This is a genomic window from Vibrio sp. Y42_MX_L11, from assembly GCF_024181785.1.
In the GTDB taxonomy this organism is placed as follows: Bacteria; Pseudomonadota; Gammaproteobacteria; order Enterobacterales; family Vibrionaceae; genus Vibrio; species Vibrio diabolicus.
Genome location: NZ_JAMZAP010000002.1, coordinates 173,014 through 288,356, shown reverse-complemented (window position 1 = coordinate 288,356; position 115,343 = coordinate 173,014). Strand labels below are relative to the sequence as shown.

The window sequence follows — 115,343 nt, the reverse complement described above, 5'->3', positions numbered from 1 at the left end:
GCTCAACCGGGCAACACATCGTCTTTAGCAAAAAAATCCGCTAACGACGCGCCTAAAGTTCTTTCCCCTCAGGAACAAGAAGATGTATGGCAACGTATCGCCATGCAACTTGAAATGGATATCCCAAACCATAAGAAAGTGGACTACTACCGTACGTGGTATCTAAAGCACCCGAATCACCTTTACACGGTGTCTAAGCGTGCGACTCCTTTTCTATACATGATCACAAAACGTATCGAAGAGCGTGGACTTCCAATGGAGCTTGCTTTGCTTCCGGTGGTGGAAAGCTCATTCGATGCCTTTGCATACTCACACGGTAGTGCAGCTGGATTGTGGCAATTTGTCCCTGGCACCGGAAAGATGATGGGACTAGAGCAAAACTACTGGTATGACGGTCGCCGAGATGTGGCAGCAGCAACGGATGCCGCACTGGACTACCTTGTACAACTAAACGAGCGTTTTGATGGTAGCTGGGAGCATGCAATTGCTGCTTACAACAGTGGTGGTGGCCGTGTTTCTAGCGCAATTCGTAAGAATAAAAAGCTCGGTAAACCTATCGATTTCTTCTCATTGGACTTACCAAAAGAGACCAGCAGTTACGTACCTAAGCTGCTAGCCTTGGCTGACGTCATCGCAAACCAAGACAAGTACGGGCTTAATATTCCTGCGATTCCAAACAAGCCTGTTCTAACGCTTGTCGATCCGAAAGAACAGCTTGATCTAGCCATTGCTGCAGATTATGCCGGCATTGGTGTGAAAGAGTTACAAAGTTACAACCCTGCATACAACCAATGGTCAACTGCGCCTGAAGGTCCGCACCAACTTTTGATTCCGGTAGAGAAAAAAGAGACTTTTCTCACTAAGGTGGAGAAAAACCGTGGTAAAGGGATGAAGGTCGCTCGCTACAAGGTGAAGTCTGGTGACTCTTTAAGTGTGCTAGCTAATAAATACGGCACAACCACAAAAGTGATTCGACGTGCAAACGGCCTGTCGAATAACAATATTCGTATTGGCCAATACCTACTGATTCCGACGTCAACAAAAGACGATGCGAAATACGCACTAACGGCACAAAATCGATTAAGCAAGACTCAATCACGTGCTCGTGGACAACTCAAGCTCACTCATGTCGTTCAGTCTGGAGAAAGTTTGTGGTCAATCGCACGTGAAAATAAAGTGTCGTATAAATCGTTAGCAAAATGGAATGGCATGGGCCCTAAAGATCCATTGCGCGTTGGTCAAAAGCTCGTGATTTGGAAGGACTCAGACAAAGGTGCTGTGATTCGTACCGTTTTCTACAACGTTCGCTCTGGTGACACCATTAGCGGCATTGCAAGCAAGTTCAAAGTAAAAACGAACGACATCGTGAAATGGAACTCGCTACACAAGAAAAAATACTTACAACCAGGTCAAAAACTTAAGTTGTACGTTGACGTAACGAAGGTAAGTGTATGAACCCATCAAGCAACCCACTTGTGATGCTGTTGGACATTTTTCGTTCTCCAACATCTTGCTTTCTAGCGCTTTACCAACGCGGCGGATGGGGATGGCAACCGTTCATCTTCTTGATGCTTAGTCCGTTTTTATTCTGGGGCGCTTACTTTTCGAATGTCGATTTCACGTGGCTTAGTGACCAACTAGCCGCGCAGTTTCAACAAATCGACCCAAAGCAGATTGAGCTATTAGAGCCAAACACGCTAATGGCAAGTGCGATCATCAATGATGTATTCAACCGCTTTGCCACCTTACTGTTGCTTGCGCTTTGGTTCTTTCTTGCAACGAAGGCAAGCAACAATATGGTTACTGGAAGTGGTTTGCCGCGTCGTGTGCAATCTTATTCCCAGCAGTATTGGGCGATATCGCAAGCTACGCGAGTCTGTTACTCAAGCATGGTCAGGTGATGACTTACGCAGCAGATTTAAACAGCCTCAATGGTCTATTAAAACTGCCGCTTACCAGCGAGTGGTCGCATTTTGCCAGCTCACTACCACTACTGCTGCCTTGGTATATTGTATTGGGCTACGGTGTTGTGCTTACTTGGACTGAGTTTGAACGTGGGCAAGCCTTGGTGATTGCAAGCCTGCCATGGGTATTCTTCTACGTTATTTGGGCGCTTTATATTGTAGTGACCTAAGCTAGTCATCTAACGTAAATGACAGTAACAATGGGTTATGATCGGAAGCGTCGCTCTGCGGCGCTTTCGCGTATTTGAGGGTCAGCCCTCGGTAAAATACGTGATCCAACGGTAATCCCGTTATAAATTGGACTCGATGATCAGGCGAGAACGTCACTTCTTGCAAGTCCGCGGCTTTTAAGGCCTGTCGCATCGCATTAACGCGAGATTCACTCCAACTATTGAAGTCTCCAGCGAATAGGATCGGCCCTGTATGATGCTTTAAAAGCATTTCAAGAGCCGTTAACTGAGAGACATACTCTTGCGTGCCAACCGTGAAGTTAATTGCATGTACATTCACCACAGCGAGTCTCTCGCCATTGCTTAATTGATATTGGCTGTATAGTGCAGACTTGGGTAAACGCAGCCAAGGCTCTTTAGACGTATAAGCACAGGCTTTTTCTGGTTGCCCTTGAGCGATACTAATCACACCCGCACCGCTGCCCAGCGCCTTAAAGGCACTCACTTGGTTGCTGACCCAGTTGCCATCCACCAACCATTGCTTAAAAGATGGTGTCATGCTGGCTTCTTGCAATAACAGCAGCTGCTTATCAGCAGAGAATTCATTGAGTGCGCTTTGCCAATTATTCCGGTTCTGTTTGTAGATATTCCAGACAAGTACATTGATTTCACCGCCCTGATCCAGAGCTTTTGAGCCGCTAAATTCGATACACCTAATATCCTGCGTCAGCTCTGAACCTGTTTGAGTAATGATTTGCGGCTGATCTGGTACGGTGAAAATAACCTGGAAGCCGACCAATACCGCCATAATAAGAAAAGCTAACGCCAGAAAAAAACGCTTAAACATACGACAAACCTGAATATACGCACCCTAAAACTGGAACAACCAACCTCGGGTTATTTGATTTCACTGAAAGTAAAAAACAAAAAAGGAGCCACTTGGCTCCCTTTTAGCATAATAAATACGAGACAGGTAACAAGAAACCTTAGATCGCGTCTTCGTCTTCTTCACCAGTACGGATACGAACCACACGCTCAACATCAGTAACAAAGATTTTACCATCACCAATTTTGCCGGTTTGCGCGGTTTCAATGATCGTCTCTACGCATTTATCAGCCACATCTTCCGTTACAACGATTTCGAGCTTCACTTTAGGCAGAAAGTCCACCATGTACTCTGCACCACGGTAAAGCTCGGTGTGACCTTTTTGGCGACCAAAGCCTTTCACTTCAGAGACGGTCATCCCTGTAATGCCAACTTCAGCTAGCGCTTCTCGAACATCATCCAATTTAAATGGCTTGATAATCGCTTCAATTTTTTTCATGTTCATCCCTTAAGCTTCAATCGATTGCGCTTATTATCGTTTAGCGTTTCGCAACATTCAATGTTTGTCTATGATCCACCAGAGAAAATCCAGATTGAGCAAATTAACATAGCGAATATCGTGAGTTGATAAAACCCCAGTAAGGACTGCTCAATGCCCAATCGTCCAAGCTTTTTCAGACGCCCGTTTACTTCAAACTTGCGTAGTAAGCCGCTAGATTAGCGATGTCTTCATCAGACAACAGTGAAGCTTGAGCTTGCATAACAGCAGCAAGACCACCTGTTCGCTCTTTGTTTTTATAGGCTTTAATTGAACTGATAATATATTGCTCATTTTGCCCTTTCAGGTTTGGGTAACCCGGAATGACAGCAATACCGTCGGCGCCATGACATGCTGCGCATACTCCAGCCTTTGCTTGACCTGCTGTGGCATCTCCCGCTGCTAGAGCCTGCCCACAGAACATGGTTAGCGCCACCATTGCGCCCATGATTGTTTTCTTCATTGCTTCACCTAATCAATTATTATTTAAGGATTTTTATATTTTATAATCGACATTGTGGCATGAATTTTCATTACCTGCGCCAAATAAGTTCACAATCTTGACCATTAAACGCCTGATCAACGAACAGATCTGCCACAGCAACGACTCGGTCTTGATACATCAAAATCGGAATTTGACGACGCAGCCAGCTTGGCACATTGTATTCTTGGAACAACTTCTTCAGTTTTCGACTGTGATTACGCGTGGTTGGATGCGCTGATAAGCCTTCCGGATTGAAGGTCACGCGAAGCAATTCTGGCTGACTCGGAAGCGCAATCGTTGCGTTACTAGAACTCGTCGTTAAGGTCAGTTCCCCTAGCCGCTCTGGAAGCGATAAAACGGTATCGACTTGAATCGTACTTTGCCACTCAGTGACGTCAGCGATTTCTGTTACCCAGTAGAGACGATTTCGAAAACGGCGCACTTCACCTTGTTTAAGTTGTAGTTTGGGGTTGGCATCTTGCTGAGCTAATGCGACTTCATTCCAGATAAGATTGAGTTGTACCTGAGTCGGCATACTAGTATTAAGCTTAGCCAGCCACATACGAATCAAGCGCGCACGCGCTAATCCACTGTGCTTAGCCAGTTCTTCAATACTCAAACTTAGATCCGTTTGTAAAGCGCGTTCAAACACCGCGCTCAATAGTTCATCCAATAGCGCTTCTTGTTGAGCACATAAACTTGCACTGCGCTGAACCGCTTGATGGATACTCGGCCAGCGACCAGACAATTCAGGAATAACACAATGACGAAGAAAGTTACGATCATAACGGGTATCTTGATTGCTTTCGTCTTCCACCCACTCCAAGCCTAATTTAGTAGCGGCTTCTTCGATGGTCTTCCGCTTGATAGTAAGCAATGGTCGAACTAGAGATCCGCAAGAAAACGGCATACTCTCCGCCATCGAAGATAACCCTTTAGGCCCGCTGCCGCGCTTAAGCGCAAGGAGAAAAGTCTCTATTTGATCGTCGGCATGTTGACCAGTCAACAGTATATCGCCTTCTTGAATGTACTTAGTTAAGGCTTGGTAGCGAGCTTCACGAGCAAGAAGTTCAATACTTTCACCATTGCTGATGTCTAAGCTCACTCGCTCAATCGAGCATGATATGCCCACTTGTTTTGCCCAAAGTAAGCATTTATCAGCCCAATCATCGGCATTAGAGCTTAAACCATGGTGCACATATACGGCGTGGCACTCTATCGAATGCGCTTGTTGGTAGCGACTGAGTAATTCGAGTAAAAGACGTGAATCCACTCCTCCGCTAAACGCCAAGACAACCTTAGTGCCTGATTTATAGTAGCGGCCGAGAACTTGAGCAAAATGCGGGTAAAGCGATTCCATAAGCGATCCGATAGGTACAAAAAAGGGCTGGACTCTCATCCAACCCTTTCTATTTTAACTGTTATCACTTGAGATATCAGCTAACGCTTAATAGCAATCACCGAAATTAACAGTAACCGTAGCTCATTAGGCGCTGGTAACGACGTTCACGTAGCGTCTCTTCATCCAATTGTTCTAGATCTTCTAGCTGACGAAGTAATGTCGCTTTCATATTCGCTGCCATTTGAACATGATCGCGATGAGCGCCGCCTAATGGCTCTTCGATGATTTCGTCGATCAGTTCAAGCTCTTTAAGACGCGGAGCAGTTAGGCCCATCGCTTCTGCCGCTTGTGGCGCTTTATCAGAATCACGCCATAGGATTGAAGCACAACCTTCAGGAGAGATTACTGAGTACGTAGAGTACTGAAGCATGTTCACGTAGTCGCCTACACCAATTGCTAGTGCGCCGCCTGAACCACCTTCACCAACAACGTTACAGATTACTGGCACTTTAAGACCAGACATCACTTTTAGGTTTTTCGCGATAGCTTCAGATTGACCACGCTCTTCTGCGCCCACACCTGGGTACGCGCCAGCCGTATCGATAAATGTGATGATCGGCATGTTGAAACGCTCAGCCATTTCCATCAAACGTAGCGCTTTACGGTAACCTTCTGGTTTTGGCATACCAAAGTTACGTTTCACTTTCTCTTTGGTTTCACGACCTTTTTGATGACCGATGATCATCACTGGACGGCCTTCAAGGCGAGCCATGCCACCCACAATCGCTTTGTCGTCTGCAAACGCGCGGTCACCCGCTAATTCATCAAACTCCTCAAAAGCGTGTTGGATGTAATCCAGCGTGTAAGGACGTAGTGGGTGACGAGCCAGTTGAGCTGTTTCCCATGCGCCTAGGTCGCTGAAGGTTTTTTTCTTCAGCTCTAAGCTTTTCTTCTCAAGCTGTTCGATTTCTTTATCCAGGTCAATCGCAGAATCACCACCGTGACGAGAGACATCACGTAGTGCTTCAATTTTCGCTTCTAGTTCTGCAATTGGCTTTTCAAATTCAAGAAAGTTTAGGCTCATCTATGAATCCTTGTTTACTCAGCGTCTAACATATTGCGCTGAATTTTTAGTTAAATTCGAGTTCTACCTGGCTTTTGCCAAGTAACTGTTTTAAATCGTCGAGTAATGTATCACTTGGCGTTACTCGCCACTCGGTGCCCAATGTTAACCGCGCTCTGGCGTCGGCACGCTGGTAGTATACATTGACGGGTACGGTTCCGGCTTTGTGCGGTTCTAAAATACGGCTGAACTGCTCAAAAAACTGATCGTTGATCTGAGTTGCATCTATCGATACCGACAAACCACGAGCGTATTTCTCGCGCGCACTGCCGAGATCCATAACTTCACGCGCCGACATTTTAAGGCCACCGTTGAAGTCATCAAAGCTGACCTGTCCAGAAACGACCAAAATTCTGTCTTTTTCGAGAAGTTCAGCGTATCGATCCAGTGCATCTGAGAACAACATCACTTCCATGCGACCACTTCGGTCATCCAGTGTCATAATGCCAATTCGTGTACCACGCTTAGTCGTCATTACGCGAGCGGCAATAACCAAACCAGCCACCGTGACAGATTGGTCGCGACGCGTAGGCGTTGCGTCTTTTAGTCGACAACTGGTGTATTTGTTTAGTTCCTTTACGTAGGCGTTAATTGGGTGCCCTGTCAAATATAGACCTAGGGTATCACGCTCGCCCTCTAACCACACTTTTTCTGGCCAAGGCGGAACTTGCGTATACTTGTGCTCTACTTCTTCAGGCGCATCCGTTAGTACACCAAACATATCCGTTTGACCAAACGCCTCGGCTTGGTGATGTTGACTTGCCGCTTTTACCGCATCATTGAGTGACGCCATCATCGCCGCGCGGTGTGGACCCAGTCGATCCAACGCGCCCGCGTAAATCAGCTTCTCTATCACTCGTTTATTGACGCGTTTTAGATCAACTCGAGCACAGAAATCAAATAGGTCTTTAAAGTGACCACCTTTATTTCTCGCCTCAAGAATCGCATCGATAGGGCCTTCACCTACCCCTTTTATCGCACCAATACCGTAAACAATTGCGCCATTTTCATCAACATTAAAGCGATATAGGCCAGAGTTGATGTCTGGTGGCAGCACGGTGAGCTTCATACGGAAACACTCATCGACCAAGCCAACGACTTTTTCCGTGTTATCCATATCAGCTGTCATTACCGCGGCCATAAATTCGGCAGGATAATGGGTTTTCAGCCAAAGAGTCTGATAAGAAACCAATGCATAAGCAGCAGAGTGCGATTTGTTAAAACCATAACCAGCGAACTTCTCTACCAAGTCGAAGATTTTCATCGCCAACTCGCCATCGATACCGTTCTTTATCGCACCTTCTTCAAAGATAGCACGTTGTTTTGCCATCTCTTCTGGCTTTTTCTTACCCATTGCACGACGGAGCATGTCCGCACCACCTAGCGTGTAACCCGCTAAGATCTGCGCAATCTGCATTACCTGCTCTTGGTACAGGATGATGCCGTAGGTTGGATCAAGCGTCTCTTTTAGCGACTCGTGTTGCCACTTTTCATCTGGATAAGAGATCGCCTCTCGGCCATGTTTACGGTCGATAAAGTTATCTACCATGCCCGATTGCAAAGGACCCGGACGGAAGAGTGCTACCAACGCGATAATGTCTTCGAAACAGTCTGGCTGAAGTCGTTTGATCAGCTCTTTCATGCCCCGAGATTCAAGCTGGAATACTGCTGTCGTTTCAGAGTTTTGCAACAAACGGAAAGAGGCAGGGTCTTCTAACGGTATGGATTCAATTTGAACCGGTTCTTTACCTTCTCGCTCTAGACGTGGGTTAATCAGCCCTAACGCCCAGTCAATAATGGTTAAGGTACGTAAACCCAAGAAGTCAAACTTAACTAGGCCAGCGGTCTCAACATCGTTTTTATCAAATTGAGTAACCGGAAAGTGACCTTCAGCGTCTGCATAAATTGGCGCAAAATCGGTAATTGTTGTAGGTGAAATTACAACACCACCAGCGTGTTTACCGGCGTTTCGCGTACAGCCTTCCAAAATATGACACATGTCGATGAGTTCTTTAACTTCCTCATCGGCCTCATACAATTCAGGTAGTGCAGGTTCAGCTTTAAACGCCTTATCTAGCGTCATGCCTGGATCGGGCGGGATCAGCTTTGAAATACGATCAACAAAACCAAATGGATGACCCAATACGCGGCCAACGTCACGGATTACCGCTTTTGCCGCCATGGTACCAAACGTGATGATCTGAGACACCGCGTCGCGACCGTACATTTCCGCAACGTGGTCAATAACCTGGTCACGTTTATCCATACAGAAATCGACGTCGAAATCGGGCATCGAGACACGTTCTGGGTTCAAGAAACGTTCGAACAGCAAGTCGTATTCTAATGGATCCAGGTCGGTGATTTTTAATGCGTAAGCCACCAAAGAGCCGGCACCGGAACCACGTCCAGGACCTACAGGAATTCCATTATCTTTTGACCACTGGATGAACTCCATTACGATCAAGAAGTAACCAGGGAATCCCATTTGGTTGATAACATCTAGCTCTATCTGAAGACGTTCATCATATTCAGGGCGGCGACGTTTCCTCTCTTCCTCATCTGGAAATAGGAACTCTAAACGCTCTTCCAAGCCCTCTCGGGATTTCATGACTAAGAACTCAGTCTCTTTCATCCCTTCAGTTGGGAAGGCCGGTAGGAAGTATTCCCCTAAGCGCACAGTCACGTTACAACGCTTCGCTATCTCGACACTGTTTTCTAACGCTTCAGGAATATCAGCAAACAGCTCGCACATTTCTTCTTCTGTACGAAGATATTGCTGCGGACTGTAGTTTTTTGGCCTGCGCGGATCTTCTAATGTGTAACCATCGTGAATCGCGACGCGTATTTCATGAGCATCAAATAGGTCTGGACTCAGGAATACAACTTCATTGGTCGCCACTACTGGCAAGTCTTGCTGCTCTGCCAATTCAACCGCAAAGTGAAGATAAGTTTCCTCATCTGGACGACCAGTACGAAGTAGCTCAAGATAAAAGCGATCTGGAAAATGCTGTTTATAGAAATCAACACACCCTTGCACTATTTGACGGTTGCCTTTCAAAAGGCCGCGACCAATTTCCCCGCTTTTACCGCCGGATAATACAATCAGGCCTTCAGACATTTCAGCCAACCAGGCTTTATCAATCACTGGGTGGTGTTGAACATGTCCGCGTAAGTACGCTTTTGATATCAATAACGTCAGGTTCTTATAACCCACATTATCCGCCGCAAGCAAAGTCACTTGAGTCAGCTCTTCACCAAACTCGTCCGACTGCATTTTAAAGTCAGCACCGATGATCGGCTTAACACCACTGCCATGTGCCGTACCGTAAAACTTCACCAAACCACATAGGTTGGTAAAGTCGGTCAACGCCATTGCGGGCATACCGAGCTCAGCAACTTTCTTTACGATTGGCGGAACTTTGTTGAGGCCATCCACCATCGAGAAGTCACTATGAACACGCAGGTGGATGAATTTGGGATCTGACATTAACAGGTACCGTGTAACTCTATTTTGTTGGGGATTCTAACCTAAAGAGGTTGGGTTTATAACACCAATTAGATCGTTTGATTATTCTATGCCTAAAGCTTTTTTTACTGGCTTGAAGCTCTTTCGGTGTTCACTGATCACTCCGTGTTGCTCAATCGCTTCAAAGTGCGCTTTAGTTGGATAACCTTTGTGCTTCGCGAAGCCAAATTGTGGATGAAGTTTATCCAACTCTTCCATCTCTTGGTCACGCACGACTTTGGCAATAATGGAAGCCGCACTGATTTCGGCAACGCGTAGATCGCCTTTTACTACAGCTTGAGCATCCATTGGCAGCTCCGGACAACGATTACCATCAATCAACACCAAATCAGGTTGAACCTTTAACCCCGCCACTGCACGCTGCATCGCAACCATAGTCGCCTGCAAAATATTCAATTGATCGATTTCTTCAGGAGAACAGCGCCCGACCGCCCACGCCAATGCTTTTTCTTTAATTTCAGGAAGCAGCGCCATGCGTTTCTTTTCGGTCAATTTTTTCGAATCGTTCAAACCTTCAATAGGATTGTTAGGATCAAGGATAACCGCAGCGGTGACGACGTCTCCCACCAAAGGGCCACGTCCGACCTCGTCGACTCCGGCCACAAGCTGGTAACCTTGCGGATATTCAAACGGAGGGAGTTCAACTTTGGTTTTGGTCGCTTTTGGTTTAACAGCCATGATAAATCTCTATTTTTCAATCAGTTTTAGAACCGCGTTTGCGGCTTGTTGGTCCGCATCTTTACGGATCCAATGATGCATTTCCGTAAACTTATCTAACATCGGTTTATTGTCGCTTTCCAATAAGTGAGAAACCTCAGTAAACAAATTGTCTGGTGTGCACTCATCTTGTAGATATTCTTTGACGAGCTCATCATCCGCCAAGATATTCGGCAATGACACATACTTCGTTTTCAATAGACGTTTAGCTAAGAAAGCGGTAAATGCATTCACACGATAACCCACCACCATTGGACGCTTGAGAAGCATACACTCCAACGCTACAGTACCAGAGGCCAGCATCACGGCATCGGATGCGGTGATGACGTTGCGTGCGGTGTCATCAACTAACTTGAAGTCCAACTCTGGTGCGAGCGCTTTCCAGGCTTGTTCAAACTGCTCACGGCGTTTTTGATTAACAAGTGCGACAACAAACCCCAGTTCTGGAAATTTTTTATGAAGTAACTTGCAGGTTTCAATAAATGGCTCAGAGAGCATTTTTAACTCGCTACCACGACTGCCTGGCAGGACAGCAAGCCACTTTTTATCTTGTTCTAAACCAAGCAACTCACGTGCAGGCGCTTGTTCTGATTCAAGTGGGATGGAATCAGCCAAGGTATGACCAATGAACTCGCAAGGTACATTAAATTTGTCGTAGAACGCTTTTTCAAAAGGAAGAAATGCTAACACCAAGTTCGTTGCCGCTTCTATTTTAAAGATGCGCTTCTGACGCCAAGCCCAAACAGACGGACTCACGTAATGAACGGTTTTAATGCCCGCTTGCTTGAGGTCAAGCTCCAGGCGTAAGTTGAAGTCAGGAGCATCTATCCCGATGAAAACATCAGGCGGATTCTGAGTAAAATACTGAACGAGCTCAGCTTTCACTTTAAGAAGTCTCGGTAAGCGGCCTAAAACCTCGACTAACCCCATCACCGCAAGCTCTTCCATATCAAACAGAGACTCGCAACCTTGGGCTATCATTTTCGGACCGCCAATGCCTACGAACTCTGCGTCTGGATATTGCTGCTTTACTGCTTTGATAAAGCCTTCACCTAGCGTATCGCCAGACAATTCTCCGGCAATGATGCCAATACGTAATGGTCTTTCCATATCTACTTCGCTATTTTTCCTGTGCGCTATGGATAACGGTTTGCCTTATCCATAAAACACAAAAAGATCGTAACCTCAAATTCGGTCACGATCTTTTTATTTATTGGTTCATTCGCCAATTAACGAATAATGCCACGTTCCGTCGTTTCCAGAATATCTGAGAAACGCTTCACAGCCGGCCACTCTTGAGCCATTTCTGCAAGAATCGGTTTCACTTCTTCTAGCGTTTTACCAGAGCGGTAGATTTCTTTATACGCTTTTTGCAGCGCACGAATCTCTGGTTTCTCAAAGCCGTTACGCTTCAAGCCAACAAGGTTCAAGCCGAAAGGAGTCGCGTGGTTGCCTTGCGCGAGTACGTAAGCAGGGACATCTTGCACCACTGCTGAGCAGCCGCCAATGTACGCGTAAGCGCCCACTGTACAAAACGGGTGAATCGCAGACAGTGCCATCACACCAGCATAATCATCAACAGTAACGTGACCACCAAGAATCGAGTTATTACCGATATGAGTGTGGTTACCAATAACAACATCATGCGCAACGTGTGCATTCACACACAATAAGTTATCATCACCAATGATCGTGGTTGCTTTGTCCTGCACTGTGCCGCGGTGAACTTGGACCGCTTCACGAATGACGTTACGATCACCGATAACCACAGTTGTGTCTTCACCACCGTATTTTTTGTCTTGGTTTTCTTCGCCAATGACAGCATGCGGGAAAATACGGTTATCTTTGCCAATAGTCGTGTGACCTTTGATCACAACGTGAGACATCACTTCTGTGCCTTCACCAATTTCAACCGTAGAGGTGATGTACGTAAAAGGACCTACCGTTACGTTAGCACCAATTTTGGCACCCTCTTCTACCACCGCTGCCGGGTGGATTTTAGCGGTTTCATGAATCATATTAAAACTCTCGACGAGCACACTTCAGTTCTGCAGAACATACCACTTCGCCGTCAACTTTTGCTACACCGCTAAATGCAGCAATGCCGCGACGTTCTTTCAGAAATTCTACCTCAATAACCAATTGGTCGCCCGGAACCACTGGTTTACGGAATTTCGCGCCGTCTACGCTTGCAAAGTAGTACAGTTCATTTTCTGTTGGTGCACCAAATGATTTAAATGCAAGTAAGCCTGTTGCCTGAGCCATTGCTTCTAAAATCAAAACACCTGGGAATACTGGTAGTTGAGGAAAGTGACCTGTGAACTGAGGTTCGTTAACCGACACGTTTTTAATCGCGTGAAGGTACTTCTCTTCTTGGAAGTCTATCACTCGGTCGATCAATAAGAATGGGTAGCGATGAGGTAGTAGCTCTTGAATTTCAGAGATGTTCATCGTTTTCTTTTCAGTAGTCAAAGTCGTCTTCCTATATCAATTTTTTGCCGCCAAGATGGCAAACGTGGCAACAGGTCGTAAAGCCGAATCGCTTTGCAATATACTAGCAAAATACGCACCATCTTGGAGTTAAATCTACTTAGAGCGCGTCATTATAGAAGAAAAAGACCCGCATTTCGCGAGTCTTCGTACAGAATATGGAACTAGAGCCTGTTAGCTTTCACGTTAAATACAGAGCGAAAGATAACTTGTTCTAAATTTCTTCTTTCTGTTCCAGCTGTTTTTCAACCGCTTTCAGGCGCTTATTCATCTCATCAATACGGTGAACTCGAGTTGCAGTTTTACGCCACTCTCTGTTCGTTTGTAGTGGAATACCTGATGAGTAAAGGCCTTTTTCTTCGATACTGCGCATTACCATGCCCATACCTGTAATCGCCACACCATCTGCGATAGTGATATGGCCATTCAGAACAGACGCGCCGCCAATCTGGCAGTACTTACCAATTTTTGTACTGCCCGCGACAATAGTACCACCAGGCATCACGGTACCATATCCGATCTGCACGTTGTGCGCGATTTGAAGTTGGTTATCCAGAATGACATTGTCTTCAATGATAGTATCTTCGAGTGCACCGCGGTCAATCGTAGTACAAGCACCAATCTCAACGCGGTTACCGATACGCACTGAACCAAGCTGAGGAATTTTAATCCACTCGCCTTTGTCATTCGCATAACCGAAGCCATCAGAGCCAATGACGGTGCCCGATTGAACGAGACAGTCATCACCCAATGACACTTCATGGTAGATAGTGACATTAGCCCAAAGCTTGGTGTTATTCCCTAGCTTGGCGTTCTTACCGATAAAACAACCAGCGCCAACGCTTACGTTGTCGCCGAGTTCCACGCCCGTTTCAATCACGGCATTAGCGCCGATTGTAACGTTCTCACCCATCTGAACGTCCGCGGCAATCACAGCACTTGGTGCAATATCGTCTGCCGGTTTTGGTGTCGTATCCATCGCTTGAACCACACGAGCAAATGCGACATAAGGGTCTGAAACCACTAGCGCATTTCCAACGCATTGATCTTTATGCTCAGCCTTTACCATAACAACGGTAGCTTGGCACTCAGAAAGGTGTTTTGCGTATTTTGGGTTAGACAAGAAGGTTACGTCACCTTCTTGTGCTTTATCCATTGGGGCAACACGTCTTACAACGAGAGACTCGTCACCAAACAGCTCACCCCCGGTAATTGTCGCCAATTCGGCTAATGTTAATGTCTTCATAACTTCTTATTTTAGAGCTTTAATTACGTCTTCAGAGATATTGTATTCTGGCTTGCCGTACTGCAAAGCAGAGATATCAATCACAAGATCGTAACCATTTTTGTCTGCGACTTTCTTAACTGCATCTTGAATCGTTTTGAAAAGCTTCGCTTTTTCTTCAGCTTCACGACGCGCACTTGCTTTTTCAAGTGCTTGTGCTTTCACTTTGTACTCGCTGTCTAGCTTCGCGATATCGATACGTAGCTTTTCAACTTCGTCTTGACCCAAAAGCTCGCCGTCACGTTGTAGCTTCTCAATCTTTGTTTTAGCTTGTGCTTGGATTGACTTCAGTTCATCAGCTTTGCTTTTGAAGTCTTTCTGCATTTTTTGTAGTACAACTTCACGTTGAGGAAGAGCTTGGAAAACTTGAGCTGTATTTACATAAGCAATTTTCTGTGCAGCTTCTGCCGCATTTGCAAACATTGAAGAGCTCAGTACAAGAAGGCCAATCCCAGCCGCTTTGATCATTTTATTCAAAATATTTTCCTCTTTAGAAAGTTCTACCGATAGTGAATGTGAAGAACTCTTCATCATCGCCATCAAATTTCTTAATTGGTTTCGCTAGTGAGAATACTAGTGGCCCCATTGGAGACATCCACTGCAACGCCGCACCGTAAGAAGAGCGGTAGTTGGTTGGATCTGAGTAATCGTAGTAGTAGTTAGCACCCGAAATATTGCTATTTTCTCGATAATCAAACTCGGTATCCCAAACACTTGCCATATCAAAGAAGATACTGGTACGAATTTGGTTTTGTACTTCCTCTGATGCGAACGGCGTTGGAACGATCAACTCAATACTTGCTAATGCGACTGCGTTACCACCCACTGAATCATCTGTCGCAATATCTGTACCATTGTTAGAGCCGGATGTATCGCGGTAAACCGCTTTAGGGCCAACAGAGTTTGAGCCAAAGCCACGAAGCGATGTAAAGCCACCTGCGTAGTAGTTTTCGTAGAATGGGAACAAGTTATCGTTACCATCCGTTTGACCGTAACCATTACCGTAACCCAAGCGGCCACGGAACAAGAGGGTAAACTCATGCTTTTTAGTTAATGGTACATACTGGCGAACATCGTACTGCAGTTTAAAGTATTGAACGTCAGAGCCAGGTACGGTCATTTTATAGAATGCACGTTGGTGGTTACCTGCCGTTGGGAAGTAACCACGGTTTAAGTTATTACGTGTCCAAGAGATATTGAAGTCGAAGTCGTTCGTATTCAATGCCCCACTTGAATCTATATTATCTTTTTGCGCTTCTAAGAACTGCTCTACCTGCAAGTAAGGCGATAAGTTACCGATCTTGTTGTGCGTATAACCGACACCGAATTCAAAACGGTTCAACTCATCGAATGGGAAGCCCCACGTTAAGCTCGCGCCATAGCTTTCGTTGGTATAGTCAACGATATTGGCTTCTTTAGCTTCAAATTCGTTATAGAAAACCTTGCCACCCAAGCTTACACCGTCTAAGTTCCAGTACGGGTCTCGGTAATCTAGACTGATGTTTTTCTGGTAGTCATTCATCATCGCGTTGATACCAACACGGTTACCGCTACCAATAAAGTTATCTTGTTGCAGGCCAACCTGGAAGCTCACACCCGATTCTGTACCGTAGCCAACACCGAAGTTAACGCTACCAGAGTTCGCTTCTTTGACAGAGTAAACTAGGTCAACTTGATCATCACTACCAGGAACTCGAACCGTCTGTACTTCAACATTTTCAAAGTAGCCCAAACGATTTAGACGAGTTTTACCCGTTTCAATCGATTTCGAGTTCAACCAACTGCCTTCCATCTGACGCATTTCACGACGAAGTACTTCATCTTTGGTTGAGTTATTACCCGTGAAGCGGATATCACGAACGTAAATTCGGTTACCTGGATCGACGTTAACGACCAAAGAAACTTCTTGATTCTCGTCGTCAAACTCAGGAATGGTATTCACTTGAGGATAAGCGTAGCCGGACTCACCAAGCACACGTTTAATACCCTCTTCCATTGAAGTGACCAACGAGCCGTTGTACGTCTCATTGTCTTCAAATGGTACAAGTCGTTCGAACGTCGCTTCCTCACCAATCAAATCACCACGGAACTTTACGTCCTTGACGGTATAAACCTCGCCCTCTTCTAAGCCAAGAGTAATGTATACCCCTTTCTTGTCAGGAGAGATTGCAACTTGTGTCGAATCAACGTTAAATTTTAAGTAACCGCGGTCCAGATAGAATGATTTGAGCGCTTCAATATCACCTGCAAGCACTTGTTTTTGGTACTTTTCGTCAGACAGGAAATTCCACCACGGCACATCAACATTCAAGTTAAAACGAGAAAGAAGGTCCTCATCGCTGAAAACTTCATTGCCGATAAAATTAATTTGCTGAATTTTTGCCGACACGCCTTCAGTAAAGACAAACTTTAGGTCAGAACGATTACGTGGCAGTGGAGTCACCACAGCTTTTACTGTGGCGTTGTATTTACCTACGCTGTAGTAAAAGTCTTCTAAGCCTTTTTCAATGTTGCTTAGCGTGGTGCGGTCAAGCGCTTCGCCTTCACGAACACCAGATGCGTTCAGGTTTTCTTGTAGCTGCTCGTCCTTGATTGCTTTGTTACCAGAAAATGAGATGCTGGCAATGGTAGGACGCTCTTTGACTTGAACCATAAGAACGCCGCCGTCACGTAACACTTTCACATCTTCAAAGTTACCAGATGCATACAGTGCACGGATAATCTCTGCAACATCGCCTTGGCCAATGGTATCACCGACACGTACAGGCATTTTCAACAACGCAGCACCCAGTGCTACACGCTGCAATCCATCGATTTCAATATCTTGAACTACGAAGTTCTCTGCTCCATTTGCAGATACACTGGTCGCCAGTAAACTTGCAAATAGAATTCGCTTAATCGCCATACTTGTTCTAATTATTCCTTGCTACTGCTTTTGTCTCTGAACTATCACAGACGAGTAAAATCATTAAATAGCGCTAACGCCATGAGCGAGAAGATGATCGCACCACCAATTCTAAAGCCCATTTCCTGCACTCTCTCAGGAACGGGACGTCGAATGACTGCTTCAATTGCAAAAAACAACAAATGACCGCCATCCAACATTGGTAAAGGAACGAGATTAATAATACCTAGGTTAACACTAATTAGAGCGAGAAAACCTAAAAAGTAGACCAAGCCATAATCAGCCGTCGCACCTGCGCCTTTGGCTATTGATATTGGACCACTCAGATTATTCAGACCAACGTCACCAACAATCAGTTTCTTAAGCATGCTGATTGTCAAGCCAATGACTTGGCCGGTTTTGTCTACCGCCTTACCTACTGACTCGAATACACCAAACTGAAGGTCGAAGCGATAACTTTCTGGCCATTCTGCGACTTTAGGTGCAATACCTGCAAAACCAACGACTTCTTTGTTAGCTAGCTCACGGCTACCAGGCGTCAGCGTTAATGTTTGCTCATAGCCCTGACGCAATACCGTTAATTCAATCGGTGTATCAGGATTAGAGCGAACCGCTTCAACAACCTGCTTCCACTCCGTGACGCGTTGTTCACCAATAGCGACAATCTCATCACCTGGAAGCACACCTGCTTTTTCCGCCGCTCCACCTTGCGAAACCTGTTCGATAACGCGATATACCTCCGGTGTATACGGCGCAAAACCTAACGACTGCATCGCAGACTGAGTTTCAGGGTCGAACTCCCATTCGCGCAGATCGAGAGTTTTCGTTACTTCTGAACCAACTTCATTCGCTGACGTCAGTGTTACTGTCATCAAATCATCGCCAATATGAGAAATCAATCCCATATTGACCGATTCCCAATCCGGAGTTTTGATACCAGATATCGATTTAAGTTCCATTCCTGATTCAATTCCGGCTTCTGCGACGATCGAATTGGGCGTAACTTCACCAATTACTGGCTTAACTGCTGGGATACCAATAAGAAATACGAGCCAATAGGCGAAAATTGCGAAAAGGAAATTAAAGATAGGGCCTGCCGCAACAATAGAGGTTCGCTTCCATAGCGGCTTCTTATCAAACGCTAAGTGTTTCTCATGTTCTGGCACCTCATCAACACGACTATCAACCATTTTTACATAGCCGCCGAGAGGGATCATTGAGATGCTGTACTCCGTTCCGTCTTTGCCTACCTTACTCCAGATAGACTTACCGAAACCGATTGAAAACTTTTCAACTTTCACGCCGCAACGGCGAGCAACCCAAAAGTGCCCAAACTCGTGCACAGCAACAAGAATGCCCAGTGCGACGATAAAAGAAATGAGATTCCACAATATACCTGTCATCAGTTACGCTCGCGTATGGTTTCTAGGGCAATAGTTCGTGCCATTCTATCTAGCTCTAACAAGCTTTCCAAGCTATTCGCATTCTCAGCTTTGCAGCTTGCATTGATTTTGTTCAACACAGACTCATTGATGCGAGCGATATCCGTAAAACCTAAGCTGTTATTTAAAAATGCATCAACAGCAACTTCATTCGCTGCATTCAGTGCCGTTGTTGCATGTTGACCTTCATAACAAGCGTCAATTGCTAGTTTTAAACATGGGTAACGAGCAAAATCAGGTTGCAAAAACGTCAATTCGCCAATTTGCGTGAAGTCTAGTGGCTTAACCCCAGCTTCAACCCTTGATGGGTATGACATAGTCAGTGCAATAGGAGTCGCCATATCCGGCTCACCCATTTGTGCCAAAACCGAACCATCGCGGTATTGAACCATTGAATGAATAACAGACTGCGGATGAATAATAACCTTTAGCTGCTCGCGAGCCGCATTAAACAACCATTTAGCTTCGATATACTCTAAGCCTTTGTTCATCATCGTGGCTGAGTCAACGGAAATCTTTGGTCCCATCGACCAGTTTGGATGGGCGATCGCCTGTTCAGGAGTCACCTTTTCCAGTTCTGCGATGTCAGTGTAACGGAAAGGACCACCAGAACCAGTCAGCAAAATATGAGAAATGCCATGTTCTTGTAAATTACAACGACCTAAATTGGTTTGTACTTGCTGTGGTAAGCACTGGAAAATAGCATTGTGTTCACTATCGACGGGAAGTAGCTCCGCACCAAACTCTTCTACGGCATCAATAAATAACTGGCCTGACATGACCAGTGCTTCTTTATTTGCCAACAATACTCGCTTACCAGCTTTCACAGCAGCCATGGTAGGCAGTAGACCAGCCGCTCCGACAATAGCAGCCATCACACTGTCAACTTCGTCCAATGAAGCAATATGGCATAGAGCATCCACACCACCTAATACTTCGGTGTTTGGAGAAACCAAATGTAACTCAGATTGGAGTTGAACCGCTGCGGCTTTGTCCGCCATTACCGCGTATTTAGGTTGCCACTGACGACATAGCCCGATCATCTTTTCAACGTTGGTGCTTGCCGCTAAGGCAACGACAGAAAACAGCTCTGGGTTTTGTTCGACCACTTTAAGCGTGCTTGCACCAATGGATCCAGTAGCACCAAGAATCGTTAACTTTTGCATGTTGTAAGACCGTTAGAAAGCTCAGGAGCGACAATGCCGCTCCTGATAAATTAGAATACGTAGTAAAGAAGAGCAAAAACTGGGAATGCTGCGGTTAGGCTGTCAATACGATCGAGCACACCGCCATGTCCTGGGATAATGTTGCTGCTGTCTTTAATGCCTGAGACACGCTTGAACATACTTTCCACCAGATCGCCGAGCACTGATATAACAACAGTAACCAACGTAATCAACACCATATGGACAGGACTGGAGAACTGAATATCAAACCAATCAGCAAATGCCCACGCCACGATCAATGCCGTGATAATGCCGCCAATAAGCCCTTCAATGGTTTTATTCGGACTGACATGTGGCGCCATTTTACGTTTGCCTAAGCTTTTGCCTGCAAAGTAAGCACCGCTATCTGCAGCCCATACCAAGAAACAAACGTATAACACGAGCTTTGCTCCGTGGTATGGATCTACCGTAATGTCATGAGCTCTAAGAATAACTACACTCCAAAGGAATGGAATTAATGTCAGAAAACCAAACACATGGCGTAAAACAAAATTATTTTGCCAAGATTTCGTCGTTTTGGGATAAGTAATCGCCATTAAGCTAGCAATAATCCACCAAACAAAACCAAGGCCCAGCACAACATAATGAGGCGTTGCTAAATGGTTGAGGCTATGTGCGTCAGGCGAAATATATAGAAAACTAAGTCCGGTAACAATGACTGCCGGAACGAGGGCAGCAAAGCGAGAGTTGCTTCCTGTAAATTGAGTCCACTCCCAAAAACCTAATAGGGTAATTGCAGTTAAAGCGGCAATAAAGCCCATTAGGGGTAATTTAAAAATGCCTAAAATAACCAGGGGAGCTAAAATTAGTGCTGTTATTATTCTCTGTTTCAAACTAACTAGTCCTTATTGAGCTGCCATCAATGCCTTTATTTGTTCACCTGTACAGCCAAAACGACGTTCTCGATTGATAAACCAAGTTACAGCTTCAACTAAGCTGTCTTCGTCGAATTCCGGCCAATACTCGGGTGTAAAGTACATTTCTGCATAAGCCATTTGCCACAACATAAAGTTGCTGATGCGACACTCTCCACTGGTACGAATCAAAAGATCCACTTCAGGTAAGTCTGCCATGGTCAAATGCTCAGTGATTAGCTGCTCATTGATATCCTCTACACGAATCTCACCGTTACGTGCTTTTAACGCTAACGTTTTGGCCGCTTCTGTGATGTCCCACTTACCGCCATAATTGGCTGCAATGTTGATCACCATCCCCGTGTTACCTGCCGTTAGATTTTCAGCTTCTACAATCTTCTTTTGTAGACGCTCACTAAATCGACTGGTATCACCGATCACGCGCAACCGTAAATTATTTTTGTGTAGTTTTTTTACTTCACTAGACAGGACCGTGATAAACAGTTCCATCAAAAGACCCACTTCTTCCTCCGGACGACGCCAGTTTTCACTACTAAAAGCAAATAGCGTCATGGCTTTAATGCCAAGCTTTGAAGCAGCAGCCACGGTCTTACGAACGGCATTAACGCCTTTTTTGTGACCAAATACGCGAGGTTTTCCTTTGGACTTAGCCCAACGGCCATTACCGTCCATAATGATGGCAATATGCTTAGGAAGGGAATCAGAGAAGGCTTGAGAATTTTGCATAGGGAGTTAATTGAGTTCCATCAGTTGGATAGACTAACATAAAAAAACGCTGAGCTGTGAGCACAGCGTTTTCCAACAGTGATGTGTGTGGGAGTATTAAACTTCCATCAACTCTTTTTCTTTTGCAGCAAGAACTTCATCGATCTTCTTAACTGCAACGTCAGTTAGTTTTTGAATTTCGTCTTGTGCTTTACGATCTTCATCTTCAGAGATTTCTTTATCTTTTAGAAGCGCTTTTAGATCGTTGTTTGCGTCACGACGGATGTTACGAACAGCAACACGACCACCTTCAGCTTCACCACGAACAATCTTAACTAGGTCTTTACGACGCTCTTCCGTTAGTGGTGGAAGTGGAACACGGATGATAGTACCAGCAGACATAGGATTTAGACCAAGATCAGACGTCATGATCGCTTTTTCTACTTTCGGCGTCAGCTCTTTATCGAAAACCGTGATTGCAAGTGTACGTGCATCTTCAGCAATAACGTTTGCTACTTGGTTTAGAGGTGTTGCTGCACCGTAGTATTCTACAGAAATACCAGATAGTAGGCTTGGGTGTGCACGACCTGTACGAATTTTAGAAAGGTTGTTCTTAAGCGCTTCAACGCTTTTATCCATGCGCTCTTGCGCGTCTTTTTTGATTTCGTTAATCACAGTTTCACCTTAAAAATGTCATCTTTCCTGAAGAAAGCCTAAAACGGTTGAGCAAAGCAAACGCCACCCTAACGCTTTGGGTGGCACCTTGGGACAAGCTTATTCGTTGATTAGCGTGCCTTCTGCTTCGCCCATAACCACGCGACGTAGTGCGCCTGGTTTGTTCATGTTAAATACGCGGATTGGCATTTTGTGGTCACGAGCTAGCGTAAACGCCGCCAAGTCCATCACTTTCAGCTCTTTATCCAGAACTTCTGCGTAAGATAGCTTATCATACAGCTCTGCGTCTGGGTTTGCTACAGGGTCAGCAGTAAATACACCATCAACTTTCGTCGCTTTTAGTACAACATCCGCTTCGATTTCAATACCACGTAGGCAAGCAGCAGAATCCGTTGTAAAGAACGGGTTACCCGTACCAGCAGAGAAGATGACAACACGGCCTTGGCGAAGCTCACGGATCGCATCAGCCCAATTATAGTCGTCACATACGCCTTTTAGAGGAATGGCAGACATAACGCGCGCATTCACGTATGCACGGTGAAGGGCATCGCGCATCGCTAGGCCATTCATTACTGTAGCAAGCATACCCATGTGGTCACCAACTACGCGGTTCATACCAGCTTCAGCAAGGCCTGCACCACGGAACAAGTTACCGCCACCGATAACTACACCAACCTGAACACCCAGTTCAACCAGTTCTTTAACTTCTTGTGCCATGCGATCAAGGACCGCAGGATCAATACCAAAACCGTCTTCACCTTGAAGAGCTTCACCACTCAGTTTTAATAGAATACGTTGATACGCTGGTTTAGGGTTCGTAGTCATGGAGTTTACCTTCCAAAGAGAGTTGTTGATTAACAGTCATGAATAGACACAAATTCAGTTATGGCTATTCATCACGGCTAATCGTTCACTGCTCATAAAAAGACCGCAGCCAAGGCTACGGTCTAATCTTTATACAGTCTCTAAGGATTAACCTTTTTGAGCTGCAGCAACTTCTTCAGCGAAGCTCATTTCTTCTTTCTTCTCGATACCTTCACCTACTTCTAGGCGAACGAATGTAGAAACTGAAGCGCCTTTTTCTTTCAGCATTTCACCTACAGTTTTCTTAGGTTCCATGATGAAAGCTTGACCTGTTAGAGAGATCTCGCCAGTGAATTTCTTCATGCGGCCAACAACCATCTTCTCAGCGATTTCAGCAGGCTTGCCTTCGTTCATTGCGATTTCAACTTGAACCGCTTTCTCTTTTTCTACTACGTCAGCTGGTACGTCTTCTGGGTTAACGAACTCAGGCTTAGAAGCAGCAACGTGCATTGCAACGTGCTTAAGAGTTTCTGCGTCGCCTTCACCAGCAACAACAACACCGATTTTCTCACCGTGACGGTAAGAAGCAATTGCAGTGCCTTGAACGTATTCTACGCGACGGATAGTGATGTTTTCACCGATTTTAGCTACAAGAGCTACACGTGCGTCTTCGAATTGTGCTTGTAGCTCTTCAACAGTCGCTTTTGAAGCTAGAGCTGCAGCTGCAACTTCTTCTGCGAATGCAGTGAAGTTACCGTCTTTAGCAACGAAGTCAGTTTGGCAGTTAACTTCAAGAAGAACAGCAACGCCGTTTTCTTCTTTGATGATGATTGCGCCTTCAGCTGCAACGTTACCAGCTTTCTTAGCTGCTTTCGCTGCGCCAGATTTACGCATGTTTTCAATTGCTAGTTCGATGTCAGCGTTTGCTTCTACAAGCGCTTTCTTACATTCCATCATGCCAGCGCCAGTACGCTCGCGAAGTTCTTTAACTAGAGCAGCAGTTACAGTTGCCATTCTGTATTCCTCGTTTGATTCGAAATAAGGTAAAAAACAGGGGCCTAACATTGTCGGCCCCCATTGCTAACTATAACTTAGTTTATGCTACACAAAGGTTTCACATAGACCAAGTGTGACACAGAGCCGCTATTATTCAGCTTCTACGAAACCGTCTTTTTCAGCAACTGCAGCTACGTCTTTGTTACGACCTTCAGATACTGCTGAAGCAGCAGCGTTCAGGTATAGCTGTACAGCGCGGATCGCGTCGTCGTTACCTGGGATTACGTAGTCAACGCCGTCTGGGTTAGAGTTAGTATCTACCACAGCGTATACTGGAATACCTAGGTTGTTAGCTTCTTTAATTGCAATGTGTTCGTGATCAGCGTCGATTACGAATAGAGCGTCTGGTAGGCCGCCCATGTCTTTGATACCACCAAGAGATTTCTCTAGCTTCTCCATTTCGCGAGTACGCATTAGAGCTTCTTTCTTAGTTAGTTTGTCAAAAGTACCGTCTTGAGATTGAGTCTCTAGATCTTTTAGACGCTTGATAGACTGACGAACTGTTTTGTAGTTTGTAAGCATACCGCCTAACCAGCGGTTGTTTACGTAAAACTGGTTGCTTGCGATTGCAGCTTCTTTAACAGCTTCAGATGCAGCGCGCTTAGTACCTACGAATAGAACTTTACCTTTCTTCTCGCCAACTTTAGCTAGTTCAGCTAGAGCGTCGTTGAACATTGGTACAGTTTTTTCTAGGTTGATGATATGAACTTTGTTACGAGCGCCAAAGATGAATGGCTTCATTTTTGGGTTCCAGTAACGAGTCTGGTGACCGAAGTGAACACCAGCTTTTAGCATATCGCGCATTGATACAGTTGCCATTTTAAATTCCTCTATGGGGTTAGGCCTCCACATTCCCCATAACTCCGACCAAGCTTCTGCTCAGCACCCCGGAATATGTGACGGAATGTGTGTGATTTAAAGATAAAAGGTTATTCGGATGAAGCTTGCTTCGCCGCTTAGCTTTGCTAAACGAAGAGAACAGTCCTCTATTCCGGCGCGCTTTATACCATATTTTAGCTCACTGTGGCTAGTAAAAATTATTTCTTCACCGTGCCACTTTCTCCTATTTATAAGCAAAACTTTAAACATACGATCGAATTAAGAATGATGCATATTCCTATCTAACTTGGGTTAACGCCCCGATGTCTGATAGAATGCGGCCATTCGCACGTTTACGTGCTTAGGAATAAGTAGAGAAAGCCAATGTCAATCAAGATTAAAACTGCTGAAGAAATAGAACGCATGCGCATTGCGGGCAAGCTGGCCGCAGAGATTCTAGAAATGATCGAACCACACATCAAAGTTGGTGTGACGACAGAAGAGTTGAACAAAATCTGTCATGAGTACGCTCTAGAAAAAGGCGCATACTCTGCTCCGCTTGATTACCATGGTTTCCCTAAGTCGATCTGTACTTCAATCAACCATATCGTATGCCACGGTATTCCAGCGGAAAAAGACGAAATCGGTAGCAACGGTCAAATGAAGCCGGCGGTACTAAAAGATGGCGACATCTTAAACGTTGATATTACCGTAATCGTTCCAAATGACGAAAATGCGGATCTGAGCGTGCGTCCTCAAGGTTACCATGGTGACACTTCTAAGATGTTCCTAGTCGGTGATGTTTCACCTGCAAACAAACGTCTATGCATGGTTGCTCAAGAAGCACTGTATGTTGGTATGCGTACCGTTAAGCCAGGTTCAACAGTTGGTGACATCGGTACAGCTATCGAGAAGTACATCAAAGAGAACAACAAAAACAACCCTCGCAACAAGTTTTCTATTGTGAAAGACTTCTGTGGCCACGGTATCGGCGATGAGTTCCATGAAGAACCACAAGTGGTTCATTACAAGAACAAAGACCGCCGCGTACTAAAAGAAGGCATGTGCTTTACTATTGAGCCGATGATTAACGCAGGTAAATTTGGTTGCTCTGTTGACGCTCAAGACGATTGGACCGTTTACACAGGCGACGGCAAGAACTCTGCGCAATGGGAACATACCATTGTTGTAACAAAAGAAGGTTGTGAAGTACTGACGCTTCGTAGCGACGATACGATTCCTCGCCTAATGAAAAACGCGTAAAGCTAACGACCACTCGTTGTTTACTATATCCCTGCTTCGGCGGGGATATTTTTTATCTGCCACAAATTTGTTAGATTGTAACTAGATTAGCTTGCACGGATGGCAAATATGACACTTCAGTCCCCTCTTACCTTTTCCGATGAACAAATCAATATCGGAGAACTCAAACAAGAGTTAGAGAAATTTAGCTCCGATCAAAACCAAGAGTTTCTCAATCATCATCCGGTAACAAGCTTGGTTTTAGCCAGAGCAGAATACATGGATCTGCTTCTGAATCGTTTGTGGCAACATTTTGGCTTCAAAGATATTTACAACATTTCCCTAGTTGCCGTGGGTGGCTATGGACGTGGCGAGCTGCATCCGCTCTCCGATATCGATATTTTGATTCTGTCGAACAATAAGCTGCCGACCGCGCTAGAAGCAAAAATCAGCGAATTCATTACGCTGTTGTGGGATTTAAAACTCGAGGTCGGACACGCAGTTCGCACCGTTAACGAATGTGCGGAAATTGGTAAAGCCGATCTAACGGTCGCGACAAATCTTCAAGAAGCGCGTCTGCTGTGTGGCAGCGAGGATACCTTTCAGGCACTGAAGAAAGTCGTATTGTCAGACTCCTTTTGGCCAAGTGAAACGTTTTACCGCGCGAAAATTCAAGAGCAGCGCGAACGCCATGCGCGTTACCACGATACGACCTACAACTTAGAACCAGACATTAAGTCGACCCCTGGCGGGCTGCGCGATATTCATACATTAAGCTGGGTCGCCCGGCGTCACTTTGGTGCTACGTCATTGCTGGAAATGAGCCGATACGGATTTTTAACTGACGCAGAATACCGAGAATTGGTTGAATGTCAGGACTTCCTTTGGCGAGTGCGCTTCGCTCTGCACATGGAGCTTCGCCGCTATGACAACCGCTTGACCTTTGCCCATCAAGCACAAGTTGCTGAAAATCTAGGCTACGTCGGTGAAGGCAACCGAGGCGTAGAAATGATGATGAAAGAGTTCTATCGCACACTTCGTCGTGTGGCAGAGCTCAATAAAATGCTACTCAAACTTTTTGATCAAGCGATCATTAATGGTGGTGCGACAGAAAGTGCCGAGATTCTCGATGCCGACTTCCAACGTCGTGGCTCTTTGATTGAAGCAAGGAAGCCCGCGTTGTTTCAAGCTCGCCCAGAAACCATCCTAGATATGTTCTTACATATCGCGAACGACTCAACCATTGAAGGGGTGAGTCCACCAACACTACGTCAGCTGCGCACCGCTCGCCGTCGGCTCAACAAATTTTTGCACACCATTCCTGCTGCGCGTGAAAAGTTCATGGCGTTATGTCGTCACCCTAATGCTCTGCATAAAGCATTCAGCCTGATGCACCGATTAGGGGTTATGGCGGCCTATTTACCGCAATGGAGCCAAATTGTTGGTCAAATGCAGTTTGACTTATTCCACGCCTACACGGTTGATGAGCACAGTATTCGCTTACTGAAACACATTAATACCTTTAGTGACCCAGACAATCATGCGAAGCACCCTATTTGTTGTGACGTCTACCCACGGATGCAAAAGAAAGAACTGCTGATTATTGCCGCTATTTTCCACGATATCGGTAAAGGACGTGGCGGCGATCACTCTGTTATAGGCGAAGGTGAGGCTTACGACTTCTGTATTGAGCATGGCTTATCAAAGCCCGAGGCCAAACTTGTCGCTTGGTTGGTAAGGCATCATCTATTAATGTCCGTCACCGCACAGCGCCGAGACATTTATGATCCCGATGTGATTACCGAATTTGCCAAAAAAGTCAGAGACGAAGAATCTCTCGATTATCTTGTGTGCCTGACAGTTGCAGATATTTGTGCAACCAACCCAGAACTTTGGAATGCTTGGAAACGAACCTTACTCGCAGAGCTGTATTACTCTACACAACGTGCTTTACGTAGAGGGCTAGAGAATCCTGTCGATGTGCGTGAGCGAATTCGCCACAACCAACAAATGGCCTCTGCAATGCTGCGCAAAGAGGGGTTTGCCGCGCGCGAAATTGAAGTATTGTGGCAACGCTTCAAAGCTGACTATTTCCTTCGTCATACCCATACGCAAATCGCGTGGCACTGCGAACACTTACTTCGCATGGAAGATCCAACTAAGCCTTTGGTCTTGATCAGCAAAAAAGCCACTCGCGGCGGCACTGAGGTGTTTGTATATACGAAAGACCAGCCAGCTTTATTTGCGACGGTCGTGGCGGAGTTAGATAGGCGTAATTTTAATGTACACGACGCGCAAATCATGACCAGCAAAGATGGGCACGTGATTGATACCTTTATGGTGCTCGATCAACATGGCGAAGCGATTGATGAGTCCCGTCATGCCGCGGTGATTAAGCACCTCACCCATGTACTGGAGGCGGGCCGACCAACCAAGATTAAAACGCGCCGTACTCCGAACAAACTTCAGCACTTTAATGTGAAAACCAAAGTCGACTTCTTACCAACCAAAGGTAAAAAACACACTTTAATGGAGTTTGTCGCGCTAGACACACCGGGGCTGTTGGCCAAAGTAGGCCGTACGTTTGCTGATTTAAATATCAACCTTCACGGTGCCAAAATCACCACCATTGGTGAGCGAGCAGAAGACTTGTTTATTTTAACCAGTGATGCAGGGGGAAGATTAAGTGAAGAACAGCAAGATGAGCTAAGAGAGAGATTGATCGAAAAGTTATCTGATGAGGTCGCAGCTTAGATCAAACCTGCCAATCTTTTCGGTTCAGGGCGAGAGCGATCTTGCCCACAAGTTAAGCATTTTGGCTAAATATCAGCTATCTAGCTCATACATTGGCTGCTACAGTTATATCAATATCAATTCGATGTAATAGAGGTAGCCTATGTATCCCCACCTCACTGGTTTGGGTATTCACGACCCTAAGCAGATTGAACGTTATTCCCTACGCCAAGAAGCACACAAAGACGTGCTCAAGATCTATTTCCACAAGCAAAAAGGCGAGCTGTTCGCCAAAAGCGTTAAATTCAAATACCCGCGCCAAATCAAAAATGTTCTTGTGGACAGTGGCAGTCACAAATATAAAGAAGTAACGGAAATCAACCGTAACCTCACATTGGTCATTGATGAACTGAATAAGATCACTAAGCCAACGAAACAACCTGAGGTTGATGTAAAAGAGAAAATTCTTTCAGACCTTCGTCATTTAGAAAAAGTCGTTTCGAGCAAGATCGCAGAGATCGAAGCAGATCTCGAAAAACTCAAGTAAAACGTTAAGTCTTAAATACTAAAAAAAGGGTTAGCATTGATGCTAACCCTTTTTATTTGTACCCAATCATTATCTAGATCTAACTAATCCCATTATCGGTTGATCATTGATTCATCCCACTCAAATCGAGTAAACAATTGCTGCCAAGTCTCATCAAGATTGGCCGTCATGACAATCTCTTGATCGGTAAATGGATGGACAAACCGTAACTCTGAAGCGTGCAGTAGCAAACGATGAGAATCAAACTCTGTGCGATATAGCTTGTTGTGCTTGCCATCTCCGTGCGTTGTATCACCCACGATCGGATGGCGTAGATGCGCCATATGACGACGAAGTTGGTGCTTACGCCCCGTTTTAGGTTTCATCTCAACTAAGCAATAACGCGTTGTAGGAAATTTACCCGTCGAATAGGGAACTTCCACTTTAGCCAACGGTTTATATTCCGTCACCGCTTCTTGCGCTTCTTTTTCTTGTGAAGCGAACTTATCCGCAATCTTGTCTAACTCGACTTTGAGCGCGTAATCCAAGACGCCCTCTTCCTCAATCCAACCGCGTACTATCGCGTGGTACGTCTTTTCCATTTTATGTTCAGCAAACATCGGCATGACTTGTGACGCGACTTCACTCGACAACGCAAACACGAGCACACCCGATGTTGGACGGTCCAGACGATGCAGTGGGAACACATGCTGACCAATTTGGTCGCGCAAAGTTTGCATGACAAACTGAGTTTCGTGTTTATCTAACCAACTGCGATGCACTAACATGCCTGCAGGCTTGTTGACCGCTACAAAATATTCATCCTGATAAACGATCTCCAGCTCAACTGGTTCTGAAGATCGCGCTATTTCTTGTTCTAGCATTCGTTTACTTACACAGTTCGTCAATGGTTCGGATTGTAACAAGCAGCTCTGCGAACTGCGGTTCCTGCTTCCACGCTTCTGAAAAATAGGGCTCGAGAGAAAACCCTCTTGGCAATGGTTGGTTGTTTTCCACTAGCACGTGCATTCTGTCTATAAAGATCCACTGCAACCACTCATGAGGATGCAACGTATCAATCGCAAATGGCTCCACGCTTTGTAAGGCTTGCTCTGAAGGCCTAGTGTGTTGCCACAACTTATGTTCTTTAAGCTGCGTTTCAAGTTGGTGAAGTAAGTCGACCAATTGAGTATTTGTTACCATTAATTCTATCTCGAACCTTGAATTAGCCGAGAATGATACCATTTCTTGTGAAAAGAACGTTAGGACGTCGTATTTAATGGAAAACATTCAAACCCTCACTCAACTGTTGAACAACAGCCGCTGTGATTATCAAATCTTCGATCTTGGTCGTCGTATCAAAACCATCGCTAAGAAAGAGTTTGCCGATGTAGAAAAAGGTCAAGCACCGTACCCATTCCCAATGCAGCGTAAAGCACACCTTGCCATCGCTTATTGGAATGAACAAAAGCAACCTTGGATTTGGTTTCTAAAGTTTGAATTGGACGAGCGCGGTTTGTTAAAGCAAGCGGATATCGGCAATTTCATTAAATACGTAGTGGAAGCCATGGGAACACGCCTCAATGATGATATCTCTGAAGAGCAACAGCAAAAGCTGTCTAATAACCCATATACGTTCAAACCTTCCGAAGACAAAATGGCCGTGTTTCATAGCCAGGTCCGCGCGAACCTCGATCTTCCTACCAGTCAATATTATGAGCACACTCAGCATTACTTTTCAGGTGGTTTAGGCTGGGATAATTGGCAAACCGTAGGTCTGCAAGGGATCACCGACATGGCCGCTCGTTTGGACAAAGAGCAAAACGGGGTAATGATACGCAAGGCGTTGAACTACCTACCGAATGAACCACTTTATGCTCTGTTGGGTGCGCTTGAGCATGTAGAGTTACAAGAGCGTTTAGCAGAACGTATCGCGGAAAAAGCACAACAAGAAATCGCAAGTAGCGAGCCTGATCTCTTCCTACTTTCAGCGCTTATCCGAGCTTTGGCTGGCGCACCAACAGCCATTGCCTCTCCAGTGTTAGAAGCGATATTACAAAGCTCTCGTTTAAGCCATCAGGAAGTACTGATTGGCGTGGCTGGCCGAGCTTGGCACTTACTAGCCAATGAAAAGGTAGCAGAGCAGTTTTTGCTGCGTTTAGCTCAAACCGGTAATCAAGCCCTATTTAATCAGTTATTTGCCGATTTAGTGATGCTACCAGAGTTAAGAATGGTGCTATTGCCCTTGCTACATTCAAATCCATCTGAAGAACTAGCAAACGCGCTAGTAAGCTTACAACAAGCAACAAAGGGATAATAAAGGTTCAGGGATGATTGGTGATCTTTTAGCAATTTTAGGGCTATGCTTTTTCTGTTATCTGTTTTGGCAACAACGTCGTCAAGCCGAACTCGCAAAAGTGGCAATCACGCGTAAATGTGAGCAATTGGATCTCCAATTAATCAGCATCGCCTTTGGTGCCCATAAACTAAAAACGCCAGACGGAGTCTGGCGTTGGCATACGGTGTATCAATTTGAGTTTTCATCGCTTGGTGACGATTGCTACCAAGGGGAGCTAACTATGGTCGGTTTCAGGCCGCAGAACTTTCACCTACCACCGCATCGCTTGTAAATTCCATTTCAAAGTAAGGGCCATATAGATCCTTACTTTCTTTTGTTTCAACAAATCCCAGTTTTTTCAGCACCGCCATAGAAGCTTGATGGTTGCTATTCACGTTAGCTTTAACCTTATGTAGCCCCAGCTCACGGCACGCCTTGGGGAAAAATGCTTTTAGAGCTTCTGTCGCTAACCCTTTACCCCAATAAGATTTATCAAAAATAAACCCTAACTCAGGCTCGGAATCGAGATGGGAAATGAACACGTGCCCCATATAGTCACGACTGGTGCTTTCTAGCACCGCCATACTATAAATATTTTCATCATCCAGTATTTTCTCAAACATCTGTTTGGCAGACGCGACAGTATACGGACCGTTCATTTCAGCACGGTTTTTCGCACAGCAATTCAGCATGACGAACTCTAGTTGCAACGACTCATTGTAGGGTAGAAGAAGCATTCTTCTGGTTACTATGGCCACATCTGTTCCTTGATTACAACAAACTTTATTTATCCGCAGATCGCAAACTCGATGAGCTTGAATATGCTCAATAACTGCGGGGCATAACACCTTGTAGAGAAGCCGAAAGTTAAACCAACTGATTGGAAAGGATATTGATCTGGATTGTTTTTTATTAAGTGTTATTAGGAATTTATAAATTTTGTGATATTGATATACCCAAGTCACCTCAAGGTGCTTAATTCAATGAGAACGACTAGGTATCTTTTTATATAAGAAAGACCCCGACACATAAGTATCGGGGTCATGGTCTTACTCGCAGCAGTCCGGCTACTAAAAGTGCTCCATGCATCATCCATAATAGTGGCTGATTCCGTCAGCTTATTCCTTACGTCGCCGTCCTAGCGGTGTCCTTATCATCCTGATAGCTAACATTCCCCGTTAGCACACATCACTTGTTCCTTGAGCGGTGTCCCTTGCATCTTCCTGACGCTGTCCATAACCTCTATCCTAGAGGGGTCCATTGTCTATCCTTAGTCATCAACATCCTATTGATGATAGTGTCCTTACAATGTCCTACGCTCCATGCTTGATTAATCATCCTGACCAACCAAATCGTCTTCCTGACGATAACCAAATCCTTGGTGCTTTCCTGTTCCATGTCTGCTTCCTGCTGACAACTCTCAATTTACGCCTTTCCTAAAAATTGACAATCTATACTAGATAAATATTTATACGCCACATTGGTTAAATAGTTGTTAAATCATTATTTATCAATAACTTGATGTTTGTAATTTCTATTTTTCCGCTCACGAAATCGTTTTCTCTCACAACCCATGTGAGAGATCTCTCACACCACACATTCCAAATTGCTATTCGCCAAATTAGGGGACTCAACGTATGATGATAGATATATCGTTGTTAAGGATTAAAAATGTTAACTCAAGACGTTACTAAAGAATTAGAAGCGGTAATGGAACAACTGCAACAACAAGGAAAAGAGCCAACCGTAGCGTTAGTGAAAGCACGCTTGAAAACGCCCGTCCCAATGCCTGCATTAATCACCGCAATAAAAAGTTGGAAAAGTGCTCAGCGTGTTCCCAAGGTTGAAGTCGCAGCACAAGCGCATACCGATAATGATCGTCTTGCAGCGCTAGAAAGCACGGTGAAAAAACTAGTCGCTCGCATTGAAGAGCTAGAAGCCAAGCTAAGTGAGAAGTCATCATGAAGTTATGGGTAGATGCAGACGCGTGTCCGAAAGTCATCCGCGAAACCATTGTGCGTGCCGCCGAACGCACGGGGATTGAATGTACGTTTGTCGCCAACCACGTTGTCCCGGTGCCCAAAAGAGACAACATCCACTCGCTGCAAGTTCCAGCTGGATTTGACATCGCTGACAACGAAATCGTTAAGCGTGTGGAGGCCAACGATTTGGTGATCACATCAGACATTCCGCTTGCAGATGAGGTCATCTCTAAAGGCGCTCAAGCCCTCAGTTCACGTGGCGAGCTTTATACGAAAGACACCATCAAAGCGCGTCTAAATATCCGCGACTTCATGGAAACCATGCGTTCAAGCGGAATTCAGACTGGTGGTCCCGCTGCGCTTTCCCAAACCGATCGCCGCGAATTTGCGAACCATTTAGATCGTATTTTGGCTAAATTTAGGAAGTAATCCTCACTCTATTCATATTGAGCCAGCAAAAAGCCTGGCTCATTCCTGAAAATTCATTTTCAGCATTGCACCCAAAGCGTGCTCTTACTCCCATTTGTTTTGTTCTGTTTATTTTTCATCTCGCTCGCCATAGCTTCAATATGCAACGTGGTTTATTTTGAACGACGTTTTTAATAAATGTATAGAGAATAATGGGCTTTAACATCGTTTCTAGTGGAAGCTACCTGCCAACGAATCAATGGTCAGATCGAGAGATGGATCGCTTCCTAAAATTGGCGCCAGGGACCTGCCGAAATAAATTCGACGTTGAATATCGTCATGTAGCCAATACAAAAGAGACCGCTATTTACATGGCGGTGCAGGCGATAGAGCAGTGTTTAGGAAACATATATACCTTGGGCTCCATTGATCTCCTTATCTACGCCAGCGGTACTCACCACCAGTCTCTGCCCTACGACGCTTCAGCGGTTCTCGCCGCGTTAGACGCTCCAACATGGCTAGAAAGTTTTGATTTGAACAGCACCTGTTTATCATTTCTTTCTGCGCTTGATCTTGCTCAGAGTCTATTCTTCGCAAAACGATACCGTCGGATTCTCATTGTTACCAGTGAGCTCGCCACTGGCATCACACTGAATCGAAATTTTACGCTAAAACCAGAAGTTGCAACCCTATTCGCAGACGGTGCCGCCGCATTTTTGCTCGAAGAACACAACGGTGATGGATTGCTCACCAGTCACTTTGAAACGCATCATACCGGGTATTCATTTTGTCAAATTAAGGGCGGAGGTAGTCATGTCAACCCTCATACCTCAGAGCATCAAGCCTATTTAAAAAGCTGCCAGTTTGAGATGGAGGGCAAAGCACTGTTTAAACATGTGCGTAAAACCTTACCGGCGTTTCTAAAAAAAGGCTTTGACGCCTCTCCGGTAACACTCAGCGATATTGATTATTTTCTTCCGCATCAAGCCAGTGCGCACGGATTAAAAAAACTGCCATCACTCACCGGGTTACCAACCGAGAAAACAGTTAATCACTTTTCGACTTTGGGAAACCAAGTCGCCGCCTCACTCCCGATTAACTTACACTGGCTGCGTAATCAGCCAGAAACAGCAGGAAAACATGTGTTATTAGCTGGCACCGCCGCAGGGTTGTCACTAGGGATGGGAGTGCTAAAACTATGAAGATATTAGTCACGGGTGGCAGTGGGATGCTGGGTAGCGCAATTCTAAGAATGTTTCACCAGCAACATGAACTGCATTTTACAGCGCGAAATACAGTCATCGCCAAACAACTCGCTGAGCAATTCGATGTTATCCCACATTTAGTCGATTTGAGAGACCACTCTGCTGTTCATGCGATATGCCAAGACATGGATGCAATCATCCATTGTGCCGCTCTCTCAAGCCCATGGGGCAAGTGGGAAGCGTTTTATCAAGCCAATGTAGATGCCACCAAAAACCTCGTCAATGCGGCTAATACGCATCAAATATCGCGTTTTATTCATATTTCCTCCACCAGCGTCTATTTTGACCACCAAGACCGTTGGAATATTAGAGAAACCGACGCCATTGCTTCACACTGGTGTAATGATTACGCACACACCAAATACCTATCTGAACTTGAAGCCGTAAAAGGCCAAAGCAAAGCGATCATTTTAAGACCGCGTGGCATTTTTGGCCCCAACGATCGCGCGCTCATCCCAAGAGTGCTTAAGGCGATCAAAAACAACACTCTGCTTCTGCCATCGGGTAGAAACCCAGTGGTTGATCTGACCTATGTCGACAACGTTGCCCATGCGGCGATGCTCGCTTGCACTCAGGCAGACCAACTTCAGCATGGTGATGTCTTCAATATTTCCAACAACGAACCAATGCCAATTGAGACTGTTCTACAAGCTTTATGTGTGGGGTTGAACCTAAAAGTAACGTTACAATCATTACCATACGGTGTGGTATCACCATTATTAAAGCTCAGTGAGCAAATACGAAGGCGCTTACCACATCAGCCAGAGCCAAGGCTCACTTCATACAGCGCAGGATTGTTTAACTATCATCAAACTCTGGATATCAGCAAGGCGATAAAAAACCTGAATTACCAACCGCTTTTTTCAATTCAAGAAGGAATACAGCAGTATGCAAACTGGTCTAAAAATAAAAATCTTTGAGGCTGGACACTGCGTACACCCAGGCTTTGTTGTCAAACCAGGCTCTGGTATAAAGCCTAGAGCATTTCCTGCAGCCGTTGCGTTAATTCAGCACCCGACACAAGGCAACATCCTGTTTGACACGGGATATCACGAGCATTTTTTTAGCGCTACTCGTCCCTTCCCTGAACGCTTTTATGCTTGGACAACACCTTGCCGCTATAAAAAAGAACACGGAATTGTTGCGCTGTTAGCGAAAGAAAGTCTCAAACCTCATGATATTGAACACTTAGTCCTCTCCCACTTCCATGCTGATCACATTGCTGCCGTGTCTGAGTTTTCCCACTCTCAATTACATTGCCAACAAAAAGGGGTAGATGCGATTACTAAAAGTGGTCGAATTGGAGGCGTAAGAAAAGGCTACCTAAAAGCTCTGCTCCCTCCACAACTAGAATCTAACTTCATCATTCATGGTGATTTTTCTGTGCCAATCAGCCAAATTCTTCCTCAGTGCCAAGGGGTTAACTTGCTCTGTAAAGACATGTTCGACGATGAACTTATTTATATGGTTAGCTTGCCAGGCCATGCCGCTGGTCAAGTGGGCCTATTAGTTAAAAGAGAACGAGGTTGGATGTTCTTACTCGCCGATGCATGTTGGTTAATTGAGAGCTTGAGTGAAAATATCGATCAGCATTGGCTGGCGAACATGCTTTGCGATGACACAAAGGCCTATAAAAACACCCTCTCTGAGTTGAGAAGTTGCTACCAACAAACCCGCCACGTTGTTCGCTTCGTACCTTCACATTGTCAGGAAACTATCCAACAGCTAATCAAAGAAGGATGGATGAAGTGAGAACGCTTATCTCAGAATTCTGGCGAACCCGCTACCGCCCTTTCGGCTCAAGGGAACAAGTCGAAACGTGGCAGCAACAACACTTAACGCAACACTTGGATTGGGTATGCCGTCATTCACCGTATTACCGCTCTTTTCAGGGTGCACCACTCAGTGATTTCCCTATCATGAATAAGCAAATCATGATGGAGAACCTTTCAGAGTTAAATACGAAGGGCTTAGATGCTGAACAGTTAATGCAGCAGGCACTCAAAGCAGAGCAGTCACGCAACTTTGCCGCTTCGAAAGTTGGCGATGTTACGGTTGGGCTTTCTTCGGGCACATCAGGCATGCGCGGGCTGTTTCTTGCTGACAAGCAGGAAACACAACTGTGGGCCGGCAATATATTGGCTCGCCTTTTGCCCAACCTATGGCAAAAGCACCGAATTGCACTAGCCTTGCGAGCCAACAGCCCACTGTATAAATCCGTCGCGAAAGGGCCTGTCACATTCTTTTATGCCGATTTAACCAAACCTTACCAAGAATGGATAAAAGAGTTGGATGAGTTCCAACCCACGCTTTTGGTTGGTAGTGCGCAAGCTCTTCAGCTCTGCGCCCAATTCAGCGGTCAATTTGGTCAACCCGCAATTCAACCACAACGGATCATTTCTGGGGCAGAGGTTCTAACCGAGAGTGACCGTCACTATATTTCTCAACGGTTCGACAGCGAACTCCATGAAGTCTATCAATGTACTGAAGGTTTTCTTGCATGTACTGATCAGCATGGACAAATGCGCTGGAATCAAGATGTTGTTTATATCGAAAAACACTGGCTGAATACCGAACGTACTCACTACAGCCCAATCATCACCGATTTTCGTCGTAAAACTCAGCCAATTATTCGTTATCAGCTCGACGATATTATTGAGAATAAACAGGATAATGGCGTATTTGAACCTATTGGGGCGATTGCCGGACGATGTGGTGATCGCCTCACGCTAAACGCAAACCACACCCCAGTGACGGTGTTACCAGATCTCATCTACCGCGCTATAACACTATCTGCCAAAGGTCGCGTGGATTACCGAATCACCCAAACAGGGTCACAAACCATTCAAATTGAAGCGGATGTTCACCACCATCGGGTTATACATCAAGCCTTGATAAAGTTGTTTGACCAATTACAGCTTGATCCTGTCAGATTTAGTTACCGCCCTGCGCCTATTTGGACGCCAATGAATAAACAACGACGTGTGGTGAACATATGCGGGTCTTAATCACCGGAGCCCGAGCACCAGTTGCACTAGAGTGGGCAACCATGTGTATGCATCATGGACATGAAGTAATTCTCACCGATTCGCTAAAAAAGCCTCTGGGATCATTTTTGCGGGGCATCGAGTCTTATATACCCACCGCTTCACCTCGATTTGCATTTCCCACCTACCAACAGCAGATCCTAAAAATCATTACTCAGATGCACATTGATATGGTGATACCCACTTGTGAAGAAGTGTATTACTTGGCTCATGTTGACAAACAATGCCCAGATGTGAATTTCTTTCTGCCCGATATGGCGCTGCTCAATGCCCTACACAACAAGTTGACCGTCTTTGAACAGCTTCAAGGCTTGCCAGAAATTACACTTCCAAAAACTCGTTTGGTCGCAGATAAAAGTGAGATTGAAATTAATAAGAGAACCGTTCTAAAGCCAGTTTACTCTCGGTTTGGTGGGCAAGTCATAAGAGATGTGACAACTCAGTCTATTTCTGCCGCCACGATATCACCCCTTTTCCCTTGGGTTCAGCAACAAAAAATCCATGGGACTCCGGTGTGTAACTATGCGATTTTTGAACATGGTGACCTTAAAGCACACCAAGCTTATGTGCCGAAATACTGTGTAAACGGATCGGCCGCCAGTGCTTTTCAGCCGCTCTCATGCGAACGACTAGATACATTTATCGCAGCTTTTGGTAAACGTCATACTTATCATGGGCAAGTGTCGTTTGACTTCATCCAATCACAAAATGATCTCTACGTGATTGAGTGTAACCCAAGAGCCACCAGTGGTTTGCACCTACTCTCGTCTCGATGCAATCAACTGCTTCCTAATATGGAGTTTACCAGTCCTTCCAAGCAGCGATTGCATCATTTAGGGCCAATAACACTCATTGCTGAAGGTGGATTATCCCTGTTTAAGGCTCGAACTTGGCAAGATTGGTGGTCTGGAGTGAATGTAATGCAACAGCATAACTTGCCGGTCGGGAGCCAAATCCGGAGTGTGTTTGAATTACTCCGGTTAGCTAGGCAAAACAAGGCAAAATGGAGCGCCGCTTCTACCGTTGATATTGAGTGGAATGGAGAGGCGTTGAGATCATGACGCTTTCCTCTCAAGAATGGCATCAAACCTTTATCACTCTTATGGAATCGAATCCTATTGATGAATGCACAGCAAGCTTTGGTTGCTACTATATCGATGATGTTGCCATTCCCTACTCCGTAACACCAAAAATACCAAACAACTGTTATGCCGTGTCCCCTATGACACTGCTTAGTGGCTACGCCGAAGAAGAGCTTTACAAAGTCAAAAATGTGGCTGTTCGATGGGTATGTAAGCGACTTATTAATATGACTAAACCAATCTTATCATTGGCTGGATTGGATCAAGTCCAAACGCTCAACAATCAGTGCTTGTCCACCAATATGTATAGTGAACAATGGGAATCCTTAAACCTCGATGAGCTGCGTCGCGTCGCACTCGATCAATACCCCACCTTTCCCTTGGTGCTTCGCTCCCTCAACCAACTTCAGCACTCACACTTAATTCAGCGATTAGAACAACAACAATGGCAAAGCTTAGTAACGCGACAAGTGTATTTACTTGAGGATTGGCAAGCATTCAGCTTCAACCGAGATTTAACGAAAGACTTCAAGCTGTTTAATGATAAAGATTGGCAGTTTAAGCCACTGGCTACTGATGAAGAGTTTCAGCGTGCCAAAGCGTTATATGACATGCTTTACCTTGATAAATACAGCCGGAATAACATCCAGTTTTCAATCCAATATTTAAAACAGGCTAGCCAGAATAACTTAGTGCATTTAGTGGGACTATTTTATCAAGGAGAGATACTGGCTACGTTAGGCATAGTAGAAATTGATAACGACATGACTTGCCCAATTTTTGGCTACGATACCAATAAGCCGCAGAGTTTTGCGCTGTATAGAAGAATATCTGCTTATACCATCCGCCACGCAATGATATGCCAGCGTCGCTTTAATATGAGCTCAGGGGCTCCAGCTTTTAAACGCAACCGAAAAGCCCAGCCAGAAATTGAATTTAGCTATGTTTATATTGCGCACTTACCTTGGTACAAACGCGTAATTTGGCAAAGCTTGTGCTGGCTCACTCAGCACTTTTATCGCCCTTTGTTGATGCGTTTTCAGCTATAAATCGACATCTATAATCAGGCAAGCCTGCGTGCACAGTCTCAATCGATAAAAAAGCCTGCGACGTTCGCAGGCTTTTGTAATGGAGCTGTGTGAGGTAACCGTTTTTTACGGTGTGTAGTATGTTGCTGCGCCAGGGCCTACTGGTAAACCAAATACGAATACCCATAGGTAGAACAGCACACTCCAACCTACAATGAAGCAGATTGAGTAAGGTAGCATGGTCGCGATCAGCGTACCGATACCTAAGTTCTTCATGTAACGAGTTGCTACGGCAAGAATCAAACCAAAGTAGCTCATCATTGGAGTAATAATGTTTGTCGTCGAGTCACCAATTCGGTAAGCAGCCTGAATCGTTTCCGGTGCATAACCAACAAGCATCAACATAGGAACAAAAATCGGTGCCGTCACTGCCCACTGTGCCGATGCCGAACCAATCATTAGGTTGATAAAGCCACACATGAGGATGAAGGCAAAGAACAACATTGGGCCAGTTAAGCCAATTTCTTGCAAGAAGCTAGCGCCAGCAACTGCGAATACCTGACCGAAGTTAGTCCATTTAAAGAAAGCAACGAACTGAGCAGCAAAGAAAACTAATACAATGTACATGCCCATAGAAGACATCGATTTCGCCATTGCATCAATTACATCGCGATCCGTCTTCATCGTGCCAACAACTTTACCAAACACAAAGCCTGGGATAGCAAAGAACACAAAGATGAATGCCACGATACTTTTCAGGAATGGAGAACCTGCAATTGTACCTGCATCAGAACGTAAGATGCCGTCAGCTGGAACAACCGTCCAAGCAAGCAACGCGGAAACAACCAGTACAGCAACACCTGCTAGTTTTAGACCTTTCTTCTCAATGTCTGTTAAGCCGCCCATTTTGTCGTTCGACAAATCTTCTGAGGCTTCTTCTTCACTGTATTTGCCAAGCTTTGGCTCAACAATTTTTTCAGTAACAAACGCACCAGTGATTGCAATGAAGAACGTCGAAACAAACATGAAGTACCAGTTAACTTCTGGACCAACAGTGTAAGTTGGGTCAATCATTTGCGCTGCTGTTTCAGTAATACCTGACAGTAGCGGGTCAACCGTACCGATAAGTAGGTTTGCTGAATAACCACCAGATACACCAGCGAATGCCGCAGCAAGGCCTGCAAGTGGGTGACGACCTAGAGAATGGAACAGCATTGCTGCCAGTGGAATAAGTACCACATACCCCAGCTCTGATGCCGTATTTGAAATGATACCAGCGAAAACAACAGTCACTGTTACCATGCGTTGAGATGCGCCCATGACCAAGCCACGCATAGCTGCAGATAGCAAACCAGAGTACTCAGCAATAGCAACACCCAACATCGCAACCAAAACCGTGCCTAAAGGCGCAAAGCCAACAAAGTTTTTCACTAAATTGGTAACGATAAGTTCGAGTCCATCAGCGTTAAGTAAGCTGACGACATGAATCATGCCATCTGCGGCACGACCTTTTGCGCCCTCAGGACGAGGGTCTACAACGGAAACTTCGAAGTATCCTGCAATGCCCGACATCACCAGAATGGCTAAACAGAAAATGGCAAATAGTGTGATCGGGTGAGGTAATAAGTTCCCCAAATATTCGACAGTATCCAAAAAGCGCGTAAACAGCGGCTTCTTAGGCGAGTTTTGTTTAATTGAATCAGATGAACTCATCTGTTCCCTCCTTGTTTTTATTCCTGTGCAAATGTGACAAAAATGTCAAAAAAGCGAGCGAAGGGTACTTGAGTAGAAGGTTAAAGAAAAGCCCTAAATGTTACAAACTGTGACCATTAGAGAGTTTTATAGCCAATAATGAACAAAAATGTAGATATTTCATCCATGTAAAACAGTTAAGTCAAAATTATCAATTAAACAAAACCATAAGCCAGAAATATGCAGAACGATTACTTCTGCACTGCTTTAAACCTCGGATTCGCCTTACAAATGACATATAGACGCCCTCTTCGTTTTACGATCTGGCAATCCGGATGACGACTTTTTGCACTTTTTAATGATTTGACTACCTTCATGATTTATTCCTTTTCACTCTTAAATTGACCAAAACGACGGTTGAAGTTCGCAATACGACCTTCTGTTTGAACCACTCGCTGTTTACCGGTGTAGTACGGATGGGAGGCTGACGACACATCTAACGTAAAGTAAGGGTAGGTTTTGCCATCTTTCCATTCGATGGTTCTCTCTGTTTTCAACGTAGAACCAACAACGAAGTATTCATCTACGCTGGTGTCGTGGAACACCACTGGACGATATTCAGGGTGGATTCCTAGTTTCATAATACTTTTCCTCTTAATTAAAATGTTATGTTATAACATTTTAATTAATAATCATTATCAACAAGAAAAGCAAGAGAAATTTGTGATACTTTTCATCTCAATGAATTCTTAAAGATGTCCACCATGTATTCCATTGAACCCATCGGTGTCATTGAGACACCGTACAAAGAAAAGTTTGCAGTACCGCGCCAGCCTCGCTTAGTTCCAACTGCGAAAGCACGCGTAAAACTGTTAGGTGCAGCGAATAGCCCCGAAGCAGTACGCGGGCTAGAACAGTTCTCTCACGTTTGGCTGTTATTTTTGTTTGATCAGAATTTGGGAGCAGGTTGGAAGCCAACCGTCCGTCCGCCACGACTAGGTGGCAATGAACGAATAGGTGTCTTTGCCTCACGCTCGACTTTCCGCCCAAACGGAATCGGAATGTCAGCCGTTGAAGTAAAAGGAGTCACTAAGCAAGGCGATCAAATCTATCTTGATTTAGGCAGTGTAGATCTCGTAGATGGCACACCGATTGTGGACATTAAGCCCTATATACCCTATTCAGATTCGATTCCAGAAGCACAAGGCGGATACGCAGACCAAGAACCAGAAAAGTCACAAGTCAACTTTTCTGCTCAAGCATTAGCAACGATAGAAAATCGATCCGATACTGACTATGTAAGATCAGTCATTGAACAAGTTCTGGCTCAAGATCCTCGTCCTGCATACAAGAAAAACAAGCCGGACGACAAAGAATATGCGGTAAATTTGTTCGACTTGAACGTAAAGTTCACAGCAACAAGCAACTTAATAACGGTTACCGCTATTGAAAGCTTTTGACAAACGCAATTGGCTGATATTATAGACGGCTAACAAATTTCCCTTTAGGGAACTCCCATACTCCTGCTTATTCAAGCTTGAGTATCTAACTTAAATAAACGGATAAATTTAATGCGTACCAGTAATTATCTTCTTTCTACTCTGAAGGAGACTCCAAACGACGCAGAAGTAGTGAGCCACCAGCTCATGCTACGTGCAGGTATGATCCGTAAGCTGGCTTCAGGTCTATACACCTGGCTACCTACTGGTCTACGTGTACTGCGTAAAGTCGAAAACATCGTTCGTCAAGAAATCGACAATGCAGGTGCAGTCGAAACTTTGATGCCCGTTGTTCAGCCGTTTGAACTATGGGAAGAGACAGGCCGCAGCGAAAAGATGGGTCCTGAGCTACTTCGCTTTACTGACCGTCATGTTCGTCCGTTTGTACTTAGCCCAACCGCTGAAGAAGTGATCACTAGCCTTGTTCGCAATGAAGTGAGCTCTTACAAACAGCTTCCGCTAAACCTGTACCAAATCCAAACCAAATTCCGTGACGAACGTCGTCCACGCTTCGGTGTAATGCGTTCACGTGAATTCTCAATGATGGATGCGTACAGCTTTGACATTGATAAAGACGGCCTACAAAAGTCATACGACGCAATGCACGATGCTTACTGCAAAGCATTCGATCGCATGGGCCTGGATTACCGTCCTGTACTAGCAGATAGCGGTGCTATCGGTGGTAGCGGCTCTCAAGAGTTCCACGTACTGGCTGAAAGTGGCGAAGACATCATCGCATTCTCTACCGAGTCAGATTACGCGGCAAACATCGAAAAGGCAGAAGCACTAGCTCCAGCCTCTGAAGCAGCGGCACCAACGCAAGAAATGACGTTGGTAGATACGCCAAACGCAAAAACAATCGCTGAATTGGTTGAGCAGTTCGAGCTGCCAATTGAAAAAACAGTGAAAACTTTGTTTGTGAAAGCGTCTGACGAGGTTGATGCACCAATCATCGCGCTTATCATTCGTGGCGATCATGAACTGAACGAAGTGAAAGCAGAGAACCTTCCTCAAGTTGCAGCTCCACTGGAAATGGCATCTGAAGAAGAAATTCGTGAGCTTATCGGTGCTGGTCCTGGTTCTCTAGGCCCTGTTGGCCTTAAACTGCCGTTCATCGTTGACCGCAGCGTAGCGGTAATGAGTGATTTCGGTGCGGGTGCGAACATCGATGGCAAACACTACTTCGGCATTAACTGGGGTCGTGACGCAGAGCTTGGTCAAGTTGAAGACCTACGCAACGTGGTTGAAGGCGATCCAAGCCCATGTGGTAAAGGCACTATCCAGCTTAAGCGTGGTATCGAAGTTGGCCATATCTTCCAACTTGGCAACGCTTACTCCGCAGCGATGAACTGTGGTGTACTTGGTCCTGATGGTAAGAACGTCATCCTAGAAATGGGCTGTTACGGTATCGGTATCACTCGCGTCGTAGCGGCTGCTATTGAGCAAAACCATGACAAATACGGCATCATCTGGCCAGATGCAATCGCACCATTCCAGGTTGCGATCGTTCCAATGAACATGCACAAGTCAGAAGAAGTAAAAGAAGCCGCTGAGAAGTTGTACGCTGAGCTAACGGCAATGGGCATCGAAGTCCTATTTGACGACCGTAAAGAACGCCCAGGCGTAATGTTCTCTGACATGGAGCTTATTGGTGTACCGCATACCATTATTATCGGTGACCGCTCGATGAAAGAAGGCAACTTCGAATACAAGAACCGTGCTACTGGTGAGAAAACGCCAGTCGCAATGACTGATATTATCGAGCACGTAAAAGCTCAACTAAAGTAAGCGCTCGACGAGTTCGCATTTGAAGTAATTTCAAATAATTAGAAAGGGTTGGCTTCGGTCAGCCCTTTTTTATTACTGGGCAACCTTACTACTCCCCTTTAGATCTATTCACTTTGTTAATCTTTGGTTCAGCTTCTTGCTATTAAACTGATTTCATCATCTAAAGGAGGTCAGTTATGGATTTAAAAAGTCTTCTAAACCAAGCACTCAAATCAGACTTACTCAAGCAAGGGGCTGATGCGTTAGGTAAACAAACTAACAACATCAAATCCTCATCAAACTCAAGTAGCCTGAAAACGCTAGGAGCAGGTGCCGTTGGCGGAGGCCTTATCGGTATGCTGATGGGCTCGAAGAAAAGTAAAAAAATGACCAAGAAAATAGGCTCGGGCGCATTAAAAGTCGGTGGTGCTGCTGCGCTTGGAGCATTAGCCTACAAAGTTTATAACGACTGGCAAGCCAAACAGTCCGGTCAAGGTGTTCATGAGACCTTTGACCCCGATGACAGCAAACACAGTGTACTAATTTTAAAAGCAATGATTGGAGCCGCAAAAGCCGATGGCCATGTCGATGAAGAGGAAATGGCCCGCATCGAGCAAGCCCTCGCGGATATGGGCGCAGATGAGCACGTACGTCAACTCGTTCAGCAAGAACTAAACAAACCGCTTGATCCTGCTGAAATTGCTAATCAGGCGACCTCTCCCCAACAAGCGTCAGAAATTTATCTCGCGTCTTTGATTGTTGCTGATGAGCAAAACTTCATGGAAAAAGCGTATTTGCAAGAACTGGCAAAACAACTTCAGCTTTCACCAGAAGTCACTCAGCAGTTAGAAGTACAAATGCAGTGATTAAATCTCGCTCAAGCAACTCCTCAACTTGAGCCAAAACAACTCTGCACTTTGAGTTTCAAATCTGCTGTGTGTATATTGAGATAAGTTATCATTTAGTGGAAAGAAAACATGCAAGTATACGGCTGTTGTGAACTGGTTCGTGAGCTTTATGCTCAAATTGGTAGTGGCGATCAAGCTTACATTCCTCAGGCAATTTCATGCGCTGTTAAAGCGCTGAACGATGTTGCGGCGGATGAGTCTCTGCCTAAAGAAGTGCGTGAAAAAGCGGCATTTGCTGCGGCAAACCTACTGATTTCAGATTTTGAGGATAAGTAATGAATCTAGCGAACTTTGAATCCATGGATCCTGTCATGCTCATGAGCATTGTAAATATGAAGCTACGCGACGACTTCGGTGGTGACTTAGATAAACTGGCGGCTTTCTTCGATATCGATCGCGCGGCACTAGAAGCAAAACTGGCTTCTGCTGGTTTTGACTTTCTTCCAGAAGCAGGACAATTCCGTTAACCCGCAGCAATCACCGCGGGTAACTGAAACGGGGAATAACCAACATGAAAAAGGGCTTGATGATCACTCATCAAGCCCTTCTCTTTTGTCCAATAGACCTTTCGATTAGCCGAATGAAGCCCAGATGACCGTAGCCACAAGAATTGGACATACAAACTTCACATACGCAGGCCATAACTTACCAAACCAACCTTGCGTAAACTCCGGGCAACCTTGCTCAAGCTCTTTGATTTTTGAGTTGCGATTCCATACCCAACCACCAAATAAGCAGAATAAGAGCGCAGCGGTTGGTTGTAGATACTGAGTAGCAACCGTCGCGACCATACCAAATAGAGCACCAAAGTTATAAACAATCACCACACTGAACAAGGCAATGATACCACCTAAAACCCAGCTCGTTGCGCTACGCTTGGTGTTGAAACGCTCGCTCACTAACGCCACTGGACACTCTAACATTGAAATGGAAGACGTTAGCGCCGCAATCGTCAGCAATAAAAAGAACACAATAGAGAACAATTGACCAAGCAAACCTAAGCTATCAAACATCAATGGCAATACGGTAAATACCAACGTATCAGAACTTAATAGAGAGCCATCTTCAGCATAGATTTGAACGCCTTTTTGCATCGCAACAAACATCGCTGGCATCACCACTAACCCTGCAATGAAAGCAACAGCAGTATCTACCATGGTCACGTTCATCGCCATCTTTGGTAGGTTCTCTTTCTTACTCAAGTAAGAGCCATAAATCAGCATTGAACAGCCACCGATCGTAAGCGAGAAGAATCCCTGCCCCATTGCAGCAAGAATCAACTTGCGGTCCCATACCTTTTCGAAATCCGGTACCAAGTAATGCTTTAGCCCTTCCATCGCACCGTTTTGCGTCATGATGTAAGCAAACAGTAGGGCAAACAGAACAAACAATGCTGGCATCAAGCGTGTTGACCACTTCTCAATACCTTGTTTTACGCCACCTTGTACGATAAGAATTGTTAGCACATAAAAAGTAATAGTTCCGAACAAGTTACGTTCAACGCTAAAGCCCTTTAGCCATTGAGTTGCAGCTTCTAACCCCATTAGATCTGTGATTGCACCCAGTAAAAAGCAGATCAACCAACCACCGACAATAGAGTAAAACGCTAAAACAGCGCTTGGTACGCTTAAACCAATCCAGCCCACAATACCGCCGAGCTTTTTACCTGCCGGATGATTGGTAAGCGAACGCATACTATCCACCGGGTTGGCTTGACCATGACGACCAATCGCCATTTCAACCACCAGCATAGGAAATGCGACGATAAGAATCATCACCAAATAAACCAACAGGAAAGCACCGCCGCCATTACTGGCAGCTTGGGTTGGAAAGCCCCAAATATTGCCAAGGCCAACTGCGGCACCTGCGGCTGCTAAGATGAATCCGAGACGAGAGCCAAAATGCTCACGAGGCTGAGAAGAGGTTTGCTGTGTCATACTACTCACACAAAATATCATTGAACTAGCTAACTAGTACACTATAGCAATATTCACTATTCAACAAGAGCACTCCGGTTAAATACTCGACAGTTGAAATAATTCACAGTCATTCAGCTTGTAAATTTTAACGTACATCTCACATTCATCATTCTAAGACCTGGCGACTTTTGTCTTTTCACACGCCTAGAATTTATGATTCTCCCATCGTGAAGTGAGCCGAAAAATAATGAGCTTTGGTGTAAGGAACGAATAGTTCCTCGTGATACTGTGTCGAAAAGCAGAATATTGTGCTTCGCTTTTTCCCCCTTATGTCTATTTATCAGCTAGTTATTACTCTGTTCTCATTTATATCCATGACTCAAGGAGAGGAAAATGAAGGTCACTCTACTTCACGGAGCGATGGTTGCAGCACTCAGCGTCAGCTACCAAGCTCAAGCCTATAACTGCCAAAGCTTACCCGACTGGGACAGCACTGCGACTTATACATCAGGCACTTTAGTAAAAACGCAAGGAGCCGCTTACGAGGCCGCGTATTGGACGCAAGGCAATGACCCTGTTACCAATTCAGGGGCTTGGGAGGCATGGAAAGCGTTAGGGCAATGTGATGGTGGAAGCAACAACCTAGAGCCAACAGTGTCATTCTCCTCTCCAACAAACAACGCACAAATTCCCGAAGGCAGTGCGATCACCTTGCTAGCCAACGCAGCCGACGAAGATGGCCAAATCGCACAAGTTGAGTTTGTTGCAGGCAACCAAACGGTTGCTGTGGTAACTCAAGCACCATTCGAAGCATCTTGGACCGCTATTGAAGGTGTCTCGCAATTGACCGCGATTGCGACCGATAATGAGGGAGCCGTTACCACCACGACGATTTCTATCCAAGTTCAACCACAAGTCGAGTTGCCACCACCTAGCATTTCACTGACAAGCCCATCGGGAACGGAAGCGCTTAACGTGGGTGGGAACCTCACGGTGGCCGCTCAAGCTGATGATATTGATGGTGTGGTCACACAAGTTGAGTTCTTCGTGAACAATCAATCCGTCGCGATTGATACCAGTGTACCTTACGAATATCAATGGACCGCGAGTGCTGGTACACATTCGTTTAAAGCACAAGCGACTGATGACACAAACCTCGCAACCATGAGCCAAGAAATAACGCTTGTTGTTAGTAATTCAGAAACAGGGACGGGCGGATGTGCAGATGCAGTGCCTTACGCGGCGGGAACGAGTTATCAAGTTGGCGACCTAGTTTCTCACTTCAACCAAAAATATCGTTGTGACGTTGCGGGTTGGTGTTCCTCGGATGCGACATGGGCTTACGAGCCTGGTGAAGGGCTATATTGGCAAGATGCTTGGAGTGGCCTAGGTGCTTGTTCGACGCCACCGCAAGTTGCCATTACGGCACCAACGGATGGACAAGTTGTGCTCGCTGGCAGCAATAACGAAATCACGGCTAACGCAAGCGATGCTGATGGCACAGTCACGCAAGTTGAGTTTTTTGCGAACAACACCAGCTTAGGGGTCATCACTCAAGCACCATATTCCGTTACTTGGAACGCCACACTTATTGGCGCTAACCAGCTTAAAGCCGTCGCAACCGATAATGATAACAACACGTCAGAGTCCTTGGTTGGTGTGGAAGTCAGCGATAACGATTTGGTCGTCTCACTGACTTCACCAAGTAGCGGTCAAACCGTCGGCTTAGGCAAAAACCTCGCATTAAGTGCCGATGCAACGTCTTTAACCTCAGGCATTAAACAAGTTGATTTCATGGTCAATGGTTCAGTTGTCGCCACAGATACGACTGCGCCTTATTCTGCGAACTGGACACCAGCCGCAATCGGACAGTTTACCGTAAGCGCTCAAGCCATTGATCTTGCTGGAAGCGCGGCGTTATCTGACGCGGCAGCAATAACGGTGGTTGAGCAAGCAGAGAAACGTCATAAACTCATCGGTTACTGGCACAATTTTGTAAATGGGGCTGGCTGTCCAATTCGCCTAGCGGATATGGCTGATGCGTGGGATGTGATTGATATTGCCTTTGCCGAAAATGACCGCAACAGTGATGGTACCGTGCACTTTAATCTATATTCAGGCGATATTTACAGCGATTGTCCAGCGCTCGACCCAGCACAGTTCAAACAAGACATGGCAGCGCTTCAAGCTAAAGGTAAGAAGTTTGTTCTCTCTCTTGGCGGCGCAGAAAGCACGATTACGCTGAATACCGATCAAGACGAAACCAACTTTGTCTCTAGCCTAACAGGTCTTATCGCTGAGTGGGGCTTTGATGGCCTTGATGTGGATTTAGAGAGTGGATCTAACTTGGTTCATGGCTCGCAAATTCAAGCTCGCCTTGGTCGTGCTTTGCTTCAAATAGAGCAAAATATGGGTGGCGACATGTACCTAACCATGGCACCTGAGCATCCTTATGTTCAAGGCGGCTATGTGGCTTACAGCGGTATTTGGGGAGCTTACATTCCTGTGATAAACGAGACACGCAGCACGCTCGACCTGCTTCATGTCCAGCTATATAACAACGGTGGCTTGCCAAACCCATATCTGCCAGGCAGTGCACCAGAAGGCTCTGTGGATATGATGGTAGCGCAATCTAAAATGCTTATCGAAGGCTTTGAATTGGCCGACGGCACTCAGTTTGCACCACTACGTGATGATCAAGTCGCAATCGGCTTACCTTCAGGTCCTAGCTCGGCAAATTCAGGCCAGGCTCCGACACAGAATATTATCAGCGCACTAGATTGTTTAACCAAAGGCACTTCATGCGGCACCGTTAAGCCAGCGTTCAATTACCCGAATTATGCAGGGGTAATGACGTGGTCTATCAACTGGGATCAGCATGATGGTTTTAATTTCTCAAAACCTGTCGGCGATAAGCTCACCGAGATGAACGCGCAATAAGCTATCAAAGAACAAGCGGGTAAAACGGAAATATCGTCTTGCTTTCATTAATTGTTCAAGTATGTAAAAACGAAAAGAGAGCACAATTGTGCTCTCTTTCTTTATACCATTGAGTTCTACTTTTTGAAGGGTAATTAAATCGTAAATACTCGGTAATCTTTTAGCTCAGGGATTTTCTTCAACAAATCGTCTTCTTGCCCTGCCATGTCATCCAACGAGTCGCACAAGTCTTCTGCTTGTTGCTCTACCTCTTTCGAATGCTCAGCTAAACGCTCTTCTACTTTCGCGCTGAGTTCAGCCATACTCTCCGATAATGCAGTGAGGTTTATTCCCCCCTCTTCCTTCATTTTTTTCGATAAAGCATCCAACGAACTCGCTAAAAACTCTTTATTGAAGATCTCTTGTGCTTTTGCAAAGTCTTCAGTCCACCCTTGTGTCATGGACTCAAAGCTTTCCGCTGGTAGAATGAAATCACCATCTTTGTAGTAACGTGATTCAACATCAGCGAAAAAGTCCTGTACTGCGACTTTGACGTTATCAAACGCGCCAGGTGCGTCTAGGCTTTCCGCGACATCATCGATGATGTCATTTGCAAGCGCTAAACCATCACTCGCCAACTGCTTTGCTTGTGGAATATACGCGTTCATTTTTTCGCGATAGTCTTCAATTGCCGCTTTTTGGTCGGCATTGAGTTCAATTAGCTCACCTTTGATGAATAGGTTGTTATCCTCATCCACGACAGCTTTATCACCTGTCGTTTGGCGAATTTCCAAGCTTTGCCCATCCATACGGACTTCATTATTGATGTCCACACGACACTGCGCTGCATAACCAGTAGCACTGACCATCAGCAATGAGAGTGTAAAAAGCTTTTTCATGTCATTCTCTTTTATTTAACATTACTCGTGTTAAACATAACACTGAGTGATACATGAGATGTCAGCAAACCGTCACGACTTCGTAACAAGTTGTTTTTTCTCCTATTTTCACATCAATCTCATCGCCTTCTTCTTTCCCGAACAACGCTCGACCAAGAGGAGATTTTGCTGTTAAGACAAAGACTTCCTGAGCCTGATATTTAACAGTCAGACCACCAGAACAAGGGCCTACAAAGAAGTGCTTTTCAAGCAAATTCTCATCTGCGAGAACGACGTAAGCACCTACACCAACAGGTGCGCCTTTAAAGTCGCGAGTCACTAGAGCGCGATATTGACGCAGCTCGTCTTCACTCTCTTGGATTCGCATTGCTTGTCCATGAGCAAGATACGCGGCTTCAAGTGCTAACGTATCGTACTTATGCTCGGGAACAGTTTCTTCATCTGTCGCGGCATCAATGGCTCGCAGAGCCGATGCATGGGCCACTTGAAGTTTTTCTTCCAGATGTTGGATGATAATTTGGACTAAGTCAGCTTTGTTCATACTTTTAGGACGCGCGTTTGGCACTCAGGGTGTGTTAATGTACCTAAGTTTACCATCAAAGAAAGGTTTCCCTATTATGCAAAGTGACTCGCTGCATCAAACACTTCAATCCGTATTTGGTTTTGACTCATTACGCCAAGGTCAACAACCTGTTATTGAAGCGGTTATGAATGGTTACTCTGCTGCGGCCATCTTTCCTACGGGTTCGGGTAAGTCTCTCTGTTACCAATTGCCAGCAACCGTATTGCCCAATCTTACGTTGGTGATCTCGCCGTTGTTGGCGCTAATGAAAGATCAGCTGAACTTTTTGCAAAGTAAAGGGATCCCAGCCGCTTCTATCGATAGCAGTCAAAGCAGAGAAGAGTCACAACGCGTCATGGCAGGGGTAAAAAATGGACAGATCAAAATATTGATGATTTCTGTTGAGCGCCTAAAGAACGAGCGTTTTCGTGAGTTCATTCGCCAAGTTCCGATCTCTTTGATGGTGGTTGATGAAGCGCACTGTATTTCCGAATGGGGACATAACTTCCGCCCTGATTATCTCAAGCTACCGCAATATCAACGTGAACTGAACATTCCACAATCTTTGCTTCTCACTGCAACAGCAACGCCCGCAGTTATTGAAGACATGAAACAAAAGTTCGATATTGCCAGTGAACATATTACCGTTACAGGCTTCTACCGCCCCAATCTGGATATCTCGGTGATCCCATGCGAGGAAGCAACGAAACAAGAAGTGCTAAGTGAGCTCATCGCCTCTTCTCCTAAGCTTCCGACTATCGTATACGTGACACAACAGCAGACAGCAGAGCAAGTAGCAAAATCACTAATCCATATTGGCATTAATGCTCACGCGTACCATGCAGGTATGAAAAGCGACATCCGTGAACAAATCCAACAGCAGTTTATGGATAGCCAAATTGACTGTATTGTTGCCACGATTGCATTTGGTATGGGAGTCGATAAATCTGATATCCGCCGCGTCATTCACTTCGACTTACCCAAATCGATCGAGAACTACGCACAAGAGATTGGACGTGCAGGCAGGGACGGGCAACGTTCTGAGTGCATTCTGCTGGGCAATACGTCCGGCTTAACGGTGTTGGAAAACTTTGTCTATGGTGACACACCTGAACTAACCTCGATTAACTATGTAGTCGATCAAGCGAAAGAACATGATCCACAATGGGAGGTAGTGCCACTGCGTTTATCGCGTGAAAGTAATATCCGCCAATTGCCACTCAAAACCTTGTTGGTTTATTTGGAGCTACATAAACTCATTGAGGCAAAATACAGTTACTTTGCGGAATATCGCTTTAAGTTTTTGCAAGATCAGCAATTTATTGTGAGTCAATTTCAAGGCGAGCGACGTCAATTCGTGGAGGCTATTTTCTCCTGCTCGCAAAAAGCCAAAGTGTGGTGCCAAGTTGACCTAGAAGCGTTATGGATGAACTATCAATCGGAACGCAGCCGAGTTGTCGCAGCCCTCGACTATTTTCACCAGAATGGTTGGATAGAGCTAGAGAGCAAACAACTGACCGACGTGTACTCTGTTTTGCCAACCACACAGGGTTCTGATGTTTTAATCCAACAACTGTATGAACTGTTCCAATCCAAAGAAAGCAAAGATATCGAAAGAATTCACACCATGCTGCGCTTGTTCCAGTCAGAGCACTGTTTGAGCTCACAATTGGCGAACTACTTTGCTGATCACAATGCACCAGAGCAATGTGGTCACTGCTCCGTGTGTCGTGGTCAAGTCGCTTCGTTCCCAACACCACAAAATGAGGATATTGAGCCACCTCAAGTAGCAATGTGGGTGCAGGAATTTATTCAGCTCTCCCCTTCAGCTATCAGCAATGATGCTGTCGCCCGCTTCTTGTGTGGAATTAGTACCCCTTTAATTAGCCAGCTAAAAGCTTCAAAACTGTCAGGTTATGGTGCGATGGCCAACACAAGCTTTGAGCAAGTATTAGATCAGGTAGAAGCAGTAAGAGCCTAGAAAAAGCTCAATTGACGCGCTTGGTTCTCGGGCTTGAGCATCACGTTCAAGCCTAAAAGGCGTATTTCCCGTCCGTTTTGGCGCTTAAGAATATCTCTTAGCAAGATCTTGAAGTCCTCAAGCTCTAATTGCGGATGGATATGCTCAATTGTTGTCAGTTGAAAGTCGGCAAATTTGACTTTAATACCTTGTTTAATAATCGATTTATCTGGGCTTGCACGCTCTAAGCGTTTCTCGAGTTCAGGATAAAGTTTATCCTCGATCACTTGCCAACATTCATCATAGCTCGAGATATTCTGGCTGAATGTCCGTTCCACACCGACGGATTTTCTCTCTCGCTCAACGACGACCTCTCGATTATCAATTCCATGGCTACGCTGCCACAAAGAGGCCCCCTGACGACCAAACTGTCTCAGCAATTCACGATAGTCGCTGTTTTTAATATCCTCACATCGATAAAAGCCCGCTTGATGTAGCTTCTCAAGACTCACCTTCCCAACACCAGGAATGTTTTCCAGCGGAAGTGTATCGATAACTTCCTGGACCTTATCTGGCGGGATAACAAACTGACCGTTGGGTTTATTCATATCAGAGGCGACTTTGGCAAGAAACTTAATCGGTGCAATGCCCGCCGATGCCGTCAGCCCAAGCTCATTCCAAATGTCGCGTCGAATAGACTCTGCGATCAACGTTGCGGAGCCACGGCAAGCTGTTGAATCCGTGACATCGAGGTATGCTTCATCTAATGATAGAGGTTCAATGATAGGCGTATAACGCTCGAAAATAGCACGAATCTGCTGAGAGACTTGTTTGTACACGTGCATGCGACCGGGAACGACTAGTAAATGGGGGCAGAGTTGCAATGCTCGCGCCGTTGACATTGCACTACGAACGCCATATTTGCGCGCCTCATAATTGCAGGTGCTAATCACGCCACGCTGTTTTTCATTACCGCCAACGGCGAGTGCAATGCCACGGTAGCTAGGATTATCTCTCATCTCAACGGCAGCATAAAAACAATCCATATCGACGTGAATGATTTTTCTGATTCGGTCTGACATAGCCATTAAACACTGTTCAAAAACACAGTATAAATTAAATCTGCCTTGATAGAAATGAGAGTTTGTAAACGTGCTTTAATCTCGTAACATCACATCAAGCTGATCGACCAACTCTGCCCAGTCTGCGTCTTCTTCAAAGGCTTGTTTGAGAAATGTGGCCTGCGAACTTGTCCAAAAGCTGGCTTCATGCAAAGGGGCTGAAGCTCTTTTGTGTCGATGTTCGTTAATAAAGTCCTTTATCTCTTGAGGAGAGCTGCCGAGGCCTAATTGTTGAAACAATTCAGCCATACCGTGTTGATGCATTTCCATATTTCCTCCTAATTTAACGCGCTTTAGTTTGAGTATATAACCAAATAACAGTTAAGTACGGTGATTAAAGGGAAATGACGTGGCTGTGAAGTCTGCACCGACTTAAGCCTCCGGTCATCCTAGATTAAACGTAGCAAGCAAAGTATAAACTCTCAGAGAAGTAGAGCGAGAAATATAAAAAAACCCAGCTTTAGCTGGGTTATTTTGTATTACTCTTTGGACGATCGATACTTAAGCAATTCGATCTTTTTCCCATGCAGCCAATTTCTCAGCTCGCGCCGCTTCACGTGCTTCACGTTTCTTACGCGCGTCACATGGTTCTGGACAGTTACATACCTTCTCAATACCTACTGCACCAAGACCGCCACAGCTACCCTTCACTACTTTCTTCTGGAAGATGTAGCCAACAGCCATCGCTGCGATTACCGCAACAAAAACTGCAAACGTAATTAGAAATGTACTCATAAGAACATGCTCACTTCTGTTGTTATTTCTTCATGAACGGCTTGTATGCTTCCGAAGCCAGTTCTTTAAAACCATTTTCCGTCTTCACAATCATGAAAACAGGAATATTATTTTCGTTCGCAATTGCCATGCCTTTGTCTTCACCTAGCACCATAAGACCAGTTGCAAGACCATCAGCAGTCATCGACGATTTATCTAATACCGTTACAGACACCACTTTATGATGAATAGGTTTGCCTGTTCTTGGATTAATAATATGAGAGTATCTCACACCATTACTCTCAAAGTAATTACGATAGTCACCACTTGTTGCAATTGCCATGTCCCCTGGCTCAATAATTTCTTGAATTGAGCGCTCATCAATAGTCGGCTTTTCAATCGCAATGCGCCACGGCACGCCTTCACGATTCACGCCTTTGAGACGCATTTCGCCGCCCACTTCTACCATGAAGTTATGAACCCCTTCAGATTGAAGGTAGTCAGCAACCACGTCAACCCCCCAACCTTTAGCAATAGTTGATAAATCGACATACAAGTTAGGAATATCTTTGGACAATTTATTGCCATCAACAGATAGATGATGAATGCCAGTATTGGCTTTGCGTGCCGCTAGCTCTTCATCTGTAGGAACGACATCAGGGCGAGCTTCTGGGCCAAAGCCCCAAAGGTTAACTAAAGGACCGACTGTCACATCCAATGCGCCTAAAGTAAGACCGTTGAGACGAATCGCTTCTTTGACTACGGTTGCTGTTTGTGTCGATACAGTAAATGGCTCACTCGTTTGATGCTGGTTAAAGCGACTTAATTCTGAATCATCACGGTAAGTCGACATTTGGTCATTAACCTCTTCCAGTAAGCGATCAATTTCCGTCTGCATCGCTTTTGGCGTAGGAATACCATCTTGCTCGATATATTTGATGTTATAAGAAGTCCCCATGGTAGGGCCACTTAGATGAATTTGATCTGCTGGCTGCTCACAGCCAGCCAAAATCAATAGAGAAGCGAATGCAACAAGCCACGTTTTCACTTGTTAACTCCCAATGTTGTTGAATTGATATGGGGAATGGGACCGATTACTTAAATCCAATTACCTATATCAACTGTTGAATATTATTTTTACTTCTACAAAAAATAATGGCTAGCTCTTAGAGAGCTAGCCATAGATTCAATCACTTGGAGGGATTAACCACCGAAGTCATCTAGTAGGATGTTTTCATCCTCTACACCTAGATCTTTTAGCATGCCGATAACAGCCGCATTCATCATAGGTGGACCACACATGTAGTATTCACAGTCTTCTGGCGCTTCGTGATCACGTAGGTAGTTCTCGTAAAGAACGTTGTGAATAAAGCCAGTGTAACCATCCCAGTTATCTTCTGGAAGTGGATCAGACAGTGCACAGTGCCATACGAAGTTGTCATTCTCAGCTTGTAGCATATCGAAGTCTTCTACGTAGAACATTTCACGCTTAGAACGTGCGCCGTACCAGAAAGACATCTTACGCTTAGAGTGTAGACGCTTAAGTTGGTCGAAGATGTGTGAGCGCATCGGAGCCATACCAGCACCACCACCAACGAATACCATTTCTGCATCTGTATCTTTCGCAAAGAACTCACCAAATGGACCAGAAATAGTACACTTGTCGCCTTCTTTTAGAGACCAGATGTACGAAGACATGATGCCTGGTGGTACGTCTGGGTTGTTCGGCGGCGGAGTCGCGATACGAACGTTAAGCATGATGATACCGTGCTCTTCTGGGTAGTTAGCCATTGAGTATGCACGGATTGTCTCTTCGTTAACTTTAGACTCGTAACGGAAAAGGTTGAACTTCTCCCAGTCTTCACGGTATTCCTCAGGAATATCGTAGTCTGCGTATTTCACGTGGTGAGCAGGTGCTTCAATCTGGATGTAACCACCAGCACGGAAAGGTACTGATTCGCCATCTGGAATTTGTAGCTTAAGCTCTTTGATGAATGTCGCTTTGTTATCGTTAGAGATAACGGTACATTCCCACTTCTTAACGCCGAAGATTTCTTCAGGAAGCTCGATGTTCATGTCAGTTTTCATAGCAACCTGACACGCTAGACGCTCACCTTCACGCGCTTCACCTTTAGTAATATGGTCAAGCTCGGTTGGTAGGATGTCGCCGCCACCTGATTTAACTTTTACGCGACACTGACCACATGAGCCACCGCCACCACAAGCAGAAGATACGAATACGCCAGCACCGGCTAGAGCACTCAGTAGCTTACCACCTGGTTGTGTAACGATCGCCAGAGAAGGGTCATCGTTCACAGAAATTGTAATGTCACCTGTTGGTACAAGCTTAGACTTAGCGAAAAGAATCACTAGTACTAGTGCAAGTACGATCAGAGTAAACATCACTACACCAAGAATAATGTCCATTGACTATTCCTTAATTGTTGCGGTTTACCCGACTTACAGTTGAACACCAGAGAAAGACATAAAGCCTAACGCCATAAGACCTACAGTGATAAATGTGATACCAAGACCACGTAGACCTGGAGGTACGTCAGAGTACTTCATCTTCTCACGGATACCTGCAAGAGCAACGATTGCCAGCATCCAGCCCACACCAGAGCCGAAACCGTAAACGATAGATTCAGCAAAGTTGTAGTCACGTTGTACCATGAAAGATACACCACCGAAGATTGCACAGTTTACTGTGATCAGCGGTAGGAAGATGCCTAGCGCGTTGTACAAAGGTGGGAAGAAACGGTCTAGTACCATCTCTAGAATCTGTACAAGTGCTGCAATTACACCGATAAAGGTGATGAAGTTTAGGAAGCTAAGGTCCACGCCCTCAACTAACGCGTTCTCTCTCAGAACTAGGTTGTATACTAGGTTGTTCACAGGAACAGCGATAGTCAGTACTACCACAACTGCAACACCTAGGCCGAAAGAGGTCTTAACCTTCTTAGATACGGCAAGGAAAGTACACATACCTAGGAAGAAAGACAGAGCCATGTTTTCGATGAAAATCGATTTAACTAACAGACTAATGTAATGTTCCATGACGTCCTTACTCCTTCGCTTCTACTTGTTCTGGTTTCAGAATACGGATTACCCAGATAAGGAAGCCGATTAGGAAGAATGCTGATGGTGCTAGTAGCATTAGGCCGTTAGGCTGGTACCAACCACCGTTGCTCACTAGAGGTAGAACTTCTAGGCCAAATAGTTTGCCTGAGCCAAATAGCTCACGGAAGAAACCCACAGTGATAAGAACGAAACCGTAACCTAGACCGTTACCAATACCGTCAATAAGAGATGGTACTGGCGCAGACTTCATTGCGAATGCTTCAGCACGACCCATTACGATACAGTTAGTGATAATCAGACCAACGAATACAGATAGCTGTTTAGAGATATCGTATAGGTAAGCTTTTAGCACCTGGTCTACCACGATTACTAGCGATGCGATAATTGCCATCTGAACGATGATACGCACACTGTTAGGAATGTGGTTACGGATCAATGAAACAGAGAAGTTAGACAACGCAGTTACAAATGTTACCGCTAGCGTCATTACAAAAGCTGTTTCTAGTTTAGTTGTTACTGCAAGAGCAGAACATACACCAAGAACTTGTAGCGCGATTGGGTTGTTATCCAATACTGGCGCTAGAATGCTCTTTTTAACGTTTTGTGCACTAGACATTAGTTAAGTTCTCCGTCACGAACTTTTGCTAGGAAAGGACCAAAGCCCTTGTCACCTAACCAGAAGTCAAATGTGTGTTGAACACCATTACTAGTGAGCGTTGCTCCTGATAGGCCATCAACACCGTGCTCAGAACCTTGCGGTGCGCCGCCTTTCACGACCTTAATCGCTGGCTGATGATCTTCATTGTACAATTTCTTGCCAATGAATTGATCGCGCCATGAAGGGTTCTCTACTTCACCACCAAGTCCAGGAGTTTCACCTTGCTCGTAGTAAGTAATAGCAGACACAGTGTTACCATCAGTTTCAACGGCTACAAAGGCATACATCATCGACCATAGTCCTTTACCGTGCATAGGCAAGATAACTTTTTGGACTTCATCTTGGTCTTTTACTAAGTACACCACTGCTGTATTCGCACGACGACGGATATCAGCGACGTCTTCTTCTGGTGTCAATGCGATTGAACGTTCTGCATCTTTTGATGCTTCACGCTGATCGTACGTAGATGCATTACCCTCAGTAAAGTTACCTGTTTCAAGGTCTACCAGACGAGGTTCGATGTACTCAGCAAATAGCTCTGGTACTTTCTTACCGTTCGCGTCAATGCCTGCAACTTCAACGATCTTTGATTGCTTATCTAGGACAGCGTTAGCTTTTTGCTTATCACGCAGACCTACTGCTGCTGTTGATACGATGATTGAACAAACAAGGCTCAACCCGATAACAACACCCAGCGTCTTTTTAATGCTGTCGTTATTACTTGCCATAGCGTGCTAGTCTCCGCTTGATGTTCTTCTCAATCACTACATGGTCGAACAGAGGTGCGAATAGGTTCGCGAATAGAATCGCCAGCATCATACCTTCTGGGTACGCCGGGTTAACTACGCGGATCATCACACACATTGCACCAATCAGGATGCCGTACCACCATTTACCTTTGTTAGTAAATGACGCTGATACTGGGTCCGTTGCCATGAAGAACATACCGAATGCAAAACCACCTAGAACTAGGTGCCAGTGCCATGGCATGTTGAACATTGGGTTAGTGTCAGAACCGATCACGTTAAACAGAGTCGATACTGCAATCATACCGATCATTACGCCCGCAATGATGCGCCATGAAGCGATTCGCATGTAAACGATCATCGCTGCACCGATCATTAGAGCTAGAGTCGATACTTCACCAATAGAGCCAGGGATGTTACCGATGAAAGCGTCCATCCAAGTGATAGGAGAACCAGTTACTGTGTTAACTAGAGCACCGTTACCACCTTGAGCCCATTGGCTAAGAGCAGTTGCACCAGAGAAGCCGTCAGCTGCAGTCCATACTACGTCACCCGAGATTTGCGCTGGGTAAGCGAAGAATAGGAATGCACGACCTGCAAGTGCAGGGTTAAGGAAGTTACGACCTGTACCACCGAAGATCTCTTTCGCAACAACAACACCAAATGTGATACCTAATGCCGCTTGCCATAGAGGTAGCGTTGGTGGAACGATAAGTGCGAACAAGATAGAAGTAACAAAGAAGCCTTCGTTTACTTCGTGCTTACGCACCATACAGAAAAGCACTTCCCAGAAACCACCAACAAGGAATACTGTTGCGTAGATAGGTAGGAAGTAGGTCGCACCTAGTAGCATCTTACTGCCAACCCCTGCATCAGCGGCAATCGTTCCGCCCAGCATTTCAGTTAGCCAGTAGTGCCAGTTACCAGAGATAACTGTCGCTAGTTGATCACCAGCATACATGTGGTTAAGCGCTGCAATAGCTTGGCCACCTGCGTTGTACATACCCCAGAACATTGCTGGGAATACCGCAAACCAAACCATGATCATGATACGTTTTAGGTCAACGCTATCACGAACGTGCGAGCTTTTATTTGTTACGATACCTGGAGTGTAAAAAACTGTTGCTACAGCTTCGTACAGGGCAAACCATTTTTCGTGTTTACCACCAGGCTCAAAATGATGCTCGATGTCTTCAAGAAACTTTTTAAGAGCCATGAAAATTACCCTTCCTTCTCGATAGTATCTAGGCATTCACGAAGTAACGTACCGTACTCGTACTTACCTGGACATACAAAGGTACACAATGCTAGATCTTCTTCATCCAGTTCAAGCGCACCCAGTGCTTGAGCACTGTCTGTATCACCTGCACATAGATCACGAAGCAGCAGAGTAGGCTCCATATCTAGAGGCATTACGCGTTCGTAGTTGCCAATTGGAACCATTGAACGATCACTACCATTGGTCGTCGTTGTCATATTGAACAACTGACCTTTGAATACGTGACCAAGGAAAGAGCGAGTTACCGAGAACTTATTCTTACCAGGCATTGCCCAGCCAAATAGTTCTTTTTCACGGCCTTCACGTAATACAGAAACCTGTTGATGGTAACGGCCAAGGTATGCGTGTGGACCAGTTGCATGTGTACCTGTCAGTACAGAACCAGAAATCACACGAACTTCGCCAGGCATCAGCTCGTTATCTGTTAGGTCATCCAAGCTTGCACCGATTACGGTACGAACTAGACGAGGGTTATTCACAACTGGACCAGCTAGAGACACAACACGATCTGTGTATAGCTCACCAGTTAGGAACAGCTTACCGAACGCGATAACGTCTTGGTAGTTGATGCTCCATGCCACATTTTCTGCATTCACTGGGTATAGGAAATGCATGTGGGTGCCAGCAAGACCTGCTGGGTGAGGGCCATCGAAGACGTGTTCTTCTACGTTAGACTGTGAAGAGCGTGGCAAACTAGTGCCAGATTTACATACGTAAACCTTGTCTTCTGTCAGGGCTGAAAGAATGTCTAGACCAGCAATGAATGCTTCTTGTTGCTCATTAATGATCAACTCAGGCTTAGCTGCTAATGGATTAGTATCCATTGCAGTTACGAAAATAGCCTTAGTAGAAGACTCGATTGCAGGAACCTTGCTAAACGGACGAGTACGTAAAGCGGTCCATAGGCCAGAGTCAACCAACTGAGTCTTGATCACTTCACGATCTAGACCTGAAAGTTGAGCGGCTTCGAACTTATCAAATGTCACCTGCTCTTCACCTGCCACTTCAATCACTACAGATTGAAGGACACGTTTAGCGCCACGGTTAACTTCGATCACTTTACCGGCTGCTGGTGCAGTAAATTTCACGCCAGGGTTCTTTTTATCTTCAAAAAGAACTTGCGCTTTTTTCACTTCATCACCAACGCGGACATGCATGGTAGGACGCATGCCAACGTACTCTTCGCCAAGCAAGGCGACTTTTTTGATGGTCTTACCATCATTAATCACCTGGGATGGAGTTCCTGCGATAGGAAGATCCAAGCCCTTCTTTATTGTAATCATACGCACTTGCACTACTTTTATCGGGAAAAAGATTCTTTTGATTGCGTAACTTTTAGACACGACATCAGTGTCCGGTTTTGATGTTGTTTTAAACATCAAAATCGCAACATCCTATTAAAAATCTCGTCACAAGGAATACGCGAGATTTATCAGGTGCCGTAGTCTAGCATTTTTTAGGAACTTGATGCCATGACCAATCATTAGAATAGAGGGGTTATTTCGGTAGAATCAGGTCTAAAAGGTCAAAGAATAGTCATAACTTTGACCGATCGCACAAATGCCATATTCCATACATATCTTATGGAAAAGTCATATTCATCGCCTGAAATATCCTGCAATTTCCATTCATTTGTTGAAACACTGTTAACACATTTTTTAACCAGAATTTGTGCCACATCAATGCCCCTAAAGAATGTAAAACGAAAAAAGATGGCCTTAGCCACCTTTTCTCTGCACCTTTATATTTTGCGTCTTTAGTGACCGCCACCCATACACATAGGGCTATCAGGAGCGCCATCTTGTTCTCGCTTCCACTCTTCATCAGTGTATGTATGAATAGCTAGTGCATGAATGTGGTTATCTAGCTCATCTGCCAAAATTTGATGAACTTGGCGATGGCGTCCAATCAAACGCTGCCCCGCGAACGAATCACTCACAACAATCACTTTGAAGTGACTCTCCGAGCCTGGTGGCACATTATGCATGTAGCTCTCATTAATCACTTTGAGATAGCTTGGTTGCAGCTCACTGTGTAGTTTCTTCTCTATGATTTCTTGGATCATATTCGTTCCTCATTGATGCGAATTCCATAAGTATATACCTAAGTAAAGCAGACGTGTATCACTCAAACATCACTCTCATTATTGATGCATTTTACGTTCAACTGATTTCAAAGCGCTTGACGCTATGAACATGCCTAGAGAGCGAGCACCACTGAACACGTAAAATTTGACAGCTTTTTGTATCTCGACACGTCATCATTTGCGACAATAACACTTAATTTCTAAATCAACTTACATTTAGCTATGAAAACCGAACTGAATCTTCACGAGCGAAGCCTAACACTTTATCGTTTCCCAAAACGCAGCAATGAAACTCTACAAGCGTGGGATGCCGGTGATGAGTATCTTATTAATCATGTTGAAGAACTTGCTTTGCCAAACAATCAAAACATCCTCGTGATTAATGACAGCTTTGGTGCCCTCTCCTGCTGGTTTTCAGAAAAGCACCATGTGACGCTAATGAGTGATTCTTTCATTTCTCATAAAGGTGTGCAGCAGAACCTTGAGCAAAACCAGTGCAATAAGGTAGCGTTTGCAACCACGATGGATCCCGTACCTTCCAATACTGATCTCGTATTGCTGCAACTGCCAAAAAGTAACCGTCACCTCGTTTGGATACTCAGTCAGTTAAGAAAAGCACTGCCTGCATCCTGCCCCGTCATTGCAGTTAATAAAGCGAAAGACATTCATACTTCAACGCTAAAACTGTTTGAAAAACATTTGGGTGAGACAAAAACATCTCTGGCATGGAAAAAGCACCGATTGGTATTTGCTCAAGCAACGGTTGAACCAACAATTGAAGTGAGCCCTTTCACTACTTGGCGCGTTGATGGCGAAGATATCGAACTCAAGAACATGCCAAATGTCTATTCAGGAGAAAGCTTAGATTTAGGTGCGCGTTTTATGCTGCAGCACCTACCTCAAGACCCATTGATAGATAATGTTATCGATCTCGGTTGCGGTAATGGTGTTCTGTCTGTGAAGTTTGGTCAGCTGAATCCGAATGCTCGATTAACATGTGTTGATGAAAGCTTTATGGCGCTTGAGTCCGCGAAGCAGAACCTGCTAGATAACCTTGGTGAAAATAGAGACATACAGTGTGTTGCAAACAATTGTTTGGACGGTTTTAAACACAACAGCTGCTCTATGATTATGTGTAACCCACCCTTTCATCAACAGCAGGCCATCACCGATCATATTGCTTGGCAAATGTTCTGTGATGCAAAGCAAGTATTAAGTGAAGGTGGTAAGTTACTGGTGATTGGAAATCGTCATCTTGGTTACGACGCAAAACTAAAACGGCTGTTTGGCGATAAGAATGTGAAACTTATCGCTTCCAACAATAAGTTTGTGATTTTACAGGCCACAAAAAATCCTGCTAAATTAAGCGCAAAATAAGCTTTAGCAAAATAGTTAAAAGGAATAATAAAATGAGAAAATTGGTACTTGCGGCTTCGGTTGCGTTGCTTGCTGCGTGTTCAGCGCCTCAACAGCCTCAGCTGAATTTGATGCCAGAAAGCACACTGAGCACCAATCCAATTGTTCAAGGCAAGACTTACAGCTTGACCAGCAAAGATGTACGTGCAGCGCAGTACGTGGCGTTGGTGGATAACGGCCGTTCGAACATTCTTCCTCTTCATGCTAAACAGAATTTACGTATTGCGTTAGAAGAAGCATTAGAGAAGCAGTTTTCATCTCAGGGCTTCCATGCCGATCTAAACAGCAACAATGCAATTGAATTAAACGTTCAAGAAGCATTAGTTAACGTAAAACATTCGGTGATGGAAAATGAGATGGATGCGAAAGTCGTGCTTGAAATCACCGCAGAAACACCAGAAGGCAAGCTGGTCAAAACTTACACAGGCACTGCGAAGCGTTCTGGCACATTGAGTGCGTCTGATGCCGACATTGAGCAAACACTGAATGATGTAGTGACATTAACACTTAAAGAAATTGCCAATGATCCTGAGCTTCGTCAGTACATGCAGGAGCGTTTCTAATGTTACGCAAGGCAATTCTTTCTCTCGCGCTACTCAGCTGCAGCGTTTGGGCTGGACCAAAAGTGGCGTTTGAAACAACGTTAGGTTCATTTACTGTCGAACTGAATGAAGAGAAAGCGCCGATTACGGTAGCGAACTTCCTGAAATATGTAGAAGACGGTAGCTATGAAGGCACTATTTTTCACCGCGTTATTCCAGGCTTTATGGCGCAAGGTGGTGGCTTTAACCAAGATATGCAAATGGTGAAGACTTACGCTCCAATCAAAAACGAGGGTAATAACGGTTTAAATAACGACCGTGCGACGATTGCAATGGCGCGCACCAACGCGCCTGACTCTGCTACTCGTCAGTTTTTTATCAATTTAGTCGACAATGATTTTCTAAACTACGGCGCTCGTCCACCGGGTTATGCGGTATTTGGCGAGGTCACGGAAGGATTCGACATTATCCAAAAAATGGCAAAACAACCAACTACGACGACTCGTGGTATGCGTGATGTTCCCGAGACTCAAATCGTCATCACTAAAGCAACACTACTTAAATAGCCAAAACGATAAGCCCTTTGAATAATCGAAGGGCTTTCTCTTTCAACGGCTTCATTTTATTGGATTGATTTATGTCTTCATTACCTTCCATCACTTGGTTGGAAACGGTAAAAAGTTACCTCGATAAACGACTCATGTGGGTTTTCATGTTGGGCTGCTCTAGCGGCTTTCCGTGGGTACTTATCGGTTCAAATATGTCTGGCTGGCTAAAAGACGCTGGTTTGACCCTATCCGCAATAGGCTACTTTGGTAGTGTCTTTGCGGTTTATGCAATTAACTTTCTCTGGGCGCCACTCGTAGACCGGGTGAAGCTACCAGTGCTCTATCGACTACTTGGACAAAGGCGTAGCTGGATTTTCTTCTGTCAAAGTATTGTACTCGTCGCGACGGTATTTATTGCGGGCGTGAATCCAGCAGAGAACTTGGTGTTTGCGTCTCTACTCGCCTTGTGTATTGCAACCGCATCCGCCACACAAGACATTGCGATTGATGCTTTTCGTATTGATACTTTCCCAAAATCAGAAGAATCTAAGCTGCCACAAGCTTCTGCAATGGCGGTCATTGGCTGGTGGACAGGTTATTCATTACCAGGTTATTTAGCGTTTGTTAATGCTGATAGCTTCGGTTGGAATGGCGTGTATTACGGGATGGCGGTGATAGTCGGCATTCTAATGGTTTTTACGATTTTAGTCGGAGAGCCTAAAACTCAACGCGAACAACTTCAGTCTGCCGCTGAACAACGCCACAAAGAAGTGGTTGGTTCAAAAGTCGTGGCTTGGTTTACTGTGACTGTTGTAGAACCTTTCCTTGACTTCTTTAATCGCAATGGCGTCCGTGTCGCGATTACTCTTTTGCTGTTCGTTTTCCTATTCAAAATTGGCGAAGCGTTTTTGGGCAGGATGTCGATCGCGTTCTATAAAGATATTGGTTTTAGTAACGAACAAATTGGTTATTACTCCAAACTGATCGGATGGGGAGCCACTATCTTCTTTACCTTTGTCGGAAGCATGTTCAACGTCAGGTTTGGTATTGTACGTGGATTAATGATCGGCGGTATTGCTATGTCTGCCAGCAACTTGATGTTTGCTTGGATTGCATCGGTAGGCCCAAATGAGCACCTGTATTTAGCAACCATTATTGTCGATAACTTTACGACTGCTTTCTCAACTGTCGCTTTTGTTTCATTTTTGACGATTCTAACCGGACAAGCATTCTCGGCAACTCAGTATGCGTTGCTTGCCTCTTTGGGCAACTTCGGACGAACGACTCTTGCTTCTTTCAGTGGAGAACTGGTGGACTACCTCAATGACTGGAGCACGTTCTTTGTGCTTACCGCTGTTATGGTCGTGCCAAGCTTGATTATGTTGTACTCGCTACGACATTACTTTGATGCTCTATTGGAAAAAGCACGTCACAAGCACTAAGAAGCGCATCAAAAAACCACCGAATTCGGTGGTTTTTGTTTTGCCGAGATATGAGATAAGAGGTCTATGGGTATAGCCCTTTGCCAAACATATTAAATATACGTGCCACACCTTGAGTAAAGATCATCGGCTCGGTCAATACGGTTAAACACAAGCAATCTTCTCCGGCCTTAGTGTAAGGGCTGTGCTTCACTGACGCGTCTCTAATCATCAAATCGCCCTCTTCATATTGGCCATCCTCATCACTAAACCCACCATGTAGGATCAATGTAGATTCTATGCCTTTGTGCGTATGTTGAGGGATTTGCACATCTTCTCCGATGTACATTAAGCTAACACGAGCATCTTCCCCTAGATCAATCTGAGCACTGAAAACCTTGCCTCCGTAACTTCTCCATGACCCTACAAGGTCAGAGAAACGCGCTAAGGTTTTGGGAAGTTCAAAGCTCTTTCCTGCAACATTCACTGCGGCAGGATCTCGGATAACGATGTTATCTATCGCTGGCTCCGCATTGATAATATCATTGAACATATCGTCGAATTCAGGGACATATTCAGAGGGGATGTCGCTCACGATATTCGCTTGGCTGGCTTCGACTTGGTTCACATAAGCTCGGCACTTGGTGCATGTTTCTAAATGGGTTGCGACCACAAGACCAGAAACTGCATCAATGCTTCCCGAAGCGTATGCTTCTAACAAGCTGTTATCTGGGTGTTTGTTCATAGTTGCTCCGTATGCATTGAATGCCTTAGCTTTTCTACTGCAAGCCTCAGCCTGGATTTTACGGTACCGAGGGGTATATCAAATAATTCAGCGACCTGCTGATGAGGTAGTTCCTCAAGATACACCGCTTGTAAAACGTCTCTCTGATTTTTCGGTAAAATATCTAAAAATTTAACCACCTGCTCTTTCAACATGTCTTGCTCTGGTGAATAGTGATCAACAAGATCTGGTGGATAATATTCTGACGGCCAAATGTCATCAGAATGAATGTGTAACTCCTTACCTTTCTGCTTTCTCAACAGATCAAAGCATAGGTTTCGGATTATGGTGTATATCCAAGTCGATAACGCGCTCTTTTCCCCATCATAGAGGTGCGCTTTCTGCCAAACTGTCGCCATGGTCTCTTGCACCATCTCCATAGCAACTTGCTCATTACCAACATGTTTGTAAGCGAATTGCTTCAGCTTGGGTGCGTAAAAACGGAATACAAAAGCGAACGCGTCTTTATCTCGAGCCTTCACTTTGTCCATGTAATCGTTCCAATCACTGCGCCCCAGTTTTTTTGGGCTATCACTCATCATAATCGGCCTTAATTTTAGGGAGGAGTCATCTCCTCCCATTCGTCCTAATCGGTCACGTCATCAACCAACAAGTTGAAGCCACCGTTGTTCCCATCGTCAATGGCAACCACCTGATACACAACACCATTCATCACATTGACAGGTGCTGAATCAATAGCAACCGTACTTGGAGCGCCTGCCACTGTCACGGTTACATAATAGGTACCTTCAGCGACATATAATCCCTGAACACTATCTTTGTACGCAAAATTAGCAATAGTTGGATCACTTCCATCTATTCCAGCGCTTGTAGTGAGATAAATATCCACCATTTCCGCTACGGGATTCGCCGCCGCGTGTGTCACATTCAGCGTCGCGCTAGTTGCCACTGCACGTCTCATGTCTTCAACAACTAGAGGTTCGATATCAATCGCTGGGCTAACAACACCGACTGCGTAAACACTGTAATCCATTCCGCCCGCAACCATTAATCCGTCAACATCGATAATAGGGTTGGTTGTTGTGCCATCCACGTAAACGTCAATATCGTAAGCGCCAGCATCGAGATCCAAATAACCACGAATCTCTTTGAACGCTAAGTCGGCAAGAGGACCGAAGGCCGCCCCGTTAACGTTGACATCGACGATTGGCGCTCCATCGACAAGATGTCCAACTCTTACTTCAGCTTGGCTGCCCATATCCTCGATTATAGAAGATCCTGAACCATCCAATACCAACAGCTTAACCGGTGACGTGCTATTTGAATCTCCGGTACTGATAGCGACAATCGTCAAGTTTGAATTAGCAGCAAGAGATATTGTGCCCGAGTCAAAAGCAACGCTATCCCCAACAGCAAGTCGAACTTGGTACTCACCAGCGGGGATGTTCAATACGTCTGTAGATGCTTTATATGCAAGATTCATAAGCGGTGTCGCGCTAGCAAGATCAGCCCCTGGCTCAGTGACGTAGAGATCAACGGCAGGAACGCCAGACGCTGCATGAACAACTTGAACATCTAAACTATTGGCATCAGCCATTGAATCGGCGCTGCGAGTCACAACTAAAGGTTCTACTGGGTTTGGTGAACCATTGGCATCACCAACAACGAACACGTTATAATTGAGGTCTGAATCAAGGTCTAGTTCTGTTTTAGGTATTACGGTCGCGGTTTCATCGCCTGGAAGTTGAACATCAACTTGAATGGAGTTCATGCCCTCACGTAACTTCATGTAACCAGAACCCATACCATAATCAACACCTGTCAATGATGATTTATCGTTTATCCACACATTTGCAAGCGGCGCATCAGAAGACGCATGTACTGCTTGCAAATTGGAATACTCGATGGTGTCGCTGTCGGAGCCACACGCCGCCAGTCCTAATGCCGCCACCATAGTTAGCGCAGCTCTGCTAAATCCTTTCATATCCTTGCCTCTTTGTTAGTCGGGGCTTCTATGGCTTCTGTCAGAAATTGCAACGCAGGAATGCAGTTCTCTGCGCCAACGAGCTGTTCGAACAGATTGCAGTCTAAAGGAAGTAATTCAAGCCAGCGCTGGGTCACCCAAGCTGAGTCATCGTAAAAACGATGCTGGTAGAGATTTCCAAGTTGAGGAAACTCTTCATAAACATGGGATAACTGCTTGCTTAAATAGAAGAAATCTGGTGAGTTGTCTGGATGTTGCCAATTTTCTAACCATTCGACCTCTGCATGGCGTAAGCCGTCCGCATCTGCACGAACTCGTTTGACAACAAAGCGTTTCTCACCAGCGACTGTAATACCAAGAAGACCATCACTGAGTGTTTCAAAATCAACGATCCTGACCAAAGTTCCGATAGATGAAACATTTCCCACGTCTTTAGGGTCACCTTCATTACCTACTAGGCAAACTCCAAAACCCACATTTTGTAGGCTGCATTCCTTTACCATTCGCTTATATCGTGGCTCAAAAATGCGCAGATTCATTTTACCTTCAGGGAGTACAACTGAAGTGAGTGGGAATAACATGACTTCTTTCATTCAAACGTCCTCTTTGATTCACCGATACATACGAATCCCTTATCACTCCGATCACTAACGATTTATGTTGGTTAATCGACTGGCTTAAAAAGTCATAAAATCGCTTACGCAAACGATCCAAATCACATATTTATTGCAATAAAATGCAACAAACAAAAAGTTCCGTAAATAAAGATAATTTCGTGACGCAACTCACCAAAAACGTTCAATTTTGCACCCTTTATCACTTTCATTTGGGATTTTTATCGCTATTATTCCCGCCAATTGGAAAGCGCAGCACAGATTGCGTGTTCTGAATCATTACAAACATAGAGAGTCCCCTTATGCGTAAATCACTTTTAGCTCTTAGCCTTCTAGCGGCTACTTCAGCTCCAGTTATGGCTGCTGACTACTCAGATGGCGATATCCACAAGAACGATTACAAGTGGATGCAGTTCAACATCATGGGCGCAATAAATGAGAAAGGTCCTTACGAATCAACTCACGATTACCTAGAAATGGAATTTGGCGGTCGCTCAGGTATTTTCGACCTTTACGGCTACGTTGACGTATTCAACCTAACTTCCGACAGCAGCAGTGATAAAGCTGATAAAGATGGTAAAATCTTTATGAAGTTCGCCCCTCGTATGTCTCTAGACGCTATTACTGGTAAAGACTTATCTTTCGGTCCAGTACAAGAGCTTTACTTGTCTACTCTTTTTGAATGGGACGGTAACAATGGCGGTGTTAACACTCAGAAAGTAGGTCTTGGTTCTGACGTAATGGTTCCTTGGTTTGGTAAAATGGGTCTAAACCTTTACGGCACTTACGACTCAAACCAAAAAGATTGGAACGGTTTCCAAATCTCGACTAACTGGTTCAAACCATTCTACTTCTTCGAGAACGGTTCATTCATCTCTTACCAAGGTTACATCGATTACCAATTTGGTATGAAAGACGAGTATTCTCAAGTTAGTAATGGCGGTGCTATGTTCAACGGTATCTACTGGCACTCTGACCGCTTCGCGGTAGGTTACGGTCTGAAGCTATACCATGACGTATATGGTTTCGAAGATGGTACTGGTCTACCATGGGATTCTTCGACAAAATCTGAGTCTTCAGGCGTAGGTCACTACGTAGCTGTAACTTACAAGTTCTAATTGAATCACTAAGTTTCATCAAAAATGGCGCCTTTCGGCGCCATTTTTATTTGCTTTCCTTTTTTCCCTCATTATCCTTGCAGCAAACCTTTTTAATGAGAGCGTTTGGTGAATATCCTTATCCTCGGTCCAGGTGCGGTGGGCTCACTCTGGGCAACAAAATTTCAGCTTGCCGGACACAATGTTTCATTGTGGGGAAGAAGTTCAGAGAGACAACAATCACTTCAGTTGGATGACACACCCGCAACCGTATTCAGTAATCAAGATATTTCCTCCGTAAATAAAGCGGATCTCATTTTGATCACGGTAAAAGTTTGGCAAGTGGAAGACGCCATTCAGCCTTTACTGCCTCATATCAACGCTGACACGATTATCATGCTGATGCACAATGGTATGGGTACCGCCTCTGGCGTGGAGAAGGCTCTGCCAAACAATCCTATAGTGCTCGCCACAACGACGCACGGCGCATACAAACCAGATAACCAACACGTACTGCATACCGGTCACGGAACAACGCAAGTGGGTGGTTATAATGACAAGGGAATGCAGTGCGCTTTTCTGCAAGATGTTATGCATCATGCCCTTCCAGAGGCCATTTGGAATCCACACATCCGATCTGCGTTATGGACTAAGTTAGCAATTAACTGCGCGATTAACCCACTGACTGCGATTCACCAGTGTAAGAATGGTGAGCTTGCGCAGCCCGAGTTTAAGATACAACTCGAAAGTATCACTCAAGAACTGGTTGAAGTAATGAGTAAAGAAGGTATTGCTATCGAGTTTCGCTCTCTTTTCGATACGGTAATGCAAGTGGTGAACGCCACAGCTGAGAACTATTCTTCAATGAGACAAGACGTATTCCATCAGCGTCGAACGGAAATTGATTTTATAACCGGATACTTGTTAAAGGCTGCCAAGAAACATCGCATCAATACGCCTGAGAATTTAAAACTTTACCAACGCATCAAACAAATAGAACAAAGCTGGACAGAACAATGAGTAAGAAAATCTTAGTGCCAATCGCTCCGGGCACCGAAGAAATGGAAGCCGTCACCGTTATCGACATGATGGTTCGCGCGGGTTATGACGTTACGGTAGCGAGTGCTGCTTTTGATGGCTCATTGACGATGAAAGCTTCTCGCGGAGTCACACTAACAGCCGATTGTAAGCTGGTCGATATCGCTGATGATGAGTTTGACGCCATAGCGCTTTCTGGTGGTGTTGGTGGTGCAGAAATTTTTCGTGATAGCACGGTGATGATAGAAATCCTTAAGCAGCACATCTACGAGGGAAAGTTGGTCGCTGCTATCTGCGCAGCACCGGCGTTGGTATTGCAACACCATGATCTTTTCCCACAATCACTGATGACCTGTCACCCGAGCTTTCAGTCACATATCCCGGAAGAGAAGTGGCGCAGCAAACGCGTGACCTTTGATATCAACCACAACCTGATCACCAGTCAAGGTCCGGGCACTGCTTTAGAGTTCGCAATGGAAGTAATCATTCAACTCTCAGGTAAAAAACACGCATGGTCAGTTGCTGAACCAATGATCCCTCTGCCTACTCTGCATTACCATAAGCTTGGTGAAGAATAATGTTTGACGTAAATGCTGTACGTGAGCAATTTCCCGCTCTAAATCAATCCGTCAACGATACGCCCTTAGTGTATCTAGATAGCGCAGCGACAACGCAAAAACCGCAATGTGTGATTGATGTCATCAGTCATTACTACAGTGCGCAAAATGCCAATGTTCACCGTGGCAGTCATAGTTTAACGGCTAATGCCACCAGCCAATTTGAAGCGGCACGAGAACGAGTGGCAAACTTTATTGGTGCAAACAGCTCTAAAGAGATCATTTGGACACGGGGCGCAACCGAAGCACTGAACTTAATTGCTCAGACTTACGCCCGCAGCACGTTACAACCGGGTGATGAGATCTTGATTAGCGAGATGGAGCACCACGCTAACATCGTGCCTTGGCAAATCGTGGCAGAGCAAACGGGCGCCAAAGTCATAAAAGTTCCAATGACATCAGATTGCCAGTTCGACATCAGTGCATTTGAGGCGCTTCTGTCTGACCGCTGTAAAATTGTTGCTTGTGCGCAAATCACCAACGTCACGGGCACACGACAACCTATCGAAAAAATCACTGAACTAGCGCACAGCGTTGGCTCGGTTGTTGTGATTGATGGCGCTCAAGGCATCGTCCATGAGCAGCTTGATTTATCGGTATCAGATATCGATTTTTACGTTTTCTCAGGTCACAAGCTTTATGCGCCAGCAGGTATTGGTGTCCTATACGGCAAACTAGAGTTGTTAGAAGCTATGCCACCATGGCACGGCGGCGGTAAAATGGTTGAACGCGTTTCTTTCGAGAAAACGACCTTTTCAGCACTTCCTGGTAAATTTGAAGCGGGCACACCAAACGTTGCGGGCGCGATTGCTCTAGCGAAAGCCATTGAGTGGTACCAAGGTTTTGACCATCACGAAGTAGAGGATCATCTCCATGCGCTTCAGGATAAGGCCTACCAAGCACTAAGCGCGTTGGATGACATTTATATTCTAGGCTACCAACCGAACGCCTCTGTACTGACGTTCGTCATGGACGGCGTTCATCACCAAGACATGGCGACGCTGCTCGATCAACAAGGCATTGCGGTACGAGCAGGACACCACTGCGCTCACCCATTGATGGATGCGCTAAATGTGAAAGGCACGGTACGCGTCTCTTTTGGTATTTATAACACGACGAACGATGTGGAAAGACTCATCGCCGCTGTAGAAAAAGCCGTCGACATGCTATAACGCCAACGGTTTGATTTGGAGTAACCAACAAGGTTACTCCATCTGCCTATCCAGAGTCGCCACGCAATTTCTGCCATTTCTTTTCGCAGCATAAAGCGCTTTATCTGCATGCGCATACAAACGTTTGGTGGTTTCATTTCTGCCTATTTCCACCACGCCTACACTCACCGTGACCGGAATTTCAATCTTTTCAAATTCGAACTGACAATTTTGAATATGGGAACGTACTTCCTCTCCTACCTCTTTCGCCGCCGACAGAGAAGTTTCTGGCAAAATAATCGCAAACTCCTCCCCTCCGACTCTTGCGAAAATTTCGTCTTTGACGAGTAAGTGAGAAACCAAATCAGCTAACGTCTCTAAGACATAATCCCCCGCATCATGACCACGTTTATCATTGATGACTTTAAAAAAATCCAAATCAAATAATAACAACGCGGAGTGATAATCCGGAGCTTGGGATTTAATAACTTCTTCTGTGAGCTTTTCGAAAAAAACACGTCGATTGTAGATGTTGGTAAGAGCATCAATTTGGCTTTGATGGCGAAGAAGGGTTTCAACTCGGTGGCGATTGGAGATGTTGCGTGTAAGAATAAGGACAACGCGACGACCTCGGTATTTTATAGCGAGTGGGCAGATCTTGCCTTCGTAGTATAGGTCGCCTCTTGGCCCACTGTTAGCATCTATTCCCTGAATGCTGTCGGCGCACATCTTGTACTCGATCGTCACAATACTGTCTTGTTTCAGTGACCGATTTATCTGTTCGATAAACCAGTCAGCTTTATCTTTCTCAAGTACGCTGTGCAGCGTCTCACCTATCAAACTACTTCCATCGTGATAGGCTTTTTTATCTGTTCCTCCAAAAACATCAATATAGATACCATCTTCACTCAGAATAAAAGTGGGGTCTGGCATTCCGGATAACACGTCTTGCGCATGTTCCAAGGTGAATTGCATATAGGGAGGTTCCTAGCATTTGTATCTAAGTAACCCAATCGCTTCCAAGTGTGTTTCCACATTGGGGAATAGGAGTGAATGGGGCATATGTCTATTATCTAATATAGACAAATTTTAAATACAATTGAGTTTATAAAAACCAAGTGGGCAATATAATGAACCAGGATCAATAGAATGGTTAATTAACGCTAAAATAGTCGACCATTTGCATACTTTTTATCCACATACAAAAAATATCTCAACTCAGATACAAAAAACGCCAAACAGCTAGGCTATTCGGCGTTTTTTAAGAATTGGGAAAATGACTCGTTACACGGCGGTTTGCTTAATCTGCTCTACAATAGCTTTCAAACCATTACCACGCGACGGGCTTAAATGGGAGACAAGCCCCAGTTGATCAAAATAAGCATCAATATCAAATGCTTGAATTTGATCGGCCGTTTTACCGTCATAAGCTGCCATTACCAAGGCAATCAACCCACGGACGATACGCGCATCGGAGTCCGCACAAAAATGCCAAACGCCATCTTGCTCTTGGCTCACTAACCACACCAAGCTTTCACAACCCGAAACGGTAACTTGTTCTGATTTCAGCTCTTCTGGCATTTGTGGCAGCTTTTTACCCCACTGAATAACCTGACGGTAACGATCTTCCCAGCCTTTAAATTGCTGCATAGTCGCTACAATGTCTTCGCTGGTGATATCTGTACCAAATGGAGAAACGGGAAAATCTGTCATGATGCGCTCTTCTTCTAGTTTACTTCTTATATTTTGAAATCAACTTCTCAACGATTCGCGATACCGCGACAAAGCCAAACGTTGCAGTTACAACAGTCGCCGCACCAAAACCGCTAGCACAATCCATACGTTTTGGGCCTTCCGCTGTCGACTTCACACCACACACAGAACCGTCTGCTTGAGGATACTTCAGCTGCTCGGTTGAAAACACGCAATCAATACCAAACTTACGAGCCGGATTCTTAGGGAAGTTATGATGACGACGCAAGGTGTCTTTGATTTTCTTCGCTAGAGGATCTTGGATCGTTTTCGTTAAGTCAGCGACCATGATCTGCGTTGGGTCAACCTGACCACCAGCGCCCCCCGTAGTGATCACTTTGATCTTGTTGCTGCGGCAATACGCCAACAAAGACGCCTTCGCTTTTACGCTGTCAATCGCATCTAGCACGTAATCAAACTCTTTGCTTAAGTACTCATGTTGATTGTCTGGCGTGATGAAATCATCAATCAGGTTGACTTTACACTCTGGGTTGATCAATTTGACACGCTCGGCCATCACTTCAATTTTGCTTTGGCCAACGGTGCCCGTCATCGCATGAATTTGGCGGTTAATGTTCGTGACACAAACATCGTCCATATCAATCAGAGTTAGCTCACCGATCCCTGTACGAGCCAGCGCTTCCACCGCCCATGAACCTACGCCACCAATACCAATCACACAAACGTGTGCAGCGCGAAGAATGTCCACTTCGCTGTTGCCATAAAGACGACGAGTGCCGCCAAAGCGTTGATTGTAGCTGTCAGATGCTGGGGTATCGAGTTCACGCATATTGAAGTCCAGATGATCGATAGAAAAACAAAGAGTGCGATTTATACGCACTCTTTGATGAAATGTCTAGATAAGAGAGTGTTCCTCTCTCTTGGACGACTATTGTAGCTTTTCTGGCGGTAAAGCCCAAGGCGCTTGAGTTGGTGAGTTTTCTAACCCAAGTTTCCACACTCGACCAAAATGCTTGTAGTGCCCTGCTTCCGTTCCTGCTCTCGCACCAATGCCATGATACAGATCCAAATGGTTCTGTTTTACCGCACCACCAGTGTCTAAAACGATCAGCATTCGCAGTTGATGCGCACCACTCCACGTACCATCGGCATTCAGCAGTGGCACTTCCGCCAAGATTGGCGTACCCATTGGTAAGATAGAACGGTCACCCGCGACGGCGGCCATTGGCAACAACGGAATACCAGCCGAGCCTGTTACTGGCGCTTCTGCTTTTGGCGCAAAGAAAACGTAAGAAGGGTTTTGCTCCAACAACTCGCGCACTGTCGCATCGTCGTTGTCCATCACCCACTCTTTGATTGCTTTGAGGGACATTTTTTCACGCGGGACTTCACCACGTTCAATCAAAATGCGGCCAATGCTGACGTAAGCTTTATTGTTTTTACCCGCGTACGCAAAGTACTCCAACGTATCATCATCTTCAAAATGCACGTAGCCACTGCCTTGCACTTCCATCATAAATGGGTCGATACGATTAGGCGCGTAACCTAGCACCAAACCTTGTCCATCTAGTGCTCCATTGTAGATCTCCGCGCGAGTCGGACAATCTGATGAGCAGTTTGGCTTGCCATAAACTGGGTACTTAAAAATGTCGTTTGGTGTATGACGCAGTTCCATCACGGGAGAAAAGTATCCGGTAAACAGCACATTACCTTTTTTATCACCACCACCCAATTGCGCGGCTTGAATGCCAAACGCACTCAACGCACTGGTATCTCCGCTCTGTTGCGCCCACTCACTTAATCGTTGATATAGCGGTTGGTACATCTTCGCCATGGATGGTGACTTTATCACCACTTGCTCAGCTTGCTTGTTAAATTCAGTAAAATCGCGTGGTTTGTTAGACTCAACCACATCCACTTGATTGAGGATCTGAGGAAACTCACCATCAAGATATTGCTGAGCGCGATCATTTTGTTGAGCACAGCCAAAGAGTAGGCTCAAAGAGATAATAGGAAGGAGTTTTTTTAACACGTGTCTTTTCCGTAAAAGAGAATAGCAAAAGGATGGCAAACAAATGCATACGGTGCAATTGAAAAGCAACGACAAAATGTTTCAACGCTAAGCCAATCCGTTTACTCGTTGTGAATTCATTCAGTTAATGCAACATGATAGCAGCGGAAGAATTACGGAATTGTCCGGATTATGTTTGAAAGTAAGATTTACTGATTGAGAGATGAAGTTGTGATCATCCATGTGACTCACAGACGCAAGAGATCTCTGCTTAAAAGACAATGATAAAAACGACTATCTTACCGCAATCCTTGCACGCCCCTCTAAACGGAATACAGGTAGATAATGTGCATTGGCATCCAGCTTCATTTCTGCATGCTGCTTACCCACAAAATTGAAGTGCCGCTCATTTGAACCCACTCGATACGAAAACGAATCCCCATCGAATTCAAAACTGGTCGCCACTGTAGAACCATTTACAGTAACACCGCGCTCACTCAACACAAATTCTTCACGAGCATAAGGCGCAACATCTTGCTCAACCCAGCGGCCATAAATAGTCGATTTAGGAATAGGCGGATTAATGGTTCGAGTAATCAAATCACTATACAGCATGCACACGACAACGGTTCCAACTATCGCTATAAGCATAAGAGAACGCTCTAGCCACTTACGAAGCATTGATTTAGATGACGTTTTTGACAGGTTTGAAGCAGTGATCGCAGCATTCTTATTAACAGCAGAAGACATGAGGTTCACGTATTGAGAAAAGACGCGCTCATTGTAACTCTCCCCTTCAACGGGACCAAGAACCTACCTTAATATGTTTGTGCTTTATTCCAAAATTTCACCTTGCCACCAAGTGAATAAAAAGGCATTATTTTGACATAATTAAACAAATGGATGGCTGTAGTGAAAATTCGTAGTACTGCTCTCGTAAAAGGATTCCGTCAATCAACACCTTATGTCAATGCTCACCGCGGAAAAACCATGGTGATCATGCTGGGCGGAGAAGCCGTCGCACACAAAAATTTTGGCAATATTATTAATGATATCGCACTCATGCACAGCCTCGGAATCAAAGTCGTGGTGGTGTATGGTGCACGTCCTCAAATTAATCAGCTGCTAGAAAAACAAGACCTCACTACGCCTTACCACAAAAATATCCGCATTACGGATGAATCGGCTTTATCTGTTGTTATGCAAGCTGCCGGACAACTTCAACTTGCGATTACTGCGCGCCTATCAATGAGCCTCAACAACACTCCGATGGCAGGCACCCAGCTCAATGTCGTTAGCGGAAACTACATCATTGCTCAGCCACTCGGCGTTGATGATGGTGTGGACTATTGCCATAGTGGACGCATTCGCCGCATTGACACCGACGCGATTAATCGCACGCTAGACCAAGGCTCTATTGTGCTACTTGGCCCCATTGCGAGCTCCGTGACTGGCGAGTGCTTCAATTTATTATCGGAAGAAGTCGCCACCCAACTAGCGATAAAGCTGGGTGCGGATAAGCTGATTGGTTTCTGTTCAGAACAAGGTGTCATTGATGACAACGGTAATGCTGTCGCCGAGTTGCTGCCAATTGAGGCGGAGCATGTCATCAAAACGCTTTCTGAAAATACGTCTCCTGACCTAGATTACAACACTGGGACACTGCGCTTTCTTAAAGGTTCTATTGCCGCTTGCCGTGCCGGAGTACCTCGTAGCCACTTGATCAGTTATAAAGTAGATGGAGCCCTAATTCAGGAGTTGTTCTCTTTCGACGGTATCGGAACCCAAGTCGTTATGGCGAGCGCTGAACAAGTGAGGCAAGCCAATATTGACGATATTGGCGGTATCTTAGACCTCATTCGTCCTCTAGAAGAACAAGGCGTACTCGTTCGTCGCTCTCGAGAGCAGCTAGAGCAAGAGATTGGAAAATTTACCATCATCGAGAAAGACGGCTTGATTATTGGCTGTGCTGCCCTTTATCCATACCCAGAAGAGCGCAAAGCTGAGATGGCTTGCGTAGCGATTCACCCTGACTATCGTGATGGGAACCGAGGTTTGTTACTGCTCAACTACATGAAACACCGTTCTAAATCCGAAACCATTGATCAAATCTTTGTCCTCACGACACACAGTTTGCATTGGTTCAGAGAGCAAGGTTTTTACGAAGTCAGTGTCGACTATTTGCCCGGAGCCAAACAAGGGCTATATAACTTCCAACGTAAGTCAAAAATCTTAGCGCTAGATTTGTAGCTTAACCTTAAATCAGGAAGAGAAATTTAAGGTTCCGCTATACCAACACCTCAAGGTGCGGGATTCAGCTCATTGACGCTCAATCCCGGACATCAAGTTTGTTTTGGAGTAAGGCCTCACATAAATCCTGCTTCGAGCTAGCGAGTCATCATATAAACACCAACTTAGAAATACGCAAACCATTGCTTGATTTTCGTTCCAATTTTATCTTTTAAATATACATTTGGTTGGCTATACTCTGCTCGCTAGTGATTGGTTTTTAACCAATACGAATGGATCTAGGTGATGTAATGTAGCCTTCACCCTAAAATACTGGGCAATTGAAAAACTAGTTAGCTCCGTATTGCACACCAAGGACAGTTGTTAATCTGACTTTAAATAAGCCGAGACGAGCACTGTTATGAGAACAATCATTTGTAATTCGCTTCAAAGCTTCTGGGATATGGCTGACAATCAGTTTTTAGAAGGCCTAGACGTCCACTGTGTTTTCCCCGTCAATGATGCTATCCGAGATTTTATTCTTGCTTATCAACAGCAATACAAAATACGCAGCGTGTCTTTTACCAACGCGTTCGCAAAACATGCATAAAAGAAGACCGAGCCATAAGCTCGGTCTTCTTGTTTTAGTTAGTAAGCCGCTGTACTAATCCACTCGCACGAGTGGTTTTCACCTTAATGCCTCGCTTCAGAACATTAAGTTCGGCGTAAAGAGCTAAACGCTTTTTCGCGCGGGTAATGCCTGTGTAAATCAACTCACGGGTTAATATCGGGCTAAAGTCTGGTGGCAAAATCATCAGGGTGTAATCAAATTCACTGCCTTGCGATTTATGGATGGTCATAGCGTAAGCCGTTTCATGTTCAGGTACTCGGCTTGGCAAGACCGATTTCACACTGCCGTCAGGTAACTCGAAAAAGACTTTCAAACGCGGTTCTTCTTCTGTGTCATCTCGCATGCAAATACCAATATCACCGTTATACAAACCTAAACCGTGATCATTACGCGTAACCATGACGGGTCTGCCGTGATACCAAATTTCATCCTGAACTTGAATGAACTTGCGCGCCGCGAGCGCTTTCTCGATGCGTTGGTTTAGCCCAGCCACACCGAAGTCACCCTCACGGATCGCGCACAGCAATCGGCATTGGTTGAAGGTATCTAACACCGCTTTGGCTTTGTGCGTTAGCGACTCTGGCTCTCCGGTTTTAGGATCAGTTTCCTGTTGTCCAATGCGTTTGAGATAACGACCGTATTCCTGTACCAACGTCTGCATCATTTGGTTGTAATGTTGACTACTTAGTGCGAAATGTTCGATATCGGAAAAGTCACGCGCCCAGACGTTATCTACGCTCGCAGCAGAACCGGAGTTAACCGCTTTTGCCAACTGACCAATGCCTGAGCGAGCGTCAAATCGGTAACTCTTTTGCAGCATACATAAACTATCGGCAATGCTAGATGCACTGTTACCCGTATGGGCTAAAGTATCGAAACCCGTCAGTTTTGCAATGGCTGACGCCTGCTCTTTGCCATAACCCAATGCATGGAACGAACAGATATCACCCAACACTGCCCCTGCTTCAACTGAAGCAAGTTGATCTTTATCACCTAGCAAAATCAGCCGCGCATGTTTCGGTAAGGCATCAACCACTTTGTACATCATTGGTAAATCGACCATCGACGCTTCGTCGATAACTAAAATATCCAAATGCAGTGGATTTTGCTTGTTGTGACGAAATTCTGCGCTATCAGGAATCGCGCCCAGCAACCGATGCAAGGTGCTCGATTCAGTCGGAATTTTGGCTTTTAGCTCCGGAGAAACTGGCAGCTCTTGCACCGCTTTACCAATGGACTCGGTTAATCGCGCCGCCGCTTTCCCCGTCGGGGCCACCAGCTTAATGGTCAGATTTTTCTCGTGCGTTGCCTGTTCAATCAAAGCAGCAAGTAATTTGGTTACTGTCGTCGTTTTACCCGTACCTGGGCCACCAGAAATCACAGCAAATCGACGGGTTAACGCAACTGCCGCCGCGACTTTTTGCCAGTTCACGCAAGCCGAGAGTGGTACGAGTTCATCCAGTGTTTGCAAATCTTGAACCTTGCGCGCATTGCTAAGCACGGAATCAATGGCGTGCCAATCCAACGATTCGCTTGCGACCACATCAAGGTGGTCACACACCAATTGTTGACGCAACACTTGGTTGCTGCTTCCCGCTTCTACTGCTTTGCCCAACGCGTTAAACAGAAAATGGTATTGGCGTGCAAACAAATGGTTGAGCAAGTCCGATAATCGCGCTAACTCTTGCGACTGCAAGTTCACTACAGCGCCCAACTGATTGAGCTTTTCCGCCAGTGTCACTTCATAATGCCAATAGCGGTGCAGATACAGACGCTCACCATCGAACATCAGCGGCAAGGCTTCTCCTTGCGCGCCAACCACGCTGGAATTTTGTAATACTTCAATCCAGTCTATGCCTTGCAACTGTGTGTTGAGCGCCAATGCCGACTCACCAAACAGCCCTAGATTACTGGCTAAATCCGTAGATTGCCCTTGTGCATCGAACAGAGACAGACAGATATGTCCTTTGCCAAGCTCACTACTGACAACACCAGCGATAAACGCCAGTGCTTGACTATCCGACTGTTCATCATGCGTTTGAGAATCAATAAAACAGGCAAATTGATAGTCGAGCTGACGAATAGCACCTTTGTGCGCCAAGCGTTCTAGCACTACCAATAGGCTATCTTGGTCAGAATGAAGATTGTGATTTGTCGTCATTAAAGTAGCTCCATCTGCCCGGCTTGAGTTGAGCGCGTTTCAAGTGCTTGACCATCAATCAAACGATCCATCTCTTGTAAGAACTCGAAAGTTGGTTTCGCGGCAAAAATGCCGTGGTCACTCTGCCCATCCATGCCGCGCAAGAACAAGTAATACACGCCACCGAAGTGCTGCTCATATTGATAATTCGCCAATCGGCTGTGTAGGAAACGATGCAGTGCTAACGCATAAATCTGGTACTGCAGATCGTAGCGGTGATCCGCCATGGCCGATTGCAGAGCCTCACCATGGTAGTGCGTCACATCGTCGCCAAGATGATTCGATTTCCAGTCAAGCACGTAGTATTTACCTTGATGTTCAAACACCAAGTCGATAAAACCTTTGAGCATGCCTTGCACGGTTTGGAAACCTAAATCCCCCGCTTTCGCCGACAACGGATCGTGACGTTGAATGACTCGGTTTAACGCCGGCGCAGACAACACTTCAATCGGCAACAAAAATTCCATCTCCACCAAACGTTGCGACGGTGCTTTTTGATTCAGCAGCAAAGACTTACCATCCAACGGCGTTGCGAGTACGGTATCAATCAATTGTTGTAAAATGGGCAACCACTCTTCATCGAGCTGTTCGCTTTCCATCAAACCAAGGATGATTTGTGTATTCTCTTCCGTCGTGGCTGGCTGAGTAAATTCAATTTCCTCAAACAGGCTGTGCAGGAACGTACCCGGACGCGCACCGCGAGGGAAGGTAAAAATAGAACGCTCTGGCTCCACCAAATCCGCTTCGTCTTGCTCTTCAGATGAGTCGATATCAAAACCCGTAATCTCAATCGTGGCATCATGCTCGGCGTGATGAGAGCCTTGCTTGACCAAGCCAGAATAACTGGTGATGCGCCAGTTTCTGTCGATAGGGTTTTGCAGCTCTTTCGCGCTAAGATCGTGTATTTCTTCTTGTGGCGCTACGTACTTGTCTTCGAGTTGCTGCGGCGGATCGGCCACAACGACACAATCAAGCTCGTCTTGTTGCTGTGTTAAACCTTGGTGCAAATCGTTAATGCCACCTTCTTGACCATTCTGAATCAAATAGCCAATCGCACTGCGGTGTACGCCAGTTGGCTCTTTGGTCGAACGACCATTGCGCAAAGGCGAGGCTCCAATAAAACACGCATACACAGCACGCGTTAGTGCCACGTATATCAAGCGTAAGTCTTCCGCCAAACGCTCTTTATCCGCTTGCTTCATGGACGCATCGTTGCCAGTGATATCCAGTACCGTGCGGTCATTGGCTGCATCGTAATATTTGGCTTCGCTGGCTTCTCGATAGCTGAACACAAACGGCAGAAATACGAGGTCATACTCCAAGCCTTTTGATTTGTGAATAGTTACGATCTGCACTAAGTTACGTTCCGATTCTAAACGTTGGATTTGGTCATCACTGCCACCCAAACCGTTTTCCGCATCACTGATAGACTGAGCGAGCCAACGCAGCAGACCGTGGTCGCTATCCAGTTCATTACTGGCTTGTTGAAGCAGTTCACCGATGTGCATTAAATCGGTAAGTACTCGCTCACCATTCTCACCTTGTGAACTCGCACCTTCTTCTAGTAATCGCTCGGCAATATGGCGTTTACTGATCACCGCGCGCAACATCGGCAGCACACCACGTTGAAGCCAAAGTTTGCGATATTCTTTGAATTCGTTTACGGCGTTTTCCCACACAATTTCATCGTTATTAAGTGCATCCAAACTTGCTGCGTCGAGGGCAAATAGCTCAGAGGCAAGACTTGCACGCAGCGCACGGTCATTTTCTGGAGTCAGCACCGCTTGCAGCAAACGCTGTAAATCCTGCGCCACCGAACTGGTAAACACACTGTCTCGGTTAGACAGGTACACGCTGGCAATGCCTTGATCAGCCAACGCTTGTTTGATCATTCGACCTTCACTACCTGTTCGAACCAACACCGCGATATCGCCCGCTTGAACCGCTTTCTGTTTTTCGCCATTCACCAGACACGCTTGCCCCTGTTGAGCCTGCGTCAAAATAGTTTGGATTTGGCTTGCGGTCGCCTCTGCCATTCGAGTCAAATACTCGCCTTTGGGTAGCGGTTTATCGTCCGCTTCTTGCAACCAATAGGTCAGCGCGGGTTGCTTTTGGCCACCCATAGTCCAAATGCGTTTTTCGGCATTGGGACTGTACTTAACGGGTAAGAACGGAATATCCGAATCATAGATAAATGGACTGTCTGGCAAAGCAAATACTTGGTTTACCGCCTGCACCATATCTGCGCTAGAACGCCAGTTGGTTCCTAACGTGTAGTGGGCACTTACTTGGTTACGTGCTTTGATATAAGTGAAAATGTCTGCGCCACGAAAGCCATAAATCGCCTGCTTGGGGTCACCGATCATAAACAAACCACATTCCGGGTTGTTCAGATAAATACGGCTGAAAATACTGTATTGAAGCGGATCGGTATCTTGGAACTCGTCAATCATTGCGACAGGGTACAAAGTACGAATACGCGCCGCTAAAAGCTCGCTTTCGTCCGTATCGATAGAAGCAGAAAGTTGTGTCAGCAAATCATCGAAAGAGAGCCACTGTTTTTGATTTTTCGCGTTGGCCAGCATCACACGACAATGCTCAATCGCATGCGCAAGCAGTGGCGCTTTTAAGCTGATTGGATTGGCAAGAAATGTTTCAATGGCTTCAAATACCGCATGCTGCGGCGCACTGCCTTTCGGTGTTTTTTCCAACAAGACGTTTTGCGCGAATTTCTCCAGCTTGTCTGGATAATCGTAACCTGTAGTTTCCGTTGCCGCCCAAGCGTTTACCGCCTCCAACCACGTCGGCAGAGACTTTTTGGTGTAGCTGCGTTTGTTAATATCTGAATCTGAAATCAGCGTTAAGAAGTCATCTTGGCTTTCTCGCCACTGTGCTTTTAATTCATCAATTTTTTTCAAATTTTCAGTATGAAGATCAGCCAAACTACCTTTCATTGCAGGAACAGAAAGGCTTAACGGCGCACCGGTTAAGTAATTGCTGATGTCAGACAACAACGCAGATGGAGAGCTCCATAGCTGGCGAATTTCTCCAGCCAAGGTAAATGGCAACGGGTAAAAGTTGCGGCGCCAGTAATCGGCTACAACTTGCGATTTTAGGTGACTTTCATCGGTCACAAACTCGTTATTAAATCGGCTGCCAGATTCAAACGCATTTTGCGTTAGCATACGTTGGCAAAAACCGTGAATGGTGTAGACCGCCGCCTCGTCCATCTGACGCTCTGCCTGCAATAAAATTTCTGCGGCTTGCTTGTGATCGTCAAACTCATTAAGCAAAGGTTGGATCACCGGATCGGAACTCTGTCCACGCGCAAACGCGATTCGTGCGTCATGGATCCTTGCCCTGATACGATCGCGCAATTCCGCAGTTGCCGCTTCGGTAAAGGTTACAACCAGAATTTGGTCGACCGTAAGCGGTACGCGATGTCGAGTTTCCGCGCTGCCATGACCAAGCAAAAGACGCAGATATAAACCTGCAATAGTGAAGGTTTTACCTGTACCTGCTGATGCCTCGATTAACCTCGCACCGTGCAGAGGAAACGTCATCGGTTCTAGTGGCGTTGGTTGAGGCTGCTCTGTGCGGTCTAACGTATGTAGAGGGCACTCTGCACCTGACATTTGCTCCATAACGCTGAATCTCTCCGGATTATTTACTAGGACGTATCACCTAATAAATGTGATCTATAGTTAAAAATTCTATTAATATGTTTAACAAGTTGGATAATTTAGAGCTTTGTGAGATCTTTCTCACGGTTATCCATAAGACGTACCGTTAGTATGCGCCCCACGAGATAAGCCAAACCTTTTTGGCGGCACAACTCAAATGAATTAAACAAAAGTATCATGGTCCCTCTGACCTTGTGGCCGTACAGCGAACGCCCTACAAAAAATAATGATTTTCTGGCGGCCACTCTACTCTTCCTTCTCTTTATCCAACTGTCTTTATTACGCTTTTACGTCATCAGCGTCTTGAACCGCTAAGCGCGCACCTTGCAAAACTAATGCTGTCAGCAAACGAACTTCTGAGGCCAACTCATCATTCCAAGCAGGCCAAATTCGAGAGATGTACGCATTATTGCCTTCGCCCGGGCTCATGAAGCCATCATTGAATGCGTCAGCCATTTTCTTCAAAGATTTCTCTTCGTCATCGACCCACTGACCACGGCTAAAGCCCGCTTCAACACAAGCCAACGCCGTTTTCGGGAAGTAAGGCAAAGGCTTAGTCATGCCTTCGAAGAACAAGCGAACTAATTCAGTCAGTAGCTGTTTGGCATACTGCGCATCGGCAATGTCTGGGTAGATCAAATGCAGCGCGCCTTCTTTACGATCGTAGCCAATCAGATGAGTTTTCTTGGCATAACCCGACGCCGACATGGCAAGGTGATCGATCCACGCTGCAAGGTAATCTTGCGCTCGAATCTTACCGCTTCGGTAGCGAATCAAACCGGATTGGTAGCATTGAGTCAGCCAACCAGTCAGGCGAACGTTTTTCTCTTCGCCTTCATTTCGCTCAAACAAGGAATCAAACGTCAGGTCGATTTCCAAATCGTCTTGAGGCGCACCAGATAAAAACGCCAGTTTATCCACCAGCTCTTCCGCCTGAACTCGGTTGGTTTCAAATTCGATATCACCAAACGCCCCCACCGGCAGTTTGCCTTGCGCGCGCTGTTGACTCATAAAGTGTTTAAGCACCTCTGTTTTTTTCTCTGGCTGCATCAATGTCGTTTCAAGCAAGGTTTCTAACAGCTCATCACGCATTTGATAGCTTTCCAAACCACCTAAAACAAAGGGTTCGTCGTCTTCCATCACCGGCAGTGGCGGTTCAAAGGTTACTTTTAAACGACGATTGAAAAAATACTGCACCGGTAAGCGCCAGAAACGTTGCAACTCGACTAAGTCGAGCTCAAGTGGGAACGTCGCTCCTAACAGATAGTCGTCTAATGCCCGATTAAAATCACGACGAACATAGCCTTGCGATTGACTACTTTGAGTCAATGCCGCTGGAATCCACTCTTTCGCGTAGCTGGCGTGCATGCCTTGGAACGCACTTGGGCTAAACGGCACCATGGCGTGGGTATTCACCAACGCATTTAATAAGTTGTCGCCAGACTCATCAACGGGCAACGCTTCATCACCACTTAAACAATAGTTTTGGTGACAGTATTCCATCAGCTCAGAAACCAGAACCGAAGGCACTCGCTCGGTGTTGTCTTGGATTGAACGGCCAACATAACTGATGTAGAGCGTTTGCTGTGCAGACAACATCGCTTCGAGGAATAGGTAACGGTCATCATCTCGGCGCGAACGATCGCCCGGTTTGGTTCTTCCCGTCATCAAGTCAAAACCTTCCGGCGGCATGGAACGCGGGTACACGCCGTCATTCATCCCCAGTAGACAAACGGTTCTAAACGGAATAGAGCGCATCGGCATCAGAGTACAAAAGTTCACTTGACCAGCCAGGAAGCGCTGGCTGACTCGTGTGCCAGATAATTTGTCTTGAAGGTATTGGCTGATGATCGACGGCGATAACGCATCATCAAATGCGGCATCAGCTAATTGCTCTTTGAGTTGGCTGAGCGTATCGCGAATGGATTTGAGCGCCATTTCGCCTTCTAACTCAACTGAGAAGAAATCATCCAGCAGTGAAACCAAAGTCTCTCGCCAACCATCAATAGTCTGAACATAAGAAAGTTTGCTGCGATAAGTGCTAATTTGTTGGATAAAGTGTGCCAACTTACCCGCAAGCTCTGCACCCATGCCTTGCACTTCGTTGTACGGAGACAAACTGCCTTGCTCGGTTTCAAACAAACCTGCGGATTCTGGCATCGCGTAGCCGAGCAACATGCGTTGAATACCAAATTGCCATGTGTTTTGACGGGTTTCCGGCAGTTCAAATTCGCGTCCGGTATTGGCATCCAACCCCCAGCGAATTCCCGATTCCTCAACCCATTGTTTGGCTTGTAAGAAATCATCTTCGCTGAGTTCAAAACGCTTTAATATCGCCGGATTTTCCAGAAGTTCGAGTAGTTCTGATGCCAAACAGCGCGTATTGGGTAAGTTCACCAACTGCATAAATGCGGCCAGAATTGGGCTCTCTTGATCGGCGGTTCGGTCAGAAATCGAATATGGAATAAAACGCTCACCCGGTGCGTTACCAAAAACCGCCTGAATCGCAGGGCTGTAAGCGTTGATGTCCGCGACCATCACGATAATATCGCGCGGTTTTAACGTTGGGTCAGCATCGAACATCGCCAATAGTTGATCATGCAGCACTTCCACTTCACGCATAGGGCTGTGACAAGCGTGTAGGCTCAGTGATTTATCACCCAAGCTAACCACTTGTTTGTGATGACTTTTTTCAATCTGTTGGTCATCTTGATGTTCTTCAAGATTGAGAATATCCGCTTGCAATTGATGGAGCAGACTGTCGCGCTCAACATCAACAAACGCTTCAATTTCATGAGATTCCAGCTGAGACAAGAGGTACATATTGTCGCGTCCGAGTTTACCCATGGACGCCAACAGACTGTTTCCGACCACATCGGTGTGCAGCTCATCGATCACATTATCTTCCAGTGAACCTTTCAGTTGCTCAGTTTCACCTTGCGCTTCCGAGTGATCGTCCTGCCACACAACGTGCTGACGATGTTTCGCCGCCAAACGAGCCAGATACTTGCGATCTCGAACTTCACCCCAGTAATAGCGACACGGGTTGGTGAACATCAGATGCACGTCGATATGCTCACCAATTGCTTTTAGCGCATCCATATAGCGAGGCGGTAACGAGGAGATACCAAAAACAAACAAACGCTTAGGTAAATGGTCAAAATTGCCGTTAAAACTCGCTAACGTGTCGATAAAATGCTCATAAAGGTTGGCGCGGTGATATGGAGACTGCCCTAACGACACAGTGTGATCATACAACGCTTGCCATAAGATCGGCTGCCACGGATGCTCATCTTCCAGCTCTGGCACACTCAGCCCAGCTTCCCAACTTGCGATCCATTCCGGACGATACACCAAGTAACCATCGAAAATATCGGCAATTTTCTCAGCCAGCTGATACAGCTTAGAGTGGTCACTGTCATCTTTGAGGTACTGCGCTAACGGCGAAAACACCTCTTGGTCGAGAAGCCCCGGTAGCAGATGCATCAGCTTCCACGTCATCGCTTCTTTGTTAAACGCACTGCGCTTGGGCACGTCTGGCAACACCTGCGTAAACATTTCCCAAATGAAGGTAGCGGGGAGCGGAAAATCAATGTTCGCGGCAACACCAAACTCTTTGGCCAATTCCATTTTTAGCCACTGGGACATGCCCGGACTTTGAACCAGAATTTGTTCTTTTTCGAACGGGTTTTCCAGTGGACTGATTCGAATCAGTTCGACAAGGAGTGATTTGAGAACGTCAACTTGGTTGGAATGATAAACAGTAAACAAATTGGGAATACCGAGCGCCGATTGAAACTGTTAGCTAGCTTAGCACAGCCCCATTTAAACCCGCAGTGATCTCGCGTTCGGAACAAACAAAAGGTTATATGTCACTCAAATAGAGTATGAATCTTCTGAATTTTCACATGTCAATCAAGTCTGACACTTCCATACAAAATGTGACATTCGTCGCAACCATTCCATAATAAAAAACACTGTTTTATACTCTCTCTACCCATAATTTATAAACAAACAAAAAGTATGTTTCGCAAACTGTCTTCCAACAGCGCTTGGCTGATTGCTTTTTTTGCTTGCTTTGCAGTGTATCTGTCGATCGCTTGTTATCCTTTTGTGTTGTCTAACAATCAGAATGAACCGCTAACCTTGTTGCAAGGTTACTATTTGGTTTCGACTCAATATGGCTGGCTGGGCTTGATCGCTCTTCCATTTATGTTGTTGAGTTTATTGCTCTCTTTTCTACCGACTCGAGCATTCAAAGGCATCGTGGTCGCTATTGCGATCTGTCTATTGGTCATGTTTAAAGTCGATATCCTCGTTTTTCAGCAATACAAACTTCACATCAACGCCCTATTAATCCGTATGTTTTTCGAAGGTGGCGGTGATGTCTTCGATATTTCTTGGATGAGTTGGCTAATCTTCATCAGTGAAGTTGCCGTTCTGGTGATCGGGCTCGCCTGTACCGTTTGGATGAGTAATCAACTGGCAGAAAGCCGAGCTAAGTTCGTTTTGATCAGCGTCTGGTTTGCTGTATTGCTTAGCACGCAGATGATTCATGCGTACAAAAACGCGCTTTACGACGATGAAGTCAGTCAGTTTTCGAATAACTGGCCACTTTACTACCCGCTGACGGCTCGTAAATTTATTTACAAACACGACCTAGTGGATGAGAACATTGCATCGAAGAATCGCGTAGAGTTAACCAACATTGAACGTAGCTCACTCAACTACCCACTTGCGCCCATTCAAGTGCAAAGCAAAGAGAAGCAACCCAATGTTTTGTTTATCTTAGTTGACGCGTGGCGCTACAGTGATGCGACGCCGGAAGTCATGCCAAATGTCAGCAAATTCGCCGAAAAAACAGTGAATTTCACACAACATATGAGCGGCGGCAACTCAACTCAAGCAGGTATTTTCAGCCTGTTTTACAGCTTGCCAGCAACCTACTGGGAAAGCTTTTACGCAAGCCAACGCTCTCCTGTTTTTATGGATACGCTGCAAGCAGAAGGCTACCGCATGGGCATTTTTGGCTCGGCACCGCTCACCAGCCCACCACTCTCTCGCACAGTATTCAAAAAAGTGTCGGACTTGACCTTGAAACAAACTGGGGAAACAGCAGTCGAGCGCGATCAGCAGATCACAGACAAGTTCATCGAGTTCCAAAAGCAGGACAGCGACAAGCCGTACTTTGGTTTTCTGTTCTACGATGCCGCCCACGGCACGGTGTTTCCTGAACCTGAATTTGCGAAATTCAAACCATACTGGGAACGCGTTGACCACATTTTGCTCAACAACGATTTTGACGCTTCGCTTTACCACAATCGATACAAGAACTCGTTGTACTACATCGATAGCTTGATTGGTGATGTGCTGAAAAACGTCGACTTAGACAATACCATTGTGGTGATTTCATCTGATCATGGTGAAGAGTTTAATGACCATAAGATGAACTATTGGGGCCACACGGGTAACTACAGTGACGTACAAGTGCATGTGCCTCTTTACGTGTACATGCCAAATCGTCAACCAGAGCAAATTGATTACCGCACGACCCATTTTGACGTCGTGCCAACCATGATGAATACGCTGTTTGACGTTCAAGGCACAACGAGTTCATACAGCGTTGGTCATAACTTGTTTGATAGTTCTGCCCCTCGCGATTGGTATATTGCTGGCAGCTACTACAACTATGCATTGGTCGGCAAAGAACTGATGCTTGTGGTCAACCCTGGCGGGCACTCTCAGCAACTGAATCGCCAGTTAAAAGTCGAGAAAGAACAGAAAGTTCCTGTCGATATCATTCGTCATTCTCTGGATGAGATGTCGCGATTTTACAAAAAAGGCTAGCGTCCAACATCGACGCCGATTGAAATAAAAAAGCCTCTTGGTTGTAAGACCAAGAGGCTTTTCCCTATCTGCTATTTAAGCGTGATGCGCGTGCATCAAGCGTGGCTGAATCAATAAGTTGTTGATGTATTGTAAAGCCACATAAGAGACAACAAATGTTGCCACAATCAACTCAAGGCCAGCTAAGCCGCGCACTTGTTGAACATAGTGCGCAGCCAATCCTTGCAACTCCATCCAATTCGCCATTTTAAACAGCGCCGTCGCACCGATCACCATCGGGAAAGTGAACGCCGCATAGCCTGGGCTAAATGGCAGTCTAAGCAATTTAAAGAATGCGAGGTAAATGATGGCTGTCATCAATACCGCGATACCAAATAGCATAGCGATGATCACTGGTGATGGTGTCGCTGTGACCGTTAAGTACCCTGCCAATGATAGACTTGCTGGCGCTGCCATGATTGCCATTGTTGGTTTCGCTGCATCCGGAATTTCATGGGTAAACATGAAACGGTAAATCATCATCGGCAACATGATCGCGTACGCCACCATACCAAACATCAATGCGCCTTGTGCCACTGGTGCTAACATCGGGTTGCCAGAGAAAGACACATCCGCAACGATGATACCCACTGGCGGTACAAACCAACTAGGAACCATGTGATGTAATTCAAAATCTTTGGCGCGATGGTAAACAAAGCTCACCAAGAACACGATGTGCAGAACCACTGCAATCAGCCAAAGCACATCACCAGCCAATGGGTAAAAATGGCCGAGAGAGTTCGATACCACCATAGTGCCCATCGCAAATGTCGGAACCACGCTGCCCACAACCGGATGAGCAAGATCTTGTCTCAATAGATGGTTATGTAGCAAAAACTTGGTTGCCAATATAACCAACAATACGCTCGCAATACCCGCACTAATCCACTGTCCGTAGCCATGTAATTCGGCGAAGTTTTCCCAACTCCAGCCTAAGCTTGCAATACCAAGAGCCAAACCCGCCATCGGAGTTGGTGCTCCCATTACTTTTGCTTTTGTTCTTTGAATCATGATGACCTCAACCAGACTCACTCTTGATGGAGCGTATAATACGCTTGCACTTCGTTCTGATATATCTAATTATTTAAAACAAACGTTCAGAATTACTTAACGGTGGGGTATGGCAAGTCACATTTCTCTTAAACAACTGAAAGTGTTTACGACGATCACGCAGCACAAAACGCTCACAGCAGCTTCTGATAGTCTCTTTTTATCGAAAGCCGCAGTGAGCATGGCACTCTCAGAATTAGAAAAGCAGATCGGCCATCACTTGTTTGATCGTGTTAATAACCGATTGATTTTGAACCAAGAAGGTCAAAAACTACTGCCACTGGCGGATGAATTACTCAACCGAGCCAAAGACATCGAGAGCATTTTCGATGGTGACCAAGCGCTATCGGGCCAACTTCGCATTGGTGCCAGCGACACCATTGGCAACCAAGTTGCGCCCTATTTGCTTAGCGAATTTCGTCAGCAAACGAACCATCGTTCTCAAAGCCTGTTCATTTCTAACTCTGCACAAATCTGCGACATGCTGACCGATTACGAGTTAGACATCGCCCTCATTGAGGGCAAAACACTTCACCCTGAATTGCAGTCCACCCAGTTTAGCGAAGATGAAATGTGCGTGATTTGCGCGCCCGATTACCCAGCCGCGCACGAAGGGCCAATAAACTTAACCGAGCTAGAAAACAGCGAATGGATATTGCGAGAGGCAGGATCTGGTTCACGCGAATTTTTTATGCGCGTTGTCGCGCCGCGCTTGGAACATTGGCATGAAGCTTTTCAGCTCAATACCACCGAAGCGTTGATCAACTCAGTATCGGCGGGGTTAGGCTTGGGCTGCTTGTCACGCTTGTCTGCTGAACCTGCTATTCGTGACGGTCGCGTGCAACTGCTCGACATGCCTTTGGATATGAAACGTCGCTTCTGGTTACTGGTTCATAAAGAGAAATACCAAAGCCCACTACTCAGAACGTTTATCGAATTTTGCCAAGATTGGGAACGACCAAATAACCTTTATCTAGAGAATACGCCCTCCAAGTAAAACGGAGATAGTTTAAATGCTGGTCAGTTAGTTGTACGTGTCTCTCATTCTTAGGCTTGTCGCTAGACTTAACTGGTCAAAAACTGTATAAAAAGCCAGTATCAATACACCAAGTTAGGGGACCAACCATGGCTGTAATCGTCAAGTACGTGGTAGAACGCAATGGAGAAGAGAAAATGACTTTTACCTCTAAAGCGGAAGCTGACGCATACGATAAAATGCTAGACATGGCAGACGAACTATTCACGCTGCTAGGTAAAAGTGAACTTCTAGAAGACGAAGGTAAGCAAGAAGATCTTGCGATGTACCTCGCTCAAAACAAAGAAGAAGTGCTTTACGCACTGGGTGCAAAACGCAAACCGGCACCAAAGAAAGCAAAAAAGCTTGAATCTGTAGAAGAAGATAAGCAAGAAGACGCTGCATAAGCCTCTCATTTGTTAAAGAAACGCCGCATCATGTGGCGTTTTTTGTATCTGAAGGCACACATCATCATGGAAAGATCGCCCTTTCTTTCGAGCACAGATACGACAAATCGCCTTCTTTCATTTCAACAAACACCCGCTAATTGACCACCTCACAACCACATTTCTCATCAGACAGACATATCTCCCAAAAGACAAAAGGTATCCATCTACAGACTTTATCTATTTCCCCTCTTTAAACTCCCTAGCACTCTCATTATGATGGCTGACAACTTAATTATTTCTTGTCAGTGAACAGACGAGACACAAGACTCAACACATGGAGATCAACTATGGCTTTCTTTTCTCTAGCCTTTGGTACAGCGACTAAAAACCGCGATGGCAAAATCATTGAAGCGTTTTTTCCAAACCCAGTTCTTAACCCAAATGAAGAGCTTGTTAACGCACTAGCAGCAGTAGCCGGTTACGAACAAGGCAACCAAGCTATCGAGATCTCTGCTGCACAAAGCGCAGAACTTGCGGCGGCTTTCGAAGCAAACGGCGATGCAGCAAACGCATCTTTCGCAACCAAAGCAGCAGAATCAGCACAGCCGCTTGTACTGGTTATTCTAGCTACGGATGAACAGCCACAATCTGTTGCTGAAGGCTTCCTAAAACTTCAACTTATCTCTAACCGTCTAGTTAAGCCACACGGCACAGTACTGGATGGCATCTTCGGTCTACTACACAACATCGCATGGACTAACGAAGGCCCAATCGACCTACCTGAGCTGGCTGAGCGTCAAATCGAAGCTCGCCTAGCTGGCCGTACGCTAAGCGTAGATTGCGTAGACAAGTTCCCTAAAATGGTGGACTACGTGGTTCCAACTGGCGTTCGTATCGCAGATACTTCTCGCGTACGTCTTGGTGCACACGTTGGCGAAGGCACAACGGTAATGCACGAAGGCTTCATCAACTTCAACGCGGGTACTACTGGCGTGAGCATGGTTGAAGGTCGTATCTCTGCGGGTGTGGTTGTTGGTAACGGTTCAGACATCGGTGGCGGTGCATCTATCATGGGTACACTATCTGGCGGCGGTAAAGTGGTGGTTTCCATCGGTGAAAACTCTCTACTAGGCGCAAACGCAGGTCTTGGCTTCCCAATGGGTGACCGTTGTACTATCGAATCAGGTCTGTACGTAACCGCTGGCTCTAAAGTACGCATGCTAGATTCTGAAGGTCAAGAAGTCGAAGTGGTGAAAGCACGCGACCTTGCTGGTGTTTCTGACCTACTGTTCCGTCGTAACTCTGTGACAGGTCAAATCGAGTGTCTTGCAAACAAGAGCGCGGTTGAACTGAACAGCGAACTGCATAAAAACAACTAATAAGAATACCTAAATAACCTCGAGATGCTTGATTCAGCGAGGCTGACTTGGCTTGCAGGCGCGGCAACGAGTTGAAGATCTAGTTAATCTAAATCAAAGCTCGTTAACAAAGCATGAAAGCCAAGACAACTCGCCCTTTGGGAGCGTGTCACTATCACGATTCCCGCGTCAAATAACTTGAAAATAGCGAGCTATTTCACTTCGTCATTTTCCTTGAACTCGTATCAGTGACCACGCTCTGAACTGAGCATCTTGAAGTCATTTAGGTATTGCAGTGAATTAGCCCTACGAAAAATCCCCCAGCAGAAAACTGTTGGGGGATTTTTTAGCTTAAAGCAAAATGTGTGGGTGCTGGTTACTGATTTAAAAAGCTGACCGCTTTATCTGGGAAGTCAGTAAACAAACCATCCACCTTCACTTGGTTGTAGTACACATCCATCATGCCCTCAAAACTGTCCGTGTACGCTGGAATGCGTCCTGGATCGGCACGGAACGTGTATGGATGAACTTGTAAACCAGCGTCTTTTGCAGACTTCATCAACGGCTTGATGATGATATTGTCTTTGGTTGACTTATCATCCACCAGCATCGGCTTCCAAGGTCCAATACCTTCGGCGTAACTCGCCACTTTCTTCATGCCGTCGGCTTCGAACATCCAATCATAGCTGTATGGCGTTGCTGTATCGCCTTTGTACACCATAGTTTCGTTCCAATCTGTGTAAGCCATGAGCTGAACGAGCTTTAAATCCATGTCCATTGCGGGCATCAACTCACTGTTAATGCGTTGCAGTTCGTTCGCATCAAAACACTGCAGGTAAACTTTGTCGTCTTGCGAGTCGTAACCGTACTGCTTCAAGACTTTAAGCACCGCTTTAGAAATGTCCTTACCTTCATGACGATGGAACCAAGGCGCTTTAATTTCTGGGTAAATACCGATATCGTAACCCAACGTCTTGTTAAGTCCTTGGATTAGCTCAATCTCTTCAGCAAACGTCGGCACGGTAAAATCCGATTTCCACATTGGGAATCGTGTCGGATAACCAGCGACCTTATTACCTTTGTCATCGATATTAAAGCCTTCAGTTACTCGCAAGGATTTGATTTCCGCCAGTGTGAAATCAATCGCGTAATAACGGCCGTCTTTGCGCGCACGATCAGGAAAACGCTCCGCAACATCCGTTACACGATCGAGATAATGGTCATGCAACACGACCAACTGGTCGTCTTTCGTCATTACCACATCTTGCTCTATGTAGTCAGGTTTCATTGCGTAAGCAAGCGCTTTGGCTTCTAGCGTGTGTTCAGGCAAGTAACCCGATGCGCCACGGTGTGCAATTACAAGTGGTTTTGCAATCGCACCAGCTGAGAGGCTAAGTGCTAAAAAAGTAAGACATACTGACTTTGTTTTCATTGTTATTTCCTTGATAAAGCGAAGAGGCAGTATTCCACTGCCTCTTTAAATAAATATTACGCTAGCGCTTCCTTTTCGCGCTCTTTTTGCTCGTGGTGCGCACGCTCACCTAAGAAGGCGTACATCAAACACACAATAGAAGTAATACAAGAACCCACTAAGATGATAAAGCCACCATCCCAGCCAAAGTGGTCTACCGTGTAGCCCAGAATCGCGTTTGCGGCAACTGCCCCACCTAAGTATCCAAATAAACCAGTAAGACCAGCAGCAGTACCAGCGGCTTTCTTCGGAGCGAGTTCAAGTGCGTACAAGCCAATCAGCATAACCGGACCATAGATTAGGAAGCCAATTGCAATCAGCGCCATCATGTCCACCATTGGGTTACCAGCAGGGTTAAACCAGTAAACCATCACTGCAACGGTCACTAGCACCATAAATAAGATGCCAGCAGGTGCGCGACGACCTTTAAACAGTTTGTCTGAAATCCAACCACACAATAACGTGCCTGGAATGCCGGCCCATTCGTATAAGAAGTAAGCCCATGAAGATTTATCTACCGAGAAATCCTTCGCTTCTTTTAGGTAAACAGGTGCCCAGTCCAGTACGCCGTAGCGAATTAGGTAAACAAATGCGTTTGCAATTGCAATCGACCAAAGCAGCTTGTTGTTGAATACATACTTAAAGAAGATTTCCTTGGCTGTCATTTCTTGTTCGTGCGACTTGTCATAGTCATCAGGATAATCGTCTTTATACTCTTCGATCGGTGGCAAACCACAAGATTGAGGCGTATCGCGAACCGTCATCCAAACAAACACAGCAACCAACGTGGCGAAAAATGCAGGAACATAAAATGCAGTGCGCCAATCATCGTTAAATGCCCACAGGCCAAGAATAAATAGTGGACCAATCAAACCGCCACCCACGTTGTGTGCCACGTTCCAAACCGAAACGATCTCACCACGCTCTTTACGTGACCACCAGTGCACCATGGTTCGTCCACATGCGGGCCACCCCATGCCTTGGAACCAACCGTTCAAGAAAAGCAAAATGAACATCGCAGTGACGCTGCCAGTCGCCCATGGCATAAAGCCAAAGCAAAACATCACTAATGCAGACATCAACAGGCCGCCACTTAGGAAGTAGCGAGGGTTGGAACGGTCAGATACGCTGCCCATTAGAAATTTAGAGAGACCATATGCAATGGAAACAGCTGCCAGCGCGACACCTAAGTCACCGCGGCTAAAGCCTTGCTCGATAAGATAAGGCATCGCCAAACTGAAGTTTTTACGAACCAAATAGTAACCGGCGTAGCCAACAAATATACCGATAAAGAGTTGCCAACGGAGGCGAGAGTAGGTGCTATCGATACTGCCTGGGGACAGACGATCAATGTGCGCCTTAGGTTTGAATATTCCAAACATAGGAACCTCATTATTTTGTATGCGATGGTAAAAAACACAAAAGGAGCGAACGAAACAAAAAAATCTTCGTTCGAAAGTTCATGAATTGTATTGAGTTAGGATTTTATTTCTGTGACAAATGTTGCACATGAATTAAATATAAGTAAATACAGTAAATTAGAGCGTATTAATTAGACCATCGTTCAACTTTACTCATAATTAGTTAATATGAAACTGATGTTTCAACCTCTCATTTGAGCATTCCAATTCGAAACCAATGAAACAAAGGCTCGAATAAGAACACAAATTAACCGTAAAAAGGGTGTTTCACATCCATCCTTGTTACGCGACACCACTAAATAACTAAAAAGATGAAAAATGTTCGCGCTTAGTATCAAACGAAATAACAAAACTAATGTTATCTGAACTCAAACCTAGACAGTGATTCACGAACACAAGACATAAACCGCGTTTATTTTCCTCTCCATTTTCATAATTAACACTAATTTGGATAACAAGTTCCTCTCGAGATATAAACATAGCAACGCATTTTCTTATATCACCGCTAGTCCTTGATGTACTTGACCTCGCCTTACCTCTTTAGGGTTAATTACTACGCAAAATCTGAGTAATAAATCCCCAAGCACGTAGCAGCTTCACAAAACTCCTCTTACCAGTTGTGCATTCTTTTTCACATCGGTAATTTGAGCGCTTCCAAAACACACTTCGTAGCAAAGAAGTTCTTTTCGTTGTTTTCTTTTTCGATTAAAAGATGCGCCATTTAACAAAAACGAAGACTTTGATTAACAATTTTATGCTCAAACGCTCATTTTTAACGCGCGTTTGTTTTCGCAAACGTTTATATGTGCACAATAGTATCGTGCTAGACAGGCAAAAATGATCAAAGGACTTTTAACATGACAACGAACAAACACCCCTCTCTGCTCGGAGAATGTTTGGCCGAGTTTATCGGTACAGGACTACTTATCTTCTTCGGCGTAGGCTGTGTCGCAGCCTTAGTTCTAACAGGCGCATCATTTGGACAATGGGAAATCAGTATTGTATGGGGCCTAGGTGTCGCCATCGCTATTTACTGTACTGCCGGCGTTTCAGGCGCGCACATCAACCCAGCGGTAACCATCGCACTCGCTATGTTCCATGGTTTTGATAAGGCGAAAGTGGTGCCATACATCATCGCCCAAATGCTTGGCGCATTCTGCTCTGCTGCGTTGGTTTACAGCTTATACAGCAACCTTTTCACCGACTACGAAATCGCACATAACTTCGTCCGCAGTAGCCAAGATGCACTAGCAACCGCTGGTATCTTCTCAACCTATCCACATGCTTCCCTCTCTTTCTTTGGCGCTTTTGCTGTGGAATTCGTTATCACTGCCGTGCTGATGTTTGCGATTTTGGCTTTGGGCGATGAAAATAACGGCGCTGCACGAGGTGCAATGAACCCGCTGTTAATCGGTATTTTGATTGCCGTGATCGGTGGTTCTCTTGGTCCACTAACTGGCTTCGCGATGAACCCTGCGCGCGACTTTGGACCGAAACTGTTCGCTTACTTCGCAGGCTGGGATTACGCTCTGACAGGTGCTAAAGACATTCCTTACTTTATCGTGCCTTTACTTGCTCCGATTGCAGGTGCGTGTTTTGGTGGTTGGTTGTATCCAAAAGCGATTGCGGCTTACCTTCCACAACAAGGCCACGGCTGTACAATTCCAAACCAATGTGAGACGGAAGAAGAAACAGAAGAAGCTAGAGCTTAAAACTGACGCAACTCGAACATTTACTAAAATATAAATAACGAAACAAAAGGATTCTTACCATGACTGAGCAAAAATACATTGTTGCCCTAGACCAAGGTACGACAAGCTCTCGCGCAGTAATTCTTGATCATGACGCGAACATCGTAAGCGTCGCACAGCGCGAATTTACTCAGATTTATCCAGAGGCAGGTTGGGTAGAACATGACCCAATGGAAATCTGGGCAACACAAAGCTCTACGTTGGTAGAAGCTCTAGCTAAGTCTGGCATCCGTAGCGACCAATTGGCGGCTATCGGTATTACTAACCAGCGTGAAACCACCATCGTCTGGAATAAAGAAACAGGCAAACCCGTTTACAATGCGATCGTATGGCAATGTCGCCGTACTGCTGACATCTGTGAAGATTTAAAAGCGCGTGGTCTAGAAAACTACGTACGTGACAACACAGGTTTGGTACTTGACCCTTACTTCTCAGGTACCAAAGTGAAATGGATTCTGGACAACGTTGAAGGCGCGCGCGAAGACGCAGAAGCAGGCAAGCTGTTGTTCGGTACCGTCGATACTTGGTTAGTTTGGAAGATGACTCAAGGCCGCGTTCACGTGACCGACTACACTAACGCATCGCGTACCATGCTATTTAACATCAACGATCTATGTTGGGATCAGAAAATGTTAGATGAGCTTGGTATCCCAGCATCTATGATGCCAGAAGTAAAACGTTCATCGGAAGTTTACGGTAAGACTAACATTGGTGGTAAAGGCGGTACTCGTATTCCTATTTCTGGTATTGCTGGTGACCAACAAGCTGCGCTTTACGGCCAAATGTGTGTTGAAGCGGGTCAGGCGAAAAACACTTACGGCACGGGTTGTTTCTTGCTAATGAATACGGGCCAAGAAAAAGTCACTTCGACGCACGGCCTACTGACAACTTTGGCTTGTGGTCCGAAAGGTGAGCCTGCTTATGCGCTTGAAGGTGCCGTATTCATGGGTGGTGCTTCTATCCAATGGCTACGTGATGAATTAAAAATCCTAAACGGTGCGGAAGACTCTGAATACTTCGCAACCAAAGTGGATACCTCAAACGGCGTTTATGTCGTGCCTGCCTTTACTGGTTTAGGCGCACCATACTGGGATGCCTACGCACGTGGCACGATTGTCGGCCTTACTCGCGGTGTGAACTCAAACCACATTATCCGTGCGACTTTGGAAGGCATCGCTTACCAAACTCGTGACGTACTGGATGCTATGCAAGCCGACTCAGGTATTAAACTTGCGAATCTTCGCGTCGATGGCGGTGCGGTAGCGAACAACTTCCTAATGCAGTTCCAATCCGATGTATTGAATACAGAAGTACACCGCCCTCAAGTAACAGAGGTTACCGCTCTTGGTGCAGCCTACCTTGCAGGCCTTGCCGTGGGTTACTGGGACAGCATTGACGAGTTGCAGAATAAAGCGGTGCTTGATCGCACCTTTGAGCCGCACGATGATGAAGAAAAGCGCAATCGTCGTTACAAGGGTTGGAAACGCGCAGTGAAATGTGCGCAAACCTGGTCTGAGCTTCACGACGAAGAAGATTAATCTCACCTCCATACGAAAAAAGAGCGCCATTTGTGCGCTCTTTTTTGCGCTTTGCCCCTGATTCCTGAACTCGCTTACTTCTCACAACGCGCAAATTCGAGCACAATAGAGCTTCGAATTTGAAGCATTGGCCGTTACCAATGCACAAGGGAGTGGTAAGTGAAGCAAATACCTCGACACCAACAGATTGTTGAGTTGGTGAAAAAACAAGGCTATGTCAGCACGGATGAGTTGGTAGAAAGATTCAATGTCAGCCCACAAACCATCCGACGCGATCTTAATGAACTCGCCGACGACAACAAAATTCGTCGTTATCACGGTGGTGCAACCATCCCTCTCAGTTCTGAAAACACATCTTACAACACGCGTAAAGCGCTCAACTTCAATGAAAAAGATGTCATTGCAGACGAGGTGGTCAAGCACATTCCTGATGGCGCGACTCTATTTATTGATATCGGCACCACACCAGAAGCGGTTGCGCGAGCGCTCAATAAAAACCATAAACAGCTACGCGTGGTTACCAACAATATCAACGTGGCAACCATTCTCTTCCCCAACCCAGAGATCAAAGTCATCTTAGCAGGCGGTGAAGTTCGAAGTCGCGATGGCGGCATTGTTGGAGAAGCCACTCTCGACTTCGTTAAACAGTTCCGTCTCGACTTTGGCATTCTTGGCATCAGTGGTATCGACTTTGATGGCTCGCTATTAGACTTTGATTACCACGAAGTCAGGGTCAAACAAGCGATCATCGACAACAGCCGCAGTGTATTTCTCGCCGTCGACCACACCAAATTTGGGCGGAATGCCATGGTGAAGCTAGGCAATATCGCTCAGCTCAACATGATCTTTACCAACAAGCAGCCACCAGAAGAAATCTTGTCGATTTTAAAAGAAGCTTCAATTCCGCTTGAAGTCGTTGAAGCGAACGAGACAAACTTCGAAAACGAGTAGTTCCAATCATTAATTTGCCTCTCAAATGACCTCTGTCTTAATTGGGCAGAGGTTTTTTTGTGCCTAAATCACACAAAACGCTCACAAACGAAAATAATAGATGATCACAAACGAAACCTAAGCTAGGATTAGATCATGTTCTAAAATGCTCGTTCGCTCACCAAGAGGTCAAATTTATGAGTATACAAAAAAATGCTTCCACTACTAGCTCATCCACTACCTTAGACTTGATCGTAATTGGTGGCGGCATTAACGGGGCTGGTATTGCGGCAGACGCAGCTGGCCGCGGTTTGAGTGTTGGCTTATACGAAGCAAGTGACTTCGCCTCCGCTACTTCTTCGGCAAGTTCTAAACTGATCCACGGTGGTTTACGCTACCTTGAACACTACGAGTTTCGTTTGGTTTCGGAAGCGCTCGCAGAACGTGAAGTTATTCTTCGCAAAGCGCCACACGTTGCCCTACCAATGCGTTTCCGTTTGCCTCATCGCCCATTCCTGCGTCCAGCTTGGATGATTCGCTGTGGTCTGTTCCTTTACGATAACTTGGGTAAACGTACGACTCTGCCAGGCAGCAAAACCGTCAACTTAGCGAAATCGGGCTTGCTAAAACCAGAAATGAAAACCGGTTTCGAATACTCTGACTGTTGGGTTGATGACGCGCGTTTAGTATTACTTAACGTTCTGGCTGCTCGTGAAAACCATGCAGAAGTACGTAACTACTGCCGCGTAGAAAAAGCACACCGTGAAGGTGGTATCTGGCATGTCACAATTCATGACGTGATGACAGACCAACGTTTCGAACGCAAAGCAAAAGCACTAGTAAACGCAGCTGGCCCTTGGGTAAAACAGTTCTTTGATGATGGATTAGAGCAAGCCTCTCCTCGTAACATTCGCTTAATCAAAGGCTCGCACATCGTTGTTCCTCGTATCCACAACGAACCGCAAGCCTACATTCTTCAAAACAAAGACAACCGCATCGTATTTATGATTCCTTACTTAGATAAGTTCTCAATCATTGGTACAACAGATGTGGAATACAAAGGTGACCCACGCGAAGTGGCAATCTCAGATGACGAAGTCGATTACCTCATCGACATCGTAAACCAACACTTTGTCCACCAGCTGACTCGCGAAGATGTGGTTTGGACATACAGCGGTGTTCGTCCTTTATGTGACGATGAATCTGACTCTCCGCAAGCGATCACACGAGACTACACGTTAGAACTCGATGCGGAATACGACCATGCACCTCTGCTTTCTGTCTTTGGTGGTAAGCTGACGACCTACCGTAAGCTGGGTGAAGCGGCAATGAAAAAGCTGGCTCCTTTCCTACCAGAGATGGGAAGCGACTGGACGGCAAATCAAACCCTACCTGGTGGTAACTTCAGCTGTAGTCGTGAACAATTAGCTAAACAAATTCATGCTAAATACGCGTGGGCGCCAGAAGCATTGATTCTTCGTTACGTAACACAATTTGGTACCCAAACGTGGAACTTAATGGAAGGCACAGCAAGCGAAGCTGACCTTGGACACGCGTTCTCATCGCAAGCCGGCGGTGTTTACCAACGTGAGATCGACTACTTAATGAACCATGAAATGGCAATGACCGATGAAGACATTTTGTGGCGTCGTACCAAGCTTGGTCTGTACATGAACGACGAAGAAAAGCTGGCTTTATCGGACTATTTAAAAGAAAAGCTACAGCAGAAAGTGGTTAATCTTTCTCAAGTTGGCTAACTGCTCCTCCCCTCCCCACTAGAAAGCCTGCCTCGTTGCAGGCTTTTTTATTTTGCTGTTTTTACACCACACTTTGGCTTGCTTCGCTTGATTACAAATAAGAGCAACTATTCATAGACATTTAGCGTTAAATGCAATCATACTCATTTAAATAATTACCCCTGAATCACTTCATGGCGCTAGGTTCAGAACGTTATCACTGATGCACTTCCCGGAAAATAATGCAGTGGAAGAACAGGCTCTTTCCGAGTTATTTGGGGAAAGGCTCAGACAAGGAAAAGAAAATGGGTTTTATGATTGAACATTGGGATTTTTCAACCCCAGAAGCAACTCAGCAATCCACAACGGCGGAGCAGATTCAAGCCAAACATTGGTACCATTGTGAGCGGCTGCATCCCGATATTCGTGGCTGGCTAGAGCAAAACCAAGTACCACGTGCCACTGTTGATCACCTGTTAGCCGACGAGAGCCGACCGTCTTTCCACCCTTTGGATGAAGAGAACTTCATGTTGATTTTACGAGGCGTCAATATGAATGGCGATGCTTCACCAGAAGACATGCTCAGTATTCGAATTCTCTATTTTCAAGGCGCACTGATTTCAACACGTAAGATCCCATCGCGTGCCATCATGGAAATTCGTCAAGCCTTGGCGGAACACAAAGGTCCGAAAAGCCTTGCTGGTTTACTTCATCAGATTATTGAAGGATTAAATAGCAAAATAGACGTTTACCTCGATACGATTGAAGAGACGTTAAACCAGTTTGATGTGAATGATGAATCGACGTACAAGCATATGGCGACTCAAAAAGCGCTTATTTCCATCAAACGTTTTATTCGCCCTCAGCAATATGCTATTCGTGATCTCGTTGAATCAGAGTCCGAGTTGGTGGCTTTAAGGCCCCATCAATATCGCTTCGCCCACAATAATATTACGCGCATAAATGAAACACTTGAGTTTTATCTTGGAGAAGTCGCACTCTTTCAAGAAGAAATCAAACATCATCGTGACGAGAAAACTAATAAAAACAGTTATCTATTTACCTTGGTGGCGACTATTTTCTTGCCAACCAGCTTCCTAACAGGTTTGCTTGGCATCAACATTGGCGGTATGCCAGGCGTGGAATCCGCCATGGCGTTCACCTGGTTCTGTATCGCTTTAATTGTCATCTTTGCTCTAGAGTGGTGGCTATTCAAACGCTTGGGGTTCACGAATAAAACGGACGACGAAGACGAATAAGCGCTAATCCTATAAAGAACAAAAATCAAAAGAGGAGCGCGCGGCTCCTCTTTCTCTACTCACATTAGCGCCCTATCCGGGATGACCATCAACGCGAGGGGTAATAAGCATCACGCCAAAGCGCCAAACAAACAGGCCAAATGCGACAATCCACAATCCGCCACTGATATTAATCCACAGCATCATATTGGCAGGATCAAATATCACGGCAAAACTGCGAACCAAAGCTGCCGCGGTAATCGCCGCAAACGCAAGGCTCATGTTCGGACCTTTGTAGATCATGCGACCAGTATGTCCCATCGTCACGCGTGCGATCATCGCTAAAATCAAGCCGCCTAATGCACCTATCGCAAACAGGTGAATCAGGTTATGGCTGGCAAATGCATCTCCCCAAGTGCCTCGCAAAATTAAGCTTAGTGGCAAACACAAATACGCAGCATGCAGCGACCACACTAAAGGCTCGCTCAGGGTTAACCAAGGTTTCCAACGAACAAAACGCACCAACTGAGCAACTCCTGCAAACAGCATCAACGGATTGCCTAATTCTGCAAACGTCACAGGGAAAAAGCTCAGCACAAATAGCATTACCAACGGCAAGTTCGCGAACCATTCTAACCAAGCCAGTGGTTGCGCTTTTTCGAAATTAAATCGACGCGCAGTAAAGAATGGAATCACACGTCCGCCCATGACCGACAGTAACAACGTAAACCACCACAACATCGCCTGCCATACAGCAGAAGAGCTAAACGGCGGCATGCCTTTTATTGTTGCGTAGCTTGCAAAGTTCGCAAAAATGGCCAAAAGAAACAGCGGTACAAAAAACAGATTACGCCAACCTTTGGCTCGATAAACACGAATGCCTACCTCATAGGCAACAAACAACAAAAATACCGCTTCAATGCTGCTGGTTAACCATAACGGCGCTGGCGTCCAGAGCAATATTCTAGGTGCCAAACACAAGCCAAATAAGATCAAAAGCGTGTAATGCTTGGTGCCATTAATGCCAGTCCAGTTTTGTACCGCGGTCAGTACAAAACCAACCACAATCGCCATCGAAAAGCCGAACAACATTTCATGTACGTGCCACCATAATGCCGGTACAGCTAATGCGTTTGGCTGTCCGCTCTGGAACATCCACACCCACAACGCGATCGCAACAATGGCGTAAATCGACCCAAACAGGAAAAACGGCCGAAAGCCTAATCGCAGCCATGCGGGGATTTTTTCTTCCACTTTTTTATCGGTGATATTCAGCATTATCTTGCCCTCAAGCGTCTCTCGATGCTGGTTAACTCAACTACAATATTGATGCTACCATAAACATGCATAAAAAATACATGTTAATAGTTAGGATTATACTTAAGAGGTAAAGTTGTGCTTCAGAGGCGGGTTAGGTATAAACGGTGAGAGACACAACCATCAGTTAAGGGATGCAACGAAGATGTACATATTTGGCTATGGCAGTTTGATTAATTCTGCGTCACGTAAGTTAACCGGACAAACGGGAGAAGCCATTCCCGTCATTGCTCATGGACTGGTGCGCTACTGGGGAAAGATTGATGACAGCTATACTCTGTCTCCTCTGGTTGTGAACCAAGGCGATGGGCAGGTCAACGGCGTTTTACTCGAAGTGAATGAAGAAGCTCTCGCAGAATTCGATCGCCGTGAGCGTGGTTATCATCGTATTCAAATTCAGCCAGATCAAATAGAAACGGACGCGAACTTTAACCAAGAACATAGCATCTGGGTTTACGTAAAAGACGAGCCATTACCACCGTGCGTAAAAAGCCCAATCATGCAAAGCTATGTCGATACCGTGCTAGCAGGTTGCTTAGAAGTATCTCATGCGTTTGCAGAGCATTTTGTGCGTCACACTATTGGCTGGCAACACGCAAGAGAAAATGACCGCCACCAACCTAAATATGGCAACCTTGCAGGCGTGCAAAAGCATCATTACGAGTTGATTGATAATCTGATTGCCCAAAATTCGTAGCTCAATCCCATCTGTAAAAACAGCTCTAAACTAAGAGCTGTTTTTACAATAGAGCGACCAGTGAACTGATTAAACAATTCTCACCCCAGTCGGCATCGCTCTTTCTGGCGTAAGCAACACACTTTCGGATTCATCATCCGTTTCTGCGCACAACAACATACATTCTGAGGTTTCGCCGCGCATTTTGGCTTTGGCAAGATTACACAACACGACCACTTGTTTGCCCATCAACTCTTCCTCGGTGTAATAAGGCACTAAGCTGGTTACGGTTTGCAGTGTTTTTTCACCAATATCAATTTGCACAATGTACAGCTTGTCTGCATTTTGATGACGAGCCACTTCAATGATTTTTCCGGTACGAATTTCCAGTTTGGCAAAATCTGAGTAAGCGATAGTTTCCATAATTAAAACCTCAGTAAAGTTTTACTAAAAAGATAACGTTTACACTATCAGTAAGCTTAATAAATACAAGTGGTAAAGATCTCATTTCCGAAAGCAAATCCCCTATCAAATTGCACTTATTACACAATGGGTGTTTAATACTTCCAGTCAAAATTTTTAGCCACTAAAGGTTCTATATGGCAACGATCAAGGATGTCGCGAAAGAAGCCGGTGTTTCGGTCGCAACGGTTTCTCGCGTGATCAACAAGTCCCCAAAAGCCAGTCAATCATCGGTAGAGTCGGTCACCAAAGCAATGAGCAAATTGGGTTACAGACCCAATGCCGCAGCTCGTGCATTGGTGAGTCAAAGCACAAATACCATGGGTGTGTTGGTGAGTGATGTGTCCGATCCTTTCTTCGGCACGCTGGTCAAATCCGTCGATAATATCGCGCGCGAAAATGGCAAACATATCTTGATTGGCAACGGGTATCACAATCCAGATGATGAGCGTCAAGCCCTAGAATTGCTGATCAACAGCCGTTGCGATGCAATAGTCATCCACTCGAAAGGCTTATCTGATGAGGAGCTAATTGGCTATGCCCAAGAAGTGAAAGGTATGGTGCTTATCAATCGACATATCCCAGAGCTAGCCGAACGCTGTATTTCCCTTGATAACCGCAAGGGGGCATTCCTCGCGACAGAATATTTGATTCGTCACGGGCATCGCAAAATTGCTTGCATTGCCTCATCCCACGATATCGAAGATACCGATGAGCGATTGCAAGGTTACCAAGCAGCATTGAAAGAACATGGTATTGAACTCTCCAAAAGCTACATCGAATACGGTGAACCCAACAGTGATGGTGGCGAAGTTGCGATGACCAACCTGTTAACCAAATCTTTGGAGATTACTGGAGTGGTGGCCTACAACGACTACATGGCCGCTGGCGCACTGGCAGCGTTAGATCAAAATGGCATTGACGTACCAAGTAAGGTTTCTATGGTCGGGTTCGATGATGGCTTAATCGCCCGCTTTGTTCACCCTAGCTTGACTACTATTCGCTACCCAATCGAGATGATGGCAGAACGCGCCGCCCGTTTGGCTTTGGCGCTATCTCGTGACGAAAAAATTGAAGACGAAACCATTATTTTTAGCCCAACTTTAGTACGAAGAAACTCTGTCGAGCGTTGTTGATGGTGAATAATCTGTAATTTGAAAACGAAAAGCCCGCTCAGGTTATTGAGCGGGCTTTTTCTTTGAGCACTTGTCGAGACGATATGGACTCTAGCTCAAGGCTTCGTTCGGTTTTGCAGACTTCACGTCAACGCCTTGCGCAAACTCACCACGCTGTAATTTTTCTCGTAAAATCGCGTGTTGGTCTTCGGTAAATGTGTAGCGAGACATAATAAAGATGCGCACTAAAGCTCCCAATGCGGGTAGCAACGCAATACAGAAGAACATGCCACTGAGCGCGGTTTCCGTTTGCACCGCATTTGGTACATAGCCAATCATCGTCAAGATAACCCCCGTTAAGCCACCCGCTACCGCAACAGAGAGTTTGCCTGTAAAGGTCTGTCCCGAGAACGTGATCGCCGCGGTACGTTTGCCGCTGTGGTAGTAAGAGTACTCAACTGTATCTGCAATCATGGCCGAGATAAGAGGGTTAGTCATCATAAAGATGCCTGTGATCACCGCTAACCACGCCATCACGACCGTTGGATTATCATAGCCAGTAAAATAGAACCCAATGCGAGCGATGATCTCTAAAACGCACAGCGCAATAAAGATGTCACGTTTTTTGAAACGCTTCGTCAGCACTGGCGTAGCCAAACACGCAATCGCACTTACCAAAGTGATGGTACCAATCAGAGAGACTAATCCTGCGTCCCCCATGTTGTATGTGAAGAAGAAAATGTACAGGCCATTCACTAGATTGAAAAACACATTCATGAAAAACGCTGCCAGAATAAAAAACAACGGCTTGTTTTTACGAACGGCTTGAAAGGTTTGTTTTAGGGTGACTTTTTCACAGCTCTTCGTCGAGATGCGTTCTTTGGTGTTATAAAAACCGTTCAGCATGAAGAACAAACCCGCGATCATCAACACAATCACAGCTGGTAAGTAACCCTGATCTGCTCGGCCATCAGCGAAGTAAGCGCTCAGTTTCGGGAACACAACCAAAGTTGCACCAATACCTGCATTCACCCCTAACATGGCACAAGTTGCCGCTTTTGCTCGCTCTTGCGGTTCATCCGTCATAACAGAAGACATAGACCAAAACGGCACATCAGAAATGGTGTAAAGCGTACCCCAAAGAATGTAAGTGATACCGGCATACATCACTTTTGTCGACGTATCAGCATCAATGTTATAGAACGCGGCCACCGTGACCAGAACAATCAGAATCGGCGTAAACAGCATGTAAGGGCGGAATTTACCAAAGCGAGAGTCTAGCGTGTCCATGTATCCGGCAATGAGCGGATCGTTCACCGCATCCCACACACGAGCAATCAAAAAAATCGTACTCGCCGCAATTGGAGAAATGCCCAAAATATCGGTATAGAAATAAAGAATAAAAGAGCCGACTAGACCAAAGCTAAAGCACTGGCCTACCCCATAGCCGAAGTAAGACATCAGCTCCTTATTAGTGAGTTTGTTTTGTAGAGTAGTCATTGTTCACGTCTCAATTGATTTTATTGTAAATAAGAAACCGACCCATTTCTCAGAGTCGGCTCACAGGCAATTAATCCACTTCTGCGAGTGTTTTGATCAATTGCACTTCGCTTGCGTCATACGGCTGTCCTTGCTCATCAAGCAGATCGTGGAACCATTGACTCGCATAGTTTGCATCGCTACGTTTTATCTCTGGCCAAGGCAGATGCGTTTGTGTTTTTCCTTTCACTAATCCCCACTGGTAGCAACCAATGTTTTTCTGTTTAAAGACCGGAAGCTGTTCGTGCATGTACGATTGCGCATGACGAGCAAGCCACTCAGTACACATCATTGGTCGGTTGTAGCTTTCTACAATTTCAACGGCTTTATGGAACAGATCGAGTGGTAAGTAAGCGTGGAAAGTAATGATGTCCGATAGCTCCATCGCTTTGCGATCGGTTGGGTGTTCATAAATCGGTAGGCTTCGGTCAAGAATGCTTGGCGCATGCCAAGCGCCAACGGTGAGAGGCTGAGTTGGGTTTTCTTCACGTGCCCACTCAAACGCTTTTTCCATCAGCTCATGGCTAAAGATTTCCATTTCTTCGTCATAAGCGATCTCACCCGTGGTGGTGAAAATCATGCGGTTGGTTGGCTCGTTATAGAGATCCCAAATAACGATTCGAGGGTCATTTTTGTAGGTAGAGATGATGTCGCGAATATACGCTTCGACCTCACCCCACATAGATTTGTCCATCACCACATTGCGACCAGGACTTGCTGCTGCTTGGCTGTTGTGCAAATCCGGTACGGGCGCTTTTTGTTCACCAAGATAAGGATGGTCGCCCGAAAAACCGCAGTCATCCATCGGCGTGAGCATCACTTTGATTTGATTGCGTTCGCAAATATCCAGAAAGCGCTCAATTCGCGCATGTAAACCATCGCGATCCGCTTGCCAAACTATAAATGGTAAGTTGGTACGTAAAGTGTTGTAACCCACATCATGCGCCCAAGCTAACTCTTGTTCCAACACCTCAGGTGCAAAAGATTCCGCTTGCCACATCTCATTCCAGTTAACCGCTGTGCGCGGTAAATAGTTAAAGCCACGTAGCCAGCCATGCTCTTTTTGCCATTGCCACGCTTTCTCTTCCGACCATCTTTTCATCTTAACTCACCTTAAAACTAAATTATTAACTAATAATATTAGCTAATATATTAATTAATAATTTAATGACTAGGTGCTCAAAGAATAAACGTGGTGAAAATCACAGCTTTTAAGTTGCTCTGACTTACTTTTGTGATCTTTATCTTTAAAGGATGATCCGAACTTAATCTTTAGCTAATATCTTTAGCTAACGAAATTACGTAAAAGAGCAGAATGGCTAAAAAAATCACCATGAGTGACATTGCGGCGGCGGCTGGCGTCTCTCAGTCGACCGTATCGCTGGTATTGAATGGCTCAACTTCCGTAAAAATCGCGGAAGCGACCAAACGTAAAGTGCTCGAAACCGCAGAATCACTTGGCTACAAAAACAAAAAGGTTGCCCATGCTTTGGGACGCCCTAAAAAGATCGCATTGGTGATCAACGGCTTAACCAGTTATGACCCTTTTATCGATGCCATCAATGCAGCGAGAGAAGAAGCGTGGTCGAACGACTACATATTGGTGACGTTCAATTACAGCCATGATGAAGTGTTGGCAAGCAAGATTGAGTCGGAGATCAACGGCGGTGATTACGCAGGTTTGGTTTATGCATCCAGTATGACGCGAGAGTTGGAGCAGCAACGCGTCACAACTTCCTTACCGACTGTGCTGCTGAACTGCACCAACGAAGAACACACCGAAACGCCAAGTATTTTGCCGGCCGATATGATTGGAGCTTACAAAGCAGTTTCACACCTCACAGCGCAAGGCTATCGTCGCATTGCCATGCTGTCTGGTGAAAGTTGGATGCTAGCCAGTAAGCAACGTGCCGATGGTTATCGTCAGGCTCTCATTGATGCAGACATCATTCCTAACTCAGAGTATTTAGTCGATGCAAACTGGTCGCTAAAAGAAGCGCACCAGCAAACACTGGCACTACTGAATATGGAGCAGCCGCCAGAAGCGATTTTCTGTGGCAGCGACTATATGGCAATGGGGTGCTACCAAGCGATAGCGGAGTTGGGGTTGAAGATTCCTCAGGATGTTGCCGTTGTCGGTTACGATAATCAGCAAATTGCCTCTGAAAGCTTCCCAGCATTAACGTCGGTTGAACTGCCCTACTCAGACATGGGTAAACTCGCAATCGAATCGTTGATGGCACTGATTGAAGGGCAACCGTTGCTTTCTAACAAACGCAAAGTAGAGGGTGAGCTCATCGTTCGAACCTCTTCGACAAAAACAAAAAAGGTGGGCATGTAGCCCACCATAACACCCAAAGTCGTTGGAGTTGCATCGC

At 45.5% G+C, this 115,343-nt stretch carries 103 protein-coding genes and 1 pseudogene (1 of these 104 running past the window's edge); 44 read left to right on the top strand and 60 right to left on the bottom strand.

The features are described from left to right. Positions 1-1,455, top strand: the 3' portion of a protein-coding gene (locus NL643_RS03145) for a LysM peptidoglycan-binding domain-containing protein (protein WP_104969700.1). 129 nt of this gene lie to the left of the window's left edge; only the last 1,455 of its 1,584 coding nucleotides appear in the window; its start codon lies beyond the left edge, outside the window; its stop codon occupies positions 1,453-1,455. Further along, positions 1,452-2,134 (top strand): annotated as a pseudogene (locus tag NL643_RS03140) (YIP1 family protein). Before NL643_RS03145 ends, NL643_RS03140 begins: the two are co-directional and overlap by 4 nt. A 1-nt stretch (position 2,135) precedes the next feature. Here the strand turns inward: NL643_RS03140 and NL643_RS03135 are convergent. The 21 genes from NL643_RS03135 to rpsB all read right to left on the bottom strand — a co-directional run bounded on the left by NL643_RS03135 (position 2,136) and on the right by rpsB (position 24,972). Further along, on the bottom strand, positions 2,136-2,981 hold the full coding sequence (locus tag NL643_RS03135) for an endonuclease/exonuclease/phosphatase family protein (protein ID WP_006741670.1): 846 nt from the start codon (positions 2,979-2,981) through the stop codon (positions 2,136-2,138). A 139-nt stretch (positions 2,982-3,120) separates the two neighbouring features. After that, the gene (gene glnB, locus NL643_RS03130; protein ID WP_005436810.1) at positions 3,121-3,459 is read right to left on the bottom strand and encodes a nitrogen regulatory protein P-II; all 339 of its coding nucleotides are present in this window, start codon (positions 3,457-3,459) and stop codon (positions 3,121-3,123) included. A 187-nt stretch (positions 3,460-3,646) separates the two neighbouring features. Continuing rightward, positions 3,647-3,961, bottom strand: a complete 315-nt coding sequence (locus NL643_RS03125; RefSeq protein ID WP_253643889.1) for a cytochrome c — start codon at positions 3,959-3,961, stop codon at positions 3,647-3,649. Positions 3,962-4,031: 70 nt separating this feature from the next. Next, positions 4,032-5,342 (bottom strand): tRNA lysidine(34) synthetase TilS, encoded by a 1,311-nt coding sequence (gene tilS / locus NL643_RS03120; RefSeq protein ID WP_253643888.1) that lies wholly within the window; start codon positions 5,340-5,342, stop codon positions 4,032-4,034. Positions 5,343-5,448: 106 nt separating this feature from the next. Then, positions 5,449-6,408 (bottom strand): acetyl-CoA carboxylase carboxyl transferase subunit alpha, encoded by a 960-nt coding sequence (gene accA, locus NL643_RS03115; RefSeq protein ID WP_005380365.1) that lies wholly within the window; start codon positions 6,406-6,408, stop codon positions 5,449-5,451. A gap of 46 nt (positions 6,409-6,454) precedes the next feature. After that, positions 6,455-9,934, bottom strand: coding sequence for a DNA polymerase III subunit alpha (gene dnaE, locus NL643_RS03110; RefSeq protein ID WP_006741668.1), 3,480 nt, complete (start codon positions 9,932-9,934; stop codon positions 6,455-6,457). Between the two features lie 81 nt (positions 9,935-10,015). Further along, entirely contained in the window at positions 10,016-10,651 is a 636-nt protein-coding gene (rnhB, locus tag NL643_RS03105) for a ribonuclease HII (RefSeq protein WP_253643887.1), read from the bottom strand. Positions 10,652-10,660: 9 nt separating this feature from the next. After that, the gene (gene lpxB / locus NL643_RS03100) at positions 10,661-11,800 is read right to left on the bottom strand and encodes a lipid-A-disaccharide synthase (RefSeq protein WP_253643886.1); all 1,140 of its coding nucleotides are present in this window, start codon (positions 11,798-11,800) and stop codon (positions 10,661-10,663) included. Positions 11,801-11,919: 119 nt separating this feature from the next. After that, complete coding sequence (gene lpxA, locus NL643_RS03095; protein ID WP_005380357.1) at positions 11,920-12,708, bottom strand: acyl-ACP--UDP-N-acetylglucosamine O-acyltransferase; 789 nt, start codon at positions 12,706-12,708, stop codon at positions 11,920-11,922. Between the two features lies 1 nt (position 12,709). Further along, positions 12,710-13,162, bottom strand: coding sequence for a 3-hydroxyacyl-ACP dehydratase FabZ (fabZ, locus tag NL643_RS03090; RefSeq protein WP_005380349.1), 453 nt, complete (start codon positions 13,160-13,162; stop codon positions 12,710-12,712). A gap of 232 nt (positions 13,163-13,394) precedes the next feature. Beyond that, positions 13,395-14,426: a UDP-3-O-(3-hydroxymyristoyl)glucosamine N-acyltransferase gene (gene lpxD, locus NL643_RS03085; protein WP_253643885.1), complete on the bottom strand. Its 1,032-nt coding sequence runs from the start codon at positions 14,424-14,426 to the stop codon at positions 13,395-13,397. Positions 14,427-14,432: 6 nt separating this feature from the next. Then, on the bottom strand, positions 14,433-14,942 hold the full coding sequence (locus NL643_RS03080; protein WP_005391804.1) for an OmpH family outer membrane protein: 510 nt from the start codon (positions 14,940-14,942) through the stop codon (positions 14,433-14,435). Between the two features lie 13 nt (positions 14,943-14,955). Continuing rightward, on the bottom strand, positions 14,956-17,370 hold the full coding sequence (gene bamA, locus NL643_RS03075; RefSeq protein WP_047008880.1) for an outer membrane protein assembly factor BamA: 2,415 nt from the start codon (positions 17,368-17,370) through the stop codon (positions 14,956-14,958). Positions 17,371-17,414: 44 nt separating this feature from the next. After that, a complete protein-coding gene (gene rseP / locus NL643_RS03070; RefSeq protein ID WP_124008424.1) occupies positions 17,415-18,773 on the bottom strand; it encodes a sigma E protease regulator RseP in 1,359 nt (452 codons plus the stop codon). Continuing rightward, positions 18,773-19,978, bottom strand: coding sequence for a 1-deoxy-D-xylulose-5-phosphate reductoisomerase (gene ispC, locus NL643_RS03065; RefSeq protein ID WP_253643884.1), 1,206 nt, complete (start codon positions 19,976-19,978; stop codon positions 18,773-18,775). Before ispC ends, rseP begins: the two co-directional genes overlap by 1 nt. Positions 19,979-20,028: 50 nt before the next feature. Beyond that, a complete protein-coding gene (locus NL643_RS03060) occupies positions 20,029-20,871 on the bottom strand; it encodes a phosphatidate cytidylyltransferase (RefSeq protein WP_048625888.1) in 843 nt (280 codons plus the stop codon). A 12-nt stretch (positions 20,872-20,883) separates the two neighbouring features. Continuing rightward, entirely contained in the window at positions 20,884-21,639 is a 756-nt protein-coding gene (locus NL643_RS03055) for an isoprenyl transferase (RefSeq protein WP_006741661.1), read from the bottom strand. A 96-nt stretch (positions 21,640-21,735) separates the two neighbouring features. Next, positions 21,736-22,293, bottom strand: a complete 558-nt coding sequence (gene frr / locus NL643_RS03050; protein WP_005380330.1) for a ribosome recycling factor — start codon at positions 22,291-22,293, stop codon at positions 21,736-21,738. A gap of 99 nt (positions 22,294-22,392) precedes the next feature. After that, positions 22,393-23,118: a UMP kinase gene (pyrH, locus tag NL643_RS03045; RefSeq protein ID WP_005380329.1), complete on the bottom strand. Its 726-nt coding sequence runs from the start codon at positions 23,116-23,118 to the stop codon at positions 22,393-22,395. 147 nt (positions 23,119-23,265) lie between these two features. After that, the gene (gene tsf, locus NL643_RS03040) at positions 23,266-24,111 is read right to left on the bottom strand and encodes a translation elongation factor Ts (RefSeq protein ID WP_012841502.1); all 846 of its coding nucleotides are present in this window, start codon (positions 24,109-24,111) and stop codon (positions 23,266-23,268) included. Between the two features lie 132 nt (positions 24,112-24,243). Further along, a complete protein-coding gene (rpsB, locus tag NL643_RS03035; RefSeq protein WP_012841501.1) occupies positions 24,244-24,972 on the bottom strand; it encodes a 30S ribosomal protein S2 in 729 nt (242 codons plus the stop codon). A gap of 384 nt (positions 24,973-25,356) precedes the next feature. On the opposite strand from rpsB, the gene map reads away from it, so the two are divergent. The 3 genes from map (at position 25,357) to NL643_RS03020 (ending at position 29,494) form a co-directional block, all read left to right on the top strand. Continuing rightward, complete coding sequence (map, locus tag NL643_RS03030; protein WP_005380326.1) at positions 25,357-26,235, top strand: type I methionyl aminopeptidase; 879 nt, start codon at positions 25,357-25,359, stop codon at positions 26,233-26,235. Between the two features lie 108 nt (positions 26,236-26,343). Continuing rightward, positions 26,344-28,968: a bifunctional uridylyltransferase/uridylyl-removing protein GlnD gene (gene glnD, locus NL643_RS03025; protein WP_085344087.1), complete on the top strand. Its 2,625-nt coding sequence runs from the start codon at positions 26,344-26,346 to the stop codon at positions 28,966-28,968. Between the two features lie 142 nt (positions 28,969-29,110). Further along, positions 29,111-29,494 carry a DUF3461 family protein gene (locus NL643_RS03020; protein WP_005380322.1) on the top strand — a complete coding sequence of 128 codons (384 nt, stop codon included), beginning with the start codon at positions 29,111-29,113 and terminating at the stop codon, positions 29,492-29,494. Positions 29,495-29,586: 92 nt separating this feature from the next. Here NL643_RS03020 and truC read toward each other — a convergent pair whose 3' ends face one another. Both truC and NL643_RS03010 read right to left on the bottom strand, forming a co-directional pair. Beyond that, complete coding sequence (truC, locus tag NL643_RS03015) at positions 29,587-30,357, bottom strand: tRNA pseudouridine(65) synthase TruC (RefSeq protein WP_171343217.1); 771 nt, start codon at positions 30,355-30,357, stop codon at positions 29,587-29,589. Between the two features lie 4 nt (positions 30,358-30,361). Then, entirely contained in the window at positions 30,362-30,676 is a 315-nt protein-coding gene (locus NL643_RS03010) for a YqcC family protein (RefSeq protein WP_005391784.1), read from the bottom strand. A 76-nt stretch (positions 30,677-30,752) separates the two neighbouring features. Between NL643_RS03010 and NL643_RS03005 the strand changes: the two genes are divergently transcribed. Then, positions 30,753-31,790 (top strand): DUF3549 family protein, encoded by a 1,038-nt coding sequence (locus NL643_RS03005; RefSeq protein WP_253643883.1) that lies wholly within the window; start codon positions 30,753-30,755, stop codon positions 31,788-31,790. 13 nt (positions 31,791-31,803) lie between these two features. After that, positions 31,804-32,103, top strand: coding sequence for a DUF3301 domain-containing protein (locus tag NL643_RS03000; protein WP_012841498.1), 300 nt, complete (start codon positions 31,804-31,806; stop codon positions 32,101-32,103). Here NL643_RS03000 and NL643_RS02995 read toward each other — a convergent pair. Beyond that, the gene (locus NL643_RS02995; RefSeq protein ID WP_080936742.1) at positions 32,063-32,548 is read right to left on the bottom strand and encodes a GNAT family N-acetyltransferase; all 486 of its coding nucleotides are present in this window, start codon (positions 32,546-32,548) and stop codon (positions 32,063-32,065) included. The genes NL643_RS03000 and NL643_RS02995 overlap by 41 nt on opposite strands. A 934-nt stretch (positions 32,549-33,482) precedes the next feature. Here NL643_RS02995 and NL643_RS02990 point away from each other — a divergent pair. From NL643_RS02990 to NL643_RS02955, 8 genes are all read left to right on the top strand, one after another. Next, the gene (locus NL643_RS02990) at positions 33,483-33,776 is read left to right on the top strand and encodes a hypothetical protein (protein WP_012841496.1); all 294 of its coding nucleotides are present in this window, start codon (positions 33,483-33,485) and stop codon (positions 33,774-33,776) included. Then, complete coding sequence (locus NL643_RS02985) at positions 33,773-34,222, top strand: YaiI/YqxD family protein (RefSeq protein WP_012841495.1); 450 nt, start codon at positions 33,773-33,775, stop codon at positions 34,220-34,222. The genes NL643_RS02990 and NL643_RS02985 overlap by 4 nt, the downstream gene beginning before the upstream one ends. A gap of 191 nt (positions 34,223-34,413) precedes the next feature. Then, positions 34,414-35,403 carry a ketoacyl-ACP synthase III gene (locus NL643_RS02980; protein WP_006742535.1) on the top strand — a complete coding sequence of 330 codons (990 nt, stop codon included), beginning with the start codon at positions 34,414-34,416 and terminating at the stop codon, positions 35,401-35,403. Next, a complete protein-coding gene (locus NL643_RS02975) occupies positions 35,400-36,386 on the top strand; it encodes an NAD(P)-dependent oxidoreductase (RefSeq protein WP_253643882.1) in 987 nt (328 codons plus the stop codon). Before NL643_RS02980 ends, NL643_RS02975 begins: the two co-directional genes overlap by 4 nt. After that, complete coding sequence (locus NL643_RS02970) at positions 36,355-37,218, top strand: MBL fold metallo-hydrolase (protein WP_253643881.1); 864 nt, start codon at positions 36,355-36,357, stop codon at positions 37,216-37,218. Before NL643_RS02975 ends, NL643_RS02970 begins: the two co-directional genes overlap by 32 nt. Then, the gene (locus NL643_RS02965) at positions 37,206-38,474 is read left to right on the top strand and encodes a F390 synthetase-related protein (RefSeq protein ID WP_253643880.1); all 1,269 of its coding nucleotides are present in this window, start codon (positions 37,206-37,208) and stop codon (positions 38,472-38,474) included. The genes NL643_RS02970 and NL643_RS02965 overlap by 13 nt, the downstream gene beginning before the upstream one ends. After that, entirely contained in the window at positions 38,462-39,574 is a 1,113-nt protein-coding gene (locus NL643_RS02960) for an ATP-grasp domain-containing protein (protein ID WP_253643879.1), read from the top strand. The genes NL643_RS02965 and NL643_RS02960 overlap by 13 nt, the downstream gene beginning before the upstream one ends. After that, positions 39,571-40,644, top strand: a complete 1,074-nt coding sequence (locus tag NL643_RS02955) for a hypothetical protein (RefSeq protein WP_253643878.1) — start codon at positions 39,571-39,573, stop codon at positions 40,642-40,644. Before NL643_RS02960 ends, NL643_RS02955 begins: the two co-directional genes overlap by 4 nt. A 105-nt stretch (positions 40,645-40,749) precedes the next feature. Here the strand turns inward: NL643_RS02955 and NL643_RS02950 are convergent, their stop codons facing one another. The 3 genes from NL643_RS02950 to NL643_RS02940 all read right to left on the bottom strand — a co-directional run bounded on the left by NL643_RS02950 (position 40,750) and on the right by NL643_RS02940 (position 42,956). Beyond that, positions 40,750-42,336 carry an AbgT family transporter gene (locus NL643_RS02950; RefSeq protein WP_006742541.1) on the bottom strand — a complete coding sequence of 529 codons (1,587 nt, stop codon included), beginning with the start codon at positions 42,334-42,336 and terminating at the stop codon, positions 40,750-40,752. 230 nt (positions 42,337-42,566) lie between these two features. Continuing rightward, positions 42,567-42,692 carry a type B 50S ribosomal protein L36 gene (ykgO, locus tag NL643_RS02945; protein WP_009844388.1) on the bottom strand — a complete coding sequence of 42 codons (126 nt, stop codon included), beginning with the start codon at positions 42,690-42,692 and terminating at the stop codon, positions 42,567-42,569. 3 nt (positions 42,693-42,695) lie between these two features. After that, entirely contained in the window at positions 42,696-42,956 is a 261-nt protein-coding gene (locus tag NL643_RS02940; RefSeq protein ID WP_074191704.1) for a type B 50S ribosomal protein L31, read from the bottom strand. Positions 42,957-43,079: 123 nt separating this feature from the next. On the opposite strand from NL643_RS02940, the gene tsaA reads away from it, so the two are divergent. The 5 genes from tsaA (at position 43,080) to NL643_RS02915 (ending at position 46,956) form a co-directional block, all read left to right on the top strand. After that, positions 43,080-43,775: a tRNA (N6-threonylcarbamoyladenosine(37)-N6)-methyltransferase TrmO gene (gene tsaA, locus NL643_RS02935; RefSeq protein WP_053809825.1), complete on the top strand. Its 696-nt coding sequence runs from the start codon at positions 43,080-43,082 to the stop codon at positions 43,773-43,775. Between the two features lie 111 nt (positions 43,776-43,886). Continuing rightward, positions 43,887-45,602, top strand: a complete 1,716-nt coding sequence (locus NL643_RS02930) for a proline--tRNA ligase (protein WP_046874977.1) — start codon at positions 43,887-43,889, stop codon at positions 45,600-45,602. A gap of 176 nt (positions 45,603-45,778) precedes the next feature. Beyond that, entirely contained in the window at positions 45,779-46,447 is a 669-nt protein-coding gene (locus NL643_RS02925; protein ID WP_046874978.1) for a tellurite resistance TerB family protein, read from the top strand. 111 nt (positions 46,448-46,558) lie between these two features. Continuing rightward, positions 46,559-46,765, top strand: coding sequence for a YaeP family protein (locus NL643_RS02920; protein WP_005391765.1), 207 nt, complete (start codon positions 46,559-46,561; stop codon positions 46,763-46,765). Next, on the top strand, positions 46,765-46,956 hold the full coding sequence (locus NL643_RS02915) for a DUF4250 domain-containing protein (RefSeq protein WP_109169594.1): 192 nt from the start codon (positions 46,765-46,767) through the stop codon (positions 46,954-46,956). The genes NL643_RS02920 and NL643_RS02915 overlap by 1 nt, the downstream gene beginning before the upstream one ends. A gap of 105 nt (positions 46,957-47,061) precedes the next feature. On the opposite strand, the gene NL643_RS02910 is transcribed toward NL643_RS02915, so the two are convergent. Then, the gene (locus tag NL643_RS02910; protein ID WP_074191708.1) at positions 47,062-48,426 is read right to left on the bottom strand and encodes a sodium-dependent transporter; all 1,365 of its coding nucleotides are present in this window, start codon (positions 48,424-48,426) and stop codon (positions 47,062-47,064) included. 375 nt (positions 48,427-48,801) lie between these two features. Between NL643_RS02910 and NL643_RS02905 the strand changes: the two genes are divergently transcribed. Next, positions 48,802-51,348, top strand: a complete 2,547-nt coding sequence (locus NL643_RS02905; RefSeq protein ID WP_253643877.1) for an Ig-like domain-containing protein — start codon at positions 48,802-48,804, stop codon at positions 51,346-51,348. 134 nt (positions 51,349-51,482) lie between these two features. Here the strand turns inward: NL643_RS02905 and NL643_RS02900 are convergent, their stop codons facing one another. Further along, positions 51,483-52,226, bottom strand: a complete 744-nt coding sequence (locus NL643_RS02900; protein WP_005385316.1) for a YggN family protein — start codon at positions 52,224-52,226, stop codon at positions 51,483-51,485. Between the two features lie 61 nt (positions 52,227-52,287). Continuing rightward, entirely contained in the window at positions 52,288-52,767 is a 480-nt protein-coding gene (locus NL643_RS02895) for a GreA/GreB family elongation factor (RefSeq protein ID WP_203343350.1), read from the bottom strand. Positions 52,768-52,843: 76 nt separating this feature from the next. Here NL643_RS02895 and NL643_RS02890 point away from each other — a divergent pair, with 76 nt between their 5' ends. Next, positions 52,844-54,769 carry an ATP-dependent DNA helicase RecQ gene (locus NL643_RS02890; RefSeq protein ID WP_253643921.1) on the top strand — a complete coding sequence of 642 codons (1,926 nt, stop codon included), beginning with the start codon at positions 52,844-52,846 and terminating at the stop codon, positions 54,767-54,769. Here the strand turns inward: NL643_RS02890 and dinB are convergent. The 11 genes from dinB to bolA all read right to left on the bottom strand — a co-directional run bounded on the left by dinB (position 54,766) and on the right by bolA (position 64,412). After that, positions 54,766-55,794, bottom strand: coding sequence for a DNA polymerase IV (gene dinB / locus NL643_RS02885; protein WP_253643920.1), 1,029 nt, complete (start codon positions 55,792-55,794; stop codon positions 54,766-54,768). The two genes, NL643_RS02890 and dinB, sit on opposite strands and share 4 nt — an antisense overlap. Before the next feature lie 111 nt (positions 55,795-55,905). Next, on the bottom strand, positions 55,906-56,139 hold the full coding sequence (locus NL643_RS02880; protein ID WP_253643876.1) for a DUF2789 domain-containing protein: 234 nt from the start codon (positions 56,137-56,139) through the stop codon (positions 55,906-55,908). Positions 56,140-56,370: 231 nt separating this feature from the next. Beyond that, positions 56,371-56,604 carry a (Na+)-NQR maturation NqrM gene (gene nqrM, locus NL643_RS02875; RefSeq protein ID WP_005436655.1) on the bottom strand — a complete coding sequence of 78 codons (234 nt, stop codon included), beginning with the start codon at positions 56,602-56,604 and terminating at the stop codon, positions 56,371-56,373. Positions 56,605-56,626: 22 nt separating this feature from the next. Then, the gene (locus tag NL643_RS02870) at positions 56,627-57,631 is read right to left on the bottom strand and encodes an FAD:protein FMN transferase (protein WP_047008896.1); all 1,005 of its coding nucleotides are present in this window, start codon (positions 57,629-57,631) and stop codon (positions 56,627-56,629) included. 155 nt (positions 57,632-57,786) lie between these two features. After that, positions 57,787-59,010 carry an NADH:ubiquinone reductase (Na(+)-transporting) subunit F gene (gene nqrF, locus NL643_RS02865; protein ID WP_253643875.1) on the bottom strand — a complete coding sequence of 408 codons (1,224 nt, stop codon included), beginning with the start codon at positions 59,008-59,010 and terminating at the stop codon, positions 57,787-57,789. A gap of 33 nt (positions 59,011-59,043) precedes the next feature. Further along, positions 59,044-59,640, bottom strand: a complete 597-nt coding sequence (nqrE, locus tag NL643_RS02860) for an NADH:ubiquinone reductase (Na(+)-transporting) subunit E (protein ID WP_005380270.1) — start codon at positions 59,638-59,640, stop codon at positions 59,044-59,046. 7 nt (positions 59,641-59,647) lie between these two features. Continuing rightward, positions 59,648-60,280, bottom strand: a complete 633-nt coding sequence (locus tag NL643_RS02855; RefSeq protein WP_005380269.1) for an NADH:ubiquinone reductase (Na(+)-transporting) subunit D — start codon at positions 60,278-60,280, stop codon at positions 59,648-59,650. After that, positions 60,280-61,050, bottom strand: coding sequence for a Na(+)-translocating NADH-quinone reductase subunit C (locus NL643_RS02850; protein WP_006742550.1), 771 nt, complete (start codon positions 61,048-61,050; stop codon positions 60,280-60,282). The genes NL643_RS02855 and NL643_RS02850 overlap by 1 nt, the downstream gene beginning before the upstream one ends. Further along, entirely contained in the window at positions 61,040-62,284 is a 1,245-nt protein-coding gene (locus NL643_RS02845; protein ID WP_006742551.1) for an NADH:ubiquinone reductase (Na(+)-transporting) subunit B, read from the bottom strand. Before NL643_RS02845 ends, NL643_RS02850 begins: the two co-directional genes overlap by 11 nt. Before the next feature lie 5 nt (positions 62,285-62,289). After that, complete coding sequence (locus NL643_RS02840) at positions 62,290-63,630, bottom strand: Na(+)-translocating NADH-quinone reductase subunit A (protein WP_253643874.1); 1,341 nt, start codon at positions 63,628-63,630, stop codon at positions 62,290-62,292. Between the two features lie 473 nt (positions 63,631-64,103). Next, positions 64,104-64,412 (bottom strand): transcriptional regulator BolA, encoded by a 309-nt coding sequence (gene bolA / locus NL643_RS02835; protein ID WP_005380262.1) that lies wholly within the window; start codon positions 64,410-64,412, stop codon positions 64,104-64,106. Positions 64,413-64,655: 243 nt separating this feature from the next. On the opposite strand from bolA, the gene NL643_RS02830 reads away from it, so the two are divergent. The 4 genes from NL643_RS02830 to NL643_RS02815 all read left to right on the top strand — a co-directional run bounded on the left by NL643_RS02830 (position 64,656) and on the right by NL643_RS02815 (position 68,381). Next, on the top strand, positions 64,656-65,810 hold the full coding sequence (locus tag NL643_RS02830) for a methyltransferase (protein ID WP_253643873.1): 1,155 nt from the start codon (positions 64,656-64,658) through the stop codon (positions 65,808-65,810). 32 nt (positions 65,811-65,842) lie between these two features. Continuing rightward, positions 65,843-66,412 carry a YajG family lipoprotein gene (locus NL643_RS02825; protein ID WP_012841484.1) on the top strand — a complete coding sequence of 190 codons (570 nt, stop codon included), beginning with the start codon at positions 65,843-65,845 and terminating at the stop codon, positions 66,410-66,412. Continuing rightward, positions 66,412-66,957: a peptidylprolyl isomerase gene (locus NL643_RS02820; RefSeq protein WP_012841483.1), complete on the top strand. Its 546-nt coding sequence runs from the start codon at positions 66,412-66,414 to the stop codon at positions 66,955-66,957. Before NL643_RS02825 ends, NL643_RS02820 begins: the two co-directional genes overlap by 1 nt. A 71-nt stretch (positions 66,958-67,028) precedes the next feature. Next, on the top strand, positions 67,029-68,381 hold the full coding sequence (locus NL643_RS02815) for an MFS transporter (RefSeq protein WP_139060062.1): 1,353 nt from the start codon (positions 67,029-67,031) through the stop codon (positions 68,379-68,381). A 64-nt stretch (positions 68,382-68,445) separates the two neighbouring features. Here NL643_RS02815 and NL643_RS02810 read toward each other — a convergent pair whose 3' ends face one another. The 4 genes from NL643_RS02810 to NL643_RS02795 are packed head-to-tail and all read right to left on the bottom strand — an operon-like array spanning position 68,446 to position 71,682. Continuing rightward, positions 68,446-69,105, bottom strand: a complete 660-nt coding sequence (locus tag NL643_RS02810; protein ID WP_253643872.1) for a ChrR family anti-sigma-E factor — start codon at positions 69,103-69,105, stop codon at positions 68,446-68,448. After that, complete coding sequence (locus tag NL643_RS02805) at positions 69,102-69,686, bottom strand: RNA polymerase sigma factor (protein ID WP_005380255.1); 585 nt, start codon at positions 69,684-69,686, stop codon at positions 69,102-69,104. The genes NL643_RS02810 and NL643_RS02805 overlap by 4 nt, the downstream gene beginning before the upstream one ends. 44 nt (positions 69,687-69,730) lie before the next feature. Next, the gene (locus tag NL643_RS02800) at positions 69,731-71,089 is read right to left on the bottom strand and encodes a DUF4397 domain-containing protein (protein ID WP_253643871.1); all 1,359 of its coding nucleotides are present in this window, start codon (positions 71,087-71,089) and stop codon (positions 69,731-69,733) included. Further along, a complete protein-coding gene (locus tag NL643_RS02795; RefSeq protein WP_053809813.1) occupies positions 71,086-71,682 on the bottom strand; it encodes an LON peptidase substrate-binding domain-containing protein in 597 nt (198 codons plus the stop codon). Before NL643_RS02795 ends, NL643_RS02800 begins: the two co-directional genes overlap by 4 nt. A gap of 323 nt (positions 71,683-72,005) precedes the next feature. Between NL643_RS02795 and NL643_RS02790 the strand changes: the two genes are divergently transcribed. The 4 genes from NL643_RS02790 to csdA all read left to right on the top strand — a co-directional run bounded on the left by NL643_RS02790 (position 72,006) and on the right by csdA (position 75,627). Continuing rightward, positions 72,006-72,821, top strand: coding sequence for an outer membrane protein OmpK (locus NL643_RS02790; RefSeq protein WP_033905541.1), 816 nt, complete (start codon positions 72,006-72,008; stop codon positions 72,819-72,821). A gap of 108 nt (positions 72,822-72,929) precedes the next feature. Then, positions 72,930-73,820, top strand: coding sequence for a 2-dehydropantoate 2-reductase (gene panE, locus NL643_RS02785; protein WP_253643870.1), 891 nt, complete (start codon positions 72,930-72,932; stop codon positions 73,818-73,820). Then, positions 73,817-74,416 (top strand): DJ-1 family glyoxalase III, encoded by a 600-nt coding sequence (locus tag NL643_RS02780; RefSeq protein ID WP_006742560.1) that lies wholly within the window; start codon positions 73,817-73,819, stop codon positions 74,414-74,416. Before panE ends, NL643_RS02780 begins: the two co-directional genes overlap by 4 nt. After that, positions 74,416-75,627, top strand: a complete 1,212-nt coding sequence (csdA, locus tag NL643_RS02775) for a cysteine desulfurase CsdA (protein WP_253643869.1) — start codon at positions 74,416-74,418, stop codon at positions 75,625-75,627. Before NL643_RS02780 ends, csdA begins: the two co-directional genes overlap by 1 nt. 33 nt (positions 75,628-75,660) lie before the next feature. Here csdA and NL643_RS02770 read toward each other — a convergent pair whose 3' ends face one another. The 5 genes from NL643_RS02770 to NL643_RS02750 all read right to left on the bottom strand — a co-directional run bounded on the left by NL643_RS02770 (position 75,661) and on the right by NL643_RS02750 (position 80,080). Continuing rightward, complete coding sequence (locus NL643_RS02770; RefSeq protein WP_253643868.1) at positions 75,661-76,581, bottom strand: sensor domain-containing diguanylate cyclase; 921 nt, start codon at positions 76,579-76,581, stop codon at positions 75,661-75,663. 309 nt (positions 76,582-76,890) lie between these two features. Further along, positions 76,891-77,319: a cysteine desulfurase sulfur acceptor subunit CsdE gene (gene csdE, locus NL643_RS02765; RefSeq protein WP_053809816.1), complete on the bottom strand. Its 429-nt coding sequence runs from the start codon at positions 77,317-77,319 to the stop codon at positions 76,891-76,893. Positions 77,320-77,338: 19 nt separating this feature from the next. Next, positions 77,339-78,148: a tRNA cyclic N6-threonylcarbamoyladenosine(37) synthase TcdA gene (tcdA, locus tag NL643_RS02760; RefSeq protein WP_005380241.1), complete on the bottom strand. Its 810-nt coding sequence runs from the start codon at positions 78,146-78,148 to the stop codon at positions 77,339-77,341. Between the two features lie 99 nt (positions 78,149-78,247). After that, the gene (gene mltA / locus NL643_RS02755) at positions 78,248-79,351 is read right to left on the bottom strand and encodes a murein transglycosylase A (RefSeq protein WP_012841480.1); all 1,104 of its coding nucleotides are present in this window, start codon (positions 79,349-79,351) and stop codon (positions 78,248-78,250) included. A 273-nt stretch (positions 79,352-79,624) separates the two neighbouring features. Beyond that, a complete protein-coding gene (locus NL643_RS02750; RefSeq protein WP_005380234.1) occupies positions 79,625-80,080 on the bottom strand; it encodes a DUF2850 domain-containing protein in 456 nt (151 codons plus the stop codon). 162 nt (positions 80,081-80,242) lie between these two features. Here NL643_RS02750 and argA point away from each other — a divergent pair, with 162 nt between their 5' ends. Next, entirely contained in the window at positions 80,243-81,580 is a 1,338-nt protein-coding gene (argA, locus tag NL643_RS02745; protein ID WP_012841478.1) for an amino-acid N-acetyltransferase, read from the top strand. A gap of 400 nt (positions 81,581-81,980) precedes the next feature. Beyond that, positions 81,981-82,169, top strand: a complete 189-nt coding sequence (locus tag NL643_RS02740; protein ID WP_005380230.1) for a hypothetical protein — start codon at positions 81,981-81,983, stop codon at positions 82,167-82,169. 34 nt (positions 82,170-82,203) lie between these two features. On the opposite strand, the gene recD is transcribed toward NL643_RS02740, so the two are convergent. From recD to recC, 3 genes are all read right to left on the bottom strand, one after another. Next, the gene (gene recD / locus NL643_RS02735; protein WP_253643867.1) at positions 82,204-84,351 is read right to left on the bottom strand and encodes an exodeoxyribonuclease V subunit alpha; all 2,148 of its coding nucleotides are present in this window, start codon (positions 84,349-84,351) and stop codon (positions 82,204-82,206) included. Next, complete coding sequence (gene recB, locus NL643_RS02730; protein WP_253643919.1) at positions 84,351-88,025, bottom strand: exodeoxyribonuclease V subunit beta; 3,675 nt, start codon at positions 88,023-88,025, stop codon at positions 84,351-84,353. The genes recD and recB overlap by 1 nt, the downstream gene beginning before the upstream one ends. A 327-nt stretch (positions 88,026-88,352) precedes the next feature. Next, a complete protein-coding gene (gene recC / locus NL643_RS02725) occupies positions 88,353-91,844 on the bottom strand; it encodes an exodeoxyribonuclease V subunit gamma (protein WP_253643866.1) in 3,492 nt (1,163 codons plus the stop codon). A gap of 252 nt (positions 91,845-92,096) precedes the next feature. Between recC and NL643_RS02720 the strand changes: the two genes are divergently transcribed. Next, positions 92,097-93,920 (top strand): DUF3413 domain-containing protein, encoded by a 1,824-nt coding sequence (locus NL643_RS02720; RefSeq protein WP_253643865.1) that lies wholly within the window; start codon positions 92,097-92,099, stop codon positions 93,918-93,920. 75 nt (positions 93,921-93,995) lie between these two features. On the opposite strand, the gene NL643_RS02715 is transcribed toward NL643_RS02720, so the two are convergent. Further along, positions 93,996-94,970 carry a TDT family transporter gene (locus NL643_RS02715; protein WP_065770676.1) on the bottom strand — a complete coding sequence of 325 codons (975 nt, stop codon included), beginning with the start codon at positions 94,968-94,970 and terminating at the stop codon, positions 93,996-93,998. A gap of 109 nt (positions 94,971-95,079) precedes the next feature. Here NL643_RS02715 and NL643_RS02710 point away from each other — a divergent pair, with 109 nt between their 5' ends. The 3 genes from NL643_RS02710 (at position 95,080) to dapD (ending at position 97,792) form a co-directional block, all read left to right on the top strand. Continuing rightward, positions 95,080-96,006: a LysR substrate-binding domain-containing protein gene (locus NL643_RS02710; RefSeq protein WP_029829353.1), complete on the top strand. Its 927-nt coding sequence runs from the start codon at positions 95,080-95,082 to the stop codon at positions 96,004-96,006. 128 nt (positions 96,007-96,134) lie between these two features. Next, on the top strand, positions 96,135-96,431 hold the full coding sequence (locus tag NL643_RS02705; protein WP_041852896.1) for a YebG family protein: 297 nt from the start codon (positions 96,135-96,137) through the stop codon (positions 96,429-96,431). Positions 96,432-96,760: 329 nt separating this feature from the next. After that, positions 96,761-97,792: a 2,3,4,5-tetrahydropyridine-2,6-dicarboxylate N-succinyltransferase gene (gene dapD / locus NL643_RS02700; RefSeq protein ID WP_253643864.1), complete on the top strand. Its 1,032-nt coding sequence runs from the start codon at positions 96,761-96,763 to the stop codon at positions 97,790-97,792. 355 nt (positions 97,793-98,147) lie between these two features. Here the strand turns inward: dapD and glpQ are convergent, their stop codons facing one another. After that, positions 98,148-99,203, bottom strand: a complete 1,056-nt coding sequence (glpQ, locus tag NL643_RS02695; RefSeq protein ID WP_074191727.1) for a glycerophosphodiester phosphodiesterase — start codon at positions 99,201-99,203, stop codon at positions 98,148-98,150. 56 nt (positions 99,204-99,259) lie between these two features. Then, a complete protein-coding gene (gene glpT, locus NL643_RS02690) occupies positions 99,260-100,624 on the bottom strand; it encodes a glycerol-3-phosphate transporter (RefSeq protein WP_006742417.1) in 1,365 nt (454 codons plus the stop codon). Between the two features lie 896 nt (positions 100,625-101,520). Here glpT and NL643_RS02685 point away from each other — a divergent pair. The 5 genes from NL643_RS02685 (at position 101,521) to NL643_RS02665 (ending at position 107,877) form a co-directional block, all read left to right on the top strand. Further along, positions 101,521-102,375: an MIP/aquaporin family protein gene (locus NL643_RS02685; protein WP_046875005.1), complete on the top strand. Its 855-nt coding sequence runs from the start codon at positions 101,521-101,523 to the stop codon at positions 102,373-102,375. A 59-nt stretch (positions 102,376-102,434) separates the two neighbouring features. Continuing rightward, the gene (glpK, locus tag NL643_RS02680; protein WP_006742415.1) at positions 102,435-103,952 is read left to right on the top strand and encodes a glycerol kinase GlpK; all 1,518 of its coding nucleotides are present in this window, start codon (positions 102,435-102,437) and stop codon (positions 103,950-103,952) included. 159 nt (positions 103,953-104,111) lie between these two features. Further along, positions 104,112-104,903, top strand: coding sequence for a DeoR/GlpR family transcriptional regulator (locus NL643_RS02675; protein ID WP_006742414.1), 792 nt, complete (start codon positions 104,112-104,114; stop codon positions 104,901-104,903). Positions 104,904-105,079: 176 nt separating this feature from the next. Then, complete coding sequence (gene glpD, locus NL643_RS02670) at positions 105,080-106,639, top strand: glycerol-3-phosphate dehydrogenase (protein WP_006742413.1); 1,560 nt, start codon at positions 105,080-105,082, stop codon at positions 106,637-106,639. Positions 106,640-106,923: 284 nt separating this feature from the next. Next, positions 106,924-107,877 (top strand): CorA family divalent cation transporter, encoded by a 954-nt coding sequence (locus NL643_RS02665; RefSeq protein WP_253643863.1) that lies wholly within the window; start codon positions 106,924-106,926, stop codon positions 107,875-107,877. Positions 107,878-107,949: 72 nt separating this feature from the next. On the opposite strand, the gene NL643_RS02660 is transcribed toward NL643_RS02665, so the two are convergent. Next, entirely contained in the window at positions 107,950-109,134 is a 1,185-nt protein-coding gene (locus tag NL643_RS02660; RefSeq protein ID WP_253643862.1) for an NnrS family protein, read from the bottom strand. A 184-nt stretch (positions 109,135-109,318) separates the two neighbouring features. Here NL643_RS02660 and NL643_RS02655 point away from each other — a divergent pair, with 184 nt between their 5' ends. Further along, positions 109,319-109,870 carry a gamma-glutamylcyclotransferase family protein gene (locus NL643_RS02655; protein ID WP_253643861.1) on the top strand — a complete coding sequence of 184 codons (552 nt, stop codon included), beginning with the start codon at positions 109,319-109,321 and terminating at the stop codon, positions 109,868-109,870. Between the two features lie 69 nt (positions 109,871-109,939). Here NL643_RS02655 and NL643_RS02650 read toward each other — a convergent pair whose 3' ends face one another. Then, positions 109,940-110,272, bottom strand: coding sequence for a tRNA-binding protein (locus tag NL643_RS02650; protein WP_005494151.1), 333 nt, complete (start codon positions 110,270-110,272; stop codon positions 109,940-109,942). Positions 110,273-110,448: 176 nt separating this feature from the next. Here NL643_RS02650 and NL643_RS02645 point away from each other — a divergent pair, with 176 nt between their 5' ends. After that, positions 110,449-111,447 (top strand): substrate-binding domain-containing protein, encoded by a 999-nt coding sequence (locus NL643_RS02645; protein WP_134647114.1) that lies wholly within the window; start codon positions 110,449-110,451, stop codon positions 111,445-111,447. A 90-nt stretch (positions 111,448-111,537) separates the two neighbouring features. On the opposite strand, the gene NL643_RS02640 is transcribed toward NL643_RS02645, so the two are convergent. Together NL643_RS02640 and NL643_RS02635 are read right to left on the bottom strand one after the other, a co-directional pair. After that, on the bottom strand, positions 111,538-112,926 hold the full coding sequence (locus NL643_RS02640; protein ID WP_233059795.1) for an MFS transporter: 1,389 nt from the start codon (positions 112,924-112,926) through the stop codon (positions 111,538-111,540). 70 nt (positions 112,927-112,996) lie between these two features. Beyond that, a complete protein-coding gene (locus NL643_RS02635; RefSeq protein ID WP_253643860.1) occupies positions 112,997-114,067 on the bottom strand; it encodes a cellulase family glycosylhydrolase in 1,071 nt (356 codons plus the stop codon). A 213-nt stretch (positions 114,068-114,280) separates the two neighbouring features. On the opposite strand from NL643_RS02635, the gene NL643_RS02630 reads away from it, so the two are divergent. Next, positions 114,281-115,306 (top strand): LacI family DNA-binding transcriptional regulator, encoded by a 1,026-nt coding sequence (locus tag NL643_RS02630; protein ID WP_006742407.1) that lies wholly within the window; start codon positions 114,281-114,283, stop codon positions 115,304-115,306. Positions 115,307-115,343: the final 37 nt, after the last annotated feature.

Coding starts and splice junctions, on each gene's coding strand:
- glpK (WP_006742415.1), top strand. CDS start 102,435: ATGACTGAGCAAAAATACATTGTTGCCCTAGACCAAGGTACGACAAGC.
- NL643_RS02705 (WP_041852896.1), top strand. CDS start 96,135: ATGGCTGTAATCGTCAAGTACGTGGTAGAACGCAATGGAGAAGAGAAA.
- lpxB (WP_253643886.1), bottom strand. CDS start 11,800: ATGGAAAGACCATTACGTATTGGCATCATTGCCGGAGAATTGTCTGGC.
- NL643_RS02795 (WP_053809813.1), bottom strand. CDS start 71,682: ATGAAAGAAGTCATGTTATTCCCACTCACTTCAGTTGTACTCCCTGAA.
- NL643_RS02880 (WP_253643876.1), bottom strand. CDS start 56,139: ATGGAAATGCATCAACACGGTATGGCTGAATTGTTTCAACAATTAGGC.
- glpD (WP_006742413.1), top strand. CDS start 105,080: ATGAGTATACAAAAAAATGCTTCCACTACTAGCTCATCCACTACCTTA.
- NL643_RS02820 (WP_012841483.1), top strand. CDS start 66,412: ATGTTACGCAAGGCAATTCTTTCTCTCGCGCTACTCAGCTGCAGCGTT.
- dinB (WP_253643920.1), bottom strand. CDS start 55,794: ATGGATTGTTTTTATGCTGCCGTTGAGATGAGAGATAATCCTAGCTAC.
- NL643_RS02920 (WP_005391765.1), top strand. CDS start 46,559: ATGCAAGTATACGGCTGTTGTGAACTGGTTCGTGAGCTTTATGCTCAA.
- tcdA (WP_005380241.1), bottom strand. CDS start 78,148: ATGCGTGAACTCGATACCCCAGCATCTGACAGCTACAATCAACGCTTT.
- NL643_RS03010 (WP_005391784.1), bottom strand. CDS start 30,676: ATGGTAACAAATACTCAATTGGTCGACTTACTTCACCAACTTGAAACG.
- NL643_RS02630 (WP_006742407.1), top strand. CDS start 114,281: ATGGCTAAAAAAATCACCATGAGTGACATTGCGGCGGCGGCTGGCGTC.
- NL643_RS03125 (WP_253643889.1), bottom strand. CDS start 3,961: ATGAAGAAAACAATCATGGGCGCAATGGTGGCGCTAACCATGTTCTGT.
- NL643_RS02955 (WP_253643878.1), top strand. CDS start 39,571: ATGACGCTTTCCTCTCAAGAATGGCATCAAACCTTTATCACTCTTATG.
- dapD (WP_253643864.1), top strand. CDS start 96,761: ATGGCTTTCTTTTCTCTAGCCTTTGGTACAGCGACTAAAAACCGCGAT.
- NL643_RS03000 (WP_012841498.1), top strand. CDS start 31,804: ATGATTGGTGATCTTTTAGCAATTTTAGGGCTATGCTTTTTCTGTTAT.
- NL643_RS02650 (WP_005494151.1), bottom strand. CDS start 110,272: ATGGAAACTATCGCTTACTCAGATTTTGCCAAACTGGAAATTCGTACC.
- NL643_RS02975 (WP_253643882.1), top strand. CDS start 35,400: ATGAAGATATTAGTCACGGGTGGCAGTGGGATGCTGGGTAGCGCAATT.
- NL643_RS02960 (WP_253643879.1), top strand. CDS start 38,462: ATGCGGGTCTTAATCACCGGAGCCCGAGCACCAGTTGCACTAGAGTGG.
- NL643_RS02770 (WP_253643868.1), bottom strand. CDS start 76,581: ATGCAATTCACCTTGGAACATGCGCAAGACGTGTTATCCGGAATGCCA.
- NL643_RS03135 (WP_006741670.1), bottom strand. CDS start 2,981: ATGTTTAAGCGTTTTTTTCTGGCGTTAGCTTTTCTTATTATGGCGGTA.
- NL643_RS02840 (WP_253643874.1), bottom strand. CDS start 63,630: ATGATTACAATAAAGAAGGGCTTGGATCTTCCTATCGCAGGAACTCCA.
- ykgO (WP_009844388.1), bottom strand. CDS start 42,692: ATGAAGGTAGTCAAATCATTAAAAAGTGCAAAAAGTCGTCATCCGGAT.
- NL643_RS03055 (WP_006741661.1), bottom strand. CDS start 21,639: ATGCAAAATTCTCAAGCCTTCTCTGATTCCCTTCCTAAGCATATTGCC.
- NL643_RS02985 (WP_012841495.1), top strand. CDS start 33,773: ATGAAGTTATGGGTAGATGCAGACGCGTGTCCGAAAGTCATCCGCGAA.
- NL643_RS02965 (WP_253643880.1), top strand. CDS start 37,206: ATGGATGAAGTGAGAACGCTTATCTCAGAATTCTGGCGAACCCGCTAC.
- NL643_RS02715 (WP_065770676.1), bottom strand. CDS start 94,970: ATGATTCAAAGAACAAAAGCAAAAGTAATGGGAGCACCAACTCCGATG.
- NL643_RS02950 (WP_006742541.1), bottom strand. CDS start 42,336: ATGAGTTCATCTGATTCAATTAAACAAAACTCGCCTAAGAAGCCGCTG.
- ispC (WP_253643884.1), bottom strand. CDS start 19,978: ATGCAAAAGTTAACGATTCTTGGTGCTACTGGATCCATTGGTGCAAGC.
- map (WP_005380326.1), top strand. CDS start 25,357: ATGTCAATCAAGATTAAAACTGCTGAAGAAATAGAACGCATGCGCATT.
- NL643_RS02970 (WP_253643881.1), top strand. CDS start 36,355: ATGCAAACTGGTCTAAAAATAAAAATCTTTGAGGCTGGACACTGCGTA.
- NL643_RS02905 (WP_253643877.1), top strand. CDS start 48,802: ATGAAGGTCACTCTACTTCACGGAGCGATGGTTGCAGCACTCAGCGTC.
- NL643_RS02925 (WP_046874978.1), top strand. CDS start 45,779: ATGGATTTAAAAAGTCTTCTAAACCAAGCACTCAAATCAGACTTACTC.
- bolA (WP_005380262.1), bottom strand. CDS start 64,412: ATGATCCAAGAAATCATAGAGAAGAAACTACACAGTGAGCTGCAACCA.
- NL643_RS02995 (WP_080936742.1), bottom strand. CDS start 32,548: ATGCTTCTTCTACCCTACAATGAGTCGTTGCAACTAGAGTTCGTCATG.
- NL643_RS02895 (WP_203343350.1), bottom strand. CDS start 52,767: ATGAACAAAGCTGACTTAGTCCAAATTATCATCCAACATCTGGAAGAA.
- NL643_RS02635 (WP_253643860.1), bottom strand. CDS start 114,067: ATGAAAAGATGGTCGGAAGAGAAAGCGTGGCAATGGCAAAAAGAGCAT.
- NL643_RS02825 (WP_012841484.1), top strand. CDS start 65,843: ATGAGAAAATTGGTACTTGCGGCTTCGGTTGCGTTGCTTGCTGCGTGT.
- csdA (WP_253643869.1), top strand. CDS start 74,416: ATGTTTGACGTAAATGCTGTACGTGAGCAATTTCCCGCTCTAAATCAA.
- accA (WP_005380365.1), bottom strand. CDS start 6,408: ATGAGCCTAAACTTTCTTGAATTTGAAAAGCCAATTGCAGAACTAGAA.
- NL643_RS02915 (WP_109169594.1), top strand. CDS start 46,765: ATGAATCTAGCGAACTTTGAATCCATGGATCCTGTCATGCTCATGAGC.
- recB (WP_253643919.1), bottom strand. CDS start 88,025: ATGTCAGGTGCAGAGTGCCCTCTACATACGTTAGACCGCACAGAGCAG.
- NL643_RS02655 (WP_253643861.1), top strand. CDS start 109,319: ATGTACATATTTGGCTATGGCAGTTTGATTAATTCTGCGTCACGTAAG.
- NL643_RS02855 (WP_005380269.1), bottom strand. CDS start 60,280: ATGTCTAGTGCACAAAACGTTAAAAAGAGCATTCTAGCGCCAGTATTG.
- NL643_RS02910 (WP_074191708.1), bottom strand. CDS start 48,426: ATGACACAGCAAACCTCTTCTCAGCCTCGTGAGCATTTTGGCTCTCGT.
- NL643_RS02940 (WP_074191704.1), bottom strand. CDS start 42,956: ATGAAACTAGGAATCCACCCTGAATATCGTCCAGTGGTGTTCCACGAC.
- csdE (WP_053809816.1), bottom strand. CDS start 77,319: ATGACAGATTTTCCCGTTTCTCCATTTGGTACAGATATCACCAGCGAA.
- NL643_RS02980 (WP_006742535.1), top strand. CDS start 34,414: ATGGGCTTTAACATCGTTTCTAGTGGAAGCTACCTGCCAACGAATCAA.
- lpxA (WP_005380357.1), bottom strand. CDS start 12,708: ATGATTCATGAAACCGCTAAAATCCACCCGGCAGCGGTGGTAGAAGAG.
- NL643_RS02830 (WP_253643873.1), top strand. CDS start 64,656: ATGAAAACCGAACTGAATCTTCACGAGCGAAGCCTAACACTTTATCGT.
- NL643_RS02800 (WP_253643871.1), bottom strand. CDS start 71,089: ATGAAAGGATTTAGCAGAGCTGCGCTAACTATGGTGGCGGCATTAGGA.
- NL643_RS02990 (WP_012841496.1), top strand. CDS start 33,483: ATGTTAACTCAAGACGTTACTAAAGAATTAGAAGCGGTAATGGAACAA.
- nqrE (WP_005380270.1), bottom strand. CDS start 59,640: ATGGAACATTACATTAGTCTGTTAGTTAAATCGATTTTCATCGAAAAC.
- NL643_RS02640 (WP_233059795.1), bottom strand. CDS start 112,926: ATGACTACTCTACAAAACAAACTCACTAATAAGGAGCTGATGTCTTAC.
- NL643_RS02790 (WP_033905541.1), top strand. CDS start 72,006: ATGCGTAAATCACTTTTAGCTCTTAGCCTTCTAGCGGCTACTTCAGCT.
- NL643_RS02660 (WP_253643862.1), bottom strand. CDS start 109,134: ATGCTGAATATCACCGATAAAAAAGTGGAAGAAAAAATCCCCGCATGG.
- NL643_RS02810 (WP_253643872.1), bottom strand. CDS start 69,105: ATGAACAAACACCCAGATAACAGCTTGTTAGAAGCATACGCTTCGGGA.
- NL643_RS03005 (WP_253643883.1), top strand. CDS start 30,753: ATGGAAAACATTCAAACCCTCACTCAACTGTTGAACAACAGCCGCTGT.
- NL643_RS02845 (WP_006742551.1), bottom strand. CDS start 62,284: ATGGCTCTTAAAAAGTTTCTTGAAGACATCGAGCATCATTTTGAGCCT.
- NL643_RS02780 (WP_006742560.1), top strand. CDS start 73,817: ATGAGTAAGAAAATCTTAGTGCCAATCGCTCCGGGCACCGAAGAAATG.
- NL643_RS02930 (WP_046874977.1), top strand. CDS start 43,887: ATGCGTACCAGTAATTATCTTCTTTCTACTCTGAAGGAGACTCCAAAC.
- rnhB (WP_253643887.1), bottom strand. CDS start 10,651: ATGGCTGTTAAACCAAAAGCGACCAAAACCAAAGTTGAACTCCCTCCG.
- pyrH (WP_005380329.1), bottom strand. CDS start 23,118: ATGACTACGAACCCTAAACCAGCGTATCAACGTATTCTATTAAAACTG.
- NL643_RS02805 (WP_005380255.1), bottom strand. CDS start 69,686: ATGATGAGTGATAGCCCAAAAAAACTGGGGCGCAGTGATTGGAACGAT.
- tsf (WP_012841502.1), bottom strand. CDS start 24,111: ATGGCAACTGTAACTGCTGCTCTAGTTAAAGAACTTCGCGAGCGTACT.
- NL643_RS02890 (WP_253643921.1), top strand. CDS start 52,844: ATGCAAAGTGACTCGCTGCATCAAACACTTCAATCCGTATTTGGTTTT.
- NL643_RS02750 (WP_005380234.1), bottom strand. CDS start 80,080: ATGTCTTCTGCTGTTAATAAGAATGCTGCGATCACTGCTTCAAACCTG.
- tilS (WP_253643888.1), bottom strand. CDS start 5,342: ATGGAATCGCTTTACCCGCATTTTGCTCAAGTTCTCGGCCGCTACTAT.
- NL643_RS02710 (WP_029829353.1), top strand. CDS start 95,080: ATGGCAAGTCACATTTCTCTTAAACAACTGAAAGTGTTTACGACGATC.
- NL643_RS02815 (WP_139060062.1), top strand. CDS start 67,029: ATGTCTTCATTACCTTCCATCACTTGGTTGGAAACGGTAAAAAGTTAC.
- lpxD (WP_253643885.1), bottom strand. CDS start 14,426: ATGAAGACATTAACATTAGCCGAATTGGCGACAATTACCGGGGGTGAG.
- nqrM (WP_005436655.1), bottom strand. CDS start 56,604: ATGAGTACATTTCTAATTACGTTTGCAGTTTTTGTTGCGGTAATCGCA.
- NL643_RS02645 (WP_134647114.1), top strand. CDS start 110,449: ATGGCAACGATCAAGGATGTCGCGAAAGAAGCCGGTGTTTCGGTCGCA.
- nqrF (WP_253643875.1), bottom strand. CDS start 59,010: ATGGACATTATTCTTGGTGTAGTGATGTTTACTCTGATCGTACTTGCA.
- truC (WP_171343217.1), bottom strand. CDS start 30,357: ATGCTAGAACAAGAAATAGCGCGATCTTCAGAACCAGTTGAGCTGGAG.
- NL643_RS02720 (WP_253643865.1), top strand. CDS start 92,097: ATGTTTCGCAAACTGTCTTCCAACAGCGCTTGGCTGATTGCTTTTTTT.
- recD (WP_253643867.1), bottom strand. CDS start 84,351: ATGACGACAAATCACAATCTTCATTCTGACCAAGATAGCCTATTGGTA.
- rseP (WP_124008424.1), bottom strand. CDS start 18,773: ATGACAGGTATATTGTGGAATCTCATTTCTTTTATCGTCGCACTGGGC.
- NL643_RS02850 (WP_006742550.1), bottom strand. CDS start 61,050: ATGGCAAGTAATAACGACAGCATTAAAAAGACGCTGGGTGTTGTTATC.
- bamA (WP_047008880.1), bottom strand. CDS start 17,370: ATGGCGATTAAGCGAATTCTATTTGCAAGTTTACTGGCGACCAGTGTA.
- tsaA (WP_053809825.1), top strand. CDS start 43,080: ATGTATTCCATTGAACCCATCGGTGTCATTGAGACACCGTACAAAGAA.
- NL643_RS02740 (WP_005380230.1), top strand. CDS start 81,981: ATGAGAACAATCATTTGTAATTCGCTTCAAAGCTTCTGGGATATGGCT.
- rpsB (WP_012841501.1), bottom strand. CDS start 24,972: ATGGCAACTGTATCAATGCGCGATATGCTAAAAGCTGGTGTTCACTTC.
- dnaE (WP_006741668.1), bottom strand. CDS start 9,934: ATGTCAGATCCCAAATTCATCCACCTGCGTGTTCATAGTGACTTCTCG.
- glnD (WP_085344087.1), top strand. CDS start 26,344: ATGACACTTCAGTCCCCTCTTACCTTTTCCGATGAACAAATCAATATC.
- glnB (WP_005436810.1), bottom strand. CDS start 3,459: ATGAAAAAAATTGAAGCGATTATCAAGCCATTTAAATTGGATGATGTT.
- glpQ (WP_074191727.1), bottom strand. CDS start 99,203: ATGAAAACAAAGTCAGTATGTCTTACTTTTTTAGCACTTAGCCTCTCA.
- NL643_RS02900 (WP_005385316.1), bottom strand. CDS start 52,226: ATGAAAAAGCTTTTTACACTCTCATTGCTGATGGTCAGTGCTACTGGT.
- NL643_RS02685 (WP_046875005.1), top strand. CDS start 101,521: ATGACAACGAACAAACACCCCTCTCTGCTCGGAGAATGTTTGGCCGAG.
- NL643_RS03020 (WP_005380322.1), top strand. CDS start 29,111: ATGTATCCCCACCTCACTGGTTTGGGTATTCACGACCCTAAGCAGATT.
- glpT (WP_006742417.1), bottom strand. CDS start 100,624: ATGTTTGGAATATTCAAACCTAAGGCGCACATTGATCGTCTGTCCCCA.
- NL643_RS02665 (WP_253643863.1), top strand. CDS start 106,924: ATGGGTTTTATGATTGAACATTGGGATTTTTCAACCCCAGAAGCAACT.